100 protein-coding genes, 1 tRNA gene and 7 pseudogenes (2 of these 108 only partly in view) are annotated in these 112,892 nt (G+C 73.9%); 50 read left to right on the forward strand and 58 right to left on the reverse strand.

From position 1 onward, the window contains the following. The 4 genes from BM242_RS08470 to BM242_RS08485 form a co-directional block, all read left to right on the forward strand. Window positions 1-182 carry the 3' end of a prolyl oligopeptidase family serine peptidase gene (locus tag BM242_RS08470; RefSeq protein WP_093838076.1) on the forward strand. 1,894 nt of this gene lie to the left of the window's left edge, so the window shows 182 of its 2,076 coding nt (coding positions 1,895-2,076); its start codon lies off the left edge, out of view; the stop codon is at window positions 180-182. A 122-nt stretch (window positions 183-304) separates the two neighbouring features. After that, window positions 305-853, forward strand: a complete 549-nt coding sequence (locus BM242_RS08475) for a DinB family protein (RefSeq protein ID WP_093838077.1) — start codon at window positions 305-307, stop codon at window positions 851-853. A 186-nt stretch (window positions 854-1,039) separates the two neighbouring features. Then, window positions 1,040-1,501 (forward strand): CBS domain-containing protein, encoded by a 462-nt coding sequence (locus BM242_RS08480; RefSeq protein WP_093838078.1) that lies wholly within the window; start codon window positions 1,040-1,042, stop codon window positions 1,499-1,501. Between the two features lie 133 nt (window positions 1,502-1,634). Then, entirely contained in the window at window positions 1,635-1,886 is a 252-nt protein-coding gene (locus BM242_RS08485; protein WP_093838079.1) for a lipopolysaccharide assembly protein LapA domain-containing protein, read from the forward strand. A 52-nt stretch (window positions 1,887-1,938) separates the two neighbouring features. On the opposite strand, the gene BM242_RS08490 is transcribed toward BM242_RS08485, so the two are convergent. Next, window positions 1,939-2,793, reverse strand: a complete 855-nt coding sequence (locus BM242_RS08490; RefSeq protein ID WP_093838080.1) for a class I SAM-dependent methyltransferase — start codon at window positions 2,791-2,793, stop codon at window positions 1,939-1,941. Window positions 2,794-2,992: 199 nt separating this feature from the next. Here BM242_RS08490 and BM242_RS08495 point away from each other — a divergent pair, with 199 nt between their 5' ends. Beyond that, window positions 2,993-4,033: an MBL fold metallo-hydrolase gene (locus tag BM242_RS08495; protein ID WP_093838081.1), complete on the forward strand. Its 1,041-nt coding sequence runs from the start codon at window positions 2,993-2,995 to the stop codon at window positions 4,031-4,033. A gap of 393 nt (window positions 4,034-4,426) precedes the next feature. On the opposite strand, the gene BM242_RS08500 is transcribed toward BM242_RS08495, so the two are convergent. Continuing rightward, complete coding sequence (locus tag BM242_RS08500; protein ID WP_093838082.1) at window positions 4,427-5,386, reverse strand: LysR family transcriptional regulator; 960 nt, start codon at window positions 5,384-5,386, stop codon at window positions 4,427-4,429. A gap of 187 nt (window positions 5,387-5,573) precedes the next feature. Continuing rightward, a complete protein-coding gene (locus BM242_RS08505) occupies window positions 5,574-7,097 on the reverse strand; it encodes a S1 family peptidase (protein ID WP_093838083.1) in 1,524 nt (507 codons plus the stop codon). A gap of 1,162 nt (window positions 7,098-8,259) precedes the next feature. Here BM242_RS08505 and BM242_RS31130 point away from each other — a divergent pair. Next, window positions 8,260-8,451 (forward strand): annotated as a pseudogene (locus BM242_RS31130) (S8 family serine peptidase); the annotation flags it as partial. A 96-nt stretch (window positions 8,452-8,547) separates the two neighbouring features. Here BM242_RS31130 and BM242_RS08515 read toward each other — a convergent pair. The 4 genes from BM242_RS08515 to BM242_RS08530 form a co-directional block, all read right to left on the reverse strand. After that, window positions 8,548-9,510 (reverse strand): LysR family transcriptional regulator, encoded by a 963-nt coding sequence (locus tag BM242_RS08515; protein WP_093838084.1) that lies wholly within the window; start codon window positions 9,508-9,510, stop codon window positions 8,548-8,550. A 221-nt stretch (window positions 9,511-9,731) separates the two neighbouring features. Continuing rightward, window positions 9,732-11,270, reverse strand: a complete 1,539-nt coding sequence (locus tag BM242_RS08520) for a glycoside hydrolase family 16 protein (RefSeq protein ID WP_093838085.1) — start codon at window positions 11,268-11,270, stop codon at window positions 9,732-9,734. Between the two features lie 213 nt (window positions 11,271-11,483). Beyond that, the gene (locus BM242_RS08525; RefSeq protein WP_093838086.1) at window positions 11,484-12,146 is read right to left on the reverse strand and encodes a fasciclin domain-containing protein; all 663 of its coding nucleotides are present in this window, start codon (window positions 12,144-12,146) and stop codon (window positions 11,484-11,486) included. Between the two features lie 223 nt (window positions 12,147-12,369). Further along, on the reverse strand, window positions 12,370-14,169 hold the full coding sequence (locus BM242_RS08530) for a molybdopterin-dependent oxidoreductase (RefSeq protein WP_245833916.1): 1,800 nt from the start codon (window positions 14,167-14,169) through the stop codon (window positions 12,370-12,372). Window positions 14,170-14,427: 258 nt separating this feature from the next. Here BM242_RS08530 and BM242_RS08535 point away from each other — a divergent pair. Then, window positions 14,428-15,265: pseudogene (locus tag BM242_RS08535) on the forward strand (helix-turn-helix transcriptional regulator). 11 nt (window positions 15,266-15,276) lie between these two features. Here the strand turns inward: BM242_RS08535 and BM242_RS08540 are convergent. From BM242_RS08540 to BM242_RS08570, 7 genes and pseudogenes are all read right to left on the reverse strand, one after another. Further along, window positions 15,277-16,671, reverse strand: coding sequence for an amidohydrolase family protein (locus BM242_RS08540; protein ID WP_093838087.1), 1,395 nt, complete (start codon window positions 16,669-16,671; stop codon window positions 15,277-15,279). A gap of 143 nt (window positions 16,672-16,814) precedes the next feature. After that, window positions 16,815-18,271, reverse strand: a pseudogene (locus tag BM242_RS08545) (cryptochrome/photolyase family protein). A gap of 120 nt (window positions 18,272-18,391) precedes the next feature. Continuing rightward, window positions 18,392-19,189 carry an anti-sigma factor gene (locus BM242_RS08550; protein ID WP_093838088.1) on the reverse strand — a complete coding sequence of 266 codons (798 nt, stop codon included), beginning with the start codon at window positions 19,187-19,189 and terminating at the stop codon, window positions 18,392-18,394. After that, window positions 19,186-19,773, reverse strand: coding sequence for a sigma-70 family RNA polymerase sigma factor (locus tag BM242_RS08555; protein ID WP_093838089.1), 588 nt, complete (start codon window positions 19,771-19,773; stop codon window positions 19,186-19,188). The genes BM242_RS08550 and BM242_RS08555 overlap by 4 nt, the downstream gene beginning before the upstream one ends. A gap of 200 nt (window positions 19,774-19,973) precedes the next feature. Next, window positions 19,974-20,312, reverse strand: coding sequence for a thioredoxin family protein (locus BM242_RS08560; RefSeq protein ID WP_093838090.1), 339 nt, complete (start codon window positions 20,310-20,312; stop codon window positions 19,974-19,976). Continuing rightward, window positions 20,312-20,716, reverse strand: a complete 405-nt coding sequence (locus BM242_RS08565) for a MerR family transcriptional regulator (protein ID WP_093838091.1) — start codon at window positions 20,714-20,716, stop codon at window positions 20,312-20,314. Before BM242_RS08565 ends, BM242_RS08560 begins: the two co-directional genes overlap by 1 nt. Before the next feature lie 60 nt (window positions 20,717-20,776). Continuing rightward, window positions 20,777-21,055 carry a helix-turn-helix domain-containing protein gene (locus tag BM242_RS08570; protein ID WP_093838269.1) on the reverse strand — a complete coding sequence of 93 codons (279 nt, stop codon included), beginning with the start codon at window positions 21,053-21,055 and terminating at the stop codon, window positions 20,777-20,779. Window positions 21,056-21,117: 62 nt separating this feature from the next. On the opposite strand from BM242_RS08570, the gene map reads away from it, so the two are divergent. Continuing rightward, on the forward strand, window positions 21,118-21,885 hold the full coding sequence (gene map / locus BM242_RS08575) for a type I methionyl aminopeptidase (RefSeq protein ID WP_093838092.1): 768 nt from the start codon (window positions 21,118-21,120) through the stop codon (window positions 21,883-21,885). Between the two features lie 146 nt (window positions 21,886-22,031). Here map and BM242_RS08580 read toward each other — a convergent pair whose 3' ends face one another. Further along, complete coding sequence (locus BM242_RS08580; RefSeq protein WP_093838093.1) at window positions 22,032-22,865, reverse strand: aldo/keto reductase; 834 nt, start codon at window positions 22,863-22,865, stop codon at window positions 22,032-22,034. Window positions 22,866-22,961: 96 nt separating this feature from the next. On the opposite strand from BM242_RS08580, the gene BM242_RS08585 reads away from it, so the two are divergent. After that, entirely contained in the window at window positions 22,962-24,017 is a 1,056-nt protein-coding gene (locus tag BM242_RS08585) for a bile acid:sodium symporter family protein (protein ID WP_093838094.1), read from the forward strand. Here the strand turns inward: BM242_RS08585 and fdhD are convergent. Continuing rightward, entirely contained in the window at window positions 23,912-24,862 is a 951-nt protein-coding gene (gene fdhD / locus BM242_RS08590; protein ID WP_093838095.1) for a formate dehydrogenase accessory sulfurtransferase FdhD, read from the reverse strand. The two genes, BM242_RS08585 and fdhD, sit on opposite strands and share 106 nt — an antisense overlap. Window positions 24,863-24,944: 82 nt before the next feature. After that, window positions 24,945-25,286 carry a GNAT family N-acetyltransferase gene (locus BM242_RS08595; protein ID WP_093838096.1) on the reverse strand — a complete coding sequence of 114 codons (342 nt, stop codon included), beginning with the start codon at window positions 25,284-25,286 and terminating at the stop codon, window positions 24,945-24,947. 332 nt (window positions 25,287-25,618) lie between these two features. Between BM242_RS08595 and BM242_RS08600 the strand changes: the two genes are divergently transcribed. The 3 genes and pseudogenes from BM242_RS08600 to BM242_RS29820 form a co-directional block, all read left to right on the forward strand. Beyond that, a complete protein-coding gene (locus BM242_RS08600; protein WP_093838097.1) occupies window positions 25,619-29,248 on the forward strand; it encodes a DNA polymerase III subunit alpha in 3,630 nt (1,209 codons plus the stop codon). A 5-nt stretch (window positions 29,249-29,253) separates the two neighbouring features. Beyond that, window positions 29,254-30,279, forward strand: a complete 1,026-nt coding sequence (locus BM242_RS08605) for a DNA polymerase Y family protein (protein ID WP_093838270.1) — start codon at window positions 29,254-29,256, stop codon at window positions 30,277-30,279. 332 nt (window positions 30,280-30,611) lie between these two features. Beyond that, window positions 30,612-30,737: pseudogene (locus BM242_RS29820) on the forward strand (ATP-binding protein); the annotation flags it as partial. 1,576 nt (window positions 30,738-32,313) lie between these two features. Here the strand turns inward: BM242_RS29820 and BM242_RS08620 are convergent. Continuing rightward, a complete protein-coding gene (locus BM242_RS08620; RefSeq protein ID WP_093838099.1) occupies window positions 32,314-33,342 on the reverse strand; it encodes an aldo/keto reductase in 1,029 nt (342 codons plus the stop codon). 147 nt (window positions 33,343-33,489) lie between these two features. Here BM242_RS08620 and BM242_RS08625 point away from each other — a divergent pair, with 147 nt between their 5' ends. Next, window positions 33,490-34,143: a TetR/AcrR family transcriptional regulator gene (locus tag BM242_RS08625; protein WP_093838271.1), complete on the forward strand. Its 654-nt coding sequence runs from the start codon at window positions 33,490-33,492 to the stop codon at window positions 34,141-34,143. On the opposite strand, the gene BM242_RS08630 is transcribed toward BM242_RS08625, so the two are convergent. After that, entirely contained in the window at window positions 34,112-35,338 is a 1,227-nt protein-coding gene (locus BM242_RS08630) for an aminotransferase-like domain-containing protein (protein ID WP_093838100.1), read from the reverse strand. The two genes, BM242_RS08625 and BM242_RS08630, sit on opposite strands and share 32 nt — an antisense overlap. Window positions 35,339-35,501: 163 nt before the next feature. On the opposite strand from BM242_RS08630, the gene BM242_RS08635 reads away from it, so the two are divergent. After that, entirely contained in the window at window positions 35,502-36,722 is a 1,221-nt protein-coding gene (locus BM242_RS08635; RefSeq protein ID WP_093838101.1) for an aminotransferase class I/II-fold pyridoxal phosphate-dependent enzyme, read from the forward strand. Window positions 36,723-36,836: 114 nt separating this feature from the next. Here BM242_RS08635 and BM242_RS08640 read toward each other — a convergent pair whose 3' ends face one another. The 4 genes and pseudogenes from BM242_RS08640 to BM242_RS31135 all read right to left on the reverse strand — a co-directional run. After that, window positions 36,837-37,529, reverse strand: coding sequence for a response regulator (locus tag BM242_RS08640; RefSeq protein ID WP_093838102.1), 693 nt, complete (start codon window positions 37,527-37,529; stop codon window positions 36,837-36,839). 198 nt (window positions 37,530-37,727) lie between these two features. Continuing rightward, window positions 37,728-38,459 (reverse strand): CBS domain-containing protein, encoded by a 732-nt coding sequence (locus BM242_RS08645; RefSeq protein ID WP_139238293.1) that lies wholly within the window; start codon window positions 38,457-38,459, stop codon window positions 37,728-37,730. After that, a complete protein-coding gene (locus tag BM242_RS29275; protein WP_175541317.1) occupies window positions 38,444-38,620 on the reverse strand; it encodes a hypothetical protein in 177 nt (58 codons plus the stop codon). Before BM242_RS29275 ends, BM242_RS08645 begins: the two co-directional genes overlap by 16 nt. Window positions 38,621-38,765: 145 nt before the next feature. Then, a pseudogene (locus BM242_RS31135) lies at window positions 38,766-38,888 on the reverse strand (acetate--CoA ligase family protein); the annotation flags it as partial. A 340-nt stretch (window positions 38,889-39,228) separates the two neighbouring features. Between BM242_RS31135 and BM242_RS08650 the strand changes: the two are divergent. Beyond that, a complete protein-coding gene (locus BM242_RS08650) occupies window positions 39,229-41,007 on the forward strand; it encodes a sensor histidine kinase (RefSeq protein ID WP_245833917.1) in 1,779 nt (592 codons plus the stop codon). A gap of 33 nt (window positions 41,008-41,040) precedes the next feature. Here BM242_RS08650 and BM242_RS08655 read toward each other — a convergent pair whose 3' ends face one another. Next, window positions 41,041-41,724, reverse strand: coding sequence for an Rv1733c family protein (locus BM242_RS08655; protein WP_093838104.1), 684 nt, complete (start codon window positions 41,722-41,724; stop codon window positions 41,041-41,043). Between the two features lie 220 nt (window positions 41,725-41,944). On the opposite strand from BM242_RS08655, the gene BM242_RS08660 reads away from it, so the two are divergent. Next, window positions 41,945-44,752 carry a hypothetical protein gene (locus tag BM242_RS08660; RefSeq protein ID WP_093838105.1) on the forward strand — a complete coding sequence of 936 codons (2,808 nt, stop codon included), beginning with the start codon at window positions 41,945-41,947 and terminating at the stop codon, window positions 44,750-44,752. Here BM242_RS08660 and BM242_RS08665 read toward each other — a convergent pair. Beyond that, window positions 44,682-45,308 carry an SRPBCC family protein gene (locus BM242_RS08665; protein WP_093838106.1) on the reverse strand — a complete coding sequence of 209 codons (627 nt, stop codon included), beginning with the start codon at window positions 45,306-45,308 and terminating at the stop codon, window positions 44,682-44,684. The genes BM242_RS08660 and BM242_RS08665 overlap by 71 nt on opposite strands. A 483-nt stretch (window positions 45,309-45,791) precedes the next feature. Between BM242_RS08665 and BM242_RS29280 the strand changes: the two genes are divergently transcribed. The 3 genes from BM242_RS29280 to BM242_RS08680 are packed head-to-tail and all read left to right on the forward strand — an operon-like array spanning window position 45,792 to window position 51,140. Then, entirely contained in the window at window positions 45,792-46,619 is an 828-nt protein-coding gene (locus tag BM242_RS29280) for a hypothetical protein (protein ID WP_093838107.1), read from the forward strand. Then, window positions 46,616-48,820, forward strand: coding sequence for a bifunctional serine/threonine-protein kinase/ABC transporter substrate-binding protein (locus BM242_RS08675; RefSeq protein ID WP_093838108.1), 2,205 nt, complete (start codon window positions 46,616-46,618; stop codon window positions 48,818-48,820). Before BM242_RS29280 ends, BM242_RS08675 begins: the two co-directional genes overlap by 4 nt. 52 nt (window positions 48,821-48,872) lie before the next feature. Continuing rightward, a complete protein-coding gene (locus BM242_RS08680; RefSeq protein ID WP_093838109.1) occupies window positions 48,873-51,140 on the forward strand; it encodes a bifunctional serine/threonine-protein kinase/ABC transporter substrate-binding protein in 2,268 nt (755 codons plus the stop codon). Between the two features lie 65 nt (window positions 51,141-51,205). On the opposite strand, the gene BM242_RS08685 is transcribed toward BM242_RS08680, so the two are convergent. Next, a complete protein-coding gene (locus BM242_RS08685) occupies window positions 51,206-52,597 on the reverse strand; it encodes an extracellular catalytic domain type 1 short-chain-length polyhydroxyalkanoate depolymerase (RefSeq protein WP_093838110.1) in 1,392 nt (463 codons plus the stop codon). A gap of 27 nt (window positions 52,598-52,624) precedes the next feature. Here BM242_RS08685 and BM242_RS08690 point away from each other — a divergent pair, with 27 nt between their 5' ends. After that, window positions 52,625-54,265 (forward strand): PucR family transcriptional regulator, encoded by a 1,641-nt coding sequence (locus BM242_RS08690; RefSeq protein ID WP_093838111.1) that lies wholly within the window; start codon window positions 52,625-52,627, stop codon window positions 54,263-54,265. On the opposite strand, the gene BM242_RS08695 is transcribed toward BM242_RS08690, so the two are convergent. The 5 genes from BM242_RS08695 to BM242_RS30760 all read right to left on the reverse strand — a co-directional run bounded on the left by BM242_RS08695 (window position 54,234) and on the right by BM242_RS30760 (window position 57,644). Continuing rightward, complete coding sequence (locus BM242_RS08695) at window positions 54,234-55,166, reverse strand: alpha/beta hydrolase (protein ID WP_093838112.1); 933 nt, start codon at window positions 55,164-55,166, stop codon at window positions 54,234-54,236. The two genes, BM242_RS08690 and BM242_RS08695, sit on opposite strands and share 32 nt — an antisense overlap. A 146-nt stretch (window positions 55,167-55,312) precedes the next feature. Beyond that, a complete protein-coding gene (locus BM242_RS08700) occupies window positions 55,313-56,896 on the reverse strand; it encodes an alkaline phosphatase D family protein (protein WP_093838113.1) in 1,584 nt (527 codons plus the stop codon). Between the two features lie 153 nt (window positions 56,897-57,049). Further along, window positions 57,050-57,250 carry a hypothetical protein gene (locus tag BM242_RS28850; protein ID WP_139238294.1) on the reverse strand — a complete coding sequence of 67 codons (201 nt, stop codon included), beginning with the start codon at window positions 57,248-57,250 and terminating at the stop codon, window positions 57,050-57,052. Next, window positions 57,247-57,519: a hypothetical protein gene (locus BM242_RS08705; RefSeq protein WP_093838114.1), complete on the reverse strand. Its 273-nt coding sequence runs from the start codon at window positions 57,517-57,519 to the stop codon at window positions 57,247-57,249. Before BM242_RS08705 ends, BM242_RS28850 begins: the two co-directional genes overlap by 4 nt. Next, a complete protein-coding gene (locus BM242_RS30760; protein ID WP_281254673.1) occupies window positions 57,516-57,644 on the reverse strand; it encodes a hypothetical protein in 129 nt (42 codons plus the stop codon). The genes BM242_RS08705 and BM242_RS30760 overlap by 4 nt, the downstream gene beginning before the upstream one ends. A 101-nt stretch (window positions 57,645-57,745) precedes the next feature. Between BM242_RS30760 and BM242_RS08710 the strand changes: the two genes are divergently transcribed. Beyond that, window positions 57,746-58,951 carry a helix-turn-helix domain-containing protein gene (locus BM242_RS08710; RefSeq protein WP_093838115.1) on the forward strand — a complete coding sequence of 402 codons (1,206 nt, stop codon included), beginning with the start codon at window positions 57,746-57,748 and terminating at the stop codon, window positions 58,949-58,951. Next, complete coding sequence (locus BM242_RS08715; protein ID WP_093838273.1) at window positions 58,948-59,472, forward strand: flavoprotein; 525 nt, start codon at window positions 58,948-58,950, stop codon at window positions 59,470-59,472. Before BM242_RS08710 ends, BM242_RS08715 begins: the two co-directional genes overlap by 4 nt. Window positions 59,473-59,592: 120 nt before the next feature. On the opposite strand, the gene BM242_RS08720 is transcribed toward BM242_RS08715, so the two are convergent. After that, window positions 59,593-61,926 (reverse strand): rhamnogalacturonan lyase family protein, encoded by a 2,334-nt coding sequence (locus BM242_RS08720; RefSeq protein ID WP_107365100.1) that lies wholly within the window; start codon window positions 61,924-61,926, stop codon window positions 59,593-59,595. A 375-nt stretch (window positions 61,927-62,301) separates the two neighbouring features. Here BM242_RS08720 and BM242_RS08725 point away from each other — a divergent pair, with 375 nt between their 5' ends. Next, a complete protein-coding gene (locus tag BM242_RS08725; RefSeq protein WP_093838116.1) occupies window positions 62,302-63,126 on the forward strand; it encodes an SGNH/GDSL hydrolase family protein in 825 nt (274 codons plus the stop codon). Between the two features lie 197 nt (window positions 63,127-63,323). Here the strand turns inward: BM242_RS08725 and BM242_RS29285 are convergent, their stop codons facing one another. Together BM242_RS29285 and BM242_RS08730 are read right to left on the reverse strand one after the other, a co-directional pair. Then, window positions 63,324-63,461, reverse strand: coding sequence for a hypothetical protein (locus BM242_RS29285; protein ID WP_175541318.1), 138 nt, complete (start codon window positions 63,459-63,461; stop codon window positions 63,324-63,326). Between the two features lie 107 nt (window positions 63,462-63,568). Continuing rightward, window positions 63,569-64,008 (reverse strand): annotated as a pseudogene (locus BM242_RS08730) (MFS transporter); the annotation flags it as partial. Window positions 64,009-64,256: 248 nt separating this feature from the next. Between BM242_RS08730 and BM242_RS08735 the strand changes: the two are divergent. Then, window positions 64,257-64,862, forward strand: a complete 606-nt coding sequence (locus BM242_RS08735) for an XRE family transcriptional regulator (protein ID WP_217652403.1) — start codon at window positions 64,257-64,259, stop codon at window positions 64,860-64,862. Between the two features lie 131 nt (window positions 64,863-64,993). Beyond that, window positions 64,994-65,887 carry a class I SAM-dependent methyltransferase gene (locus BM242_RS08740; RefSeq protein WP_093838118.1) on the forward strand — a complete coding sequence of 298 codons (894 nt, stop codon included), beginning with the start codon at window positions 64,994-64,996 and terminating at the stop codon, window positions 65,885-65,887. A 192-nt stretch (window positions 65,888-66,079) separates the two neighbouring features. Here BM242_RS08740 and BM242_RS08745 read toward each other — a convergent pair whose 3' ends face one another. Then, a complete protein-coding gene (locus BM242_RS08745) occupies window positions 66,080-67,354 on the reverse strand; it encodes a poly(ethylene terephthalate) hydrolase family protein (RefSeq protein ID WP_093838119.1) in 1,275 nt (424 codons plus the stop codon). 302 nt (window positions 67,355-67,656) lie between these two features. On the opposite strand from BM242_RS08745, the gene BM242_RS08750 reads away from it, so the two are divergent. Further along, window positions 67,657-68,280 (forward strand): DUF4291 domain-containing protein, encoded by a 624-nt coding sequence (locus BM242_RS08750; RefSeq protein ID WP_093838274.1) that lies wholly within the window; start codon window positions 67,657-67,659, stop codon window positions 68,278-68,280. A 167-nt stretch (window positions 68,281-68,447) separates the two neighbouring features. Here BM242_RS08750 and BM242_RS08755 read toward each other — a convergent pair whose 3' ends face one another. The 6 genes and pseudogenes from BM242_RS08755 to BM242_RS29835 form a co-directional block, all read right to left on the reverse strand. Continuing rightward, window positions 68,448-69,599, reverse strand: a complete 1,152-nt coding sequence (locus tag BM242_RS08755; RefSeq protein WP_175541319.1) for a methyltransferase domain-containing protein — start codon at window positions 69,597-69,599, stop codon at window positions 68,448-68,450. Between the two features lie 185 nt (window positions 69,600-69,784). Further along, window positions 69,785-70,438 (reverse strand): class I SAM-dependent methyltransferase, encoded by a 654-nt coding sequence (locus tag BM242_RS08760; protein WP_093838121.1) that lies wholly within the window; start codon window positions 70,436-70,438, stop codon window positions 69,785-69,787. 64 nt (window positions 70,439-70,502) lie between these two features. Continuing rightward, window positions 70,503-71,402: an SAM-dependent methyltransferase gene (locus BM242_RS08765; RefSeq protein ID WP_093838122.1), complete on the reverse strand. Its 900-nt coding sequence runs from the start codon at window positions 71,400-71,402 to the stop codon at window positions 70,503-70,505. Between the two features lie 156 nt (window positions 71,403-71,558). Next, on the reverse strand, window positions 71,559-72,245 hold the full coding sequence (locus BM242_RS08770) for a lytic polysaccharide monooxygenase auxiliary activity family 9 protein (RefSeq protein WP_093838123.1): 687 nt from the start codon (window positions 72,243-72,245) through the stop codon (window positions 71,559-71,561). A 197-nt stretch (window positions 72,246-72,442) separates the two neighbouring features. Next, window positions 72,443-73,195, reverse strand: a complete 753-nt coding sequence (locus BM242_RS29830) for a TerD family protein (RefSeq protein ID WP_217652411.1) — start codon at window positions 73,193-73,195, stop codon at window positions 72,443-72,445. 369 nt (window positions 73,196-73,564) lie between these two features. Beyond that, window positions 73,565-74,206 (reverse strand): annotated as a pseudogene (locus BM242_RS29835) (TerD family protein); the annotation flags it as partial. Window positions 74,207-74,440: 234 nt separating this feature from the next. Between BM242_RS29835 and BM242_RS08780 the strand changes: the two are divergent. Next, window positions 74,441-75,169: a lysophospholipid acyltransferase family protein gene (locus tag BM242_RS08780; protein WP_093838125.1), complete on the forward strand. Its 729-nt coding sequence runs from the start codon at window positions 74,441-74,443 to the stop codon at window positions 75,167-75,169. Here BM242_RS08780 and BM242_RS08785 read toward each other — a convergent pair. The 5 genes from BM242_RS08785 to BM242_RS08805 all read right to left on the reverse strand — a co-directional run bounded on the left by BM242_RS08785 (window position 75,163) and on the right by BM242_RS08805 (window position 77,938). Further along, entirely contained in the window at window positions 75,163-75,594 is a 432-nt protein-coding gene (locus tag BM242_RS08785) for a TIGR03667 family PPOX class F420-dependent oxidoreductase (RefSeq protein WP_093838126.1), read from the reverse strand. The two genes, BM242_RS08780 and BM242_RS08785, sit on opposite strands and share 7 nt — an antisense overlap. A 347-nt stretch (window positions 75,595-75,941) precedes the next feature. Next, window positions 75,942-76,181 (reverse strand): type II toxin-antitoxin system RelE family toxin, encoded by a 240-nt coding sequence (locus BM242_RS08790; RefSeq protein WP_093838127.1) that lies wholly within the window; start codon window positions 76,179-76,181, stop codon window positions 75,942-75,944. A 2-nt stretch (window positions 76,182-76,183) separates the two neighbouring features. Further along, window positions 76,184-76,699, reverse strand: coding sequence for a DUF6247 family protein (locus BM242_RS29840; protein ID WP_217652405.1), 516 nt, complete (start codon window positions 76,697-76,699; stop codon window positions 76,184-76,186). A 196-nt stretch (window positions 76,700-76,895) separates the two neighbouring features. Continuing rightward, window positions 76,896-77,105, reverse strand: a complete 210-nt coding sequence (locus BM242_RS08800; RefSeq protein ID WP_093838128.1) for a DUF397 domain-containing protein — start codon at window positions 77,103-77,105, stop codon at window positions 76,896-76,898. Continuing rightward, complete coding sequence (locus BM242_RS08805; RefSeq protein WP_245833918.1) at window positions 77,102-77,938, reverse strand: helix-turn-helix domain-containing protein; 837 nt, start codon at window positions 77,936-77,938, stop codon at window positions 77,102-77,104. Before BM242_RS08805 ends, BM242_RS08800 begins: the two co-directional genes overlap by 4 nt. Window positions 77,939-78,682: 744 nt before the next feature. Between BM242_RS08805 and BM242_RS29290 the strand changes: the two genes are divergently transcribed. The 6 genes from BM242_RS29290 to BM242_RS08835 all read left to right on the forward strand — a co-directional run bounded on the left by BM242_RS29290 (window position 78,683) and on the right by BM242_RS08835 (window position 82,948). Continuing rightward, window positions 78,683-79,108 carry an ATP-binding protein gene (locus tag BM242_RS29290; protein WP_175541320.1) on the forward strand — a complete coding sequence of 142 codons (426 nt, stop codon included), beginning with the start codon at window positions 78,683-78,685 and terminating at the stop codon, window positions 79,106-79,108. Continuing rightward, window positions 79,105-79,371 carry a DUF7848 domain-containing protein gene (locus BM242_RS08815; RefSeq protein ID WP_245833919.1) on the forward strand — a complete coding sequence of 89 codons (267 nt, stop codon included), beginning with the start codon at window positions 79,105-79,107 and terminating at the stop codon, window positions 79,369-79,371. The genes BM242_RS29290 and BM242_RS08815 overlap by 4 nt, the downstream gene beginning before the upstream one ends. Window positions 79,372-80,197: 826 nt before the next feature. After that, window positions 80,198-80,494, forward strand: coding sequence for a putative ATP-grasp-modified RiPP (gene tgmA / locus BM242_RS08820; RefSeq protein ID WP_245833920.1), 297 nt, complete (start codon window positions 80,198-80,200; stop codon window positions 80,492-80,494). Window positions 80,495-80,526: 32 nt separating this feature from the next. Further along, on the forward strand, window positions 80,527-81,495 hold the full coding sequence (tgmB, locus tag BM242_RS08825; protein WP_093838131.1) for an ATP-grasp ribosomal peptide maturase: 969 nt from the start codon (window positions 80,527-80,529) through the stop codon (window positions 81,493-81,495). Beyond that, window positions 81,492-82,643, forward strand: a complete 1,152-nt coding sequence (locus BM242_RS08830; protein WP_093838132.1) for a methyltransferase domain-containing protein — start codon at window positions 81,492-81,494, stop codon at window positions 82,641-82,643. The genes tgmB and BM242_RS08830 overlap by 4 nt, the downstream gene beginning before the upstream one ends. A 113-nt stretch (window positions 82,644-82,756) precedes the next feature. Further along, on the forward strand, window positions 82,757-82,948 hold the full coding sequence (locus tag BM242_RS08835) for a hypothetical protein (RefSeq protein WP_093838133.1): 192 nt from the start codon (window positions 82,757-82,759) through the stop codon (window positions 82,946-82,948). 76 nt (window positions 82,949-83,024) lie between these two features. On the opposite strand, the gene BM242_RS08840 is transcribed toward BM242_RS08835, so the two are convergent. Together BM242_RS08840 and BM242_RS08845 are read right to left on the reverse strand one after the other, a co-directional pair. Beyond that, window positions 83,025-83,111 (reverse strand) — tRNA-Leu (locus BM242_RS08840). Between the two features lie 176 nt (window positions 83,112-83,287). Continuing rightward, a complete protein-coding gene (locus BM242_RS08845; protein ID WP_093838134.1) occupies window positions 83,288-84,061 on the reverse strand; it encodes a hypothetical protein in 774 nt (257 codons plus the stop codon). Between the two features lie 127 nt (window positions 84,062-84,188). Between BM242_RS08845 and BM242_RS08850 the strand changes: the two genes are divergently transcribed. Beyond that, window positions 84,189-85,025: a helix-turn-helix domain-containing protein gene (locus BM242_RS08850; protein ID WP_093838135.1), complete on the forward strand. Its 837-nt coding sequence runs from the start codon at window positions 84,189-84,191 to the stop codon at window positions 85,023-85,025. A 32-nt stretch (window positions 85,026-85,057) separates the two neighbouring features. Here BM242_RS08850 and BM242_RS08855 read toward each other — a convergent pair whose 3' ends face one another. Beyond that, the gene (locus BM242_RS08855) at window positions 85,058-85,504 is read right to left on the reverse strand and encodes a hypothetical protein (protein WP_093838136.1); all 447 of its coding nucleotides are present in this window, start codon (window positions 85,502-85,504) and stop codon (window positions 85,058-85,060) included. A gap of 386 nt (window positions 85,505-85,890) precedes the next feature. Between BM242_RS08855 and BM242_RS08860 the strand changes: the two genes are divergently transcribed. Next, window positions 85,891-86,310 carry a DUF6069 family protein gene (locus BM242_RS08860; RefSeq protein ID WP_093838137.1) on the forward strand — a complete coding sequence of 140 codons (420 nt, stop codon included), beginning with the start codon at window positions 85,891-85,893 and terminating at the stop codon, window positions 86,308-86,310. A gap of 66 nt (window positions 86,311-86,376) precedes the next feature. Here the strand turns inward: BM242_RS08860 and BM242_RS08865 are convergent, their stop codons facing one another. After that, window positions 86,377-86,601: a dodecin gene (locus BM242_RS08865; protein ID WP_093838277.1), complete on the reverse strand. Its 225-nt coding sequence runs from the start codon at window positions 86,599-86,601 to the stop codon at window positions 86,377-86,379. Between the two features lie 259 nt (window positions 86,602-86,860). Between BM242_RS08865 and BM242_RS08870 the strand changes: the two genes are divergently transcribed. From BM242_RS08870 to BM242_RS08885, 4 genes are all read left to right on the forward strand, one after another. Beyond that, a complete protein-coding gene (locus tag BM242_RS08870) occupies window positions 86,861-88,321 on the forward strand; it encodes a glycine hydroxymethyltransferase (RefSeq protein WP_093838138.1) in 1,461 nt (486 codons plus the stop codon). 67 nt (window positions 88,322-88,388) lie between these two features. Continuing rightward, complete coding sequence (locus BM242_RS08875) at window positions 88,389-89,168, forward strand: endonuclease V (protein WP_093838139.1); 780 nt, start codon at window positions 88,389-88,391, stop codon at window positions 89,166-89,168. A gap of 455 nt (window positions 89,169-89,623) precedes the next feature. Beyond that, the gene (locus BM242_RS08880) at window positions 89,624-89,914 is read left to right on the forward strand and encodes a hypothetical protein (RefSeq protein WP_139238295.1); all 291 of its coding nucleotides are present in this window, start codon (window positions 89,624-89,626) and stop codon (window positions 89,912-89,914) included. An 83-nt stretch (window positions 89,915-89,997) separates the two neighbouring features. After that, window positions 89,998-90,405 carry an MmcQ/YjbR family DNA-binding protein gene (locus BM242_RS08885; RefSeq protein ID WP_093838141.1) on the forward strand — a complete coding sequence of 136 codons (408 nt, stop codon included), beginning with the start codon at window positions 89,998-90,000 and terminating at the stop codon, window positions 90,403-90,405. Here BM242_RS08885 and BM242_RS08890 read toward each other — a convergent pair. Genes BM242_RS08890 through BM242_RS08900 form a run of 3 tightly spaced genes read right to left on the reverse strand, consistent with a single transcriptional unit; the run spans window position 90,327 to window position 93,085 of the window. Next, entirely contained in the window at window positions 90,327-91,046 is a 720-nt protein-coding gene (locus BM242_RS08890; RefSeq protein ID WP_093838142.1) for a lysoplasmalogenase, read from the reverse strand. The two genes, BM242_RS08885 and BM242_RS08890, sit on opposite strands and share 79 nt — an antisense overlap. Further along, window positions 91,043-91,963, reverse strand: coding sequence for a sterol desaturase family protein (locus tag BM242_RS08895; protein WP_093838143.1), 921 nt, complete (start codon window positions 91,961-91,963; stop codon window positions 91,043-91,045). Before BM242_RS08895 ends, BM242_RS08890 begins: the two co-directional genes overlap by 4 nt. A 42-nt stretch (window positions 91,964-92,005) precedes the next feature. Then, window positions 92,006-93,085 (reverse strand): aminotransferase class V-fold PLP-dependent enzyme, encoded by a 1,080-nt coding sequence (locus BM242_RS08900; protein WP_093838144.1) that lies wholly within the window; start codon window positions 93,083-93,085, stop codon window positions 92,006-92,008. A 161-nt stretch (window positions 93,086-93,246) separates the two neighbouring features. On the opposite strand from BM242_RS08900, the gene BM242_RS08905 reads away from it, so the two are divergent. Beyond that, complete coding sequence (locus BM242_RS08905) at window positions 93,247-94,392, forward strand: CaiB/BaiF CoA transferase family protein (protein ID WP_093838145.1); 1,146 nt, start codon at window positions 93,247-93,249, stop codon at window positions 94,390-94,392. 16 nt (window positions 94,393-94,408) lie between these two features. On the opposite strand, the gene BM242_RS08910 is transcribed toward BM242_RS08905, so the two are convergent. Together BM242_RS08910 and BM242_RS08915 are read right to left on the reverse strand one after the other, a co-directional pair. Next, window positions 94,409-95,170: a hypothetical protein gene (locus BM242_RS08910; protein ID WP_093838146.1), complete on the reverse strand. Its 762-nt coding sequence runs from the start codon at window positions 95,168-95,170 to the stop codon at window positions 94,409-94,411. 181 nt (window positions 95,171-95,351) lie between these two features. Next, window positions 95,352-95,729, reverse strand: a complete 378-nt coding sequence (locus BM242_RS08915) for a hypothetical protein (protein ID WP_093838147.1) — start codon at window positions 95,727-95,729, stop codon at window positions 95,352-95,354. Between the two features lie 345 nt (window positions 95,730-96,074). Between BM242_RS08915 and BM242_RS08920 the strand changes: the two genes are divergently transcribed. Together BM242_RS08920 and BM242_RS08925 are read left to right on the forward strand one after the other, a co-directional pair. Continuing rightward, window positions 96,075-97,292, forward strand: a complete 1,218-nt coding sequence (locus BM242_RS08920; RefSeq protein WP_093838148.1) for an acetyl-CoA C-acetyltransferase — start codon at window positions 96,075-96,077, stop codon at window positions 97,290-97,292. A gap of 107 nt (window positions 97,293-97,399) precedes the next feature. After that, entirely contained in the window at window positions 97,400-99,637 is a 2,238-nt protein-coding gene (locus BM242_RS08925) for a 3-hydroxyacyl-CoA dehydrogenase NAD-binding domain-containing protein (RefSeq protein ID WP_093838149.1), read from the forward strand. Window positions 99,638-99,655: 18 nt separating this feature from the next. Here the strand turns inward: BM242_RS08925 and BM242_RS08930 are convergent, their stop codons facing one another. After that, window positions 99,656-100,519 (reverse strand): lipase family protein, encoded by an 864-nt coding sequence (locus tag BM242_RS08930; protein ID WP_093838150.1) that lies wholly within the window; start codon window positions 100,517-100,519, stop codon window positions 99,656-99,658. A gap of 101 nt (window positions 100,520-100,620) precedes the next feature. Between BM242_RS08930 and BM242_RS08935 the strand changes: the two genes are divergently transcribed. Continuing rightward, entirely contained in the window at window positions 100,621-101,310 is a 690-nt protein-coding gene (locus tag BM242_RS08935) for a TetR/AcrR family transcriptional regulator (protein ID WP_093838151.1), read from the forward strand. Between the two features lie 37 nt (window positions 101,311-101,347). Here BM242_RS08935 and BM242_RS08940 read toward each other — a convergent pair whose 3' ends face one another. Then, a complete protein-coding gene (locus BM242_RS08940) occupies window positions 101,348-102,220 on the reverse strand; it encodes an oxygenase MpaB family protein (RefSeq protein WP_093838278.1) in 873 nt (290 codons plus the stop codon). Window positions 102,221-102,401: 181 nt separating this feature from the next. Here BM242_RS08940 and BM242_RS08945 point away from each other — a divergent pair, with 181 nt between their 5' ends. From BM242_RS08945 to BM242_RS08955, 3 genes are all read left to right on the forward strand, one after another. Continuing rightward, a complete protein-coding gene (locus tag BM242_RS08945; protein WP_245833921.1) occupies window positions 102,402-104,798 on the forward strand; it encodes a Tex family protein in 2,397 nt (798 codons plus the stop codon). 311 nt (window positions 104,799-105,109) lie between these two features. After that, window positions 105,110-105,793, forward strand: coding sequence for a DUF4142 domain-containing protein (locus BM242_RS08950; protein WP_245833922.1), 684 nt, complete (start codon window positions 105,110-105,112; stop codon window positions 105,791-105,793). Window positions 105,794-105,837: 44 nt separating this feature from the next. Beyond that, complete coding sequence (locus tag BM242_RS08955; RefSeq protein ID WP_245833923.1) at window positions 105,838-107,229, forward strand: DUF1996 domain-containing protein; 1,392 nt, start codon at window positions 105,838-105,840, stop codon at window positions 107,227-107,229. 186 nt (window positions 107,230-107,415) lie between these two features. On the opposite strand, the gene BM242_RS08960 is transcribed toward BM242_RS08955, so the two are convergent. Further along, entirely contained in the window at window positions 107,416-108,552 is a 1,137-nt protein-coding gene (locus BM242_RS08960; RefSeq protein WP_245833924.1) for a PucR family transcriptional regulator, read from the reverse strand. Window positions 108,553-108,970: 418 nt separating this feature from the next. Between BM242_RS08960 and BM242_RS08965 the strand changes: the two genes are divergently transcribed. The 4 genes from BM242_RS08965 to BM242_RS08980 all read left to right on the forward strand — a co-directional run. Then, window positions 108,971-109,720, forward strand: coding sequence for a hypothetical protein (locus tag BM242_RS08965; RefSeq protein WP_245833925.1), 750 nt, complete (start codon window positions 108,971-108,973; stop codon window positions 109,718-109,720). After that, on the forward strand, window positions 109,717-111,273 hold the full coding sequence (locus BM242_RS08970; protein WP_093838155.1) for an NADH-quinone oxidoreductase subunit NuoF family protein: 1,557 nt from the start codon (window positions 109,717-109,719) through the stop codon (window positions 111,271-111,273). The genes BM242_RS08965 and BM242_RS08970 overlap by 4 nt, the downstream gene beginning before the upstream one ends. An 86-nt stretch (window positions 111,274-111,359) precedes the next feature. After that, entirely contained in the window at window positions 111,360-112,424 is a 1,065-nt protein-coding gene (locus BM242_RS08975) for an SCO0930 family lipoprotein (RefSeq protein WP_093838156.1), read from the forward strand. Between the two features lie 314 nt (window positions 112,425-112,738). Beyond that, window positions 112,739-112,892, forward strand: the 5' portion of a protein-coding gene (locus BM242_RS08980; RefSeq protein ID WP_093838157.1) for an ABC-F family ATP-binding cassette domain-containing protein. It continues 1,526 nt past the right edge of the window; only the first 154 of its 1,680 coding nucleotides appear in the window; its start codon is at window positions 112,739-112,741; its stop codon lies off the right edge, out of view.

Raw genomic sequence — 112,892 nt, forward strand, 5'->3', positions numbered from 1 at the left:
GCTTCCTGGCCGCCGTGCGGGGCCGCGGGGTGCCGCACGCGTATCTCGCCTTCCCGGGCGAGGGCCACGGCTTCCGCCGCGCGGAGACCATCGTCCGCGCCGTGCAGGCCGAGCTCTCCCTCTACCTCCAGTGCTTCGGCGCGGACCGGGACGATGTGCCGCGCCTGGAGCTGCGCCCCTGACCGCCGCCGCGGGGCGGTGCGGGCGGTCCCGGTGTTCCGGAGCCTTTCACCAGGGCGCCCGGGGTACCTGTCACCCTGGACCCCGACGCGGCAGCCCCCGTCCACAAGGAGCCTGTGTTGCGATGACACCCCCGCGGAACTCCCCGATACCCACGCCCCCCGCCGTGCGCGAGGAGCCCTCGTCGCAGCTCGACGATCCACACCGGCTGCTCGCCGAATACCTGGACTTCTACCGGGAGACGATTCTCGCCAAGCTGGACGGCCTGACCGAGTCGCAGCTCCGCGCCAGCCGGGTGCCGTCCGGATGGACGCCGCTGGAGCTGCTCTGGCATCTGGCCCATGTGGAACGCCGCTGGCTGCGCTGGGGCTTCGAGGGCGAGGACGTCTCCGCGCCCTGGGGCGACCACGGCACCGGCAAGGGCTGGTCCGTACCGCAGGGGGTGACCGCCGAGGAGGTGGTGGCCCGCTACCGCAACCAGTGCGAGCGGTCGCGGGAGATCATCGCCAAGGCGTCGCTGGCCGACCGGGCCCAGACGGGCGGGGCGTACAGCGACACTTCCGAGACCCCGACCCTGGCCTGGATCCTGTTCCATCTGCTCCAGGAGTACGCCCGGCACGCCGGCCAGCTCGACATCGTGCGGGAGCTGATCGACGGCCGGGCCGGGAAGTAGCGGCGGCGGATGCCACAACGGGCGTGACGGACATTTCACGCTTAATCTGGTGCCGACCCGAAACAGCCGCGGCCGCGGTGCTTTCCGCTGCCCATGTACGGCCGGACTGCGGCCGGTGTGCGGTACGGCGCGGCGTCACCACGCCGGCCGGCAACCGTGGCGGCGTACGTATCCAGGAGGCACAGGATGACCACTGCCCGCGACATCATGAACGAGGGGGCCCGGTGGATTCCCGCCACCGAGACCCTGGACCGCGCGGCCCAGATCATGCGGGACCTCGATGTGGGCGCGCTGCCGGTCAGCGACCAGAACGAACGGATGTGCGGCATTGTCACGGACCGCGACATCGTGGTGAAGTGCATCGCCGCCGGGCACGACCCCGCCCGGGTCACCTGCGGCGACGTCTGCGAGGGCACGCCGCGCTGGGTCAGCTCGACGGCCAGCGTGGAGGACGTGCTCCGGGAGATGGAGCAGAACCAGATCCGGCGGCTTCCGGTGATCGACGAGCACAAGAAGCTGATCGGCATGATCAGCGAGGCCGATCTGGCCCGGCATCTGACGGACGACCAGCTCGCCGAGTTCGCCGAGCGGGTCTACGCCCCGACGCACCGGGGCGCGTCGGGCGCCGGGCACCTCGCCCGTTCCTGACCGGCGGGCACGCCCCCGGCCGCGCGCCACCGCCGCCCGGCAGCCACCGGCTGCCGGGCGGACGTCTCTTCCCCGGGTGTCCCCGGCGTGTCCCCGGCGCGCGCCGGGCGCCGGACGGGGGCAGGCTGGAGACATGCGGACACGAGCACAGGGCAGCCGGGAGCGGGCGGGCGGTGCCCGGGGCTTCTTCACCCCGGGCCGGATCGCCGCCTTGGTGATCATCGCCGTGACCCTGGTCTTCGTCTTCCAGAACACCGGAGAAGTCGAGATCCGGCTGCTGATCCCCGAAGTGACCATGCCGCTGTGGCTGGCCCTGTTCGGCACCCTGCTGATCGGCGGGCTGACCGGCGCGGTACTCGCCATGCGGCGCCGCCCCGGACGCTAGCCGCCGCCCATGGCCGCCCCCGCCGCGGTGTTCTCCGGCGGGCGCGGCCGGCTCAGGGGGCGCAGAGGACCTCGCCGTGGGGGACGGCGAACCAGGCGTCCGGATCGGAGCCCCAGACGCGCCAGCTCTCCGCGACGGCGGAGAGCTCCCCGGGCGTGGCGTGGCCGCCGGCCACCGCCAGCCGGGCGTAGTCCGAGTCCACCGTGCGGTCCGCCCACAGGGCGCTCCACCAGGCCCGGTCCTCCGGGGTGGCGAAGCACCAGACGGACGCCGTGGCGGTGATCTCCCGGAACCCGGCCGCCCGGGCCCAGGCCGCCAGCCGGCGTCCGGCGTCCGGTTCGCCGCCGGCCGCCCGGGCCACCCGCCGGTACAGCCGCTGCCAGTGGTCCATACCGGAGGAGGCCGGATACCAGTGCATCGCCGCGTAGTCGGCGTCCCGCACCGCCACCGTGCCGCCCGGCCGGCACACCCGGCGCAGCTCGCGCAGCGCCGCCACCGGGTCGGCCAGATGCTGGAGCACCTGATGGGCGTGGACCACGTCGAAGGAGGCGTCCGGGAAGTCCAGGGCCGACACGTCCCCGGTGACAAAGCGGAGGTTGTCCAGTCCGCGCGCCGCGGCCTCGGCGCGCGCGGTGTCCAGGACCCCGGCGGCGGCGTCCAGCCCCGTCACCGGGCCGGGCGCCACCAGCGAGGCCAGATCCGCGGTCAGCGTGCCCGGCCCGCAGCCCACGTCCAGCACCGACAGCCCGGCGCGCAGCCGGGGCAGCAGGTATCCGGCGGAGTTCTCCGCGGTCCGCCGGCGGTGCGAACGCAGCACCGATTCATGGTGCCCATGGGTGTACACCGCCTGCGGCGCCGACTGCGCGGGTGTCTGCGCGGTTGTGTGCGGTGTGGTCTGCGACGACATGCCCTGCTCCCTCCCGAGGTGGACCGCCAGCCTGCCCCTCGTCTTGCATAGTGGTCAATATTGTTTCATCATGCGGACGATGCGGGCCCGGTTCACCGGTTCGGCGGCGCCGGGGTTGCCGCGCCCGGGCGGCGGCCGATGAGTGGGAACAGACGCCTGCGCGGACCCGGCCGCCCGGCGCGGCAGAGGGGAGCAGCCCATGACCGACCAGCGCCGGTACACCACCGGCGGCCCCGCGGCCGGGGGGCCCGGCCCGCGCGCGGTGCCGCGCCCGCTGGGCGTGCCCCGGGTCTGGCCGCGCAGCTTCGCCGACCGGCTCACCGCCCCGCTGCCCGGCCTGGCCGCCATGGTCCGCGCCGCCCGCCAGGGCACCCTGCGCCCGGCCCCGGAGACCCTGCCCGGCCCCGGTGAACTGCCCGTGGTCACCGAGCCGCTGCCGCCCGCCGACGCCGCCGGCACCTCCGTCACCTGGGCCGGTCATGCGAGCTGGGTGATCCGCACCGGCGGCCTGACCGTGCTGGCCGACCCGGTCTGGTCCCGGAAGATCCTGGCCACCCCGCCGCGGATCACCCCGGTCGGGGTCGCCTGGGAGCGGCTTCCCGAGATCGACGCCGTGGTGATCTCGCACAACCACTACGACCACCTGGACCTGCCCACCCTGCGCCGGCTGCCGCCGGACACCCCGCTGCTGGTGCCGGCCGGCCTGGGCCCCTGGTGCCGGCGGCGCGGCTTCACCCGGGTCACCGACCTGGACTGGTGGGAGACGGCCGAGCTGCCCGCCCGTCCGGAGTCCGCCGGAACCGTGCGGTTCGGCTTTGTGCCCGCCCACCACTGGTCCCGGCGCACCCTCACCGACACCTGCCGCTCGCTGTGGGGCGGCTGGGTGCTCACCGGCCCCGCCGGGCACCGGGTCTACTTCGCCGGGGACACCGGCTACGGCCACTGGTTCTCCCAGATCGGCTCCCGCTGGCCGGGCATCGATCTGGCCCTGCTGCCGGTCGGCGCCTATGCGCCGCGCTGGATGCAGGGCAGCGTGCACACCGATCCGGAGGAGGCGGTGCGGGCCTGCGCGGATGTCGGGGCACGGCGGCTGGCGCCCATGCACTGGGGCGCCTTTCTGCTCTCCGGGGAACCGCCGCTGGAGCCGCTGCACCGGGTGCGGGCGGCCTGGGCCGCGGCCGGCCGCGCCCGGGAGGACCTGTGGGATCTGCCGGTCGGCGGCTCCCGCGTCCTGCCGTGAACCGGGTGAGCCGGGTGAGCCGGGTGAGCCGGATGAACGCGCGGCGGCCCGCCGGACCGCCCTTCCGTGTGCGATCCGGCGGGCCGCCGATGACAAGCCTCCGGCCGCCGCCGGGCCTGCGGCGGCCGGACCGGGAAGCGGCTTGTCACCAGGGAAAGGCCGTACTGGGAGGAATCGGGTTCGCCGCCCGGACCAGTTCCTTGCCGCGGTGCTGCCGGCGGCGGTTGGCCGCCGGCGCCGGGCCCGGGGCGGTACGGCGCCGGTGACGCCGTCCGCCCCCCTGCTGTCATGCGGGGTTGCGGAAAAACGTAGTGGCCGCGGCGGAGCCGCGGCACCTCTCAAAGAACCCCTCTCGCCGCGCTATGACTCCGCCACCCGCCGCCGCCCCGCGGCTCAGCCGGTGGTGCCGTAGCGGGCGTTGCCGGAGAGCCAGCGGGCGTAGACGGGATTGCGGCGGGCGGCCTCGCGGTGCACCCCTCTGGCGTGCACCAGCACCCCGGGCGCGGCGCGCGCGGCGATCGCGGCGGGATGCCAGCCCAGCAGGTGGCGCCAGCTCAGCGGGGTTCCGGCCAGCGGTACGGTGACGATCCCGGGGGTGGGCGGGAAGGTCGCCCGGCAGGGCGCCACCGCCCGCCCGAGCTGCACCAGATGGACACAGGCCGAGGTGTCCATCTCGTAGACCGAGGCCGGGGTGAAGCCGGCCCGTGCGCAGGCCGCCGAGAAGCAGTCGCCGAAGCAGCCGTCCCCGGGGGCGTCCACCCACTGCTCGCCGGAGAGCCGGCCCAGCTCGATCTCCGGCTCCTTGCCCAGCGGATGGTCCTCGGCGAGCATCACGAAGATCGGGTCGCGGCCCACGGTGCGCCAGCTCAGTTGGTCGTCGGCGGGCGGGGTGGACTCGCCGCAGGTGCCCACCATGGCGAAGTCCAGCCGCCCGGCCACCACCAGTTCGCTCAGCTCCTCCACCGACCAGCTTGTCACCGTGGAGATGGCGGCCCGCGGATTGGTGGTGGCGAGCGCGTCCACCAGGCCGCCGAGCATCGGGCCATGGGTGCCGCCGAGCCGGAACCGGGGCAGGTCCTCCAGGGTGTTGGCGAACCGCACCGCCTCCTCCTGGAGCTCGCGCACCGCCGGCAGCAGCACCCGGGCGCGGTCCAGCACCAGCTCGCCGAGGGCGGTGGGCCGGGCGCCGTGCCGGCCGCGTTCGAACAGGGGGCCGCCCAGCGCCCGTTCGATCCGCTTCAACTGCGCGCTGAGTGCCGACTGGGCCAGCCCCAGGCTGGTGGCCGCTCGGGTCAGGCTCCCCGCGTCGTCTATCGCGCGGATGATCCTGAGGTGGCGCAACTCCAGATCCATGCGGGGAAATTATTGCCACCCCTCGTGACCGGGCAAGAGCGGGCGGCCACCCGCGGGCACACCGGTGCGGCCCGCCGCGCCCGAAGGGCTGCGGCGGGCCGCCGTGTGAGCCGTACACACGCCGCCGGCCTGCGGTGATCGGGGGAGGGGCAGGGCCGCGGCCGGCCGGTCCCGTTCCCGGTGCCGCCTACGGCCGGTCGAGACCCAGGGTGTACGAGCCGGAGCCGCTGTAGGCGTGCACGATCCAGCGGTAGTAGCCGGAGGTGCCGCTGTAGCCGACCGTCTCGTCGGCGGCGGAGGTGATGCCGCGCGCCACGGTCGTCCAGCTGGACCCGCTCCACTTCTGGAGGTAGAGGTCGAAGTCGCTGCCGCTGGGGCCGTCCAGGCAGCCGCGGTGGGTGCCGGAGGACGAGGAGTAGTAGTAGGAGCCGTTCGGCTGGACCGCCTGGCCGCCGCTGCTCAGCGAGCCGCTGTGGGTGGACTCGTAGCCGGAGCAGCCGGTGGGCGGGTCGGGGTCGCCGCCGCCGGAGGTGACCAGGGTCAGCCCGTAGGCGGAGAGGATCTCGTTGATCGGCTGGTGGTAGGTGGTACCGCCGATGGAGCAGTTGCCGGAGCCGCCGGAGGTGACGCCCTGCGCCTGGCTGCCGGAGATGTAGGAGCCGCCGGAGTCACCCGGCTCGGCGCACACCGAGGTACGGGTCACGCCGGTGATGGTGCCCTCCGGGTAGGTGACGCTGGTGTTGTGCTGCTGGATGGTGCCGCAGTGCCAGCCCGTGGTGGAGCCGGACCGGCAGATCGAGGCGCCGACCGCGGCCTGGGTGGAGCCCGAGACGGTCACGTTGGCGCCGCCGCTGCCCCGCACATACGGGGTCACGGTCCAGTTGGAGTTCACCGCGACCCAGGCCATGTCGTTGCCGGGGAAGCTGGAGGCCTGGAAGGTGCCCTGCGCGACGCGGTTGTGGCCGCTGGTGGAGGCACCCGCCCGGCCGCAGTGGCCGGCCGTGGCATAGCCCTGGGTGGAGCCGCGGGTGACCGGGAAACCGATCGAGCAGCGTCCGGAGTTGTTGATGTAGTACGCCTCGCCGCCGCGCAGGTCGTAGTACGGGCGGGGGGACTCGCCGGAGCGCACGATCTTCACATCGCCCGCGTCCAGGCCGGCCGCGGACACGAACTCCTTCGCCGCCGCGGTCTTCTTGGCATGCAGCACCACGGTGTTGCTGGTGACGTCCACGTACCAGACGGGGGCGTCGGTGGTGGCCCGCTCGGCGCTCGCCCGGTCCAGCGCCCGCTTGACGGCGTTGAGTTCGGCCAGGCTGTCGTCCACCACCTCGGCGGTGGCGCCGGCGGCCTCGATCGCCTCCGCCTCGGCGGCGTCCGTGGTGGCCACCACGATCTCGTCCGAGGTCTTGCCGGTCACCCAGGAACCGGCCCAGCTCGCGCCGAGTTCGGCGCGCAGTCCGGCCTCCTCCTTGCCGGCCTTGAACTCGTTGGTGATCCGGGTCCTGGCCTGCGCCTCGGTGAGGCCCAGGTCGCGCTGCATGGCCTTGAGCATGCCGGCCGGCAGCTTCTCCGTGGCCTGGGCGGCAGCGCGTTCTGCCGCCTGGTCGGCGGTCTCGGCTGCGGACGGACCGGCTGCCGCGGGTGTGGCGGTGAGGGTCAGCGCGGCTATCGCGATGCCTCCCGCGAACAGCGCACCACGTCTGCGATGCATGAGGGGTCTCCTCAATCTCGGTGGGGGGTTGCCCGGAACCGTAGTTGACCCCTTGCGCTGACGGGTACACGTCAGCTCGGTCCTGCCGCGGCGTTATACCTTCCGCGCCGGTGCCGGTCATGGGTGTGGTGGCCGGCCGTGCGGAGGAGGGGCCGGCCGCCGGATTGCGGTGCCGTGGGGAGATGTGGGCGAAGCGTCGGTTTCAGCCCGATGTGCCCCATGAAGTATGTGATTTATGTTCCTCTTGTCGGCATTTCGGTGACACCTCCGGGGTGGTGCGGTGTCCCGTGGGCGGTGGTGGGGCGCCCGCCGCGGCGATCCGCCCGCGCGTGAGCCAAGGGGAAATATGTGGCGCAACACCCATGGATGGTGACGTACCGTCATGGACCTCTCCGGCCGCCGCGTGTTTGCCTGACGGCCCGGCGCATCCCCGTCCAGAAAGAGACAGCCCATGCGCAGAGCACCATGGACAGCCGGCATGCTCGCCGCATCCCTGCTGGCCGCCGCGTTGCCGGCGGCCGCCTCGGCGGCCGCCTCGGCGGCCGGCCCGGCGGCCGGCCCGGACACCGGGGCACCGGCCGGGCGCGCGGCGGCGCACTCCGTCACGCTGCTCACCGGCGACCGGGTCGAGACCGACGGCCAGGGCCGGGTGCTGGCGATCCACCCGGCGGACGGCCGCGCGGACATCTCCGTGTCGGTGCGCGGCGACGACGACCACACCTATGTCGTCCCGCGCGACGCCGCCGCCCTGATCCGCTCCGGCACCCTGGACCGCCGCCTGTTCGACGTGCGCGGCCTGGTCCGGGCCGGCTACGACGACGACCGCAGAGACGATCTGCCGCTCATCGTCACCTACGACGACACGGCCGGCCGGGACAGCGGCCCCTTCGGCACCTCCCCGGCCGGTGCGCACCGGCCGCTGCCCAGCATCGGCGGCGCGGCGGTCGGCGTCGGCAAGGAGCAGACCGACGCCGTCTGGCAGCGGCTCACCGCCGGGGACGACGGCCCCGCCCCGCTCGCCGCCGACGGCATCGAGCGGATCTGGCTGGACACCCCCTACCAGGCCGCCCTCGACCACAGCGTTCCGCAGATCGGCGCCCCCGAGGCATGGCGGGCCGGCCACGACGGCACCGGCATCACCATCGCCGTGCTGGACACCGGAGTGGACCAGACCCATCCCGACCTCCGGGGCCGCGAGGCCGCCCAGCAGGACTTCACCGGCGCCGACGACCCGGTGGACCGCTTCGGGCACGGCACCCATGTGGCCTCCATCGCGGCCGGCAGCGGCGAACTCTCCGACGGCACCTACACCGGCACCGCGCCCGGCGCCCGCTACCTGGACGGCAAGGTGCTCAACGACAGCGGCGTCGGCCAGGCGTCGTGGATCATCGCCGGCATGGAGTGGGCCCGGCGTCGTTCCGCACGGCGGAGCGGCGCCGGGCCGCCGGCCTCAGGCGGCCGGGCCGTAGCCGGGGTGCTGGGGAAGCCAGGCGGCGTAGACGGGGTTGCGGGCCAGCGCGTCGCCGTACGCCGTCCGGGCCACCGCGGCGACGGTGCCGGCGGCGTCCGCGGCCGGCGAGCCCGGCTGCCAGCCCAGCAGATGGCGCCAGCTCAGCGGGGTGCCGGCCAGCGGCAGGGTGACGATGCCCGGGGCCGGGGCGAAGGTGGCCCGGCACAGTCCCACCGCGCGGCCGAGCTGGATGAGGTGGAGACAGGAGGAGATCTCCGACTCCAGCAGGGAGGTGGGATGGAACCCGGCGCGGGCGCAGGCGGTGGCGAAGCAGTCGCCGAAGCAGCCGTCGCCGGGGGCGCTGGCCCAGCGTTCGGCGGCGAGGTCACGCAGGTCGAGTTCGCTCCGGCCGGCCAGCGGGTGGGTCTCGGAGAGCATGACGAAGACCGGGTCGGTGCCCAGGGCCCGCCAGGTGAGCCGGTCGGCGAGCGGCGCCTGGCCGGTGCTGCCGCAGACGCCGATCAGCGCGTAGTCCAGGCGGGCCTCGGCGGTCAGGGTGCTGATCTCGTCGACGGACCAGGAGGTCTGCACGGAGACCGGCAGATCGGGCAGGTCACGGGAGAGCCGGTCCACCAGGCCGGCCAGCAGCGGGCCGTGGGTGCCGCCCAGCCGCAGCCGGCGCAGGGCGGGAGCGGAGCGGGCCAGGCGGATGGCCTCGGCCTGGAGTTCGCTGACCGCGGGCAGGACCACCCGGGCGCGTTCCACCACCAGCTCGCCGAGCGGGGTGAGCCGGGCCCCGGAGTGGTCGCGGACGAACAGCGGGCCGCCCAGCAGCCGTTCGATGCGCTGGAGCTGGGTGGTGAGAGCGGGCTGGGCCAGTCCCAGTTCGCCCGCCGCCTTGGTGAGGCTGCCCGCGTCGGCTATCGCCCGGACGGTACGCAGATGCCGCAGCTCCAGATTCATACGTTCTCGCTTCCGGGTATCGGCCGTGCCGTCCGCAGTCCGCGTCCGGCCGCCGCGCCGCGACCGCCGGCCGGGGGCGGTACCGGGACGGTAGGACACCCGTCCGCTGGGCGGCAAGAGTGTTCGGACTGCGGACGGGCGCCGGCCCTCCGGGCGCTGCGGTGCGGCGCCCGGAGGGCCGGTGACGTGGGGTGGGAGCAGTGAGGGCGGCGGGGCGCCGGTCAGTCGAAGGGGATGGTGATGCGGGACTGGTTCCCGATGCCGACCGTGCTGGTGCCGTTGCCGATGGCGCTCCAGACCTCGACCCGCACCCTGCCGCCCGACATGGTGCCGTGGCTGCCGCTGGACGACTTCAGCCCGGCCGTGTGGGTGTAGTGCTCCCAGCCGGGGACGGGATCGGTGGCGAAGTAGTGAAAGGTCTCCACCCGGTCCCAGGTGCCGTCGGAGGTGCGGTCGTAGGAGACGCGGATCTGCTGGCCGTTGGCGACCGTGGTGCCCGCGTCCACGAAGAGGTCGAAGGCGGTCCGGCCGCCGGTGTAGTCGCCCGAGACGTTCTCGGCGGTGAAGACCTGCGGCCGGTACGGGGTGCCGTCGTGGTTGGTGCCGCCGGCCGGGGCCAGGGTGACCGTGCCCGCCAAGCCCGCCGCGTCGCCGAGTCCGCCGGAGGGCCGCAGATACAGGGTCGGGGAGGAGGGCGGGTCCTGGCCGCCCGTGGAACCCGAGTCCCCGCCCGAGTCCCCGCCGGAGTCGCCGCCCGAGGAACCGCCCGGGCCGCCGCGGGTGTAGACGGCCACATAGTCGACCACCAGGGAGTGGCCGGGCACGGTGGCCGCGGTGGGGGTCGCATGGCCCGCCACCCCGTCCGGGAAGGCGCCGCCCATGGCCAGGTTGAGCAGCAGGAAGTACCCGGCGTGGTCGGTCATGTCCGACCAGGTGGTGGCGTCGAACTGCTGCTGGCTCAGGCTGTGGTACTCCTGCCCGTCGACGAACCAGCGCAGCGTGCTCGGCGAGGAGGAGCGGTCCCACTCGAAGCGGTAGGTGTGGAACGCCGACTGGCAGGACGGTCCCGGGCAGGTGCGGCTGTTGCCCAGCCCGTTGGTCTCGTTGCACGGACCGCCGGGGTTGACGCCGCAGTGCAGCACGCCCCACACCCTGTTCAGCCCGTTGACGTTCTCCATGACGTCGAACTCGCCGATGGCCGGCCAGTTCCAGTAGTTGCCCCGGTAGGGCGAGCCGAGTGCCCAGAACGCCGGCCAGTAGCCCAGCGCCGCCTGGCCGGTGACATCCGGCATCCGGATGCGGCCCTCGATGGCCAGGGTGCCGCCGGCCGGGGCCTTGAAGTCGGCCCGCCTGGTCTCGATCCGCGCCGAGGTCCACTCCCCGCTGCCGCTGCGCAGCGCGGTGATGCGGAGATTGCCGTTGCCGTCCAGGGCGATGTTCTGCGGGGAGTCGGTGTAGCGCTGGATCTCCCCGGTGCCCCAGTTGGCCGGACCGCCCGGATAGCCGTGGCCCAGGTCGATCTGCCAGTTCTCGGACGAGGGCAGGGAGCCGGACGGCCCGTCGAAGTCGTCGCTCCACTCCAGGGACCAGCCGTCGGCGGGCTGCGGGACGGCACCGGAGGCCGCATCCGGGTTGAGGGCCGTGGCGGCGAGGGTTCCGGCGGCCAGGGCGAACGCGCCGAGCGCGGCCGGGAGAGCGGTGCGGCGGCGGCGTCGTCGGCCGCCGGCGCGCGGCGGCGGAGCTGGGGTGTGCGTACTCATGCGCGGGCTCCTGCGGTAGGCGGGTGGGGGACAGCCCGAAACCGGCGCCGGGCCGGGGACATGCGGCGGCGCGGTCCGGACCGCCATGGGAGCGCTCCACGCCCTTCATAGGCCGGGATCGATGAGCCAGTCAACGACCCGGCGGTTCCGGAACTTTCGTGGTGGTGGGGACGGGCAGGGGCGGGACGCGCGGTCACCGCCCCCGCCCGTCGGTCATGCGGCCGGCATCAGCACGGTGTCGATCAGGTAGACGGTGGCATTGGCGGTCTGCACATTGCCGCAGACCACGGCGGCCTCTTCGTTGACCGTGAGGTCCTCGCCCGAGCCGGAGACGGTGAGGGTGCCGCCCTGCAGGGTCTCCAGGGTGCCGCTGCCCTCGGCCAGCTCCTCCGGGCCGAGCCGCTCGCCCACCACGTGGTAGGTGAGCACGCCGGTCAGCAGTTCGCGGTCGGCCAGGACGGCGTTGAGGTCCTCCTCCGGGACCGCGGCGAACGCCTCGTCCACCGGGGCGAAGACGGTCAGGCCCTCGGCCGCGTTGAGGGTGTCCGCCAGACCGGCCTCGGTCACGGCGGTGACCAGGGTTGACAGCACCGGGTTGTGGGAGGCGGCGGTGGCCACCGGGTCCTGGGCCATGCCGTCGAAGCTGCCCGCGCCGTCCTCGGGGACCGCGGAACAGGCCGGGCCGAACGGGGCGGCGGCGGCCCCGGCCGCCCGGCCCCCGGCGGCCTCGTCCCCGGCGGCGGTCTCCGGCTCGGACGCGGTCTCCTCGGCCCGCTCCTCCCCGCCGGAGGAACAGGCGGCCAGCGACAGCGGCAGCAGCGCCGCGGCGGCCAGGGCGAGAGCGGCGTGCCGGATACGGGTGGTCGTGCGGTGCATGGGTGTTCTCTCTTTCTGATGTCGGACTGCCGGACCGGGCGGACGGGCCGGGCGGACGGCCGCGGGCATGCCGCGGCGGCCCGCACCGGGCCGGGACGGCCGGCCCTCATATCTCGGATGCGGGTACGCGGATACTGGTGATGTGCGGTGATGTGCGGTGATGTGGTGATGTGCGCCGCGGTGCGGCGGGGAGAGACGCACGGCGAGGATGCCGGGCGTCCGGTCAGACCACGGTCACCGGGACGGTGTGGTGACCGGTGGCGCCGTCCGGGGCGACCTGGCTCCGCTCGGCGGTCTGGGTCCGGCCGGCGGCGTCGGTGGCCCGTACCTGGAGGCGGTGCTCGCCGGGCTCGGCCCCGGTCCACTCCCAGACCCACTGCCGCCAGGTGTCCACGGTGTCCTTGGCGGCCAGCCGGGCGGTCTGCCAGGGACCGTCGTCCACCCGCACCTCGACCCGCCGGATGCCCCGCCGCTGCGCCCAGGCGACCCCGGCCACCGTCACCGTGCCGCGAGGCACATCGGTGAGCGGGCGGGGGGTGTCGATCCGTGACTGGGTCTTGACCGGCGCCCGGTCCGCCCAGCCGCGCTGCACCCAGTAGGCGTCATAGGCGTCGAAGGTGGTCAGCTCCAGCTCGGCCAGCCATTTGCAGGCCGAGACATAGCCGTACAGGCCGGGCACCACCATCCGGACCGGGAAGCCGTGCCGGAAGGGCAGCGGCTCGCCGTTCATGCCGACCGCGAGCAGGGCGTCCCGGCCGTCCATGACGGCCTCCACCGGGGTGCCGATGGTCATGCCGTCCACTGAGCGGGCGACGAGCTGATCCGCCGGCCCGCCCTCGGCCGGGGGCCGCACCCCGGCCTCGCGCAGCAGCTCGGCCAGCGGTATGCCGATCCAGCGTGCGTTGCCGATGTAGGGACCGCCGACCTGGTTGGAGACGCAGGTGAGGGTGATGTCCCGCTCGACCAGCTCGCGGTCGAGCAGATCCCGGTAGGTCAGGGTCAGCAGCCGGCCGATGCCGAGGCCGGCGATCCGCAGCTCCCAGGCGGTGGCGTCGATCCGGGGAACGGTGAGCGCGGTGTCGATGCGGTAGAAGTCCCGGTTCGGGGTGAGGAACGGGGACAGTCCGTCGATCCCCAGCTCGGCGCCGTCCGGGACCGGCGCGGCGGGGGAGGCGGGGCGGGGCAGCAGGATGCCGTCCCGGGCCCGGCCGGCGGCGGCCTCGGAGGAGTCCAGCAGCGCCGCGCCCAGCAGGCCGCTGCCGGCCGAGGCGGCGGCCACGGCCGAGGCCGCGGCCAGGAAGCCCCGCCGGTCGAAGGCCGGCCGGTCCTCGCCGTCCGCCGGCGGGGGACCGGCCGCGGGCCCCGGGCCCGGATCGAACACGGCGGCGGGAGACGGGGCCGCCCGGCCCGCGTCCCGGTGCTCGGCACCGGAATCCGGGCCGGCGCCGTCGGCGGGCGGGGGAGCGGGGCGCGGCGGGGCCGGCCGGGGGCGGTCCGGGTCGGACGCCGCGCACACCGGCTCGGGCGGGGGCGGGACCAGCCGCCCGGCCAGCACGGACAGCGCTCCGGCCGCCGCGGCGCCGGCCGCCACCGAGGGCAGCACATCTGCCGGCCCGCCACCGGGGGCGGCCAGTGCGGCGGCCACGCCGGCCAGGCCGAACGCCGCCGCGGCGGCGACGGCCGCCCGCCGGTGCCGGGCGGCCGACAGGCCCACGCCGGCCGCGCACCCGGCCAGCACCAGCAGGATGCCGAGCTGGAGCACCAGCTTGTCCTGCTCGCCGAAGGTGCGGACGGCCCAGTCCTTGACCGCCGCCGGGGTCCGGTCGATCGCCGCCTCGCCGATCAGCTTCACGGGGCGGGACTCCGGGCGGACCAGACCGGCCACCGGCTCCCCCACGGCCAGCCCGGCGGCTGCCGCGAGCAGCCCGGCGAGACCGGCCGCGGCCCGCCGTCCGGCGTGCCGCCGAGGCCGGCGCACGGGGGTTCCGGTGGCCCCTGCGGGGGCCTTCTGCGCTGCGTTCACGTCACTGATTCGCCGCCGTCCGCCCGCCGGATGGGTCGGGCCGCCGGTCTTTTTCCGTCCAGGACATTCTCGCCGCTGTACACCTCCGGCGGGCCGTCTTCGCCGAACCGGGGCCGCGGGAGGGCCGGGAGACGGGCGCGGGCCGGGAGACGGGCGCGGGCCGGGTGCGGGCACCGGGAGGAGACGGGAGCCGGCACGGGACGTGCCCGGGTGCGGCGCACCCCGGCACGCCGGCCGGGGACGGCCTAGCCTGAACGTGTGACCAGCAACGAATTCGGGGATTTCCTGCGCGCCCACCGCGCCCGCCTGCGGCCCGACGACGTCGGGCTCCCCTCCTACGGTGCCCGGCGCGTGCCGGGACTGCGGCGGGAGGAGGTCGCCGTCCTGGCCGGCATGAACAGCGACTACTACGCCCGCCTGGAACAAGGCCGCGAGCGCCCCCTCGCCGCAGATCCTTGACTCCATCAGCAGGGCTCTGCGGATGGACGACGCGGCGCGGGAGCACATGTTCCGGCTGGCGGGCACCGTACCGGAGGGCGGGCGCCCGCAGCCGCGCGAGACGGCCGGTGCCGCGCTGCGGCACCTGCTGGACGGGCTCGGGCAGGCCGCCGCGTTCGTCCTGAACCCGGCCCACGACTTCCTGGCCTCGAACGCTCTGGCCGACGCACTATTCTCGCCCTTCGAGAGCGTGGACAACATGGCCCGCATGACCTTCCTCGACCCGGCCGCCCGTGGCTTCTTCGCCCACTGGGAGCGGGCGGCCGGGGCGGTGGTGGCCGGGCTGCGCCACGCCACCGGTCTCGACCCGCACTACCGCCGCCTGCATGACCTGGTCGGCCTGCTGACCGAGGAGAGTGAGGAGTTCGCCGCGCTGTGGTCCTCGCACACCGTCCACGGCAAGACCCGGGACGGCAAGGAACTCGTCCACCCCGACGTCGGACCCCTGCACCTCACCTACCAGACCTTCGACGTCCGTGGAGCCCCCGGCCAGCAGATGGTGGTCTACCACGCCGCACCGGGAAGCCCCAGCGCCCACGCGCTGGCCCTGCTCGGCAGCCTCCACGCCACACACCGCCAGGAGGCCGCCGCCGAGTAGCGGCTTCGGGGTCAGACGGCGGGGGCGCGCAGCAGGTACTCCCGCGAGGCGTGGACCTCGTCGCGCAGAGCGGGTACGTCGACGTCGAGGACGGTGCCGTCCCACTTGCGGGGCTGCCCGTTGATCAGCACGGCGCTGATGTTGCGGGCGTCCGCCCCCAGGACGACGGTGCCGACAGGGGAGTTGAGCGGCATGTTGTTGAGGTCCTCGGCCCGGACGGCCAGCAGGTCGGCCTTCTTGCCCGGGGTGAGCGAGCCGGTGACGTCTCCCAGGCCGATGGTCCGGGCGCCCTGGAGGGTGGCGAAGTCCAGGACGTCGTGGGTGGTGATGCGGTCCGGCTGCCGGCCGGTGCCGTGGACGGCGCCGGCTGCACGCATGCGCTGGATGGCGTGCAGGGCCCGCATCTGCGTGAACATGTCGCTGGCCAGAGCCACCTCGACGTCGATGCTCAGACCGGGCCGGACCCCGGCCGAGAGGGCTTCGTCGATCGCGGGGACCGCGGTCTCCAGCCCGATCTGGGCGTCGGAGGTCGGGGCCAGGGCGATGGTCGTGCCGCTGGCCCCGATCGCCTGCCATGCCTCGGAGGTCAGCCCGGTGGCGTGGATGAGGCTGAGATCCGGACCGAGGAGGCCGTCCCGGGCCCAGCCCAGCACGGCCTCGGAGGAGGCGGCGCCGAGGACGGCGTCGACGCTTACGCCGATGCCCAGGTCCCTGGCCGTGCCGGCGAGCGCGGCGCCGTAGGCGAGGGCGGGCCCGGCGATTTCGTCGGTGGCCAGGGCTGCCAGGCGCAGGGTCAGCAACTGGTCGTCGGTGGCGAAGTACGTGTCCCGCAGACGGGCCAGGTCGCCCGGCCACTGCCTGCTCCAGTCACCGAAGTGCGGGCCCATGGAGGCGTGCACCCCGCGGATGCCGGTGTCGGCGAGGGCCTGGACGGCGGCGTCGGAGTGCTCGGGAGTGCGGGAGTTGTGGGAGAAGTCGAGCATCGTGGTGATGCCGCCGTCGATCGCGGTGAGAGCGGCCAGCCTGGTGCCGACATACATGTCATGGGGCCGGTAGACGGTGGCGTGGCCGGCGAGGGTGGACATCACATAGGCCCCGAGGTCGTCGACGTCCGGCATGATCCGGCGCAACTGGGTTTCCCAGGCGTGCCGGTGGGTGTCGACGAAGCCCGGGGTGAGGATGGTGCCGGTGGCGTCGACGACCACCGCGCCGTCCCGGCTCAGGCCGGGACCGACCGCGGAGACGGTCTCGCCCTCGACGAGCAGATCGGCGTCGTGCAGGACGCCGAGCGCGCGGTCCATGGTGACGATGGTGGCGCCGGTGAACAGAATGCGCCGCTTCGGGTCGGCGGACCGGCGCCGAAGCTGTTCGAGTACGGCAGGGCTGGTGGTGCCGGAAGAGGTCAAGGGAAGTCCGTTTCCTCGGGCCGGGGCGCCGGGCCCGGGCCGGTGGGCGATGACCCCAGCCTCGGGCCGGCCGGCCCGAGGCAACCAGGCCGCCGTGTGCCCGGGTACAGCGCACCCCGCCGTGCGCGCGCCGCGGGCCGGCGTCAGTCCCGGCCGGCGGCGCGGGCCGCGGCGAAGCGGGCCCGGGCGCGCTCCAGGTCCACCACCGGCTCCGGGTAGCCGGCGAGCCGCGCCCGGTCCGCGCCCGTCAGCCGCCACGGCCGGTGGACCGCGCCGCCGGGCAGCAGCCCGGCTGCGGGGGGAGCGGCGAGTTCCGGCACCCAGCGCCGCACATAGCCGCCGTCCGGGTCGTAACGGTCGGCCTGGCGCAGCGGATTGAGCACCCGGTTGGGCCGGGTGTCGGTGCCGGTGCCGGCCACCCACTGCCAGTTCATCTGGTTGTTGGCCAGGTCGCCGTCCACCAGCAGCGCGAGGAAGTGCCGGGCACCCGTCCGCCAGTCCAGGTACAGCGTCTTGGTGAGGAAGCTCGCGGCCAGCAGCCGCGCCCGGTTGTGCATCCAGCCCTCGTGACGGAGCTGGCGCATGGCCGCGTCCACCACGGGGTAGCCGGTCCGGCCCTCCTGCCAGGCGGCCAGGTCCGCCTCCGCCTCCGGTCCGGAGCGCCAGCGGTCGCCGCGGTCCCGGTAGTCCCGGGCGGCGGCATCCGGCCGGGCGGCCAGCACCTGGTGGTGGAAGTCGCGCCAGGCGAGCTGCCGGACGAACGCCTCGGCGCCGGCCCCGCTGCCCTGCCCGCCGCCCGACTGCCGGGCCCGGCGCACCGGTTCGGCCGGGGACAGACAGCCGAAGTGCAGATACGGGGAGAGCCGGGAGGTGGCGTCGCGCGCCAGGTCGTCGTGGTGCTCGTGGTATCCGGCGATCCCGCCGCGCAGCCAGACGTCGGCGCGGGCCAGGCCGGACCGTTCGCCGCCCGGCGGCAGCGCCGGCGAGACACCGCCGTGCCGTCGCTCCCGCTCCGCATCGGGCAGCGGCACCGAGGCCGGCCCTTCGGGCACCCGCAGCCGGCCCGGGGTGGCCGCCCGCGCCCGCAGCCGGGTCTGTTCCCACCGGCGGAAGTAGGGCGTGAAGACCGCGAAATGATCCCTGCCGGCGGGTACCGGTCCGCCCGGCGGCACCGCGGTGACAACCGCGTCGTGCACCCGCAGTTCGCAGCCCTCCCCGGCCAGCGCGGCGCGCAGCCGCCGCTCGCGGCGGAGCGCGTAGCCGCGGCCGCCACATGCACCCGCCGCGCCCCGGTCTCCCGCACCAGCCGCCGGACCTCGGCGGTCACCTCGCCGCGCCGCAGGACCAGCCGGCCGCCGCGCCGGCGCAGCGCGTCGTCCAGGTCGGCCAGGCAGCCGGCCAGGAAGACCCGCCGGCCGGCGGCGTCGAAGCCGGCCGCCCGCACCCCGTCGTCCAGCACGAACAGCGGGACCAGCGCCCCTTCCGGGCCCGCGTCGTCCACGGCGGCACGCAGCACCGGCTGGTCGTGCACTCGCAGGTCCGAGGTGAACAACGCCACCGCCGCCGCCGTGGCGCCGCGCTCCCGCCGTCTGCCGCTCATGTCGTTCCGGCTCCCGTCCGCGGCCGTGTGCCGCTGTCGTCCATGGTTCCGGCCCGCGGCGCATTCCGGATGCACCGGCGGCGGTGCGCTGCGCCGCCCGGGGGAACGGACCGGCCGGCCTCAGGCGGCGGGGGCGGGGAAGGGCAGCACGGCGAGAGGTTCTGAGCTGGGCTCCCGGGACCCGCCGGCCGGTTCCACGGTGATCCCCATGCCCGCCGCCCGGCCCAGCGCGCCGTCCATCAGCATCGCCTCGGTGCCGCCGTCGTGCTCCGGCTGGAGCAGCCCGGCCGGGCGCATCGTGCCCGCGTCGTCGAACCAGAGCTGGTAGACCATGCCGTCCGGGGGCTGCGGCAGGCCGGAGGCCAGGAACACCGCCCGGTCGGCGGAGGAGGAGACGACCACCGTGCCCTTGCCGCCGCCCGGCAGCGGGCCGCCGGTCATCCGGGCGTCCGGTGCCGCCAGGACCGACATCACCTCCTGCTGCGCCGCCGCGGTCTCGGCCGCCTGCCGGCGGGCCTGGTCCGCCTCCCGGTGCTGCCAGACCGCCACGCCGCTCACCAGCAGCAGCCCGGCCGCGCAGGCGGCGAGCAGCAGACCCGGCAGCCGCCGGGAGCCGGCCCGGACGTCCCCGGCCGGGCCCGGCGGCTGCCGCGGCACCCGGGGCGGCTCCTGGCGGACGGCGGTGATCCGCCGCAGCACCCTCGCGCGCAGCTCCGGCGGCGGTTCCACGGCCACCGCGCCGCCCAGCCGTGCGGCGGTGGCGGTCAGTTCCCGTACCTCCTGCGCACAGGGCGGGCACGCGGACACATGGCGTTCGAACGCGGTGCGCTCCGGCCCGCTCAGCGCGTGCAGCGCGTATGCGCCGGAGAGCGCGTGCAGTTCGGCGGTTCCGGGTCCGGGTCCGGTTCGGGGGTTCACGCGGTCACCCCCAGGCAGTCCCTCAGGCGGATCAGCCCGTCGCGCAGCCGGGTCTTGACCGTGCCCAGCGGAAGCTGGAGGAGTTGCGCCACCTCCCGGTGGGTCAGGCCGCGGTAGTAGGCCAGGGTGACGGACTGCCGCTGGCGTTCGGTGAGTCCCTGCAGGCAGCGGCGTACCTGCTCGCGTTCCAGCCGGTGCTCCACCTGCTCGGTCACCTCGTCGAAGGCGGGTGCGTGGTCCAGGACGGCGGCGCGCCGTTCGCGGTCGGAGGCCGCCTGCGCCGAGCGCACCCGGTCCACGGCCCGGCGGTGCGCGATGGTCATCACCCAGGCCATGGCCGAGCCCCGGTCGGGCCGGAACCGCGCGGCGGTCCGCCACACCTCCACCAGCACCTCCTGCGCCACCTCCTCGGACTGCGCCGGATCGCGCAGCACGGCGCGCACCACGCCCAGCACCTGGCCGGCCACCGCGTCGTAGACCCGGGCGAACGCCTGCTGGTCGCCCTGCGCGGCCCGGGCCAGCGACTCCTCCAGGGCGGGGCCGGAGGCGTGCGGCGCCCGGGTGAGGTACACCGGTTCACTCACCCGCCCGCACCTCCCGTCCGGCTGCGCGGCTGCCGGGAACAGCCGGACGGTGCACAAAGCACGGACGGTGGTGCGGACGGCATGAGCGGTTCCTCCGGCTGGACGGGACGAAACGGTGACGGGCCGCGGGCGGCGTGGACGGCGGACGGCCGCGCCGCCGCACCCGTCACCTCTTCGGTGCCGCCGGCCGGACGGATTGCTCAGGCCGCCGCGACCTCGGCCAGTTCCGCCAGCAGCCGCTGCCTGGGGCGCAGGCCGGTCATGGACTTCACCGGCTCGCCGCCCCGGAACACCAGCATCGCGGGGATGGAGAGCACTCCCCAGGCGACCGTGGTCTCCGGATTGGCGTCCACGTCGATCTGCACCACCTTGAGCCGGCCGCGCTCCTCGGCGGCGACCGCGCTCAGCACCGGGCCCAGCTGCCGGCAGGAGGGGCACCAGTCGGCGGTGAACTCCACCAGCACCGGCAGATCCGACCGCAGCACCTCCTCGGCGAAGGTCGCGTCGGTGACCTGCTCCACGCCTGCCGCCCTGCTCATCATCGGTCCTCCGGTTCGTCCGGCCGGTGCGGGGCCGCCGGGATGCCGGGCGGACCGGTCCCGGCCCGCGCCAGCCGGGCGCCCAACTGCGCCCGCACCACCTGCAAATGGCTGATCAGCGCGTCGAGCTCGGCGAGCTTGCGGCGGTAGACGGCCAGCGATCCGGAGCAGACGTCGCCGGCCGGGTGGCCGGCCCGCAGACATTCCACGAACGGCCGGGTCTCCTCCAGGCCGAAGCCGAGGTCCACCAGGGTGCGGATCTGCTCCACCAGCCGCAGATCGTCGTCGCCGTACACGCGGTATCCGTTGACCGCGCGGCGGGCCGGGATCAGCCCGCGGGACTCGTAGTAGCGCAGGGTCCGGGTGCTCACCCCGGTCCGCTGTGCCAGTTCACCGATGCGCATGGCAGACGACGGTAGACCTTGACGCTCGCGTCAAGGCAACACGTCCGCGCCCCGGCGGGCTCAGGCGGCCCCGGCCGCGGCCGGGGTCTCCGGCTCGGCGTCGCCCGCCGCGGCGGCCAGCTCGTCCAGGGACAGGCCCAGCGCGGTGGCCAGCGCCGCCACGGTGAAGAAGGCCGGGGTGGGCGCGCGTCCGGTCTCGATCTTGCGCAGGGTCTCGGCGGAGACGCCGGCCGCCGCCGCCACCTCCGTCATGCTGCGCTCGCCGCGCGCCTCGCGCAGCAGCGCCCCGAACCGCTCGCCGCGCCGCCGCTCCCAGGGCGTCAGGGGGGTCCTCACCATGGCGCCCATTCTAATACCGGTATAGTAATTGGGTCACAGCGGAGCGGTGAGGAGTACGGCGGATGGTGGAGATCAAGAGCGACGCGGCCCTGGAGGCCATGCGGGAGGCCGGGCGGGTGGTGGCCAACGCCCTGGCCGCGGCGGAACAGGCGGCACGGCCCGGGGTGCCGCTGCGCGACCTGGACGAGGCGGCCCGCGCCGTACTGGCGGAGGCCGGGGCCGGCTCACCCTTCCTCGGCTACCGCCCGCACTTCGCCCCGGTGCCCTTCCCGGCGGTGCTCTGCGCCTCGGTCAACGACGCCGTGGTGCACGGCATACCCGGCGGCTACCGGCTGCGCGACGGCGACCTGGTCTCCATCGACTGCGGCGCGGTACTGGACGGCTGGACCGGCGACGCCGCCGTCAGCTTCACCGTCGGCACCCCGCGCCCCGGTGATCTGGCGCTGATCGACGCCACCCGGCGGGCGCTGGACGCCGGGATCGCCGCGGCCACCGTCGGCCGCCATCTCGGCGACATCGGCCACGCCATCAGCGGCGTGGCCCGGGCGGCCGGCTGCGGCATGCCCCGCGACTTCGGCGGCCATGGCATCGGCCGCCGTATGCACGAGGACCCGGCGGTGCCCAACCGGGGCCGCCCGGGCCGCGGTTACCGGCTGCGCCACGGGCTGACCCTGGCCATCGAACCGATGCTGATGGCGGGCGGCGGCGACGACTACGGCGTGGACGGCGACGGCTGGACGCTGCGCACCGCCGACGGCAGCCGGGCCGCGCACTTCGAGCACACGGTGGCCATCACCGATGCCGGTCCGCGGATTCTCACTCTGCCCTGACACCCGGGGGGTGCGCCGGCAGCGGACATGCCCGGGGCGGACATCCGGCTGCGCGCCGCCGCCGCTGCCCGTCCCGGCGGTCGAGCACCGGCGGGCACGGGCAGCGGCGGCGGTCGGCGGAGTCGGCGGAGTCGGCGGAGTCGGTGTCAGCGCAGGTTGAAGTCGTCCGGGTCGGGGCCGATCCGGACGCCGTTGTCCAGGGCGGCGATCCGGGCCATGTCCTCCTCGGACAGCACGAAATCGAAGATCTCGATGTTCTCCCTGATCCGGGCGGGCGTCACCGACTTGGGGATGACCACATTGCCGAGCTGGAGGTGCCAGCGCAGCACCACCTGGGCCGGAGTCTTGTCGTACTGGGCGCCGATCTTGGCCAGCTCCGGGGAGTCCAGCAGGCCCTTGCCGCTGCCCAGCGGCGACCACGCCTCGGTGGCGATGCCCTGCCCGGCATGGAAGGCACGGGCCTCGGCCTGCGGGAAGTGAGGGTGCAGCTCGATCTGGTTCACCGCCGGGACGACCCCCGTCTCGGCGGTGATCCGCTCGATGTGGGCCCGCTTGAAGTTGGACACGCCGATGGCCTTGGCCCGGCCCTCCTGGGCGATCCGGGTCAGCGCCTTCCAGGAGTCGGCGTAGGTGTCGTACTGCGGGGTGGGCCAGTGGATCAGATACAGATCCACATACTCCAGGGCCAGCTTCTCCAGGGAACGGTCGAAGGCCCGCAGCGCGGAGTCATGGCCCTGGTCGGTGTTCCACAGCTTGGTGGTGACGAACAGCTCCTCGCGCGGCAGCCCCGAAGCCGCCAGCGCCCGGCCGGTGCCCTTCTCGTTCTGGTAGGCGGCGGCGGTGTCGATGCTGCGGTATCCGGCCTCCAGAGCCTGACCGACGGCGGTGGCCGCCTGGTCGTCCGGGATCTGCCAGACCCCGAAGCCGAGCTGGGGCATCCGGATGCCGTTGTTCAGCGTCACGTAGGGCACGGTGCTCACGTGCAAAGGTCCTTATCTGAGGTGGTCGATGTGCGCCTGACACACCTATCACGGCCCGCCCGCCTTCCTCCCGGTGGCGCCTGCCGATAATGGGGCGTGCGCAGATTCGTCCGGCTGATCGACCCCTATCTGGTGCTGCTGCTCGCCACCGTCGGACTCGCCGCCGCACTCCCGGCCCGCTCCACCGCGGCGGACGCCGTGGACGCCACCGCCACCGGGGCCATCGCCCTGCTGTTCTTCCTCTACGGCGCCCGGCTGTCCACCGCCGAGGCACTCGCCGGGCTGCGCCACTGGCGGCTCCATCTCACCATTCTGGGCTGCACCTTCCTGCTCTATCCGCTGCTCGGGCTGGCCTGCCGGGGCCTGGTGCCCTGGCTGGTCACCGAGGAGCTGTACACCGGGCTGCTCTTTCTGTGCGTGGTGCCCTCCACCGTGCAGTCGGCCATCGCGCTGACGTCGGTGGCCCGCGGCAATGTGGCGGCGGCGATCGCGGCCGGCTCGTCCTCCAGCCTGGCCGGGGTGGTGCTCACCCCGCTGCTGGCCGCCCTGCTGATCGGGGCGAGCGGCGGGTTCGGCGGCGAGTCGCTGCTGAAGATCGCCCTGCAACTGCTGCTGCCCTTCCTGGCCGGGCAGGTGCTGCGGCGCTGGATCGGCGGCTTCGTGGTCCGGCACCGTGCGGTGCTGGGCCTGGTGGACCGCGGCTCGATCCTGATCGTGGTCTATGCGGCGTTCTCCCAGGGGATGAACGAGGACATCTGGGGCCGGGTGAGCTGGCAGCGGCTGCTGGCGCTGGCCGCGGTGGCGGCGGTGCTGCTGGCCGTGGTGCTGCTGCTGACCGGCTACGGCACCCGGAAGCTGGGCTTCGCCCGCGCCGACCGGACCGCCATTCTGTTCGCCGGCTCCACCAAGTCACTGGCCGCCGGGCTGCCGATGGCCGGGGTGATCTTCGGGGAGCGGGCCGCGCTCGCGGTGCTGCCGCTGATGCTGTTCCACCAGATGCAGCTCATCACCGGCGCGGTGCTGGCCCGCCGCCTCGGCGGACCGGCTCAGGCCGAGGCCGCGGACGAGGACGGGGCCGAGGACGCGGACGGGGCCGCGGACGGGGCCGCGGCCGGAGCGGCGGCGGAGGACGACGGCAGCTCCAGCCGGTGAGCGCCGGCGTAGACGTTCATCGAGGTGCCGCGCAGAAAGCCGACCAGGGTCAGCCCCGTCTCCTCGGCCAGCTCCACGGCCAGCGAGGACGGCGCCGAGACCGCGGCCAGCACCGGGATGCCGGCCATCACCGCCTTCTGCGCCAGCTCGAAGGAGGCCCGCCCGGACACCGCCAGCACCGTGCCGGCCAGCGGCAGCAGCCCCTCGTGCAGGGCCCGGCCGATCACCTTGTCCACCGCGTTGTGCCGGCCCACGTCCTCCCGGACGTCCAGCAGCCGCCCGTCCCCGGCCGCGAACAGGCCCGCCGCGTGCAGGCCGCCGGTGCGGTCGAAGACGCGCTGCGCCCCGCGCAGCCGGCCGGGCAGCCCGGCCAGCAGTTCCGGGGTGAGCCGCGGGCCCGGGCCCGCCGCCTCCGCCGCCGCCGCCGCCTCCGCCGGGCCGGGCAGCGGCCAGCGGGAGGTGGTGCGCACCGCCTCCAGCGCGGCCTTGCCGCACACCCCGCAGGAGGAGGTGGTGTAGACATTGCGCTCCAGCGAGAACTCCGGCAGCGGGACCCCCTCGGCCAGCCGCACGTCCACCACGTTGTAGGTGTTGGCGCCGGAGTCGTCGGTGCCGGAGCAGTAGGTGATCCGGGTCAGCTCCTCCGGGCGGCCCAGCACCCCCTCGCTCACCAGGAAGCCGGCGGCCAGTGCGAAGTCGTCGCCGGGGGTGCGCATGGTGACCGCGAGCCGTCTGCCGTTCAGCCGGATCTCCAGGGGCTCCTCACCCGCCAGGGTGTCGGTGCGCGCGGTGACGGCTCCGTCCCGGATGCGCAGGATCCGGCGCTTCTCGGTGATGCGTCCCATGCCGCCATCATGTCAGCCGGGAACGCCGTGCCGGGCGCGCGGAGCGTGATCACGGCATGCGCGTCCGGCGGTGCGGCACCCGTCAGGCGAGGTCGTAGCGGGGGCGCTGGTCCTCGGGGACGAGCGCGACGTAGTCGGGATGCTGGATGATCCAGCGGTTGGTGTAGGGGCACTGGGGGATCACCGGCAGTTCCCGCACCCGGGCGCTGTCCAGTGCGTGCCGGATCAGCCGGGACGCCAGGCCCTGGCCCCGGTAGTCCGGGTCGATCTCGGTATGGGTGACGGTCATCCGCTGTCCGGCGAGCCGGTACTCGGCGAATCCCACCAGCGCGTCGCCCAGATGGAGCTCGAAGCGCGACTGCTCGCCGTTGTCGGTGATGCGCGGCTCCGCGCTCGGTGCGGTGTCCGGTTCCGCAGTGGCCATGTTCGTCTCCTTGCCCCCGTGGCGCCTCGTGGGTCCCCCGTCGCCCCGGCTCTTCCCTTCCTCACCGAGTCCCCGGACGGTCCTGGCCGGAAACGAACGGTTTCGGCCAGGGGATTCGTCCGTTCTTGCCCTGATATACCGCGCTGAGCAGCGAAGAGCTGCACCAGGAAGTAAATCGTACACACATTCGATGTCTGGTTTATGGTGGTGCTGAGGCGCGGTGGAGGGGCGCCCGAGACGCCGGCGAAGGCCCGGCGGACGCCACCGCCGGGAACCGGCGGTACGGGCGGTGGCGACGGTGGCGACGGGACGGAAGGGAGGTGCGGACGCCGATGGCGCGACCGGACGGCGGGAGCGTGCGGGACGAGGCGGCCGGGCCGCCGCCGTTCGCACACCTTCATGTGGCGTCCGGCTACTCCGCGCGCTACGGTGCCTCCCTGCCCGCCCGGCTCGTGGAGCGCGCCGCCGGGCGCGGCATGCCCGTGCTGGCGCTCACCGACCGGGACACCGTGGCCGGGGTGCCCCGCTTCATCGAGGCCTGCGTGCGGCACGGGGTGCGCCCGCTGCTCGGCGCGGACCTGGCCGTCGCCCCGCTCGCCCCGTCCTCCGCCCCCGGCGCGGCGGCCCGGCGCCGGATGCCCGCGCGCGGCGGCGCCCATGTGGAGGAGCCGCCGCTGCGCGTGGTGCTGCTCGCCCGGGACCGGGCCGGCTGGGCCGCGCTGTGCCGGCTGATCTCCGCCGCGCATGCCGCCGAGGGCCCGGTCCAGGTCTCCTGGGAGGCGCTGCGCGCCCACGCCGCCCCCGCGCTGATGGCGCTGCTCGGCCCCGTCTCCGAACCCGCGCGGGCGCTGGCCGCCGGCCGCCCGGACGTGGCCGCCCGGCTGCTCGCGCCCTGGCGGGAGCTGTTCGGCGACAGCCTGCGGCTGGAGACGGTCTGGCACGGCCGCACCGGCACCGGGCCCGGCTCGCTGCGGCTGGCCGCCCGCACCCTGGGCCTGGCCGCCGAGACCGGGGTGCCCGCGGTGCTGGCCAACGCCGTCCGCTACGCCGACCCGGAGCAGCACCGGATGGCCGATGTGCTGGACTCCGCGCGCCGGCTGGTGCCGATCGTGCCGGGCGCCACCGACACCGGCGAGCGCTGGCTCAAGGGACCGCGGGAGATGGCGCGGGCCGCCGAGGAGATCGCCCGCGCCGCGGGCGGCGGCGAGCGGGAGGCCGCCCGGCTGCTGGCCGCGACCGCGCAGACCGCGCGGGCCTGCCTGATCGATCCGCGGCAGGATCTGGGCATGGGCCGCCCGCACTTCCCGGAACCGGAGGTGGTGGGCACGGACGCGGCCTCGCTCAACCGCGCGCTGCGGGAGCGCTGCGAGGCGGGCCTGGCCCGGCGCGGCGTCACCGTGGACCCGCCGGCCGGGGAGCCCGCCGGCCCCGCGGCCGCCGGGAACCCCGGCCGCCCGTCCCGCCCGGGAAGCTCCGGCGTGCCCGGGGTGTCCTGGCGGCAGGCGCGCGAACGCCTGGAGCAGGAGCTGTCGGTGATCGCCGACCTGGGCTACGCGGGCTACTTCCTCACCGTGGCCGCGGTGGTGGCCGACACCCGGGAGCTGGGCATCCGGGTCGCGGCCCGCGGCTCGGGCGCGGGCTCGCTGGTCAACTACGCCCTGGACATCTCCAATGTGAACCCGCTGGAGCACGAGCTGATCTTCGAACGGTTCCTCTCCCGCCGCCGCTCCAGCCTGCCCGACATCGACCTGGACGTGGAGTCCGCCCGCCGGCTGGAGGTCTACCGGGCGGTGCTGCGCCGGTTCGGCGAGCGCCGCATCGCCATGGTCGCCATGCCCGAGACCTACCGCGCCCGGCACGCCGTCCGGGACACCGCCGCCGCCCTGGGCATGGACCCGGCCGAGGCCGACTGGCTGGCCAAGTCCTTCCCGCACATCCGGGCCCGCGATCTGCGGGCCGCCGTCGCCGAACTGCCCGAACTGCGCCGGGTGGCCGCCCGGGGCGACCGCTACGACCTGCTCTGGGAGCTGGCCGAAGGGCTGGACGGCCTGGTGCGCGGCACCGCCATGCACCCGTGCGGGGTGATCATCTCGCACACCGGGCTGCTGGACCGGCTGCCCGTGCAGCCCACCGCGCAGGAGAGCTTCCCCATGGTCCAGGCCGACAAGGAGGACGTGGAGCTGTGGGGGCTGCTCAAGCTGGACATCCTCGGGGTGCGGCTGTGGTCCTCGCTGGCACACGCCACCGCCGAGATCGAGCGGGTCAGCGGGGAGCGCATCGATCTGGAGGACCCGGCCCGGGTGCCGCCCGAGGACCCGGCCGCCTTCGAACTCATCCGCCGCGCCGACACCCTGGGACTCTTCCAGCTCGAATCGCCCGGCCAGCGCGATCTGCTCAGCCGCCTGAAGCCCGCCACCTTCGCCGACATCGTCGCCGACATCAGCCTCTTCCGGCCCGGCCCGGTGGCCGGGGACATGCCGGGCCAGTACGTCTCCTCCCGGCACGGCAAGGTGCCGCGGTCACTGCACCCGGATCTGGAGCCGCTGCTGCGGGCCAGCCGCGGCGTGGTGATCTGGCACGAGCAGGTGACCGGGATCATGGCCGTGATGACCGGCCGCGAACTGGACGAGGCCGAGGAGATGCGGCGCAAGCTGGCCGACACCGCGGGCCGGGAGGAGGTCCGCGCCTGGTTCCTGGAGCACGCCGCGGCCCGCGGGACGGACCCCGCCACCCGCGAGGAGCTGTGGAAGGTGCTGGAGGCGTTCGGCGCCTACGGTTTCTGCCGGGCGCACGCCACCGCCTTCGCCGCCGTGTCCGTGCAGTCGGCCTGGCTCAAGGCGCACCGGGCGGCGGCGCTCTACGCCGGGCTGCTGGAGCACGACCCGGGGATGTGGCCGCGCCGGGTGCTGCTGGCCGACGCCCGCCGCCACGACGTGCCCATCCTGCCGGTGGACGTGAACCACTCCGACACGACCTATCGACTCGAACTGGTGTCCGGTAAGTGGGGGGTGCGGATGTCGCTGTCCCAGGTGGAGAACATCGCCGGGGCCGAGGCCGCCCGGATCGCCGCCGGACAGCCGTACACCTCGCTGGACGACTTCTGGCGCCGCGCCCGCCCCAGCCGCCCCGTGGCGGAACGGCTGGCCCGCATCGGCGCGCTCGACGCCTTCGGCGGCAACCGCCGCGACCTCCTCCTGCTCATCGCCGAACTCCACGCCACCCACCGCCCGGCCGCGGCGGGCCGCGGCGGCCCCCGCCCCGGCGGACAGGAGGCGCTGCCGGTGGGCGACGGCGGCACCGGGCACCGCCGCACGGCGGAGGCCGCCGGACTGCCGGACCTCAGCGAGGGGGAGCGGCTGGAGGCCGAGCTGCGGGTGCTGGGCATGGACACCTCCCGCCATCTGATGGACGACCACGGCGACTTCCTCGCCGAACTGGGCGTTGTCTCCGCCCAGGCCCTGCACACCGTGCCCAAGGGGCGGACCGTGCTGGTCGCCGGAGTGAAGGCGGCCACCCAGACCCCGGCGATCAGCAGCGGCAAACGGATCATCTTCCTCACCCTGGACGCCGGGGACGGCCTGGTCGACCTCGCCGCCTACGAGGACAGCCACCCGGCCTGCGCGCACGCCATCTTCCACAGCGGCCTGCTGCTGGCCCGCGGCACCGTGCAGCGCCGCGCGCCCGGCGCCACCAGCGTGTCCTGCACCGCCGCCTGGAACCTCGCCGAACTGATCGAACTGCGCCGCACCGGCGGCCTGGACGCCGTCGCCGCCCGCCTCGCCGGAAACGGCGACGACGCCGCCGCCCCGCCCCCGGAGAGCGACGGGGACGCCACCGGCGGGCGCCGCATCCGGATGCCCACCGGCGCCCTGATGCACCCCTGGTCCGACCTCCGCCCGGCCGGCGACGGCGCCGCCCCCGCCCGCCGCCTCTGGCACTCCAGCCCCGGAAGCGCCGGGTGAGCACCATGACCGGCCCCCGCCTCCCCCACGCTCACCACGTCCCCCATGTCCCCCATGTCCTCTACATCCGCTTCGAGCACAGCACCGAGCAGTCCTACCCCGAACTGCTTCAGGTCCTCCACGAGATCACCCCCGTGGTGCAGCCGCTGCCCTACGACGCCGCCTTCGCCGATGTCCGCGGCAGCCTGCGCTACTTCGGCCATGACGCCGCCGAACTCGCCCGCTGGATAAGGGTGCGCGCCCTGGCCCGCTGCGCCACCGACGCCACCATCGGCGTCGCCGCCAACCCCCTGCTGGCCCGGATGACCGCCCAGGACGGCCCGCCCGGCGCGGTCCGCACCCTGCCCGCCGACCCGGAGGCGGTGGCCGCGTTCCTGGCCGCCAAACCGCCCTCGGCACTGCCCGGCGTCGGCCGGGCCGCCGCCGGCACCCTCGCCCACTACGGCCTGGACACCCTCGCCCGGATCGCCGCCGCACCCCCCGCCACCCTCCAGCGCGTCCTGGGCGCCACCGACGCCCGCCGCATCCGGCAGCTCGCCCGGGGCATCGACCCGCTGCCGGTCACCCCGGGCAGCGTGCCCCGCTCCACCGCCGCCGAACACCGCTTCGACCACGACCAGCTCGACCCGGACGCCCGCCGCCGCGCCCTGCTGGCCCTCGCCGACCGGCTCGGCCACCGGCTGCGCCGCGAGGGCCAGGCCGCCCGCGGGCTCACCCTCACCGTCCGCTACGCCGACCGCAGCATCACCACCCGCAGCCGCACCCTGCCCGCCCCCAGCGCCCACACCCCGGAACTGGCCGGCACCGCCTACGCGATGCACGACGCCCTGGCCCTCCAGCGCGCCCGGGTCCGTTCCCTCGCCCTGCGCGCCACCGGCCTCGCCGACGCCGATCACACCGGCCGCCAGCTCACCCTCGACCCCCGCGACCCGCGCGGCGAACACCGCCACCGCGCCGAACACGCCACCGACCGCATCCGCCGCAAATACGGCCCCCGAGCCGCCGCCCCCGCCGCCACCTTCCCCCACTGAACCCTCCCCCGGAGACCGGCGACGTCCCCCTCCTCGGAACGCGACCGCGCCGACCGGACCCCACGCCCAGCGGTTCCACAGAAACCTGGACCCGGACCCCCGGGACGGGGGGCGAAGCGTGATGAGCGGTCTCACCTTCGGCCTCGCCACACCACCGCGGACGCCGGAGGGGTGCAGGGCCATGGGTGAGATCCGGAACAGCATCGAAGCCGCGCTCCAGACGACCCAGACCCGGCCCATCCCCAGGAGCACCCAGGCCCCGGGTGCGCTACCTGGTGCAGACGGTGGACAAGGGCCGCACGCGGGGGCCGCCGCGCGGCTGGGCTGCTCGCTTCGGCGGATGGACCAAGACCTTCACCGACCCCCGCCTCTGCGCAGCCCTCGTCGACCGCCTCACCTTCGGCGGCAACATCATTGAAACCGGCACCGACTCCGACCGCCTCGCCACCACCCGAGCCGAGCTGAGCAACCGGCTCCTGGCTGAGCAGCGAGAGACCACCCGACCCTCAGTCCTCCATGAATCGCCGGCGCCAATACCCCCAAGCGCTGAAAGGGGCAGCCAGCATGAGGTGAGAACTGAGGGGAACGACTCTGCGGTCGAACTCGGCGTCCAACCTGGCAACGAGCCTGCCGAGGTCTTTCCGAGCACCGCGGGGCAGCCACAGCAGCACGTCCTCAAGTCGGTCTCGCGCCACCACAGGGTCACAGCAGTCGCAGCCGATCACCGGATCCGGCAGAACGCGCCCTGGTTGCCCCAGATACCACCGGCATTCGGCCAGCGCTGCAGCCACTGCCCCAGGCCACAAACGCTCTTCTTCCAGCTTCCGGATCGCTACGCGAGTCGCTGCGGACACACCGCGGATTCGACGAACCGGGACCCCTCTACTGGGCCGCCAACGCTCTGCGCGCAGCCCCTTCGGACGCCTACGCGGCATCGACCTTTCGGATCGACATACCGTCATCTTGCCATGAGCCGTACTGCCCCAGCACGCGATCACGGCAAGCCCGCTCCGCTTTGAGCGCTCCTGCTTCTCACCAACATCGCTGCGCTCTCCGGACCATGACTGACCCCGGAATCCACCAACATATGCTCTCACTTTCGACCTACGCAGCCAGATAAGCGCTGACGGCAGCGGCGGGGAACGTACTGACCGGCCGCCGGCGTCCGCGGACATGCCCCGGTCGGCGTTACCTTTTGGTAGCTGGCGGCGCCTCTATGGGTGCTGACTGAATTGCTGCGGCAGAGGGAGGAGGAGCCATGGGCTTGAAGGGTCGGAACGTCACGGTGGCTGTCGGGGCGCACCGCGCGCCGCCACAGGCCGTGGCGGGACCGCGCCCGTGTCCGCGTCGCTCTGCGGAAATCCCGGGTACAGGGAGCCGGCCGCTTCCGGATGAGCGGTGCGTTGCAGGGGCGTGGTCGTAGGGCCGGGGGGTTCTATGGACTGAACTTTTCGATACTGCTCGGATCGTTCTGGTGAAGCAGATCAGGGAGTACGGATGAAGGCCCATCATCTTGCCGAGGCGGTCAGGGAACCGCTGCCGGCCCCAGCGGTTCTGGCCATAGCAATTCTTATCCCCTGCTGAGTATCTTTACTATTGCCAACGTTCGAGACGTCCCGCGACGGCTGCATGTCTAGTTCTTCGGACCGGACCGGACCGCGACAGGGGCTGGCTTGGTTTTCTGCAGTCTTTTTCCTTCGAACGCTTGTTGGCGTCGTTGATGGCGCTGGCCGGCCTGGCTGTGGGGGTGCGGGCCGTGCTCGTTCTTGCGGGAGTGATCGGGCAGTGACTCGGCATTCGCTTGTGGTGCTGCCCGCTCTCCGGAGAGAGGTCCGTCGTGAGGGGCGAGTTGATCAATCGGGACGGTCTGTGTGGTTCCGGGTCTTCGGGCCGCTGGCGGCCGGTGTGGTTGCGGTCCGGAGGTGGTACCGGGGCGGATCGCTGGATCCGGGGCGGCTGTTCGACGGGCCGTAGGTGCCGGGGCGGGGCCTGGGGGGCGGCCTGCCCGTCCGGGGGCGGGCAGGCCGCCGTCCGTCAGGCGGCGGGGCGGTCGGGGGCCGGGCGGCGGCGGAGGGCCGGGTGCTGGAGGGCGGGCGGTCGGTGGGCGGTGTCGAGCGGGCCGGCGTCGGTGCCGGGCGGCACGATCGCGTCGATCTCGTCGAGGATGTCGTCGGTGAGGGTGGTCCCGGCGCCCGCGAGCAGGTCGTCGAGGTGGGCCATGGTGCGGGGGCCGATGATCGCGGAGGTGACGCCGGGGTGGGCGACGGCGAAGGCCATGGCCAGGTGGGTCAGCGGTATCCTGGCCTTGTCGGCGAGGGGGATGAGCCGTTCGACGGCGTCGAGCCGGCGTTCGTCGGTCATGTGGGCGAAGCCGTAGCCGGCCCGGTGGCTGTCGGTCGGGCGGCCCTTGCGGTAGCGGCCGGTGAGCATGCCTCCGGCGAGCGGGCTCCACACCAGGGTGCCCATGCCGTACCGCTCGCAGACGGGCAGGACCTCCCGCTCGATCCCGCGGTCGAGGATCGAGTACGGCGGCTGCTCGGTGCGGAACCGTGCCAGGCCGCGCCGCTCGGCGACCCACTGCGCTTCCACGATCTCGGAGGCGGGGAAGGTGGAGCTGCCGATGGCCCGGACCTTGCCGGCGCGCATCAGGTCCGTGAGGGCGGAGAGCGTCTCCTCCACATCGGTGTCGGGCGCGGGCCGGTGGATCTGGAAAAGGTCGACATGGTCGGTGCCCAGCCGGCGCAGGGAGTCCTCCAGGGCGCGGACCAGCCAGCGCCGGGAGTTGCCCTGCTGGTTGGGGTCCTCGCCCATCGGGAGGTGTGCCTTGGTGGCCAGCACGACGGTGTCCCGGCGGCCCTTGAGCGCCTTGCCGACGATCTCCTCGGACTCGCCGCGCGAGTAGGCGTCGGCGGTGTCGATGAAGTTGATGCCGGCGTCCAGCGCCCGGTGGATGATGCGGACGGAGTCGTCGTGGTCGGGGTTGCCGATGGCGCCGAACATCATCGCGCCCAGGCAGTACGGGCTGACTTTGATTCCGGTCCGGCCCAGCGTGCGGTACTTCATGGTTCTCCTCGTGCGTGCGTGGGTTGGGCGTACCCGCTGCGGCGCGCTACGCTCGGGTAGGCGGAACGATGTTCCGGCTAGACGATACGGAACAGTGTTCCGCTTAGCAAGCCGGCGGCAAGGAGTGCTCCCGTGACCGACAGCCCGATGAAGGAGGAGCGGCCCCCGCGGCCGGTCCGTGCCGACGCCCGGCGCAGCATCGACACCCTGCTCGCCGCCGCCGCCGAGGTGTTCGCCGCGTCCGGCGTGGACGCCCCGGTGCGGGAGATCACCGCCCGGGCCGGTGTCGGGGCGGGCACCCTCTACCGGCACTTCCCGCAGCGCTCGGATCTGATCGCCGCCGTCTTCCGCCGCGAGGTCGACGCCTGCGCCGCCGCCGCGCCCGCGCTCGCGGACCGCTACGAGCCGGTGGAGGCGCTCGCCCGGTGGCTGCGGCGCTTCGCGGCCTTCATCGGCACAAAACGCGGCCTGAGCGCCGCCCTGCACTCGGGTGATCCGGCCTACGACAGCCTGCCCGGCTACTTCCAGCGGCGCTTCGAGCCCGTGCTGGGCGGGCTTCTGGAGGCCGCGGCACGGGCCGGGCACATCCGCGCCGATGCCGACCCCGACGATCTGCTGCGGGCCGTGGCCAACCTGACCCTGCCCGTCCAGCGGGACGACGGCCATACGGAGCGCATGATCGCCCTGCTCATCGACGGCCTGCGCTACGGCGCCCCGGGCGACGGGCCCGACCGCGGGGCCGGACCGACGGGCCGAACGGGCGGGCCGGCTAGCGCTGCCAGGACGCGGCGAGGCGGGTGAGTCCTTCGCCGATCTCCGGCGGGGTGTGGGTGGTGAAGGACATGCGCAGCGCCCTGGGGTCCGGGGAGTCGGCGAAGAAGGGGGTGCCGGGGACATAGGCCACGTCATGGGCGACGGCCCGGCGCAGCAGGGCGGTCGCGTCGTGGCCCTCCGGGAGGCGGGCCCAGACGAACATGCCGCCGTCGGGGCGGTTCCAGGTGCTGCCGGGCGGCAGGGCGCCGGGCAGGCCGCCCAGGAGCGCGTCGCGGCGGGCGCGGTAGGCGGAGCGGAGCCGGGCGAGATGCGCGTCCAGGTCGTTGTCCGTGAGATAGCGGGCGGCGGCGGCCTGGTCGACGGTGGAGCAGTGCAGGTCGGCGGCCTGCTTGGCGATCACACAGGCACGCAGCAGCGGGGCCGGGGCGCGCAGCCAGCCCAGCCGCAGGCCGGGGGCCATGATCTTGGAGAAGCTGCCGAGCAGGGCGGTGCGGTCGGCGGCGGCGTCGTAGCAGGAGATCCATGGCTCGGGGGCGCCGCCGAACCGCAGTTCGCCGTACGGGTCGTCCTCGGCGATCCACAGGCCGTGCCGTTGCGCGATGTCCGCCACGGCCCGCCGGCGGCCGGACGGGAGGGTACGGCCGGTGGGGTTCTGGAAGGTGGGGACGAGATAGAGCAGCTTGGGGCGTTCCCGGGCCACCGCCTCGGCCAGGGCGTCCGGGTCGATGCCGTGGTCGTCGGTGGGGACCGGGACGACCCGGGCGCCCGCGAAGCCGAAGCACTGCAGCGCCGCCAGATAGGTGGGGTTCTCGACCAGCACCGCGTCCCCGGGTTCCAGCAGTGCCGTGGCGATCAGCGTCAGGGCCTGCTGGGAGCCGGCGGTGACCAGCAGCTCCTCCGGGCCGGTCGGCAGCCCGCCGGCGGCGAGCCGGGCGGCCACGGCGGTCCGCAGCGCCGGGTCCCCCTCGGTGACCGAGTACTGGAGCACCCGCCGCGGGTCCTCGGCCAGCACCCGGTCGTAGGCGGCGCGCATGCCGGCGGAGTCGAAGAGTTCCGGGGCGGGCAGCCCGCCCGCGAAGGAGATCACCTCGGGCCGTGCGGTGAGCGCGAGGATCTCCCGTACGGGGGACGCGCCGACGGAGGAGCAGCGGGAGGCAACGGCGGGAGCAGGGGCGGAAACGGAGGCGGGGACGGAGGCGGAGGCGTCGGCGCGTATCGGCATGCCCGCAGCCTAGTGAAAAAGGTGTGATCTCAACGTAGTTTCCGGACCGCGACCCCCGTCCGTGCACCGGGAACCCGGCGTGTCGGCCCGCCGCGGCGGGCCCGGGCCGGGAATCCTGACGGCACGGCGCGGGGTCGCGCAAGGCGCGCGGGGGAGTCAACGGATGGATCTTTTCGAAAGGTTGGCGGGAGCCTATGACGAGGCGCACCGGCTGAAGGACGCCGGGCGGTATCCGTACTTCCCGGAGCTGGCGGCCGGGCCCGGCGGGGACGGCAGCACGGCGCGGTACGGCGGCCGGGAGCTGATCATGTGCGGATCGAACAACTACCTCGGCCTGACCGGTGATCCGCGGGTGGTCGCGGCGGCGCGTGCGGCCCTGGCGGAATACGGCACCTCCTGCACGGGATCGCGGCTGCTCAACGGCAATCTGGCACTGCACGGGGAGCTGGAGGCCGAACTGGCCGCCTTCTGCGGGAAACCGGCGGCGCTGGTGTTCCCGACCGGCTACCAGACCAATCTCGGCGTGCTCTCCGGACTGCTGACCCCGCGCGACCAGGTGGTGATCGACGAGGAGGTGCACGCCTCGGTCATCGACGGCTGCCGGCTGAGCGGCGCCCGGATGCGGCGCTTCCGCCACAACGACGCGGGCCATCTGCGTCAGCTGCTGGCCGGGCTGCCCGGGCTGCCGGAGGAGGCGGGGCGCCTGGTGGTCGTCGACGGGGTCTACTCGATGGGCGGGGACCTGTGCGAACTGCCGGCCGTCGCCCGGGCGTGCCGGGAGCACGGCGCCCGGCTGCTGGTGGACGACGCGCACGGGCTGGGGGTGCTGGGCGAGGGCGGCCGGGGCACGGCCGCGCACTTCGGGCCCGCGGTGGCGGCGCAGGCGGATCTGATCACGGTGACGTTCAGCAAATCGCTCGCCTCGACGGGCGGGGCGGTGCTGGGCGGCACGGAGGTGATCCACTGGCTGCGGCATGTCTCGCGGGCCCTGATCTTCAGCGCGGGCCCGGCCCCGGCGGCCACCGCCGCCGCGCTGGCCGCGCTGCGGGTGCTGCGCGCCGAGCCGGAGCGGGCCGCCCGGGCCCGGGAGAACGCCGCCCGCGTCCGCCGCGAACTGGCCGGGCTGGGGGTGGACTGCGGAACGGGCCCGGCCCCCATCGTGCCGCTGCACACTCCGGATGTGCCGCGGACCATCGACGTCTGGAACCGGCTGCTGGAGCGCGGGGTGTATCTGAATCCGGTGGTGCCGCCGGCCGCCTCGCCGCGGCTGCGCGCCAGCTTTCTCGCCACCCACACCGGTGAGCAGGTGGCGCGGGCGGTGGAGGCGCTCGCCCCGGAGGCGCCGCTGCTGCGCGGATGCGCACGGCGCCGGCCCCGGGGGTGAATGCCCCCGGTGCCCCGCCGGACCGGCGGTCCGTGGCTGCACGGTGTCCGGGTGGCGGGAACGGCCGCCGGAAAGCCGCGGGGGCGGGGCGGCGGCCGGGCCGGCGGGGGCCGGTCAGGCCCCCTCGCGCTCCCGGATGCGCTCGGCGATGACGGCGGCCTGCACCCGGCGGCCCACGCCCAGCTTGGACAGGATCGAGGAGATGCGGTTCTTCACCGTCTTCTCCGCCAGATACAGCCGCTCCGCGATCTGCCGGTTGGTCAGGCCCTCGCCGATCAGCTCCAGGATCTCCCGCTCGCGCGGCGACAGCCGGGCCAGCTCCTGCGGGGTGTCCGGCTCCTGCGGGCCGCGCAGACGGGCCATCACCCGGGTCGCGGCGCCCGGGTCGAGCATGGACTGCCCGCCCGCCACCGTGCGGATCGCCTTGATCAGGTCCGACCCCTTGATCTGCTTCAGCACATAGCCGGCGGCGCCGGCCATGATCGCGTCGAACAGCGCCTCGTCGTCGTCGAAGGAGGTCAGCATCAGGCAGGCGAGCTCGGGCATCCGGGCCCGCAGTTCGCGGCAGACCTCGATGCCCTCCTGGTCACCGCCCTCGTCCGAGCCGAGGCGGACGTCCAGCACGGCGACATCGGGCCGGAGCGCCGGTACCCGGGCCAGCGCCTGCCGGGCGTCGCCGGCCTCCCCGACCACCGTCAGGTCGGGCTCGTCCTCCAGCAGGTCGCGCAGCCCCCGGCGGACCACCTCGTGGTCGTCGAGGAGGAAGACCCGGATGGGGGTCTCGGGGGAAGGGGTCGGGGCAGTCATGGGTGCATCCTCCCGCACGACGCGCGGCAGCGGGCAGGGCCGTTCGGCCCCGCCCGCCCGCCCGCCCGTCGGCGCGGGCGAAGCGGGGCGGGGCGGAGGGCCGGGAGCCGTGCGACGGCCGTGCCGGGGCAGCGGCCTCCGCACCCGCACCGCCCGCCCGGCAGCGCCCCGCTTTCCGCGTTCCGCCGGGCCCGCGGGTCACCGCCGCCGGAGCCACTCCTCGGCGATGCCGTGCATGGCGCGTTCGCCGGGCGGAAGCCCGGAGTCGTCCTCCTCCCAGGCCAGCTCGTCCACGACCGAGACCACCCCGTCCACCCGGCCGGTCAGCCGTACCGCGATGCCGGCCTCGCTGCGCCGGGACACGGTGCCGTTCAGGGTGACCACCCCGTCGTCCACCTCGACCCGCAGGCTGTCCGGCGGCAGCCACAGGGTGCGCACCAGTACCTCCTGGACGACCTCGTCCCGGATCTCGCCGTCCGGGCGCAGGAACACCCGGAGCAGGTCGCTGCGCGAGACGATGCCCGCCAGCCGGCCCTCCTCGTCGATCACCGGCAGCCGCTCCACACCGCCCGCCGCCATCACGCGGGCGGCCTCGGCGATGCTCTGCCGGGCATGGACGGTGATCGCCGGCGAGGTCATCAGCTCTCCGGCGGTGCGGGCCCCGGCCTTCTGCCGGGCGATCCGTTCCCGGCGGGCGCCGGGCGCCAGCCGGGTCTGCCACCAGGACGGCGGCTCGGTGCCCTGCGCGGCCTGACGGAGGGTGAGGTCGGTCTTGGACAGGACGCCGAGAACCCGGTCGTCGTCGTCCACGACGGGCAGCCCGCTGATGCCGTTGCGCGCCAGCAGGGCCGCGGCCTGCTTGACCGGGGTGTCCGCCTCGACGGTGACCACGTCCCGGTTCATGATCTGGCCGATCACGCGGTGGTGCATGGCTGGTTCCTTGGGGTGAGTGGGCCAATGGGGCCCGGGTCGAAGCCGGCCACGGCCAGCGGCGGGCGGGCCCCGGGCGGGGAAGCGGCGGGCTGTGCGGCGGGGGCGGGAACGGCGCCGGGGGCGTCGCCGCCGGCCGGCCGGAACGGTGCCTGTGTCATCGGTTGCCTCCTGGGCCGGTTCGGTGCGGGGGCCGTCGGCGGGGATGTCCCCGGCCGGCGCGGGCTGAGCTGCGGCGGTGGCCGGGTGGCCGCGCAGCCGGCGCAGACAGGGCGCCGGGGCGGTCCGCGGCAGCAGCCGGATCCGCACATCGAGCGGGGTCGCCGCCTCGGGCCTGGCCAGCACCGGGTTCAGCTCGGCCTCGGTCACCTGCGGCAGATCGCAGGCCATCCGGGACAGCCGGTGCAGCAGCCGCTCCAGCCCCGGGATGTACGCCGCCCGGCCGGTGTCCGGGCGGCAGTTCGGGTGCCGGCGTCGTCGTCATCGGGAGCTCCCTGCACGGTCTGTGTGTTCTGTGTGGTCCGCGCGGTCCGCGGGCGGGCGGTGCCGGTGTCCCGGCGGCCGGCCGGCGGATACGGACCGCTGATGCCGCCTCCAGCGTCCGGCGCGGCGCCCGCGGCCCACAGGGGCCGGATGGTCCCTGGGGCCTGGGCGGGGCGGCCCTCCTTTCCGGGCCGCGGCCGGGGCCGCCTGTGCCCAGCGCCTCCTGCCCAGCCGGGACTGTTCGTTACGCTGCTCGGGCCAGGGGAGCAGCACAGTTGGAGGAGCCATGGCCGAGGCCGCCGACCAGGACCACGGAGCGGAGCACGGCGCCCAGCGGCCGGCGGCGCTGCCGCAGCTCCGGCTGGACCAGTTGCTGGACGAACTCCAGCTCCGGCTGGACGCCGCCCGCCACACCCAGAACCGCATGCACAGCCTGCTGGAGGCGGTGCTCAGCGTCGGCCGCGAGCTGGAGCTGGACCAGGTGCTGCGCCGCATCGTGGAGGCCGCCACCACCCTGACCGACGCCCGCTACGGCGCGCTCGGGGTGATCGGCGAGAACAACCGGATCGCCACATTCCTCACCGTCGGCATCTCCGACGAGCTGGCCCGCGAGATCGGCCCCTATCCCTCCGGGCACGGCATTCTCGGCGAGCTGATCCGCCATCCGCACCCGCTGCGCCTGCCCGACCTGGGCAGGCATCCGGCCAGCTACGGCTTCCCCGCGCACCATCCGCCGATGCACACCTTCGTGGGCGTGCCCATCCGGGTGCGCGACGAGGTGTTCGGCAACCTCTACCTGACCGAGAAGCGCGGCGGCGCCGAGTTCGACGCCGACGACGAGGCGGTGCTCACCACCCTGTCGGTGGCGGCCGGCGTGGCCATCGACAACGCCCGCCTGTACCGGGAGAGCCGGCGCCGCGAGCAGTGGCTGGAGGCCATCGGCGAGATCGTGCGGACACTGCTCTCCGGCGCGTCCGCGGCCGATGTGCTGGGCCTGATCGCCCGCCGGGCCATGGAGGTCGCCGAGGCGGACTCGGCCTGTGTGCTGCTGCCCACCGCCGACGGCTCCGCGCTGCGGGTGGAGGTGGCCGAGGGCACGGACGCCCGGATGCTGTCCGGGCTGCGGGTCCCGATGGACGACGCGCTGGCCGGCGCCGCGGCCCGTACCGGCGAGCCCGGGGTCACCGTGGACATCCGCTCCGATCCCGGCGCCTACGGCTTCCGCGGCCTGTCGGAGCCGCAGGGACCGGTGGTGGCCGTGCCGCTGCTCTCCCCGCACGAGGCGGCGCGCGGCGCGCTGCGGCTGGCCCGCCGGGCCGAGCGGCCGGGCTTCGACCACATCGAGGTGGGCCTGCTGTCCGGCTTCGCCGCGCAGGCCGCGCTGGCGCTGGAAGTGGCCCGGCACCGCACCGAGTCGGAGCAGATCAAGCTGCTCCAGGACCGTGACCGGATCGCCCGCGACCTGCACGACCTGGCGATTCAGCGGCTGTTCGCCACCGGCATGACACTGCAGAGCGCCGGCCGGCTGATCGACCGCCCGGAGGCGGCCGACCGGGTCAGCCGGGCGGTGGACGACCTGGACGAGACCATCAAGATCATCCGTTCGACGATCTTCGCGCTGCGCACCTCCGGCGACAGCGCCGGCGAGCGCGGTCTGCGCCGCCGGCTGACCAAGGTGGTGAGTTCCGCCTCCGAGGTGCTCGGCTTCGCCCCCTCGCTGCGCATGGAGGGGCCGGTGGACACCGATGTCACCGAGGAGATCGCCGACCATGTGGAGGCGGTGACCGCCGAGGCGCTGAGCAATGTGGCCCGGCACGCGCACGCGCGGCGCGCCGATGTCGTCCTGACCGTGGCCACCGAGGTGGAGCTGACGGTGACCGACGACGGGGTGGGCGTGGGCAAGCCGGCACGCACCGGCGGGCTGTCCAACATGCGCTCGCGCGCCGAGCAGCTCGGCGGCGGCTTCGAGGTGGGCCCGGCCGGCGAGGAGAACGGCGAACCGACGGGCTCCCGTCTCCTCTGGCGGGTCCCGCTCCCCGAGCACGCGGAGCAGCCCGGGGACTGAGCCGGTGCCCCGGCCCGGGGACGGCGGGCGGGCTCAGCGCTCGGGGCCGCTGGGGCCGGTCTGCCAGTGCGAGCCCACGCTGGCCCACTCGAACTCCCACTCCAGTTCGCGCCGCCGGTTGAGCGCGGCCAGTGCCGCGTGCCGCGCCAGCAGCACCGCCAGCGCCCAGCAGCCCGCCACGAAGGCCGCGGCGATCAGCGCCTGCACCGCGGTCTCGGTGGGGGTGGGCGGCTCCTCGACCAGCCGGCCGCTGTCGTCGGTCCAGACCGTGATCTCGCTGCCCGCCGCCGCGTCCGCCGGTACCAGCGTCTCCTGGCTTCGGGTGCCGCCCTCCGGCGCGGTCCACTCGATCACCGCGATGCCGTCCGTCCGCGGCGCGTCCCCGGTGTCCGGGCGGTCCGCGCCGCCGTCGGTACCGCTGTCCCCGGCGTCGTCCTGCTGCTCCGGGCCCGGCTGCACCTCGGCGGTCACCTGGTGCCGCTCGTAGCGCAGGGCGGTGAGGTCCTGGTGCACCGCGAGCCCGGTCAGCGCGCCGGACACGGCCACACCCAGCACCAGCGAGACGGTCAGGCCCAGCCGCAGCCATGCCTCCAGCAGATCGCTGCGGCGCCGCAGCGGATTCCGCCGCCAGCGCCAGAACGTGCGTCTGCGCACCCGGGGCGTCCCGTTCTCCGCAGGTCCGGCGTTGCCGGCGTTGCCGGCGTTCCTGGCACTCATGACCGCTCCCCAGACTGCCCGGCTCTCCTCGGAAGCCGGACGCTTGCCGTCAGCGTCCGCCTCCGGGTACCCAGCCCGGCAGGGGCCACAAGTCCCGTCCCGGGCCCGGCCGGCCCCGCCCGCCGGGACGCGGCAGAACCGGAGGTGTGCACTCGGAACTGCGCAGCCCGTCGCCGCGTCCCCTCCGGCACAGCCCTGTCCCGGACCGCTTGGAGGGCCGGTGAGCGACACCCCGCCGGAGCAGCAGGCCCGGCCGCCCGGGCGGCTCCGGATGAGCCGCCGGGAGGAAGAGACCTACCGCGCCTCGGTGAAGACGTGCCTGGCCGCGCCGCACATCGCCCGGCGGCTGGAGAAGCGGCCGGGGGTGACGGCCGCGGCGGTGCGCGAGGCCATGCGGACCGCGGCCAACACCGAACGGGCGCTGGCCCCCTGCGCGGACACCCAGCGGCTGTACCGTGCGGCCCGGCGCCGGCTGAGGGCCATGCTCCGGCTCAGGAGCCGCCGGCTGGCGGCCGGGGTCTGGGACCGCTGGCTCTCGGCGCTGCTGCTGCTGGCCGTGGCGGCGGTGCTGTCGGCCGTCTTCGGCGCGGGCCTGTTACAGCGCCTGGCGCTGCTGCCGCCGGCCGTGGCGGCGGCCGGTGCGGTCGGATGGCGGCCCGCCTCCCGGGCCCGGGTGGGCAATCTGGTGGCGGCCCTGGCGTTCACGGTGCGGGCGTCGGCCGCGCAGACCGAACAGGCGGCGCTGGCCAAGAAGTGGGCGCGGGAGCTGGAGAAGTCCGGCACCGGCCCCATGGTCGAGCGGGTGGTGCAGGCACTGCTCGGCGACGACCCGGACTCCCTGCTGCTGCCCGACAGCTATGAAGGGCTGCGCTCGCCCCGCGGTCCGGCCTATGTGGTCAGCAGTCAGGCGTCGCGCCGGCTCCGGCGCAAGATCGAGCAGATCGAGGGCGGCACCATCGCCGTGTGCGGTCCGCGCGGCGCCGGCAAGACCACGCTGCTGGAGGACTGCGCGCGGGAGGCGGACTTCTCGGTGGTGGCGCAGGCACCGGCCAGCTACACCCCGCACGAGTTCGTGATCTCGCTCTTCGTCCGGCTGTGCGCGGGCTATCTCCGCAAGGAGGGGCACGCGGTGCCCGACATCGCCCGGCTGCCGGCCTGGCGGCGGCTGCTGATCCGGGTGCGGCGCCCGCTGCGGCGCCGGGCACGGGCGCTGCTGTTCGCCGTGCCGGCGGCGGGGCTGGTCCTGCTCGGCACCTATGCGGCGGCCCGGTCGCTGGTGCTCGGTCTGCGTACCGATGTGGAGTCCCGCACCGCGCAGGCGCTGGACTGGACCTCGGAGTGGCTGACCCGCACCTGGGAGGGCGGCAGCGCCGGGGCGGCGCTGCTCGTCACCCTGGCCGGACTGGCGGTCTGGTTCGCGGGCGGCTTCGCCGAGGCGGTGCGCGGCGTGGTGCTGCTGGCCCGCGCGGTGACCGCCCTGCTGGGTGTGGCCCTGATGGCGGTGGCGGTGGTCACCGTCGTCCTCGATCCGGAGATCCGGCACCACGCGGCCCGGGCCGGCAGCACGGTGGAGGTGGCCGGCTTCGTCCTGGTCCTCGTCGCCTGGAGCGTCGCGGTGGCCTGGCTGGCCCGGGTGCGGCGCCGGGACGGCACGCTGAAGGCCGTTGTGCGGCGCCTGAACGCCCTCATGGACGATGACGACGCCGTCATGATTCTGGTGGTGCTGGTGGTGGTGTCGGCTGTCGCCGGGGTCGGCAGCGAGCCGGCCCGGGCGGCGCTGGCCGACCCGGAGAATCCGCTCCGGCTGATGGCCCTGGTCCTGGGCGCGGTGCTGATCCGGCTGAGCGTGTGGCGGCCGTCGCCCGCGGAGCCGGAGCTGGTCACCGAGTGCCGCGCCATGATCTACCGGCTGAAGACGGTGCAGAGCCGCACCACGACACTGGGCGGAGCCGCGCCGCAGCTGCTTGGCCTGTCCGCGTCCGAGGCGGCGTCCTTCTCCACGGTGCCGCCGGCCTATCCGGAGGTGGTCGCCGACTTCCGTGATCTGCTCACCCGGATCGCGGAGGACCTGCACCACCGGGGCCGGCGGGTGCTGATCGCCATCGACGAGGTGGACCGGCTGGGCAGCTCCGCCCAGGCGCTGGCGTTCCTCGGCGAGATCAAGGCGATCCTCGGCGTGCCCCGGGTGCACTACCTGATCTCGGTCGCCGAGGACGTGGGGGCCGCCTTCGTGCGCCGGGGCCTGCCGCACCGGGATGTCACCGACAGCTCCCTGGACGATGTCGCCCATGTGTACCCCTGCCGGCTGGGCGAGTCCAAGGAGGTGCTGGCCAAGCGCGCCCCCGGGCTGTCCGAGCCCTATGTGCTGCTGGCACACACCCTCTCCGGCGGCCTGCCCCGGGACCTGATCCGCTACAGCCGCCGGATGCTGGAGATGCAGGACCGGACCAAGTCCGTCGAGCTCACCGACATCGCCCGGCAGCTGATCACCGAAGAACTGTTCGAGACCCTCTCCGGCTTCCGCACCCTGCTGGGCAACGAGCGGTGGAGCCGGGAGAACAGCGCGGTGCTGCTCTCCCTGCGCAACCTCACGGCGCTGCTGGGGGCACCGGCCGGTGCCGGCACGGTCTCCGACGTGCGCCGGGCCCTGGGGGACTTCGCCCTGCGGACGGCACCGGCGCAGTCCGGCTCCGAGACCGCCTCGGCGCTGCTGGACGAGGCCTCCGCCTACACCTATTTCTCGCTCACCCTGCTGGAGATCTTCGGCCTGCCGGGGTTCGACCGCCGCCGCGCCGCGGCCGGGTACCGGGACGGTTTCCAGCTGCTGGCGGAGGCACGCGGGGAACTCGCGGTGTCCCCGCACAGCACCCGGCCGCTGATCGACGAGGTGCGCGGGGCCTGGGGGCTGCCCGTCCGGCCGGCGCAGGGTGCCGCGCCGCCCGCCCCGCGGCCGGGGGTCAGCCGTGGGCGGCAGGCAGACGGAAACGGCGCCGGGGAAGCGGCGGGAAGCGGCGGGGCTGCCGGGTGATCCGCCCGTCCGCGGGCTCCAGCCCGATGTCGGCGGAGTCGGTGCTGCCGGTCAGCAGCTCGTACAGGCGCTGGACATCGTCCGGCAGGTCCCGCCGCCAGGCCATCGTCACCACGGGCCAGAACAGCAGCAGGCCCCCGGTCAGCCAGGAGGTCACCTGCACCTCCACCCGGCAGCCGGTCCGGTGCGGCCCGAGGCGGAAGTCGTAGCGCGGTACCTGGGTGCCCAGCGGGGTCCACATCCGCTGCCCCAGGAAGCCGACCCGCTCGCAGGGCCGGCACACGCAGCGCTCCAGCCGGTGGTGGCGGTGGCGGCCGGGAAACCGGTACAGCCAGATGTCGCCGGGGTCCGGATCCGCGGCGGCGGCGTCGGTGCACGCGCGGTCGGCGGCGCCGCTCCCGTGGTCCCGGTCCCCGCCCGGTGCGCACGGCACCGGCGGCGGCAGCACCTCCAGGACGCCGGAGTGCCAGCGGGGCAGATTGCGCGCGTCGGCGAGGAAGGAGAACACCTCCTCGGCCGGCAACGGCATGGTCACATGGACCCGCACCTGAGGCATGCGGCACCTCCCTAGGGCCCGGACCCGCGTCGGCCGGGCCGGGCTGCCCGCTCCCCGAACCGGGTGTTTACCTCGTCGGGTGGTGTACCTCGTCGTGACCTCCACACTGGGCCCCGGCGCGCCCGCTGTCCTGCCGTGCTGGGCCGTTCGGGCGACGGCGCGACCCGAACGGGCGGGCTAGGGGCGGCTGAACGTGCGAGGCCCGGGCCGGAAACGGCGGCGGCCGGGGCGGGCCGTGGCCGCTCCCGTGCGGTTGCCGGATCTTCTCCGCACCCCCGGCCGCGGCCGAACGGGTGTTCCCCGGTGGCCTGCTTCCTCCCGCCGGCCGGCCGCCGGCCGGGCAATCCCCGGGAGTCCTCTGCGACCGGTGTCAACTTCCGGGCCGCGAACGTACACTGGCCGCACGGTCCGGACCCGCGGCATGCCGAAACGGGGGGCATGATGACATTCCGCAGAGCCGGCGGACGGTTACGGCCCCGGGCCGTGGCGGCCGTTGCGCTGTCCCTGCTGCTGACCGCCGCCTGCACCGCAGGCGCGGACGACGGGGCCCCGGCGGACCCGGAATCGCCCGCCGCGGAGTCCGAACCGGAACCGGAACCGGAGGAAACCGGGGGCGGCGGGCCCGGGGCCGACGGCGCATACGACTTCGTCCTGGACCCGGCCAAGGCACCGGCCACCGCCGCCGAGGCGGCCGGCCTGGTGGACCGGGTGGCCCCGGCCCCGGAGAACTTCGGCCCCGGCTATGTGGTCCGCGACCCCGCCGAGGACGACCCCGGCGAGTGGGCGGTACTGGGCGAGGACTGCGTCTGGCGGCGCGCGCCGGTGCCGGACGGCGTGCTGGCCAGCCTCACCCGCTACACCGAGCTGCCCGCCGCGGACGGCCGGGGCGCCGTCCAGGCGGCCATGGTGATCACCGTGCACCGCGATGTGCGCGGCGCCCAGTGGGAGATGGCCCGCACCATCGAGGACGCCCAGCGCTGCCCCGAGCAGCAGTTGCGCCAGAACGAGTGGGTGCGGGGCCTGACCTCCATGGGCCAGGAGCGGGGCACCCTGGGCAACCGGACCACCGAGGACGCGCTCCAGGAGTTCGGCGAGTTCTACCCGGACGCCGCCGGGCCCTACCCGTACCACTGGTTCCGCATCAGGATCGGGCCGGTCACCGTCGCCTTCTCCGCCAAGGGCGGCGCCGGACGCACCCAGGAGGAGGTGACCGAAGGGCCGCTGAACGCCCTGGTGGACACCACCACCCGGCTGGAGGCGGAACTCGGCGCGGAAGAGGCCGCCACCGGCGGCGGGGAGGACGACGCGTGACCGAGCCACTGCGCCCGGCGGACCCCTCGGCGCTGGGCGGCCACCGGCTGCTGGGCAGGCTGGGCGCCGGCGGCATGGGCGTGGTCTACCTGGGCCGCACCGGGGCCGGCGCGCTGGCCGCGGTCAAGATGATCCAGGCCGACCTCGCGGACGACCCGGAGTTCCGGGCCCGCTTCCGGCGCGAGGTGCAGCACGCCCGCCGGGTGACCAGCGCCTGGGCGGTGCCGGTCACCGGCGCCGACACCGAGGCGCCCCGCCCCTGGATGGCCACCGCCTTCGTACCGGGCCCCTCGCTGGCCGAGGCGGTCACCCGCTGCGGCCCGCTGCCGCCGCGCGCCGTGCTGATCCTGGCCCGGATGCTGGCCCGGGCGCTGACCGCCGTGCACGCGGCCGGGCTGGTGCACCGGGACGTCAAGCCGCAGAACGTGCTGCTCGGCCCGGACGGCCCCCGGCTGATCGACTTCGGCATCGCCCGCCCCGCCGAGGGCGCCACCACCCTCACCGGTGAGGGAATGGTGCTGGGCACCCCCGGCTTCCTCGCCCCGGAGCAGGCCGAGGGCCGCACCGGGGCGACCGGCCCGGCGGCCGATGTCTTCTCCCTCGGCTGCCTGCTCGCCTACGCCGCCACCGGGCGCCCGCCGTTCGGCACCGGCACCCCCGACGCCCTGCTCTACCGCACCGTGCACGACGAGCCCGACCTGTCCGGACTGGACGGCGCGGAGCACGCGCCGCTGGCCGCGCTGCTGCGCCGCTGCCTGGCCAAGGACCCGGCCGCCCGGCCCGCCCCCGAGGCGCTGGACGCGGAGATCACCGAGGACGTGCCGGACGGCAGCGTGTCCTGGCTGCCCGACGACGTGGTGCGGCTGATGGCGGTCCGCGCGGCCGAACTGCTCGCCCTGCCGGACATCGAGCCCACCGAGATCGGCACCCCCGCCGGCCCGGCCCGGCCCGGCCGCCGCCGGCTGCTCACCCTGGCCGCGGGCGGCGCGGTGGCCCTGGCGGGCGGCGCGGGCGCGCTGTGGGCGCTCTCCGGCAGCGGCGACGGCAACAGCGACGGGGCCGGGAACGGCGACGGCGGCCCGGACCCGGCGGCCGGCGGCAGCGGCTCCGGCGGCCCCCGGATCGCCGTGCATGCCGACCTCTCCGGCCCCGGCCGGGCCGCCGGACAGGCACAGGAGCGCGGCGTCCGGCTGGCGGTGGAGGAGTTCAACGCCCGCCCCGACGCCCCCTTCACCCTCTCCCTGGTGGTGGAGGACGACGGCGGCGATCCGCAGCGCGCCGCCGAGGCCGCCGCCCGGCTCGCCGGGGACCCGGCCGTGCTGGCCGTGATCGGGCCCACCCACGACGCCACCGCGCTCACCGCACTGCCGCGCTACGAGGAGGCGCAGCTCGCCATGGTGGCGGTCTCGCCCGGCCGGGACACCCTGGCCGCCGAGGCGCTGGTGCTGGAGGAGAGCCTGGTGCTGGTCCGTACCCGGCCCAGTGACATCTATCTGTCCGTGCCGCTGGCCACCCTGCTGCTGGGCTCCCCGGCACCGGGCTATCCCGGCGTGCTCCAGGACCGCGCCCTGGGCATCCAGAGCCAGGTGACCGCCTCCCTGGTGCACACCCTGGTGCGGGACAGCGGCGGCGTCACCCACCCCCGGGTGGTGCCGCCCGGTGTGCTGGACAACGAGGGCTACGGCACGGTGGTCGCCGAGATGCTGGCGGCCGGCATCGACGCCCTGGTCTACGCCGGACCGGCCGACGGGGCCGCCGCCGTCGCCCGGGAACTGGCCGCCGCCGGCTTCACCGGCCCCCGGTACGGCATCCAGCCGGTGCTCGACCCGGTCTTCCCGGAGCGGGCCGGCGAGGCCGCCGAGGGCTGGACGCTGGTGTCGTCGTTCACCGATCCGGTGGCGCTGCCGGCGGCCGGGGACTTTGTCGCGGCCCACCGCAAGGCCCACGGGGAGGAGCCCGGACCCTGGGCGGCGGAGGCCTACGACGCGGCCACGCTGGTCGTGCGGGCGCTCGGCTCCGCCCCCGGCGGACCGCCGGACCGGGCGGAGCTGGCCCCGATGCTGCGCGAGGCGACCCTGGAGGGCATCGCCAAGAGCTATGCCTTCTCCCCGGACGGGTCCTTCGCGGGCGAGGGCACCTTCCTGTACCGGGTGGAGAACGGCGGCTTCACGTTCCTCGGCCCGGCCGCGGCACCGGCCTGAGCGGCGGCCCCGCCGCCATGACCGCCCTGCCGCACCGGTGTGAGGAGGCGCGATGGAAGATCTGAGGCCCTCCGATCCGGTCTGGCTGGGCGGCCACCGGCTGCTGCGGCGGCTGGGTGCCGGCGGCATGGGTGTGGTCTATCTGGCCCGCTCGCCCGGCGGTGCCCTGGTGGCCCTGAAGGTGGTGCGCAGCGAGTTCGCCGACGAGCCCGGCTTCCGCCGCCGGTTCCGCCGGGAGGCCGAACTCGCCGCCCGGCTGCGGGGCCGCTGGCTGGTCCCGGTCACCGCCGCCGACCCGCAGGCCCCCGAGCCGTGGCTGGCCACCGCCTTCGTCCCGGCGCCCGCGCTGGCCGAGGTGCTCGCCGGCCATGGCCCTCTGCCGGAGCGCACCGTCCGCGTGCTGGGCCGGCGACTGGCCGAGGCGCTGGCGCAGGTGCACACGGCAGGACTGGTGCACCGCGATGTCAAGCCCGGGAACGTGCTGCTGGCGCTGGACGGCCCGCGGCTGATCGATTTCGGCATCGCCCGTCCGGCCGGGGCCACCCCGCTGACCGTCACCGGCACGGTGGTCGGCTCGCCCGGCTATCTGTCCCCGGAGCAGGCCCGGGCCCGGCCGGACGAGATCGGCCCGGCCAGCGACGTCTTCTCGCTGGGCTGCGTGCTGGCGCACGCCGCTACCGGCCGCCGCCCGTTCGGCACCGGCAACGCCTCCACGGTGCTCTACCGCACGGTGCACGGCGAACCGGATCTGGCCGGGGCGGACGCCGCGCTGCTGCCGCTGCTGCGGGACTGCCTGGCCAAGGACCCGGCCCGGCGCCCGACCGCCGCCGACGTCGGACGCCGCCTCGCCGCGGACGATGCCGCCCACCATGCCGCAGAGGATGCCGCGGACGACGCCGGTGCCTGGCTGCCGCCCGGGCTGCCCCGGCTGATCGCCGAGCGCTCCGCGCGGGCGCTGGAGCTGCCGGTGCCGGAGCGCACCGAGGTCGGCGAGGCCGCCGCCGTCCCCGGGCCGGGCGGCGCCGCGCCGCCCTCGCGCCGCCGGCTGCTGGCCGGACTGGGCGCGGCGGGCGTGGTGGTGCTCGGCGGCGGAGCCGCCGCCCTCGCCGCCCTCGACGGCCCCGGCGGCTCCGGCGGCTCCGGCGGCTCCGGCGGCTCCGGTGGTTCCGCCGCCCCCGGCGGCACGCCGTCCGGCACCCCCACCGGCGCCGGCGACCGGCCGCGCCGGGTGATCGGCCTGCACGCCGACCTCACCGGCGCGGCCGGCACCGACGGCACCGCGCAGCAGCGCGGCGCCCTGCTCGCGGTCGAGGACCACAACAGCCGCCCGGACCGGGCCTTCGATCTGGCCCTGGAGGTCTACGACGACCGGGGCGACCCGGAGCTCGCGGCAGCCGCCGCCGCGCATTTCACCGACACCGCCGAGCCGGCCCTCGCCGTCGTCGGCCCCACCACCGACGCCGCCGCGCTGGCCGCCCTGCCCGGCTACCAGGAGGCGGTGCTGCCGCTGGCCGCCGTGTCGGTGGCGGTCGCCGACATCTCCTCGGTCACCTACTCCGTCTGGTTCTCCCTGCGCCCTGCCGGGGACCAGTACTCGCCCGCGCTGATCGCCTATCTGTCCCTGGCCGAGCCCGCCACCCGGATCGCGGTGATCGAGGACACCACCGCCGACCCCGAGCTGCGCAGGATGGCGCCCTCCCTGGTCGTCACCCCGCCCGCGGACGCCGAGATCACCGTGTACCCGGCCGAGGCCGGCGGCGAGGCCGGCTTCGCGGCGCTGGCCGGCACCGTACGGGCGGACGGGGCCGAGGCCGTGGTGCTGCTGGGCGATTCCCCGGACCGCGCCGCGGACTGCGCCCGGGCCCTGGCCGGGGCCGGCCACACCGGTCCCCGGCTGGCCGTGGAGCCGGTGCTGGGCGACGGCCGGTTCACGGCCGCGGCGGGCCCGGACGCCGAGGGCTGGGTGATCGCCACCGGCTACACCGATCCGGCCGGCCACCCCGGTGCCGAGGCGTTCACCGCCGCCTACCGGGAGCGGCACGGCGACGGACCGGTGCCGCGGTTCGCGGCCGAGGCGTACGACGCGGTGAACTTCCTGGCCCGGGGGATCGCCGGGCTGCCCGCCGGCGGCGACCCCAGGGAGACCCTGCGCCGGCGGCTGCGGCGCACCACCCACCGGGGCATCACCCGGCAGATCGCCTTCGACCCCTCCACCCGGGCCTTCGACTTCTCGGCCGGGCTCTTTCTGCACCGGATCCGGGACGGCCGGCCGCGGCTGCTGGGCCGCTACCTGGACGCCGCACCGGAGTGGGCGCCGTGAGCCGCCCGCGGCGGGAACGCGGACGGCGCACGGCGGGGCGGCAGCACGGCCGACCGTGCTCCCGCTCAGCTCAGGGCGCAGGCCGTGCCGTTGAGGGCGAAGGAGGACGGGTTGCCGGAGTTGCCGCTGTGGGTGGCCTGGAAGCCGATGTTCACGCTGCCTCCCGGGGCGATGTTGGCGTTCCAGGCGGCGTTGGTGGCCGTGACGGCCCCGCTGCCCGGGCTGTAGCCGGCGTTCCAGCCGGAGATGATGTTCTGTCCGCCGGGCAGGGTGAACGCCAGCGACCAGCCGCTGATCGCGCTGGTACCGGTGTTGGTGATGGTGATGTTGGCGACCAGGCCGCTGTTCCAGGTGTTGGTGGCGTAGGTGACCCGGCAGCCGGAGCCCGGATTCCCTCCGGTGGTGCCGCCGTTGGCGGTCCCGGTGCTGGTGCCGCCGTTGGTGGTGCCCGTGCTGGTCCCGCCGTTCGTCGTTCCGGTGCTGGTGCCGCCGGTGGTCCCGCCGGTGGTGCCGCCGGTCTGGTCGAGGCCGAAGAACTGGATGGTGCGCTGCGCCATGCCGTTCTGCGGCAGCGAGTGGCCCACGCCCTGGAGGCTGATCGCCTCGACCGGGGCCATGGTGCCCGAGCCGCCGTACCGGGTCCGGGTCCAGCCCGACTGCGGGGAGTCGCTGTACGACGGCGTCAGGCCGACACCGTGCACATTGGTCCACTGGTCGATCTGCTCCTGGAAGTTCGGGTAGCGCAGGGTGTCGTCGTTCGTCCCGTGCCAGATCTGCATCCGGGGCCGGGCGCCGCTGTAGCCCGGGTGGGCGCCCCGCACCATGTCACCCCACTGCTGCGGGGTCAGATTGCGCTGCCCCTGGGCGCACTGGCTGTTCCAGCTCGACCCGTCCGTGGTGGCGAAGCAGCCGAACGGCACACCCATGTAGGAGGCTCCGGCGGCGAACACGTCCGGGTAGTTGCCCAGCATGACGTTGGTCATCATGGCGCCGGACGAGGCGCCGGTGACAAACACCCGTCCGGGGTCGGTGTCGTAGTTGCTGTGGACGTAGTCGATCATCGATTTCAGTCCCACCGGGTCGCTGCCGCCGCCGCGGGTCAGCGCCTGCGGCGAGGAGACGTCCCAGCATCCGCCGTCACGGTTGGCGGACGGGTAGATCACGATGAATCCGTGCTGGTCGGCCAGGCGGGCGAACTCGGTCCCCGAGTGGAAGGCCGGGCCGGTGCCGGTGCAGTAGTGCAGCGCCAGCAGCACCGGCGCCGGCTGCCGCACCTGGTCCGGCACATACAGATACATCCGGTTGTTCGACGGGTTGTTGCCGAAGCCGGTCACCTCGGTGAGCTGTGCCGCCTGCGCGCTCGGCGCGCTGACCAGCAGCGCGGCCAGCACGGGCAGCACTCCGGCCAGCAACGCCCCGAGCAGTGGAGGTACCCGGCGTGCGGCTCTGTTGGACATGGACCTGTCCTTTCTAGACTCTCGGGTGTGAAGGGCTTGCTGCTGCGCTTGTCGTCGATCGATGCGGACGCGGCTGCCGCGGTGCGTGTGATCGCGCACTTCCAGGCACTGCTGGACGGCCGCGTCACTCCGGCCGCCCTGGTCCGGTCCACCGCCGGCCTGGCCGAATGCCCGGCCGGGCTGGAACTCGCGGACGGGCGGACCTTCCGCTGCGGCCCGGACGGTGTCGCCCTCAGCGGTCCCGCGGAGCGGGTCTCCGGCCGCGTCCCGCTGCGTCCGGCCGGTCACGTATGGCTGGAGCGGCCCGGTGCCGAACGTCCCCTCGACGAACTGGTGCTGGAATGGCTGGCCATCGCCGCCCGCACCATGGAACAGCCCTCGATGGTCGCCGACCCGGCCCTGGTCGAGCTGGCGCTCTCCCGGCGCGAGGCCATGGCCGACCGGGCCCGTGCCCTGCGGCTCCTCGGCCTGGCGCCCGAACTCCCGCTGCGCGTCGTCGTGATGACGGACGAGGTCCACGAACCGGACGTGGCGGCACTGGCTCTGCTCGGGCGCAGCGCAGTGCCGGGCACGGTCCGGGTGGCCCGGGTCGGCACGCTCGGGGTCGCGCTGGTGCAGCACGGCACCGCGGCGGCCTCACCGGTCGCGGAACTCCGCGCGGTGGCCCGGGAGTCGGTACGGGTCGGCGTCGGCGCGGCGACCGGCGGGCTGCGCGCGCACGTCTCGTGGGAGCAGGCCCGGGTGGCCCTGCGGTTCACCACCGCCGGGCTGCCGGACGACGCGGTGGCCGGCCATGACGAGCTGGGCGCGGTGACGCTGCTGGCCGAGATCCCGCCCGCCCGGCTGCGCCGGCTGCCGGACGCCGTCGCCCTGGCCGGACTGGCCGCGGCGGAGGGCGGCAGGCTGCAGCTCGCGGCGCTGGCCGCGTTCTGCCGCACCGGCTCGCTGCGGCTGGCGGCGGCCGAGCTCCATCTGCACCACAGTTCGGTGGCGGCCCGGCTGAGCCATGTGGAGAAGGCGATGGGCCTGCGGCTGCGCGATCCCGGGGACCGCTTCCGCGCCCAGCTGGCGCTGTACGCCCGCCGCCTCGCCGCGGCGGGGGAGAGCGGCGAGGGCGGCGGGCTGTCCGGAGACGCGGGGGAGTGGGGAGACTCCTGGGATCTCCGCGGCTCCGGAGGTATCCCCGGCCCCGGGGCGGCACAGGCCCCCGCGGTCTTCGGCCGCCCGGGGGACGGGGACACGTCGGCCGGTCCGGACGCCGCCGCCCGGGCGCGCTCCGCGCCGGACGCCGCCGCCGGGGACGCGGTCGGCGGCGGCCCCGGCATCAGGACGCCCGTCGGCCGGTCCGGCCGTGCCGGCGGGGAGCTCGTCGGCCGCGCGCCCGACGCGGCCGACGAGCGTCGGACCGGCGCCCCCGGCAGTGGTGCCGAAGACGCCGAGCATGAGCCGCCCGCCGACCGGCTTCCCGGGCCGCCGGGAGACGACGGTAAGCGGGACGACGGGACGGACGACGGGAGGGACGGCACCGGCGCGCGCCCGCCCGGCACGGCCGCCCCGCATGCCCGCCCGGCCCCCGGGCCGGGCAGCGGCACGGCGTCGGCAGCGGCGACGGCGGCGACGGCCGGGCGCACCGGTCTCACCAGTCCAGCGCCCGGCGGAGCACGGTGACCGTTTCCGCCGTGATCCGCTGCACCACGGCGGCGTGCCGGACCATGGCCGCGCCGTGGAACGTCCCAGGGAACAGATGCAGTTCGGTGGGCACCCCCGCGGTCAGCAGGCCGCGGGCGTAGTCGATGCCCTCGTCCCGCAGCGGGTCGAACTCCATCACCGCCACATAGGCCGGCGGCAGCCCTGCCAGCTCCTCGGGGGCGGCCCGTCCGGGCGCGGCCGTCACCGGCACCCGGTCGGTGCCGGGCACCCCGCAGCCCAGATAGGCGGCCCAGCTCAGCCGCCCGTTGCAGCGGTTCCACACCGGCGTGTCGTGGAAGCGCCGGGCGCTGGGTGTGGCCAGCCGGTCGTCCAGCGACGGGCTGTCCAGGTACTGGAAGCAGATGTCCGCCCCGCCCCGGTCCCGGACCAGCATGGCGACCGCCGTGGCCAGGCAGCCGCCCGCGCTGTCCCCGCCGACCGCGATCCGCTCCGGCCGCACCCCGAGTGAGTCGGCGTGCTTGGCGAGCCAGCACAGTCCGGCGAAGCAGTCCTCCAGCCCGGCCGGATAGGGGTGTTCGGGGGCCAGCCGGTAGGCGGGGGAGACGACCACGGCGGGCAGCCGCCGGCACAGGTCCAGATTGGTGTCGTGGTCCGCGTCGGGTGAACCCAGCACGAAACCGCCGCCGTGGATGCGGAAGAACGCCGGCAGCGGCCCCGGCATCCGGGTCGGCCGGTAGACGCGCAGCGTCACCTCGCCGGTGTCCACCTCGGACACCTCCACCCCGGTGGTGTCCGCCGCGGCGACCTGGACGGCCAGTTCGGCGGCCTGGGCGGCCCGGGCCGCGGCCACATCGGTGATGTCCACCTCGGGCATCATGGCCAGTGCCGCGGCCAGTTCGGGATCCAGCGGATAACGCATGCGGACACCGTGACATGGACAGCTCAGCGAGGTCATCCGACAGCCGTCGGATCATCCGGGCCGCCGGTCCGCTGCCCGGCGGGGCGGGCCGGGGCGGGGCCGGTGGCCCGGGCCACCGGCCCCGGCCACCGTTCCCCGTCACTCTCTCACTGACCGACCCGGCCCGGCTGGAGCGTCCTGGAGAACAGCACACCACCGCCCAGCTCGCGCAGGCTGACCGTCAGCTCCCCGCTGTCCCCGTCGATCTCCGCCTCGCCGAAGAACTGGAAGCCCTCGGCCGGGGAGACATTGGCCCGGTCCGGCGCCTTGACGAACACCCGCTCCGGGCCGAACGTGCCGTCCAGCGCGTTGGCCGGGAAGGAACCCGCGTTCAGCGGGCCGGTGACGAACTCCCAGAACGGCTCGAAGTCCCCGAAGGCCGCGCGGGACGGCTGATAGTGCTGCGCGGAGGTGTAGTGCACATCCGCGGTCAGCCAGACCGTGCCGGTGATCCGCCGGTGCTTGATGAACCGCAGCAGCTCCGCGATCTGGAGCTCCCGGCCCAGCGGCGCGCCCGGATCGGCGTTGGCCACCGCCTCGTAGTTCGCGCCGTCGCCCACCACCAGGCCCAGCGGCATGTCGGAGGCGATCACCTTCCACACCGCCCGCGACCGGGCCAGCTCGTGCTTGAGCCAGCGCAACTGCTCCTCGCCCAGGATGCCCTGCGGGTCCTCGGTCTGCCGGTTGGCCGAGTTGGCGTTGCGGTAGGTGCGCATGTCGATGACGAACACGTCCAGCAGCGGACCGTGGCGCACCACCCGGTACATCCGGCCCTGCTTCCGCCCGGGCCGCAGCGTGGAGACCGGGTAGTACTCGGAGAACGCCCGGCGGGCCCGGGAGACCAGCACATCCACCGAGGTCTCGGTGTAGCGGGGGTCGGCGAGCACCTCTCCCGGATACCAGTTGTTGGTGACCTCGTGGTCGTCCCACTGCACGATCGACGGCACCTGGGCGTTGAACCGCCGGAAGTTCTCGTCCAGCAGGTTGTAGCGGAAGTTGCCCCGGAACTCGTCCAGCGTCTCGGCGACCTTGCTCTTCTCCGGCGTGGTCACATTCCGCCAGGTCCGGCCGTCCGGCAGGGTGACCGTCTCGGCCAGCGGCCCGTCCGCGTACACGGTGTCGCCGCTGAAGAGGAAGAAGTCCGGGTCCCGCTGCTGCATCTCGGCGAAGATCCGGTAGCCGCCGAGTCCGGAGTTGATCCCCCAGCCCTGCCCGGCCAGATCACCGGACCAGACGAACCGGGCGCCGTCCCGGCGGCGGACCGGCGCGGTACGGAAGGTGCCGGTCACCGGCTCGCCGCGGCGCCGGTAGTCGTCCGGGTCGGCCAGCGTCACCCGGTAGTGGATCTGCCGGCCGGGCGGCAGACCGCACAGCGAGACGGTGCCGGTGCCGTCGGTGTCCGGCCCCAGCAGCGGGCCGGTCCAGCGGCGCGCGTTGCGGAACGACTCGCTCGCCGAGGTCTCCACGATCATCCGGGCCGGCCGGTCCGACCGCACCCACACCAGCCCGGAGTTGGTGGTCACATCCCCGGCCTGCACGCCCCAGGCCGCCGACGGCCGCCCGGAGAACGCCTGCGCTGGCGCGATGCCGCCCGCCGCGGCCGGCAGCGCCAGCGCGGCCGACGCCACCGTCGCCCCGCGCAGCACCGCCCGCCTGCCGACCGTCCTCCCGGACCCCTGTGCCGATGCCATACCGACCTCCCTGCACTTCGATGCCTCGGACAGACAGTCGGCAGCATGTCCGCACAATCCCCCGTACCAGGCACCGGCACCGGAACGCGCGGCAAACCCCCGGCCAACGCTCGCCCCCGTGGAGCGCCGCTGTCCGGGTGGCGGGGGTGCTCCTCAGCCGTCCGGGGTGCGGCCCGCGCCGGTACCGGCCGTGGGCGACGTGTGGCATACGCAGTCGCAGCGTTGCCGGGCGACGGGTACCGGGCCGGAGGCGGGGATGGTCATGGCGTAGGTGCCGTGGCACCAGCGGTGCATCTCCGGCGCCCCTACCTGGTCCGCAGTGGCGCAGGCCGGGGCGAGGACGGTGCTGCTCACCGCTCGGCCCCGGCCGCCGCGGCGTGTTCGTGCGCCTCGCGGAGCGCGGCCGCGGTCGGGCAGTCGGCGCCGGTGAGGTGGCAGTGGCTGCACACCTGCCGGTGCCCGGCGAGGGCTGCGGCGAGGTCCCCGGCGGTGCGGTAGTGGCGGGCGCACGGCGGGCAGGCGTACCCGGCCCAGCCCGCGCCGCTGTTCTGCTCCACGCTCGCGACCATGACGGGCCGCCCGGTGACCTGGTGGCAGTGGATGCACGGCTGCGCGCTGCTCACCGCTCCGCCTCCTCGGTCTCGCCGACGGGACCACCGTCGCCGGCGGCCGCTTCCTGCTCGCCGCCTACCGGGGGAATGGGCAGCATCTGGTGCAGCGGCGTACCCTCCGGCCAATCCCATGACATCGCTGTGTACCTTTCGCGGCGTCTGCGTACCCCCCGGACGGTAGGGGCAGTACACCAGGACGTGGGCACGCAAAGTGCGTGCCTTGTGGAGGGGAGCAGCCATGGACACTGGCGTCGGCCGCCGCATCGCCTACTGGCGCGAACACCGCGGACTCACCCAAGCCGACTTCGGACGCCTCATGGGCCAATCCCGGCGGTGGGTGCAGGACCTGGAAGGCGGGCAGCGGCAGACCGATCCCCGGCTGTCCGTGCTCCAGCGGGCCGCCGACATCCTGCGCATCCCCCTGGAACGCCTCGTGACCGACCCCGCACCCACACAAACGGCCCCTCCCGGCATGCCGCCGGACGTCGCTGCCCTCGCGGACTCCCTCCACACCCGCCACACCCTCACCCCGGCCGACCGCGCCCCGGTGCCGCTGCCCGCGCTGCGACGGCGAGTGATGTTCTGCTGCCAGGCGTGGGCCTCCTGCCACTACAGCGCCGCCGCCCGCGACCTGCCCGCAGTGCTCGCCGACGCACACACTGCGGCAGCCAGCGGAAGCGCGGAGGCCGCGGCGCTGCTGTCCCGCGCCTACCAGCTCACCGCGTCGCTGCTGTTCAAGTACAGCGAACCCGCGCGGGTGCCCGGTGCGGTCGCCGCCGACCGGGCCCTCGCGGCCGCGGAGACCTCCGGAGACCCGGTTGCGATCGGCGCCGCCGCCCGCCGCGTCGCCCGCGGCCTGATACACCAGAAGCGGCATACGGCGGCCGCCCAGTACGCCACCGCATCGGCCTCCGCGCTGCGCGAGGACCTTGAACGCGGCGGCCCGGTCGGCCTGTCCACCCTCGGCATGCTGTACCTGGTCGCTGCGGTCGGGACAACCGGCACCGGACGGTCCCCCGCCGCGGTAGCCCAGGCCACGGAGCGGCTCCGCGAGGCCGCCGAGGTCGCCCAGCGGCAGGGCGACGACGACGCGGACTTCACCGGCTTCGGCCCCACGAACGTCGCCCTGCACGAGGTTGACGTGCTGCTGCGTCTCGATGACGCGTGGGCGGCGGTGGAGGCCGCCCGCCGGATCGAGCCCGCAGCACTGGCCGGCATGGGCCGGGAGCGCCGGGCCCGGCACCTGGTCACCGATGCACGCGCTTCAGCCTTGACGCGCCGCCGCGACGACGCTACCCAACGCCTCCTCGAAGCCGAGCAACTCGCCCCCGAAGAGGTCCGCCGGCCGTCCGTCGCCCGGCTGGTGCAGGATCTGCTGGAGCTGGTGCCTTCCCCGGGCGCGGACCTACGCGGTCTGGCCGAGCGGTGCGGGGTGCGGCCGTGAGCCGGGTCCTGTACCTCATCGCTTGCGGCGCTGGCCCGGCGCAATTCGTCGAGCGCGGCGTGCTGGCCGCACAGGCCGCCGGGTGGGACACCTGCTTGGTCCTCACCCCGACCGCAGCCTCATGGTGGGAAGGCCGCCTGGGTGAGCTGGAGAAGCTGACCGGGCACCCAGTTCGGCACCGGTACACCAAGCCCGGGGAGTCCGGTGGGCTGCCCAAGGCTGACGCCATGCTGGTGGCGCCGCTGACCACCACCAGCGCCTGCAAGTGGGCCGCCGGCATCACCGATACCGTCGCGCTGGGCATCCCGGCCGAGGCCGTGCACCTCGGTGTGCCGGTGTTCGTCATGCCCTTCTGGTCCACCGCGCTCGGCGCCCAGCCGGCCGTCGCTCGGGCGCTGGCCACGCTGCGGGAGCAGGGAGTGCGAGTCCTCGACGGCCCGGACGGCTACCAGCCTCATCCGCCCAAGCAGGGCAACGGCGCCGCCTACCCGTGGCCCCGGGCGGTCGCCGCCCTGGGATGACCCGGGGACAGCCGGCCCCGGTGCGGCCCGTCCACTTGCTGGATGTGCGGCCCCGCTCCTGCCGGTCGGAGGAGCGGGGCCGTTTGATGTCAGCGTGCTGCCGTCTCCCGGTTCCGGGGCTCAGCGGAGATAGACGTTGGGGCGGGGCGGGGTGGCCATGCCGCTGCCGAGGAAGAAGCCGGGATGCGGCGGCTGGTTGTAGGCGGTGTTCTGCCAGGCCAGGGCCACGCGGTACTGGGCGTCGTGGGCCAGGGTGTGGAGTTTGAGGTCGGTGGTGTGGGTGGTGGCGTAGATCCGCAGGGCGTTGTTGCCGGTGTGGCGCCAGATCACTTCCTCGCGCCAGTCGCCGAGGATGTCGCCGGACAGCACGGGGGTGGACTTGGTGCCGTTGCTGGAGGCGACGCCGCTGCCGGTGAGCAGGCGGGTGTCACCGCCGGTGCCGTACTTGTCGATCCGGGTGCCGTCCAGCAGCTCACGGACCGGGTCGCCGTCCCACCAGGCCAGGAAGTTGGCCGAGGAGGGGCGGCGGCCGATGTCGGAGCCGGACGAGTTGCGCAGGTACCCCATGTTGGGGCCGGAGCCCCAGTACTCGGCGCCCGGGCTGCCGGCGTGGATGTCGCCCGCCACGCCCCGGCCGGGGCCTTCCTCACCGCTGGTGGGGGTGCGGAAGATGACCTGCCCGGTGCGGGCGTCGTGCAGGTCGGCGCCGGGCTGGTTGCTGGGCTCGTGGATGGTGAAGACCTCCAGGCCGGGGCGGCCCGGCACGAAGTCGCCGACGTGCAGGGCGTCGCCGTGGCCGAAGCCGGTGGTGTACATCAGGCTGCCGTTGTCGTCGATGGTGGCGGAGCCGTAGACGATCTCCTGCCGTCCGTCGCCGTCCACATCGGCGACGGAGAGCTGGTGGTTGCCCTGGCCGTAGGCGGAACCGTTGCCGGAGGAGTTGGAGTCGAAGGTCCAGCGCTTGACCAGTTGCCCGTTGCGGAAGTCCCAGGCCGCGATGACGGCGCGGGTGTAGTAGCCGCGGGCCATGATCAGGGAGGGCCGCTCGCCGTCGAGGTAGGCGGTGCCGGCCAGGAAACGGTCCACCCGGTTGCCGTAGTTGTCGCCCCAGGAGGAGACATTGCCGCGCGGGGGGTCGTAGTTGACCGTGGACAGCGCGGCACCGGTGAGGCCGTCGAACATGGTCAGGAACTCCGGGCCGGACAGGATGTAGCCGGAGGAGTTGCGGTGGTCGGCGTTTGCGTTGCCGATCACGTTGCCCTGGCCGTCGCGGGTGGCGTCGGCGGTCTTCATGGCGACCTCGGCCCGGCCGTCGCCGTCGTAGTCATAGACCTGGAACTGGGTGTAGTGGGCCCCGGCGCGGATGTTGCGGCCCAGGTCGATGCGCCACAGCCGCTGACCGTTCAGCCGGTAGGCGTCGATGTAGACGTTGCCGGTGACCCCGGACTGGGAGTTGTCCTTGGCGTTGTCCGGGTCCCACTTGACCACCAGTTCGTACTGCCCGTCGCCGTCCAGATCACCGGGCGCGGCCTCCACCGGGGTGTAGCCGGAGCCGGGGGAGGACAGCGGCACATCCAGGTAGTTCCCGCCGGTGAAACGCAGTGAGCTCTCGGAGGCGCCCTGCTCCGCGCCGTCCACCACCGCACGCACCGTGTAGACGGCCTCGGCCGGCGCGCCGGAGTCCAGGTAGTTGGTGGAGCCGGTGATCGGCGAGGAGTTCACCTTGGTGCCGCCGCGGTAGAGGTTGAACGCGGTGTCGTAGCCCTCGGTGCCCAGCAGCCGCCAGGAGACCAGGTTGCCCGAACCCGAACGCACCGAGACCAGGCCCCGGTTGAGGTCCTCCATCTGCTTGGCGCCCTCCGGCGGCTCCTCGTTCCCGCCGGTGGAGCCGCCGGTGTCCCCGCCGGTGGAGCCGCCGGTGTCCCCGCCGGTGTCCCCGCCGGTGTCGCCCCCGGTGTCTCCGCCGGTGGTGGTTCCGGTGGTGGTTCCGGAGGTGCCGCCGGTGGTGGTTCCGCCGGTGTCGCCGCACGGGACGCCGTTGAGGGTGAAGGCCGAGGGGTTGGTGCCGGCGGTGCCGCCGGCGTTGGTGCCGTTGAAGCCGATCTGGACGGTTCCGCCGGTGGGGATGGTGCCGTTGTAGGAGACGTTGGTGGCGGTGACATGGGCGCCGGACTGGTCGTAGTCGGCGTTCCAGCCGTGGTCGATCGTCTGGCCGGAGGGGAAGTCCCACTCCAGCTCCCAGGAGCTGATCTGCGGGCCGCTGTTGGTGATGGCCAGGTTCGCGGTGAATCCGGCTCCCCAGTCGTTGGTGGTGTAGGTGACGTCGCAGCCCGCCTCGGCGCCCGAGGCGGAGCCGCCTACCAGCCACAGGGCGGGGGCCGTGGCGACCATCAGTGCGGCCGTCGTCAGGGCGACCCGTTTACGGGCCGGGGAGAGTGGTTTTCTCGCGGACATGGGCGGCTCCAGTGATGAGGGATGAAACGATTCACGATCACGGAATCGTCAAGGAAAGAAAGTTTTCCGGGGTTCTGGGAGCGCTCCCATGCGCTGTTGCAACGTAGCAATCGGTCATGTCCCGGTCAATGGCTGCGGCGGGGCGGGCCGAAAAATTCTCGGGATCCGCCCGGCCGGTCCCCGGTCCCGCCCTGATCCACGGTCACCCCCGACCGGAGTAGGGATCTGCACTCCTGCGGGTGGTGCCCTGCCGCCGGTGGTATGGCCGATGCCGTCCGGCGTCACCTGGGTGAAGGTGAACGCCGCGGCACCGCGTCCGCCGCGGTGTCCGCAGCTGCCACCCCCACCTGTCATCCTCATCCGACGGAGGCTGCCATGCGTACGTCCCGAGCCCTGCTCACCGCCGTGCTGACCGCCGGTCTGCTGGCGCTGCCCACCCGGACGACCGCCGCCTCGGCGGACGCCGTGACCGCCGAGGCCGCCGAGACCGCCGTGACCGCCGAGACTGCCGAGAATTACGTGGCGCTGGGCGATTCCTACGCCTCCGGCTCCGGCGCGGGCGACTATTCCGACCTGGCCTGCACGCGGAGCGAGAACGCCTATCCGGCGCAGTGGGCCCGGGTCAACGCCCCGGCGTCCTTCACCTTCGCGGCCTGCGGCGGGGCGGTCATCCCCGATGTGCGGGAGGACCAGCTCTCCGCACTGGGCGAGTCCACCACCCTGGTCAGCATCAGCATCGGCGGCAACGACTCCGGCTTCGCCTCCACCATGATCAGTTGCCGGCTGTTCACCACCACGAGCTGCCGCCGGGCCCTGGACGAGGCCGCCGACTTCGTCCGCAACGAACTCCCCGCCCGGCTCGACGCGCTCTACGCGGAGATCCGGGCCGCCGCTCCCCACGCCCAGGTGGTGGTGATGGGCTACCCGTATCTGTACAAGGAGGGCGGCTGGTGCTGGGGCGGGCTCTCGGCCACCAAGCGCTCCCTGCTCAACGACGGCTCGGACCTGCTGAACGACACCATCGCCGACCGCGCCCTGGCGGCCGGCTTCACCTTCGCCGACGGCCGCACCGCCTTCGCCGGCCACGAGATCTGCACCGCGGACCCATGGATCAGCGACTCCGACATCCACCCCACGGCCGAGGGCCACACCTACGGCTACCTCCCGGCATTCACCGCCGCCGCCGGCCAGGTGCACTGACCACCAGCGTTGTCCCGCCGCGTACTTCGCAAAAAAGTCCCCGGTAGCGAGCGAGTACGGGGTCATCGCCGTGATGGGACTCGATACGGCGGTGTACGCGCATCTGGTCGAGCGCATCTGCGGCGGGCCCGGTGTGTCCGGCGACCCCCTGCCGTGCGGGCGGGCGTCGTGCTCCGCCCGCACGGAGTGCTGTGAGGTCAGCGGGCGGCGACGGGCTCCGCAGCCCCGGCCTCCGGAGCTGTCTCCTCGCCGGCTTCTGCGGGGGCGGTGTTCTCCGGGCCGCGTACGGCGACGTAGACGAGCAGGACACCCATCACCGTGGCGCCGGTCCACATGGATTGCTGCCAGCCGTCGACGAACGACTGCTGTGCGGCGTGGATCAGGTCCTGGGCGTGGCCGCCGGTCGTGGGCGCGATCTCGATGGCGTTGGCGATGCCTTCACGGGCGGTGTTGAGGTGATGACGGCCAGGATGATCGGCATGATCATCGCGGCGCTGATCCCGGCGGCCACACGGGCGGCGATCATGACCCCGGCCGACGGGGCGAGCCCGGCGACGGCGCCGGCGGCACCGAAGACGACCAGTCCGGTGATCAGCATGGGCTTGCGGCCCAGCCGGTCACCGATCGCGCCGAGCGGCAGCAGCAGCGCGGCCAGGGCAAGGGTGTAGATATTGATGATCCACAGGACGGTGGTCTGCGAGGCGCCGAACTCGACGGCCATGTGGGTCTGAGAGCGACGTTCAGCCCGGTCACCGAGGCGATGACAGCCATCAGCGCCAGCGAGACGGTGATCAGGATCGCACGCAGCTGACGCGCATCCGGCGCACCCCCGGCACCGACCGGCGTCGCGGCCGTCGCCCGAGGAGGCTGATTGATACTCATGGTTTCCTTCCCGAAAGGCATGCAGGATCAGCGCCGGGACAGAACCGGTCGCAGGGTCGGTGAGACGGGGACTCGCTCGCCGCGCGGACCGCTGGACGGCGGTCGCGCGGTTGTTCCGCAGCGGGACTCACGTGTCCGCCGTTGGTTCTCCGGGCCGTGGCGAGCGCGGCGTCGGTGTCCGCGGCGGCCGGCGCGGCCCGGTATCCGACGATAAGCGCAGGTTGCATGAAAGGCATACGATGTTGCCCATGACGCAAGAAGATGGGCAGCTGGACAGCCTCGTACGCAAACGGATCCGCGCACTGCGCGTCGCACAGGGCTGGTCGCTGGAGGAACTGGCCACCAGGGCCAACCTCAGCCAGTCCTCACTGAGCCGCATCGAGAACGGCCGGCGCCGCCTCGCCCTGGACCAGCTCGTCACCCTCGCCCGCGCCCTGGACACCACCTTGGACCAGCTCGTGGAGAACGCCGCCGACGATGTCGTCATCAGCCCGATGATCGACGGCGCGCACGGCCTGATGCGCTGGCCCGTGAAGGGCGACCCCGGCATGAGCGTGATGCGTCAGCGGATGACCGAACCGCCGCCCGGCAATCCGGCCCGCATGCGCGCCCACCCCGGCCGCGAATGGCTCGTCGTGCTGTCCGGCACGGCCGTCCTCATGCTCGGTCACCGGCGCTTTCGCATCGAGACCAATCAGGCCGCGGAGTTCCCCACCATGATGCCGCACGCCATCGGAGCCGAGGGCGGACCATGCGAGATCATGGGCATCTTCGACCGCGACGCCCGCCGAGGCCACCAGAAGGACGCCGGCTCCGCCGCCGACGGCAAAGGTGACCAGGGCTCCGGCCGATAACGGGCAGCGGCCCTGCCGCAGCCCTTCGGCTCGGTGGCGGGTATTGCGTGGCGGGCAGCACGCCGAGCCACCTCCTTGCGCAATACGCAAGCAGGGGTGCTTCACGCGCATGGCGGGCCTACGGTCGGACCATGAACGCAGCGCATCAGCAAACCCCCCACCACGGCGAAAGCGGTCACCACCCCGGCCACGGCCATGGCGGCCACCACGAACCCGGCGATCGCCATCAGGCGGAGATCCTCGATCTGGACGCCGAGGTGCTTTCCGAGCACATTGCGTCCATCACCGCCTGGCTGCCGCTGAAGAACAGGCCGCGCCGGATCGTGGACCTGGGCTGTGGTACCGGCGCGGGAACCTTCGCACTGCTCGGGCGTTTCCCCGACGCGCATGTCACCGCCGTGGACGCCTCGGCCGGGCACCTCCAGCTCCTGCGCGAGAAGGCATGCGCCCGCGGGGCCGAGGGGCGCGTACGGACCGTGCAGGCCGACCTCGACAGCGACAGCTGGCCCGACCTCGGCAGGCCGGAACTGGTGTGGGCCTCGGCCTCGATGCACCACCTGGCCAACCCTGACCGCGCCCTGCGAAACGTTCGCGGACTGCTCGCGCCCACGGGCCTGTTCGCCGTCGTCGAGCTCGCAGCCTTCCCGCGCTTCCTGCCCGCCGGCGCACCCGGGAGCCGGCCCGGTCTCGAGGAGCGCGCCCATGCCGCGACCGACAGCTTCCACGCCGGGCACGTTCCGCACCGCGGCGCCGACTGGGGCCCGATGCTGACGGCCGCGGGGTTCACCGTCGAGGACGAGCGGACCATCACCGTCAACATCGAAGGTGCGCGCAGCGAAGCGGTCGGCCGCTACGCCTACGCCAGTCTGCAGCGCATCCGCGGCGTGGCCGCCCCCGCTCTCGGCCCCGGGGACCTCGCCGCACTCGACGAGCTCCTGGACAGCAACAGCCCGAACTGCGTGCTGCGCCGCAAGGACCTCGCCATACGCACCGAGCGCACCGTCTGGGCCGCCCGCCGCGCCTGACCCCGGCGGTCCGGGTTGCCTGCCGGGCGGCCCCCAGCACCTCCCCCTGCGACCCCGCCCGGGTCTTCGAAGGCCAGTACCGGGCAGCCCTCCCTCGCCGGTCAGCCCTGCTCTCACCGTCCCGGCGGCGTGCCGTCCCGCCGGGATGACGGCGGGGCGGCACGCCCGTTCACCGGGGCGGAGTCACCCGGCTCACCAGTTCTTGTACGCGGTCTCGCCGAGGTGGCAGAAGGTGCAGCCGGGGCTCAGGAAGTCCTCGGTGCGGCGGAAGTCCTCGTCGGCGAGGTGCCACCGCAGCCAGGCGGTGATGATGTGCCGGCCGTTGCGGGTGGCGTAGATGTGGTCGGTGTTGTCCAGGATGCCGAACCACACCGGCACCTCGGTGTTGGTGTAGTCGCGCTCCATGTTCGCGGTGGCGAAGTCCTCGTCGCCGCCGATGTAGAGGGCCGGGTTCCGGAGACTGTCCGGGCCATTGCCGTCGAAGGAGCCGCCGGCCACATGGACGGTGGTCTCCAGCCGCGGCTCGTCGGCCACGTCGAAGGTGCCGATCGAGCCGCGGGAATGCCCGCCGAAGGCCACTTCGGAGAGGTCGAGGTCCTGGTACAGCGGGCTGAGCGGGCCGGCGTTCTGGTCCTCCAGCCAGTCGAGGGCCTCCACCATGTAGTCGCCGCTGCTGGAGGAGACCTCGCTGTAGACGACGAATCCGTGCGAGGCCCACTGGCGCAGCATGTCCTCGTAGTCGGCCGGGCCGGAGCCGGCGCCCGGGCCCCAGACCAGGACCGGGTGGTCCACCCCGTCCTGGCCGGCGTTGGCCGGATAGGCCAGCCACCCGTCCCCGCCGGGGCCGGCGGAGGTGTCGATCGTCACCGGGTACGGCCCGGGCCGGGTGACATCGTCCACCGGGGGCAGCGACCCGGGCGGAGGGTCGGTCGGACCCCCGCTGCCGCCGCTGTCCCCGCCCCCGCCGCTCCCGGCCTCGACAAGCACGTCGTCGACGGTCAGCGTCTCCAGGAAGCTGCCGGCGTCCAGCGAGAACCGCAGCCGCACGCTCCGGCCGTCCACCGAGGCCGGCAGCGGGAACGATGCCGCGCCACCGGCGGTGCGTGCCGATTCCAGCGTGGTGAACGAGCCGCCGTCGACCGAGTAGGCCACGGTGAAGCTCTCCCCGAGGTCCAGCCCGGACGCCTCCCGGGTGTAGGACACCGTCAGATTCCCGTATCCGTTCAGATCGATGGGCGCGGAGGTCATGGACGGTTCGGAGAACAGCGATCCCCGCAGCCGCGCGCCGTAGCTGCCGGTGGTGACGGTACCGGAGGAGGTGAAGGTGCCGAGCCCGTCGTCGAAGTCCTCGCTGTAGACGGAGGTGGCGGCGGAGGCCGGGGTCACGACGAGGCCGGCGGCGCCCACGGCCACGATGCCGGCGGCCAGGGCGCCGAATACGCGCAGGCGCCCGCTGATACGAGACATGTCTGAATCCCTTCCGGGCACCCCGGCCGACCGCGCCGGCGCGCCGCTGTGTCGGTTGCGCGAGTTGTGCCTGCTCCCGATCGCCGAAGATCGTTCCTTCCATCGGCCTACGCCGATTGAAGCCGCACTTTCGCAAAGGGGAATCAGCCAAATCACCGGTACCCGCACACCGGGCCCCGCCCCGCCGCTTCGTCAGCGATATGGGGACTTCTCGGTCCGGGCCGGGGCGTCCCCGGCCGGTGACGGAAAATGGGTGGCCCGGGGGCACGGTGCGGCGGAAGGCTCGGGGCGTGAACGAGAGCATGAACGAGAGCGGGAGCGGGAGCGGGAACGAGGGGGAGCCGTACCGGGCGATCCGGGCGCGGTACACCGAGGAGACCGTGACCGTCTATCAGGCGTACCGGCCGGAGATCGGCGGGCCCGCCGCCCGCACCGGGCGGTTCCCCCCGGCCTGGCGGCGGGAGCGGATGACCTGGATCAAGCCGTCGTTCCTGTGGATGATGTACCGCTGCGGCTGGGCCGCCAAGCCGGACCAGGAGACGGTGCTGTCCATCGAGATCACCCGGGACGGCTTCGAATGGGCCCTGCGCCACGCCTGCCTGTCGCACTACGACCGTGAGGTGTATCCGGACGAGGCGGCCTGGAAGCGGGAGCTGGCGCGCTGCCCGGCGCGGGTGCAGTGGGACCCGGAGCGCGATCTGCGTCTGCGCCCGCTGCCCCACCGCTCCCTCCAGCTCGGCCTCGGCGGCGAGGCGGCGCACCGCTACGCCGACGAGTGGATCACCGGCATCCAGGATGTGACCCCGCTGGCCCGGGAGATCCACGCGCTGGTGGAGAAGGGCGAACTGTCAGCCGCCGGGAAGCTGCTGCCGGCGGAACGGCCCTACCCCGCCGGCGACGACCTGCTCGCGCACCTGCGGGCGTGAGCAGACGTTTCCGGCCCGGCGGGTCGGCTGCGGGGCCCCGCGCGCACCGGACGGCCGGCCCGGGCCGGCCGTGCCATGGGGACGGCAGACCGGGCACGGGTACTTGACGCGCCGGCCGTCCTCGTGAATCCAGATCCAGCCCTGCTCGCACTGGCCGCATCCCTCGGTCATGGATTTCCCCGTTCCGTGCTCAGGCACCGCCGTGCCGGGGTGTCGGGATCGTCCAGCCACACATACTGCTCGTGCGGGGTGACGGTCATGCCCAGCCGGTCCAGCCCGGGGCAGTCGCGCTGCCGCCAGGCGTGCAGCAGCCGCTCGGCCCGGTCCCACAGATCCCGTGGACCGCACTGCGTCACCCGGTCCGCCGTCACCTCGGCGCACGAGCCGGCGGCGCTGAGCAGCCAGGTTCCCTCGCCGGTCGGCCAGGGGGAACCGCCGACCAGATCGTCGAGCAGCACCTGGAGGCCCGGCGCCGGATCGAGCAGCGGGCCCGGATCGGCGGTGAGTTCCCGCCGGCGCGGCGGGGGCGCTCCGGCGGTGGCCGGGCAGGTTCCGGCGCCCGGTGCGCCCGGTGCGCCCGGTGCGCCCGGTACGGTTCGCGGCGCGGGAAGCGGCGCGGGCGGCTGTGAGCGCAGCGGCATGAAGCCGCACTCGTCGTGGAAGGTGCCGCGGGCCGTGCCGTCCTGGCGGACCGTGAGCCGGACCAGCCGGCCCAGCCCGTTGCAGGGCAGCACGATGATCCCGCCGGGACGGACCTGCTCCACCCAGGCATAGGGAATACGGTGATCGACTCCGGCGGAGATGTGCAGCCGGTCGAACAGCTCGATGCCGGGCAGGCCGCCGGCGGCGTTCCCGACCACCAGCCGGGGCGTCAGGCCGCAGGAGGAGAGATTGCGTTCCGCCACGGCGGCCAGGGAGGGATCGATCTCCATCGAGGTGACCCGTGCGGGGTCCCCGGTGAGCACGGTCAGCAGCCCGGCCGTCCAGCCGGTGCCGGTGCCGATCTCCATCACCCGGTCGCCCGGGCGCGGGTCCAGATGCCGCAGAAACGCGGTGACCAGCAGCGGACTCGACGCCGAGCAGGTCGGTTTCCAGAACCACCGGGCGGCGTTCTGCTCCGTCAGCTCGATCCGTCCCTCGTCGAGCTGGGTGACGATCACCGTGTCCGAGTACACCGCCTCCCACCAGGCGTCCGGATCGCATTCCCGGTCGATCCAGTAGCCGCCCGGAGTTCCTACCGGAGAGGCCCATGCCCGGGGCGGGATGAAGCGGTGCCGCGGCACACTGACCAAGGCGGCGGCGATGTCTGCGGCTCCCACGTGGCCTTCCCCTTTCGGAGTCCGACCTGGGGCGTCACGGTAGGGGCGGCGCGCGAGACGCGGCAACGGCGCGCGGTTGCACGACCCGGAGGCAGACGGTGCACGTCCGCCGCCCTGTCCGGGCCGGGGCGGCTCGGAGCGGCCCTGGAGCGGGCCGGGCGGGGGCGTGCCGGGCGGTGCCGCGGTCAGGCTCCCGGCTTCCCGGCGGAGCCGGAGATGTGGGTGGCGGCGGGGGAGGGCACCCGCGTCTCGGGAAAGGAGAACTTCTCCAGCGCGGTGATGCGGAAACCGGCCCGGGTGATGGCCGCGGCGGTGTCCCGGCCGGTGTGGCAGCCGCCGCACAGGTGCGGCCAGACGGTGGCGTCCACCAGCCGCTGCACCCGCCGCATGCCGGCCGTATCCGCCCGCACATGCTCGAAGAAGCGCAGCCGGCCGCCCGGTCTGAGCACCCGGAACAGCTCGGCCAGCGCGGCGTCCTGGTCCCGCACCGAGCACAGCACCAGGCAGGCCACCGCGGCGTCGAAGGCGGCGTCGGGAGCGGGCAGACGCTCCGCCCCGGCGGCCACCGTCTCCACCGGGGCCGGGCACCGGGCGGCGGCCCCGGCCGCCATGGCCCGCAGCCTCGGCTCGGGTTCCACGGCCACCACCCGCCGCACCCCGGGCGGATAGTGCGGAAAATTCAGGCCGTTGCCCGCGCCGATCTCCACCACTTCGCCGGACAGCCCCGCCAGCAGCCGCCGGCGGTGCTCACCCATGCCCGCCCGCTCCAGCGCCGGGCCGCCGACGCGGGAGTAGAAGCGGGCGAAGACGGGCCGCCGGCCCGGGGTCCGCTGCACCATGCGTCCAGCCTACGGACCGGCGGCGGCCCGGCAGCGGACCCGCGGCTTGGTGCCGCCGCGCGGGTCAGGCCGTCTTGCGCGCCAGGCCGCCGAAGATGATCATCCCGCTCTCGTCCAGGGGCTCCCGCACCGGCTCGTCCGGGCGCCACAGCGGCAGCGCGACGACGCCGGGCTCCACCGGCTCCAGCCCGTCCAGGAAGGCGGTGATCTCCTCCTGGCTGCGCATCTTCCCGCGGCCCAGGGAACGCACCAGGTTCTCCTCCAGCGCCTTGGCCTCCGGGATGGTGTTGCAGAAGTGCGAGAGGAGAAGATGGCTGCCGGGCGCCAGACGGCCGGTGTACGCCTTGACGATGCCGGCCGGGTCCTCCTCGTCCAGGATGTGGTGGAGGACGGCCACCATCAGCAGGCCGACCGGCCGGGAGAAGTCGATGAAGCCCTCGACCCCGGGGTGGCCCAGCACCTTGGCGGGGTCCATCAGATCGGCCAGCAGCACCCGGGTGCGGCTGTTCTGGGCGAGCAGGGCCTGGCCGTGCGCCAGCACGATCGGGTCGTTGTCGACATAGACCACCCGGGCGCGCGGGTTGACCTCCTGGGCCACCTGGTGGGTGTTCTGCGCGGTGGGCAGCCCGGAACCGAGGTCCAGGAACTGGTCGATGCCCTGCTCGGCCAGATGACGGACGCCGCGGACCAGGAAGTCACGGTTGACCCGCGCGCTCCGGATCGCCACCGGATTGATCTTGAGGGCGGCCTCCAGCACCTCGCGGTCCACCGGATAGTTGTCCTGGCCGCCGAGGGCGGCGTCGTAGACCCGGGCTATGGAGGGCTTGCTGGTGTCGATCTCGGGGATCTCGTAGCCGAGTTCGGCGTCCGCCCAGCTCCAGTCGTAGTCGGGCTCCTGCTCCTGTGACGCTGCCCGGTCCTGGTCGTTGACCGAGTTCTCCGCACGGTCGGCGTTGTCAGCCATGGTGAATCCGCCCCTTCGACGCCCTGTCAGCCGGCAGGGGCAGTCTCGCACGAGTACGCGGCGGGACGACAACAACGTTCTGCAAACAACGGATTGTCGGCCGCGCCGAGTTGGGCCCGGCCGTCCGGGGCTGAGGACGGCCGGGCCGGCGGGACGTCAGGAGAAGGTGACGTCGCTGCAGAAGTAGAAGGACTGGTCGAGATGGCTGGCCTGCCAGATCGTGAACACGACATGGTGGCCCGAGCGCCCGGGGGCGCTGATGTTCAGATCGGTGTACTCGGCCGGGGCGTAGGCGCCGGTCTGGCGTACCAGTTCCAGATCGCCCCAGGTCAGCGGCTCGGTGGCCGGGTCATAGCCCTGCCGGGTGACATAGACGCGGTAGTAGTCCGCGCCGTGCCACGCCTGGTCCCACAGCCGCAGGGTGAAGTTGCTGCCGACCGGGGTGGTCTTCCAGGGGCCGGGAGTGTCCATGGAACGGTAGCGGCCGTACCAGGTGAGCCCGGCGCTGCACAACTGCCCGTCCGGCAGCGCCGCCTGGTGATTGCCGGCGACGCCTTCCCGGTACAGGCCGTTCCAGTTCCACATGGCGTTGGTGTCGTCCTGCCATGCCTGCCAGCACATCGGGTCCTGCTGCTGCATGGCCGGGTTCTGGAAGTCGCTGCCCCAGCGCAGCCAGCAACCGTAGTTGCGGGAGGCCGGGTCCACGGCCGAACCGTGTGCCGACGCGGCGTCCGCCCAGGGGATCAGCCCGAGCAGCGCGGCGAACAGCACGGCCAGCGCGCGCAGCGTCCAGCGGGGTGATAAGGCCAGTTCCTGGCCGTTGGCACGGGTTTTCGCGAGCATTGCGGCTCCTACTTCCGGTGTGGGGGAGTCCGGATACGGGAGCGCTCCCAGATGGCGGGATTCGTACCCTCGGCCAGAGGGATTGAAACGCTTCAGTCGGTGCCTTTTCGTCTCGGCCCGGACGCGTCCCCGCGACGGGGCCCGGACCGGGCCCGGTCCGGGAGGAATCCGGACCGGGCCCGTGGGAGGGGAGAGTGCTACAGGATGGCGGCGGCGTGCTTGACCATGCCCTTGGCGGTCTTGGCGTCGGCGAAGACCCCGACCGCGGTCATGTGCCACTCGCCGGAGAACTGCCGGACCAGCTTGCACAGGATCAGGCCGGTGCGCGGCTCGGACTGGGTCAGGTCGTAGCGCGCCAGCTCACTGCCGTCCTGGGCGTCCAGCAGGCGGCAGTAGGCGCGGGCGACCGAGGTGAACTTCTGGCCGCTGAACGAGTTCACCGTGAAGACCAGCCCGGACACCTCCGGCGGCAGCTTGGCCAGGTCCACGCCGATGGCCTCGTCGTCGCCCTCGCCATGGCCGGTCAGGTTGTCACCGGAGTGCCGGATGGCGCCGTGGAAGATCCGCTGCTTCATGAACCAGCAGGTGTCGAGCTTGCGGCGCTGGGAGTCGAAGGCGATGACCGAGGCGTCCAGATCGATCCGGCCACCGTGCATGGCGGGCTGCCAGCCGAGACCCATCTGCACCCGGGACAGCGGCGGCTGGCCCGCCTTCACCAGGGACACGGCCTGGTTCTTGACCAGGCTGACCGGTGACGCGCCCAGGGCCATCACCCCGCCCGCCGGAGCGCCCGCCCCGGGAGCGTGCGGCCCGGGGGCCTGCGGCTGGGCGGGCGGTGCGCCGGCCCAGGCCGGACCGGGACCGGGACCGGGACCGGGACCGGGACCGGGCGCGGGCTGGGGCGGTGCGGTCTGCGGCCCCGAGGCCCAGGCCGGGCCGGGCGCCGGCATCGGCCCGCCGGTGCGGGGGTCGGGGGGCGGGGGCGCGGTGTGCGGACCGCTCTGGGCCGTACCGGGCCAGGGCGGGGGCGCGGCGGACGAGGAAGGCGGGGCCGGCTGCGGATTGGCGGCCCAGGCGGGCGTGCCCGAACCCGGAGCCGGAACCGGGCCGGAGGTGCGGGGATCGGGGGCGCCGGGCGCGGGCTGGTGCGGCTGGTGAGGCGGCGGCGGGGTGTGCGGGCCGCTCTGCGGGCCGCCGGCCCACTGCGGCGTCGCCCCGGTCCCCGCCGTGGGGATCGCGGGCTGCGTCTCGCCGGCCCAGGCGGGCGCGGGCGCCGGCTGCGGCGGAGTCCCCTGCGGCGGAGCGGCCCCCGGGCCGGTTCCCCAGGCGGGGGCGGGCGCCGGTTCCGGCGCGCCGGGCTGCGGCCCGGGGGCGGGCGCGGGCGGCGCGGCGGCACCACCGGACGGGAGCGGCGCCGCCGGAGCCGGAGCGGGCGCCGCAGCCGGAGCCGGCAGGGGCTCGGGCTCCTCCTCCTCTTCCACGGCCACACCGAAGTCCATGGCGATCCCGGCCAGGCCGTTGTCATAGCCCTGGCCGACCGCGCGCAGCTTCCAGGCGCCCTGCCGCCGGTAGACCTCCACCACGATCAGGGCGGTCTCCACGCTCAGCGCGGGCGGGGTGAACACCGCGAGCACCGTGCCGGTCGCCGCGTCCCGGACCGTGGCCGTCGGCTCCATACCGGCGAACGGGCCGCCGCCGTCCAGGCTGGCGGTGACGACCACCTTCTCGATGTCCGCCGGCACCTCGGCCGTGTCGACGGTGACACAGTCGGGACCGGACGCCGAGGCCGGGCGGTGCTGCACGCCCGGCCCCTGCGGCTGGTTGTAAAAGATGAAGTCGGCGTCGGAGCGCACCTTTCCGTCCGCCGCGACCATCAGGCCGGAGACGTCCAGCGGCCGGGGCGCGGTGACCTCCACACTGACCAGTTGTACGGGCAGCGGGATGTTCGCGCCCGGCGTCATCGTCGTCATGGCCCCCACCGTACGACAAACACCTCCTGGCCAGCCCTCGTTTCGCGGCGCCGCCGCGGCCGGCCGGCCGGGGTGCCCGGGGCCGCCGGCCCGGAAAGCGGTACGGTACCCGGGCGTTTCTACTCAGGCGGCGCAGGGCCGCGGCGGGCGATGATGCGGACAGCAAGCCACTGATCATGAACCACCGGCGCCGCCCGCCCGGCGCCCGAACCGGAGGATGACCACGTGCTCAGCGCCGCCGCCCGCCGGATTGTCCCGCTGCTCGGCCCGCTGCGGGTGACCGCCGACCCCGGGGCCGTCGTCCCGCCGGGCAGCATCGTCGCCGCCAATCACACCTCGCTCGCCGACCCGGCCGTGGTGCTGGCCGCCCTGCACCGGCTGGGTGTGCAGCCGGTGGTCATGGCCGCCGCCGGCCTGTGGCGCGTCCCGGTGCTGGGGCGGCTGCTCACCCGCGGCGGCCACATCCCGGTGCGGCGCGGCACCGCGCAGGCCGCGGCCTCGCTGGACGCCGCCGCGGCTGCCCTGGCCGACGGGCGGGTGATCCTGGTCTACGGCGAGGGCGGCCTGCCGCGCCGGGTGGACGTCGCCGAGGCGCCGCCCGGAGCGTTCCGCAGCGGCCCGGCCCGGCTGGCACTGGCCACCGGCGCGCCGCTGGTGCCGCTCGGCCAGGCCGGGGCCCGCCGGATCAGCTCCGGCCGCACGGCCAAGCAGCTCGCCGGAGTGCTGACCGCCCCGGTCCGCCGGCCGGCCCTGCACGTGCATCTCGGCACCCCGCTGACCCTGTCCGGCGATGTCCCGGCCGCCACCGCCCAGGCGCATGCCGCGGTGACCGCCGCCTGGCGCACCGCGGCCGGCCGGGCGGCCCCCGGCCCGGCCCCGGAAACGCGGAGGACCCCCGGCTCGGCGGGGGTCCTCCGGGGCGGGGACGGCGCAGGCGGTGCGCGGGCTCAGTAGCCGCGGACCCGGGTGACGTCGATCCGCAGCGGGACGGCGAAGGCCTCGCCGAACTTCTCCCGGCTGCCGGTGACGGCGCTCATGGCCTGGCCGTACTTGTCGGTGTATGCCGGGTGCTCGTGCGGCGGCGGCGCGCTCCCGGCGCGGCGGGCGCGGCCCCGGAAGACCACGATGTCCTGGCCCTCGCGGTCGCTGTTGAAATGCAGCGAGACCTGCGGACGGGCCGCGATGTTGGCCAGCCGCCCGGCATCGGTGCGGTTGTAGACGAGGAAGCCACCGTCCTCCCACAGGAACCACACGGGGTTGGGCTGCGGGGTTCCGTCCGCTCCGACCGTGGTGAACCAGACGACGCGCTCGGCCGCCAGCCGTTCCCGCACACGCCGGCCGAAGGAGGTGTCGGGACCGGGAAGCACAGTGTCTGACATGCCGTCACCGTAGCCCGGAGAGCGTCGCTCACCGTGCACATCCGCTGACCCGGCGTTGCGCCACGGCCTGCGCCGCGGCGGACACGATCATTTGCGTGCCGGTCGCGGCGCTGGTCACGGCGGACCCCTGGAAAACAGAAAAACCCCAGGTCGACTGGGGTCTCTGGTGGTGTCCGAGGGGGGACTTGAACTCTTCTCTCGGACACCGCCTCATCAGGGCTCTGGCCTGCGGAAAGGGTGCCGCTGACGACCCTGCCGAGCGGCCAGTCGTACCCGCTGGTTCCTCGGTGTTTCCGGCTGTTCCCGGGTGCTACTGGTCACGCGCTGGTCATGGAGCCGGCCGGACCTCACACGTATGTGAGGCGCAGCACGGTGACCGTGACGATGCGGTTCGAGACCAGGTACATGATCTGCCCGGTCCGGCCGAAGTCCCAGTACCAGACCTCATCCATCCCCTTCTTGCCCTTCTTGAAGGGGTTGCGCTTCATCTCGCCCAGCGCCTTCTCCAGCTCCTTGCGCCCTGATGCGGGGAGGGAGTCGCGCTGGCGGGCCGCCTCCGTGACGAAGCGGATCTCGTACGTAGCCATACTCAGGGTTCTTCCCCCGAACCGGCGAACACAGACTCGTCCCCGGCCTCGATGCGGCGGATCATCTCCCGGTCGATGGCGGCATGCTCGGGGTTGGCCTTCCGGCAGGCCGGCGTCCACCAGTGATGGATCACCTCGAGCAGGCGGCGGTGGTCGAAGGTCCGCTCGGCCACATCCGCGGCGCCCGTGAAGTCCAGCTCGAAGCGCACCCGGTCATCGGGGGACAGGGCGGCGAACACGGCCGGGCCGGTGCGGTCCACCCACCGTGTGGGGTCCTGCTGCGGGCGCTGTGGCCGCCGGGTGATGGTCGCGTCCTGCTGGGAGCGGAACCGGTCCGCGTCAGCGGCGTCCTGGTCCCCTCCGGCCAGCACCCACCACTCCCGGACCACCTCGGCAAGCGGCTCCACCTCGTATGTGAGCCGTACGCCGGCCAGGGCGAAGGAGAACCGGGCCTCGAACGTCTTGCGATCGTCCGCGGACAGGGTTCTGTGAACCCATGCTCCGTCCAAGGTGCTCACCGTGCGGCGATCCTTCCCTCGCTACCACCGACCCCAACAGCGGGGACAAGCGTAGTCCGGTGAGGCGGTTCGGCGCGGTGGTCATTGATTCATTCATTCCTGCGCTATGCGAGTGGCCCTCGGCCAAGCCCTCCCTGACCTCGTCGGGCACCGCACGATGGGGCAGTCCTGTATCCGCACACGGGCGGCCCGGCGGTCAGGCGGTGCCGACCCGTCTGGCCTTGATGCCTGCCACGAGCGACGAGAACGCGGCGGTCGGCACGTTGAGTACCGGGCCATCGAGGTTCTTCGAATCACGGACAGGAACCACGCCGCGCGACGCGGCGAAGTCCTCGGCGACCTCCACGCAGGCGCCACCGTTGTTGCTGTGGGAGGACTTGAACCAACGCGGGACTTCGGTGGTCACGGGGTGCCCCTTCGTAGCTGCTCGATCGCGGTGACAGATGCCGACTGAGACAGCGCTTCTGCCTGTAGTTGATGGTAGGCCGTGAGCATCGGCAGAATAAGCGTCCTGTCCCGCTCGACCTGTCCCCGTTGGGCAGACTCCGCGTACGACATCAGCGAACGGTCCGCCATCGTCAGTATGTAGACCGGCAGGTCGATGGTACGGCGCACGCCCATCTCGTACGGGGCCAACTGGAGCACAGTGTTGGGCAGCTTGGCGAACTCAACCAGGTGCGCCAACTGTGCGTCCATGACGGCCGTCCCCCCGATAGGCCGACGGATACAGCTCTCGTCCAGCACTGCGAAGATCAGCGGCGGGGGCGTCCGGACCAGCGCCGCCTGCCTCTCGGTGATCAGTTCGACCCGCTCACGTGCCTGATCAGCGGTAATGGCCCCCCGCTTGACGGCGCCGGCCGCCAGTTCCATCGCGTACTCCGGCGTCTGGAGAAGCCCGGGGACGATGCCGATCTCGAACAGCCTGATCTCCGAGGCGCGGCCCTCGCACCCGACGTACTCCGGGAATCCTTCCAACAGGCTGCCGTGGTGAAGCTCGCGCCACTCGCGTTCGAACGCATCTGCTGTGCCCTCGGTGCCGAGAGCACGGTCAGCGCCGCGCGAGAAGCGCAAGGTTGGCATCTTGCGACCAGTTTCGACGGATGAAATATGCGTGCTGGAATATCCCATCTGACTGCCCAGATCCTCTTGGGTCCACCCTCGGCTCTCGCGTGAGCTGCGCAAACGCGCACCGAACGCAGCTTGGGGAGAACTCTCAGGGTTCAACTCCTTGCGGTTCAAGGGCACTACACCAACCTTTCGTCCCCACCTGACACGTTGAATGGTTCCCGACCGCAGGGCACCCTGTCCATTCCTGGTAGTCGCAGCACTACGGAGAGGAGTGGGCGTGGCCGGCGTGAGCGTACCCGCCCAGCGACAGGAAGCCCGACACCCTTCGCACCCCGTCGAAGCGATGGCGGCCGGCATCGGCCCGCCAGGCATAACTGTGGGTACGCCGGTCCGGGACAGTGGCAGACACGGCTGCGGCCGGCTGGTTGAACTTGCCCGTACGTCCCTGGCTGTTGCGAAGTTCCTCGGCGGTTCCCTCACAGTGAGAGGTGTGCGACGGCTGGGTGTGAGCAGTGCGCGGGACGCCAGAGGCCGAGGAGTGCGACTTCGGAGAAGGTGACTGCTCCGCCGCTGCGGACTGTCGGGTGCTGCGGCAACGCCATGTCTGCACGTGCCTGGCAAAGTCAGGTCGGAACGACTCCGGGACTGTGGACTCAACGGGAACGCGTGGATGCGGTTCTGTTTCTTCTCGTCGCGCCAGGACAGGAAAGGCGAGAATCCGTTTCCTCTGCTCAGTTGTTCACTTTGATTGCTGACGGTGCACGAGAGATGGGGCTGGCGATTTCTGGCCCCGTCCGCAGTGGCGAGGCCGGATACGGAATAGCCTTTGAGAGTGTGGCAGACGTTATGGGGGAATTGGAACCGAGGCAGTTGCCCGGTCCGGAGCTGGAGCGCCGTTCAGGCGTAGGAGGTGGCATGGCGGGTATTGGGGGACTTGGCAGAAGTCGGCACAGGTACGAGTGGAACCTTCTGGCCGAAGCGCGGGAAATCGAGTCCTTGCGCGGGAGGGTCGGTGATGCGGTCCGCTCTCTCGGAGGGGATACCGACGCGGTGGAGTCTGCGCGGCTGGGCGTATCGGAGTTGCTGGCCAACGCGGTCCAGCACGTCGAAGATCCGCACCTGAGGCTGGTGGTCCTTCGGGAGCGAGGTGCCGTCTTCGTCAAGCTCTTCGATCGTTCGCCGAAGGTACCGGCCGTGAGCACTCCTGACTGGGACTCCGACTCCGGCCGTGGCCTGTGGCTGCTGCGGGAAATGACGGACGCCATGGGCTACACCTGCACCCCGACCGGGAAATGGGTGTGGTTCCGGTGCCCTCTGGCCAAGGCGGAGGTGGCCGCGTGACGAGAGAGGTCAGCATGGATTCGGTTGACCTGGCACCGGCATCCCGGACGTATATCGGGAAGACGTTCCGGTTCCGGAAGTTCGTTATCGCCCCTGATGCGGAGCCGGACGCGGAGCCGATGTCTTTTTCTGCTGAGTGCGCGGTCTGCAATGAGCACGGTCCCGAAGAGGAGATCTCCGACCAGGCGCTCGCCTGGATCGAGCGGCACTTGAAGAGAAACCCCGAGCACCTGACTACCGGCAGCGGATCACGCGGCCGATGAGAGTCGTGCCGGAGGAGTGGCTGTGAACGAGGAGCCCGCCGCCGTATTCGATCGGCCGCTGCCGGCACAGCCCGGAGAGGGGAACACGTGGGTGTACGGCTGGTGCCGGCGGCACTCAGCCGCGACGAAGAGCAGCGCGTGCTGCTGGCGGACCGTGGCGCCCAGGCCGGTGAGGATCGGTACGGCCTCGTCGGAGGTCCGGCCGGTCCGTGGGAGTCGGCCTACTTCGCCTGCCAGCGGCACGTGAAGCGCGAGACGGCGTTGAAGGCCGTCCCCGGTGCGCTGCTGGTAGTTCACTGCATGCCCGACACCGGCACGCAGTACCTCGTCTTCGACTGCGCAGCCATCCCCCCCCCGGGGCACCGAACTGGTCCCGCCGCCCGAGCTGTCCGCGCTGCGGCGGGCGGGGGAAGACCTGCGCGATCTGGTCGCCCCGCACGTTGAGTGGCACATCAACCTGGCCCTTGACGCCCTGGAGGGCGGGCCCGCCCGCTACCTGGTGGGTGTGCCCAGGAGCCGCTTCGAGACGACCGCCCGAAAAACCTCAACAGAAGAAGAATGGGAACCGTCTCCAACCGATGAGTACGTTAGTGCGCTTCTGCACCTACACATCCTTCTCGGTGGCATCGACCGCTACGGGACCGAGCGGCAGCGCGAGGTCCGGCGCCGCGGACAGACCGAGCCGGACCCCTTCACGACCCTCGGTATCACCTGCCCACCGGGTTCGACATCGCCCTCTATAAGTCGGCTTCCCCTTCACAGACTCCCGCCCCTGGCAAACCGAGCCGGGGCGGGTTCCCGGAGAACACCTGAAGGAGACACAACTGTGAGTACCGAAACTCTGGCTCCGCCGCTCTTTCCCTACGCCATGTCGGTCAAGCCCGCGGCGGACACCGACGAGTCCGTGGTGCCGTTCGGTATCACCACCGCCATCCCGGCCAACCCGCGTGCGGTCGGCTCCGTCGAGGAACTGAGCCTGTGCCCGGAGCGGCAGATCACGGTCACCCAGGACGGGGTGCCGTTCATCTCCACCCCGTCCATGGCCAGCAGTTTCGACACCGTCGTCCAGACCCAGGAGGACATGCAGGTCTGGGACGACGACGAGGGCACCGACGAAGACTGACCGACCCCGGTAAGCACGAGAGAGGACACTCCATGACAGTCCTGGTGCTCACCCGCCACACCATGGACGCGACAGCCGACATGGTGATCACAGAACTCACTGCCCGGGGAGTCTCCCTGGTCCGGCTGGACCCCGCAGACTTCCCCGGAACCCTGACCATCTCGGCGCGCCTGGACCCCGGCCAGGACCGCTGGCAGGGGGTGTGGCGTGGTGAGCACCGGGACCTGGACCTGAGCACGGTCCGGGCCGTGTACTACCGGCGGCCCGGACGCTTCCAGTTCGATCCGCGCATGAACCAGGACGCCCTTCGATGGGCGGACAGCGAGGCGCGTGCCGCGGTGGGCGGTGTCCTGTCCTCGCTGCGCTGCACCTGGATCAACCACCCCTGGCGCAACGCCTGGGCCGCGGTCGCTCCGTACGCACTTGCGCAGGCGGCCAGGTGCGGACTGACGATCCCCGCCACCTTGATCACTTCTGACCCGCAGGAAGCCCGGGAGTTCATCTCCGCCCTGCCCGGTGCCGTAGCGGCATACAAGGCAATCGGCCCCACACACCCCGGCGTACACGACGGCCGGCGGCTCGCCCTGTGGACATCCAAAGTCAGACCGCAGGAGATCACCGACGCGGTGAGCCTGACCGCCCACCAGTTTCAGCAATGGATCGACAAGGCATACGAGGTACGGGCCACCTGCGTCGGCCGACGCACCTTCGCCGCCGAGATCCACGCCGGATCGGACGCCTCCCGCATCGACTTCCGTCGAGACTACGACTCCCTCACCTACCGCGAGTGCACCGTCCCGGGAACCGTCGTCGCCGGCCTGCACCGGCTGATGGACACCTTCGGCCTGCGCTACCTGGCATGCGACTTCCTCGTTAACCAGAACAACGACTGGTTTCTGGTGGACATCAACCCAGGCGGCCAGTACGGCTTCATCCCCGACCTGCGCGACCCCATCACCCACGCCATCGCCGACGAACTGGAAGGAAAGACGACCGCATGAGTCTGCTGACCGCCGAGGACGCACGGGCCGGCCTGACCGAGGCCCTGACCGCCAGCGGCGCCCTGCACACCCCCGGCTGGCATGACGCCTTCGCCGCCGTGCCCCGGGAAGTCTTTGCCCCGGCCTTCTCCATCCGCACCAGCGAGGGCCTGCGCCACTACACGCAGGACGACCCCGACTTCTGGTCCAGGGTCTACAGCGACGATTCCCTCATCACCCTCCGGGACGCCGCGGGCACGGCCATCAGCAGCTCCAGCCAGCCGTCCCTGATGGCCCGGATGCTCGAATCCTTCACCGTCACCGAAGGGGACCGCGTGCTGGAGATCGGGACCGGCACCGGGTACAACACCGCGCTCCTGTGTCACCGCCTGGGCGCAGCCAACGTGGTCAGCATCGACATCGACCCGGTACTGACCGCAGCGGCCCGCGAAAAGCTCCGCAGCATCGGCCACGAGCCCGAGATCCTCACCGGCGACGGCACCGTCGGCCACCCCGCCGGCGGACCCTACAACGGCATCCTCGCCACCTGCGGCGTGGACCGCATCCCCGCAGCCTGGCCCAGCCAGCTGCGCCCCGGAGCCGTCATCGTCACCAACATCGGCACCGGCATCGCCCGCCTGATCATCCAGGACGACGGCAGCGCCAAGGGCCGCTTCCTCCCCGAGGACGCCGCCTTCATGCGCGCCCGCCCCACCGCCGACCACGTGCGCACCACCGCGAACCAGTACACGGCACTGATCGCCAACGCCTCGGGCCGCACCCGCACCGAATCCCTCCCGGTCACCCGCGAGGAAACCGCGGACTTCTACCACGCCCTCGCCCTCACCCGGGTCATGGAAGTCGCCATGGCCCACCATGACGTACTCGGCATGACCCTGCGCGACGCCGAGAACACCATGCACGGCCTCGTCCACCCGCCCACGCAATCCTGGGCACGTATCATCCCCGACTCCGTCGGCAACGCCGCAGAAGTCACCACCGCCGGCCCACGGGACCTGTGGACGGAACGCATGGAACTCCTCGGCCCGTGGTTCGCGGCGGCACGACCCACCCCCGACGCCTACCGGCTCACCATCGAACCGGACGGGACTCACGCACTCGCCCGCGGAGCCCGGATCTGGCGTCTCCCCGGTGAGCGAACCCTGTGACCCGGGGCCCTGTCGCGACAGGACCGAGCCCGGCGGACCGCAGGCCCCGAGAGAAGGTCTCCCGCCCGCTGGCAGGCACTCCGGAGGCGCCTGAAGCTCCCGGAGACGTTCGGGTGCACGACTGGCGTGCCTCGCTCGTCACCAGCGATCTCGACGCCGGAGAGAACCCCGCCGAGATCGCCGCGGAGGTGCGGCACCACGCGCCGGGCTACACGATCTCCCGGTACGGCAAGCGGCGTGAGGAGAGTGCCCGCAAGCCGGCCGCGTCCACTCCCAGCCGGATGGGGCCGGACACGGTCGGCTGAGGAACAAGATCGTTTACGGGCTGGTCACGGCGGACCCCTGGAAAACAGAAAACCCCAGGTCGACTGGGGTCTCTGGTGGTGTCCGAGGGGGGACTTGAACCCCCACGCCCTTAACGGGCACTAGCACCTCAAGCTAGCGCGTCTGCCATTCCGCCACCCGGACAGGGTGTGCTCGCGACCGGGGTGGTGCGCGGCGACTGGGACAACCATACCAAGCCGGGGCGGATGCTCTCACCCGCGTTGTCCGGGAACCCGGGGCCGGCCATGGTGGACGGTCGCCCCTCCTGTTCCCGGCCGGGCCGGGCGGCGGAGGGGCCGCCCGGCCCGGAGTGGATCTCGTCAGTCCCGGTGCATCTTGTGGAAGTAGTGCAGGGCGGCCATGGAGTAGGCGAGACGGGCGTCGAGCAGGCGCGGGTTCCAGCGGTAGCCGGTGCGCAGATAGCGGAAATCCAGGGCGTTCCCGGTGATCGGCGGGGCCCAGCGGCGGCGCCAGGTGACACGCTTGGGCGCGCCCCAGACCAGCATCTCGGTGACCTCGCCCAGGGTGAGGAGGGCGACCAGGAGGGAGCCGACGGCGAACGCCAGCCAGAGCGGGAAGGTGAGCACGAAGCCGATCCAGCCGGGCCAGGTCCCGCGGTGGCCGGTGACGGGCGGGCTGCCGTCGGCCGGCTCGATCCGCCAGTAGGCCCGGCGGCCGAGGCGGGAGGGGGAGCGCCGGAAGGTGGCCAGCGGGCGGTTGCCGGCATCGGTGACCCGGAAGGAGACGGGTTCCGGGGTGCCCGGCTGCTCCGGGCGCACCCGGGCGGTGACCACGCCCGCCGGGTCGGTCAGCTCCAGTACCGGGTGCGGCAACTGGGCGCGCAGGTGGAGCCGCTTCTCCACCTCGGCGACGGTGACCTCGCCGGTCTGCCGCCGCACGGGGGAGGGCTGGAAGAGCGGCTCTCCGTCCTCGGTCTCGGCCATCAGCAGCCGGATCCGGGCGGCGGCCTGGTGGGAGCCCTCCCGGCGGTCGGGCAGGATGAGGAATTCCTCCCCCTCCGCCCACTCCCCGGTGCGCATGCCGGTGGTGCCGGTGATGTCGACGGTGAAGCTGGTGGAACTGCTGACGGGCACTGCGCCTCCCGGCCGAAATGCTGCGGCGTGTTTCGTCGTTGGGTCGGGTCCGTCCGCGTACCGGTCGATTGTGCCAGCCGGGGGCCGCGGGGCAAGGGGCTGCGCGCAGGCGCGTAGGGTCGGCGGCATGAGTGCGGTGACGGCGGACGACACCGGCCGCGGCGTGGGGCCGCTGCTGCGCGAGTGGCGACGGCGGCAGGGCGTGAGCCAGCTCGAACTCGCGCTGCGGGCCGGCTCCTCGGCCCGCCACATCAGCTTCATCGAGACCGGCCGGACCCGTCCCAGCCGGGAGATGGTGCTGCGGCTGGCCGGGCATCTGGACGTGCCGGTGCGCGAGCGGAACGCGCTGCTGGTGGCGGCCGGGTACGCGCCGCACTATCCGGAGACCCCGCTGGACGCGGCCGGGCTGTCCGCGCTGCGGCACGGACTGGAGCGGATGCTCGCCGGCCTGGAGCCCTGCCCGGCGCTGGTCGTCGACGGCCTGTACCGGGTGCACACCTTCAACCGCGGGATCGCGCTGCTGCTCGACGGTGTGGCGCCCCGGCTGCTGGAACCGCCGGTGAACGCGCTGCGGGTCACCCTGCATCCGGAGGGCCTGGCGCCGCGGATCGCCAACTTCCGGGAATGGCGCGGTCATCTGCTCGCGCAGCTCCGCCGCCAGATGGCGCCGGCCCGGTCCGCGGCGCTCCGCGCACTGCACGAGGAGGTGGCCGCCTATCCGCTGCCGCCCGGCGGCACGGTGGTGGCGGGGGAGGACGGCGGCGCGGCCCCGGCGCTGCCGATGCTGATCGACCTGGCCGGGGAACGGCTGTCCTTCCTGTCGGCCATCACCACCTTCAACACCCCGGTGGATGTGACCGTCTCCGAACTGGCGCTGGAGACCTTCGTTCCGGCGGACGCCGGGACGGCGGCGGCGCTGCGCCGGCTGGTCCCGCAGCCGCGGCCGGAGCCGGAGCGGGGGTAGGCCGGAGCGGGACCGGGCCGGCGGGGCGGCGGTCAGTCCTGGCGGGCGGAGCGCAGCGCGCCGTACTGCAGCCCGGCGAGGGCGGCGACCACGGCGGCCTGGGCGATGATCCAGCCGGTGCCGGTGGCCTTGGGGTCCAGCCAGAACAGCAGGGATGCCAGGCTGGCCACCGTCCAGCACCCGTTGGCGGCCACCACGGCCCGCGCGGGCGCCGGGGCGGGGCGCCGCCGGGCGGCGAGCAGGCCCACCGCCGCGGCGTAGCACAGCAGAAGGGCGCCGATGCCCAGCAGCAGCCCGGACTCCAGGCCGAACAGCCGGCCCAGCGGTCCGGAGACGGCCAGATAGGCGAGCGCGTTCCCGCCGGTGACGATCGCGTCGACGGCCAGCCAGCGGCGCAGCCGGGCGGTCCCGGAGGTGCCGGAAAGGGCGCCGGGACGCGGGGAGGTGCGGGACGAGGGGGTGGCGGAGGTCGGTGACATCGGCAGCCTTCCGTTCGGTGGTGCGTGCGGGGACACGGAGGGGACGGGCAGGAAGCCCGGGGGCCGGCCGGCGCCCGATGTCCGCAACGATGCCCGCCCGGCCGCCGGACGTCGATGACCTGCCGGGTAATGGCCGGGCTTGACCTCAAGTTAAGTTGAACTTGCAGGATGCTTTCCGGGGCTGCCGCCCGGAGCGGGCCGGCCCTCACCCCCGACTCGGCACCGCTGCACGTCCCCAGGAGGCAAGCACCATGTCGGACACCCGGCTCACTCTCGGCGGCCCCCGGCGCGGCGACACCGCGCCCGGCACACAATCCCGCTCCTCTTCATCCCGCTCCTCCTCATCCCGCTCCTCGTCCGCCGGCCCCGGTGCAGGAGCGGACGCGGTGGCCCGCGGGCCGCGCGGGCTGGTCTGGTGGCAGGCGATCCCGGCGGGCGCGCTCGCCGCCATCGCCGTCAACCTGCTGATCCTGCTGATCGGCACGGCCGCCGACGCGTCCCTCCGGCTGCCGGACGGCGACAGCGTGCACACCGTCACGGCCGGCGGCGTGGTGGTCTCCTCGGCCGTGCCGCTGGCCGCCGGGACCGGACTCGCCGTGCTGCTGTCGCTCTGGCGGGCGGCCTTCCTGCGCATCGCCCAGATCACCGGCGGGGCACTGGGCGCGGCCTCGCTCGCCGGTCCGCTGTCCGCGGACACCGACGGCGGCACCTCGCTCGCCCTGGCCCTGATGCACCTGGTGGCCACGGTTTCCGCGGTCGCCGCGCTGGAGGCGGTCCGCCGCCACCGGACGAACGGGGCGGCCTGACCGCCCCCGCCCGGCGCCCGCACCTTGTCCGGGTGCCGGGCGGCGGGCGCCGGGCCCGGCCCGCCGCTAGGACTCGTCCTCGGGCCCCTCCAGACGGAACCCCACCTTCAGCCCGACCTGGAAATGCCCGATCCGCCCCTCCTCGATATGGCCCCGGATCTGCGTCACCTCGAACCAGTCGAGCTGCCGCAGGGTCTTCGAGGCCCGCTCGATGGCGTTGCGGACCGCCGCGTCCACGCCCTCCGCCGAACTGCCGACGATCTCGGTCACCCGGTAGATGTGCTCGCTCATCTGCTGCTCCCGGTCCGTTCCGGTCCTCTCGCGCCGCGCGCCGCCCGTGCTGCGGGCGCCGCACCTCACACCACCGTGCCCCAGCGGCACCGGACCCGCGAGTGCTAGGCTCGCCGCGGGCCGTGACTGGCGCGTCAGGATGGAACCGACCATCGGGGAGCGGCCCCCGCCGACCGCACCTGACGTGGCGGCGGAGACACCGTGAGAGCCGTGCGCCTGGGCCGCCCCGACGACCGTGCCGTCCTGGAGGCTCACCGTCATGACCGCAGCGCCCGCCCCGCGTCCCGCCGAGTCGGCGGAATCCCTCGCCTACCGCAGCGCCCTCGGCGTCATCCGCGGCATCGAACCCCGGATCGCCGACGCCATCGGCGCCGAAATCGCCGACCAGCGCGAATCCCTGAAGCTCATCGCCAGCGAGAACTACGCCTCCCCGGCCACCCTGCTGGCCATGGGCAACTGGCTCAGCGACAAATACGCCGAGGGCACCGTCGGCCACCGCTTCTACGCCGGCTGCCGCAATGTGGACACCGTGGAGTCGCTGGCCGCCGAGCACGCCCGGGAGCTGTTCGGCGCCGCCCACGCCTATGTCCAGCCGCACTCCGGCATCGACGCCAACCTCGTCGCCTTCTGGTCCGTGCTGGCCCAGCGGGTGGAGGCCCCCGCCCTGGACCGCGCCGCGGTGCGCAATGTCAACGACCTCACCGAGGAGGACTGGGCCGCGCTCCGCCGCGCCCTGGGCGACCAGCGCATGCTCGGTATGTCCCTGGACGCCGGCGGCCATCTCACGCACGGCTTCCGGCCCAACATCTCCGGCAAGATGTTCGAGCAGCGCAGCTACGGCACCGACCCGGAGACCGGCCTGCTGGACTACGACGCGGTGCGCGCCGCGGCCCGCGAGTTCCGTCCGCTGATCCTGGTGGCCGGCTACTCCGCCTACCCCCGCCGGGTCAACTTCCGCATCATGCGGGAGATCGCCGACGAGGTCGGCGCGACCCTGATGGTGGACATGGCGCACTTCGCCGGGCTGGTCGCGGGCAAGGTCTTCACCGGCGACTTCGACCCGGTGCCGCACGCCCAGATCGTCACCACCACCACCCACAAGTCGCTGCGCGGCCCGCGCGGCGGCATGGTGCTGTGCGACGACAGCCTGGCCGAGTATGTGGACCGCGGCTGCCCGATGGTGCTCGGCGGCCCGCTGCCGCACGTGATGGCCGCCAAGGCGGTGGCCCTGGCCGAGGCCCGGCAGCCCGCCTTCCAGGACTACGCGCAGCGGATCACGGACAACGCCCAGTCGCTCGCCGAGGGCCTGCTGCGGCGCGGCGCCCGCCTGGTCACCGGCGGCACCGACAACCACATCGTGCTGCTGGACGTGGCCGGCTACGGGCTCACCGGCCGCCAGGCCGAGTCCGCGCTGCTGGACGCCGGCATCGTCACCAACCGCAACTCGGTCCCGCGCGACCCCAACGGCGCCTGGTACACCTCGGGCGTGCGGCTGGGCACCCCGGCGCTGACCACCCGCGGGGTCGGCGCGGAGGGCATGGACGAGGTCGCGGAGCTGATCCACACCGTGCTGAGCCGCACCGCCCCGGCCGCGGCGGCGAGCGGCAAGCCCTCCAAGGCCAAGTACGTCACCGAGGACGGGGTGGCCCGGGAGGTGGCCCAGCGGGCCGCCGATCTGATGGCCAAGCACCCGCTCTACCCCGAGATCGACCTCGGCTGAGCGCCGGCCGGCCGGCCGGCCGACGTGCGGACGTGCGTGCGGGCGGGCGGGCGTAGGGTGGGCGGCCATGCCGCCGCCGCTGCGCCTGCTCGTCGAGCACACCACGCCCAGGACCGAGGACGAGGCCGTCGGGATCCAGGAACGGCTGCGGTCCCGGGTCCGGCTGGACGAGCCGGGACCGCCGCCCGGCAGCCCCGGCGCCGCCGCGGTGGCGGGCGTGGACGTGGCCTACGACGACGCGGCCGGCCGGGTGGCCGCCGCGGTCGTGCTGCTGGACGGCCGCACCCTCGCGGTGCGGGAGACCGCCACCGCGGCCGGCCCGGTGGCCTTCCCCTATGTGCCCGGCCTGCTCGCGTTCCGGGAACTGCCCGCGGTGCTGACCGCCCTGGAGAAGCTGGGGCGGGTCCCGGATCTGGTGGTCTGCGACGGCTACGGGGTGGCGCATCCCCGGCGCTTCGGGCTGGCCAGCCATCTGGGCGTGCTCACCGGGCTGCGCACCCTGGGCGTGGCCAAGAACCCGTTCGTGTTCCGTCACGACGAGCCCGGCCCGGCGCGAGGCGACTCCTCGCCGCTGCTGGAGCAGCCGGGCCGGGGGGAGGTCCCGGGGGCGGAGGTGGGCCGGGCGCTGCGCACCCGGGCCGGGGTGAAGCCGGTCTTTGTCTCGGCCGGTCACCGGATCACCCTGGACGCGGCCTGTGCCCATGTGCTGCATCTGGCGCCCCGTTACCGGCTGCCGGAGACCACCCGGCTCGCCGACCGGCTCTGCCGGGAGGCGCTGGCCGCCGCCGGGGCCGCCGACCGCGCCGCCGACGCCGGCCGGGCGGCGGCCGGGCCCGGCAGCCGGTGACCGGCGGGCGGCCGGAGCGGCGGCCGGCCGAGCCGGAGCGTGCAAATCCGGTCTCGTCACGGATGGGTAACGTGATCACCCTGCCCGGCCCCTCCGGTCACGCGCCGCACCGGTGCGCGCCACCGGCGGGACGGAGCTCTCCCCCGTTGATCACCCGCGGTTCCCGCCGTCCCTGGAGCCACGCCCCGGTCTCCGGCGTCTGTTCGAAAACGCTGGTGGGCCGGGGCCGGCGGGGAGCGGCCGGGGGCGGGTACGTGTCCTGAATAGCCGTCGACAGCGCCGTCCCGGCCGGGCACCGTGGTGGGGGGACGCCGTACCGGAACGGGGGGTTCACGGCTGCCGGTCATCCGCTGCTGGTGCGAACGGCGCGGTGAGGGGGAGCGCGGCTCCGATTCCGGACGGCTCGCACGGGGGCCGTGGCTCCGGCCACGGTGAGTCAACGGGGGATGGTGCCCATGAGCGAACGCGGAGGTGCCCGCTACACGGGGTGCGTGCTGTGCGCCCGGCCGGGCGATTTCGGTCCGATCGATTCCGCCCGGCCTCATTCGGGCCTGTGCCCGGGATGCCGGCAGGCCGCGCGGCCGACCCGGCGGGCCATCGAACAGGCCGTGGTGATCGTCGCGGGGCAGAGTCTGCAGGCCGCCGAGGCCATGGACCTGGCGCACGCATCACCGGAGGAACTGGCCTATCACGTGGGCGCGCTGAAGCGCAGCGTGCGCAGTCTGCTGCTGCTGGTCGAGGACTGAGGCAGGGTCCGGGGCGGCGGTCCGGCCGGTGCGCGTGCGCCGGGCGGGCCGCCGCTGTCAGTGGCCCCGGCTACGGTGGCCGCATGACGGAGAAACGGGACTGGTCCGAGGTGCGGGACGCGGTGCGGGAGTTCGCCCTGGGGCTGCCGGGCGCGGTGGAGGAGTTCCCGTGGGGCGAGTGTGTCATCAAGGTCAACAAGAAGATCTTCGTCTTCCTGGGAGTGGGGGACGGCAGCCATCCGCCCGCCGTCACGGTCAAGCTGACGGATGCGGACGCACACGCCCATGCGCTCTCCATGCCCGGCGCCCGGCCCGCCGGGTACGGCCTGGGCAAGTCCGGCTGGGTGTGGCTGCCGCTGGACGAGGAGGGCGCTCCGCCGGCCGCGCTGCTGTGCGACTGGGCGGAGGAGAGCTATCGGGTGGTGGCGCCGAAGCGCCTGGTCACCGAGCTGGACTCGGCCGCTTTGCCGGGGGAGGGGGAGGGCGGCTGATGGGCGGCGACCACACCGGCGGCCAGGAGGCACTGTGCGGTGAGGTAGGTCGCCATGATCATGGCGTCTTGCAGGGGGAGACCGGGCAGGCCGGCCAGGCCGGCGGCGATCAGGGTGTCGGAGAACAGGAAGAGCGCGCCGCCCACCGCGCCCAGCGGTCCGAAGCGCTGGGCGGCGGCCCAGGCCATGGCGGTGAGCAGCAGGCTGTAGCCCGCCACCGGCAGCCGCATTCCGGCGTCCAGCCCGGGCCAGAGCAGCGCCACCGCGGTGACGCACACCAGGCCGTAGCCGGCGGCCGTGAGCGCCGCGCGGCGGGGGCGGGGTGCCCCGGGCCGCGGGGGTGCCGTCCGGGCGAGCCGCAGATAGCAGAGATGTCCCGCGGCGAAGGCACCCATGCCGGCCAGGAACAGGGCATCGGAGCCCGGCATCAGCAGCACATCGCCCGCCCAGCCGCACAGCAGGGCGGCGGTCAGCAGCCGGGGGCCGCGCCGGGCCAGCACCCAGCAGGCCAGCAGCGGCATCAGCAGCGGTTTGGTGACCCAGGCCGCCGTCTCCAGCTCCCACACCCGGCAGGCCACATGGATCTGGCTGGTCACCGCGAAGGCGGCGGAGCTCAGCCGGGCGGGGGCGGGCCGGCTCATGCGCGGCCCGCCGTACCGGGTGCCACGGGGGCGCTGCCGTCGCCGGCGGGCGGCGGTGCGCCGTCCGGCGCGGGGTGCCGTTCCGGCAGCCAGCCGGGGCCGCGCAGCAGGAAGCCCGTCCGTTCCCGCCAGCTTCGGGCGCTGCGCAGATCGCGGGCGATGGCGGCGTATTCGTGGGTGGCCACCCGCAGCGGGTTGTAGGTCGAGATGTTCTTGGTCAGCCCGTAGACGCAGGGCTCGTCCTCGTCGGTGAAGGTGCCGAACAGCCGGTCCCAGAGGATGAGGATGCCGCCGAAGTTGCGGTCCAGATAGCTGCCCTGGGAGGCGTGGTGCACCCGGTGGTGCGAGGGCGTGTTGAGCACGGACTCCAGCGGGCGCGGCAGTCTGCCGACGCGTTCGGTGTGGATCCAGAACTGGTAGGTGAGATTGAGCGAGGAGAGGAAGGCGAGCAGCGCCGGGTGCACGCCCAGCGCGATCAGCGGCAGATAGAACGGCCAGACCGACCAGGTGGTCCAGGGCTGGCGCAGCGCGGTGGAGAAGTTGAATCTGCGGCTGGAGTGGTGCACCACATGGCAGGCCCACAGGATCCGGACCACATGGTGGCTGCGGTGCGACCAGTAGTAGCAGAAGTCGTGGGCGACGATCAGCGGCAGTACCGTCCACCAGTGCACCGGGATGTGCAGCGGGGTGAGTTCGTAGACCGCCGTGTAGAGCGCCACGATGGGCACCTTCCACAGCAGGTCGAAGCCGAGGCTGCCCAGCCCCATGCCGAGGCTGGTGGCGGTGTCCCTGGTCTCGTAGCCGGCCGCCTGCTCGTCGGGGTGGATGCGGTAGCTCACCATCTCCAGGACGGTGAGCACCACAAAGGCGGGTATCGACCACACCACGACATCGGGCAGCTCGGGCAGGTTCGGCATGGGCGCACCCTAAGGCCGCCGGTCCGCGCTGAACAGACTTCGTTACCGACCAGTATCGAAATTCTGTTCAGCTTCCGGCGCGGGGGCCTCCAGGACGTTGAGCAGCCGGTCCACATCGGCCTCGGTGTTGTAGAGGTGGAAGGAGACCCGGAGATGCCCGGCCCGGCTCGCCGCCACAATGCCGGCGTCGGCCAGCCGGGCGGTGGCCCCGCCGAGCCCCGGCACCGAGACGATCGCGGAGTCGCCGGGCACCGGCTCCACCCCCAGCCGCGCCAGCCCGGCCCGGAACCGGGCGGCCAGCGCCAGATCGTGCTCCCGGACCGACGCCGGGCCCAGGCCGCGCAGGAATTCCAGCGAGGGCACCGCGCCCGCATACGGCAGGAAGGCCGGGCAGTCGTCGAACCGGCGGGCGGTGCGGGCGAGTTCGGCGACCGGGCCGTAGCAGCTCGCCCAGGGGTCCTCGCCCGCGACCCAGCCGGCGTTGACCGGGCGCAGACCGCCGAAGTCCTCGGGCACGGTGAGGAAGGAGACCCCGCGCGGACACAGCAGCCATTTGTAGGCCCCGCACACGGTGAAGTCGAAGTCCCCGGCGGACAGCGGCATCCAGCCGGCCTGGGTGAGGTCGGCCATGGTGCGCGCACCGTGCTCCCGGGCCGCCGCCCGCACCGCGTCCAGGTCGGCGATCCGTCCGTCGGCGGACTGCACGGCGCTGAACGCGACCAGCGCCGTCTCCGGCCGGACCGCGTCGGCCAGCTTCTCCAGCGGAACCAGCCGCAGCCGCAGTCCGCCGCGCTGCTCGAAGGGCGTCACCACCGAGGCGAAGTCCTCCTCGGGCGCCACCACCTCGGCGCCCGGCGGCAGCGAGGCGGCGACCAGGGCGGCGTGGCCGGCGACCGAGGAGCCCAGGGCCACCCGGTCCGGGGTGACGCCGGTCAGGGCGGCATAGCCGGACCGGGCCCGCTCGGCCCGTTCCAGGAACAGCGGCACGGACATCCGGCCGTCCGCCATCTCCGCGGTCGCCTCCCGGAGCGCGGCCACCGTGGGCGCGGGCAGCAGGCCGTGCGAGGCGGTGTTGAGATAGGTCGTGGTGAGCGCGTAGGCGTTGCTCGGCAAGGTCTCCATGGGCCCAGTCTGCGCACCCGTCGCCGGGGGCTGCCACGGAGTTTCCGCGCCCGGGGCCCGCGGTCCTTGTGAAAAATGAAACGCGTTCTTATCATCGCCGGGGCCGGGACGGGGCCGGACGGGTCGAGTCCGGACGGGTCGAGCAGGGACAGTGAGGGACGTTGACAGACCGGACGCAGGCCGGCCGGGAGCCGGGCGGCGACGGACCGCTCACCGGGGTCCGGGTGGTGGAGCTGGCCGGTATCGGTCCCGGCCCGTTCGCCGCCATGCTGCTGGCCGATCTGGGCGCTGACGTGGTGCGGGTGGACCGCCCCGGCGGCGACTGGCCGGCCATCGACCCGGCCCGGGACGTCACCAACCGCAACAAGCGCTCGGTGCTGGTCGATCTCAAGGAGACGGGCGGACCGGAGCGGGTCCTCACCCTGGCCGAGCGCGCCGACATCCTGATCGAGGGCTACCGGCCCGGTGTGGCCGAGCGGCTCGGCGTGGGCCCGGAGCCCTGCCTGGCCCGCAACCCCCGCCTGGTGTACGGCAGGATGACCGGCTGGGGCCAGCACGGCCCGCTGGCGGAACGCGCCGGCCATGACATCGGCTATATCGCCGTCACCGGGGCCCTGGGCCTGACCGGCCGCGCCGGCGGCCCGCCCGCCGTTCCGGCCAATCTGCTCGGCGACTACGCCGGCGGCTCGCTCTATCTGGTCGTCGGCGTGCTCGCCGCCCTGCACCACGCCCGCGCCACCGGTGCCGGACAGGTGGTGGACGCCGCCGTGGTGGACGGCACCGCCCATCTCACCGCCATGCTGCACGGCATGCTGGCGGCCGGCGCCTGGCAGGACCGCCGGGGCGTCAATCTGCTGGACGGCGGCGTCCCCTACTACGACACCTATGCCGCCTCGGACGGCGGCTACCTTGCCGTCGGGCCTCTCGAACCCCGCTTCTGGGCCGAGTTCACCCGCATTCTCGGCCTGGAGGGCGATCTGGCCGATCCGGCGGCCCGGCACGATCCGGCCCGCCGGCCCGCGCTGCGCGCCGCCATCGCCGCCCGCTTCGCCACCCGCACCCGCGACGAATGGGCCCGGCTGTTCCAGGACTCGGACGCCTGCGTGGCCCCGGTGCTCTCGCTGCGCGAGGCCCCGGACCATCCCCAGCTCGCGGCCCGCGCGACCTTTGCCGAGCACGCCGGGATCGTCCAGCCCGCCCCGGCGCCGCGCTTCTCCGTCACCCCCGGCCGCCTGCGCCGCGCCCCCGCCTCTCCCGGCGCCGACGAGGCGGAGGTGGCCCGCGACTGGGGGCTTCCCGAGGGCTGAACCGCCGGCCCCGGCATCAGGGGGTGCGGAAGAACCGGTGCGGCTGGAAGACGCAGATGTTGGTCTCGCCCTGGGCGTTGGCGTCCGTGAGCTCGACGAACCAGCCGTAGTCGGTGGCCGGCTTCAGTCCGGTGCCGACGGTCACCCCGCCGCGGTTGAGCCCGGCCTCCGGGTCCGTGCCGCGGGCCCGCCGGATGAAGATGTTGTCCCACCACACCAGGCGCTGGGTGTCGAACTCGGCCACGCTCGATCCCTCGGCCAGCCGGAAGATGGCGTAGGTGTCCGGCCCCGCGAGGTCCTTCAGGGTGCGCCACCCGCACCGCACCTGGTCCAGCGGGGCGTCGGCGGCCGTGGTGAAGGACGCCAGCAGCGTCTCCCGGTGCTCCCGGTAGGCGGCCACCAGGTCCCGGGACGGCGCGCTGTCCTGCACCCGGGACCGGGTCAGCACGGTGCCGTCCTTGCAGACCACCTCGATGGTGTACTCGCCCTCCGGCAGGAATCCGGTGGCGAGGTTCACCATGTACCAGTAGTAGTCCAGGGTGCCGTCGTAGATCCATCCGTTGAGATTGCGCCCGGTGAACTTCTCGTTGGCGAAGGTGACCTCGTAGCCGCCGGGGCCGCGAGCGGTGATCCGTTCGATCAGCTCCGGTGTCGGTGTGCCGGGCGTGGGATGGAAGGAGACCAGGAACTTGTGCTGCTCCCTGGGCAGCGGCGTATCGAAGTCCCAGTACACATCGCACGCCATGATGTCGTAGATCCGCACCGCGGATGCGCTCATCGTCGTCCCGCCTCTCGTTGCCGGCCGCCGTTTCCGGAGCCGCAAACTAACCGGGCGGCAGGCAGGTTCACATCGGTGAAACCACCGGCCCGGCGCCCGCACCGGCAGCCGGGGACGGAGGGCTCCCGCCGCCGGGCGGCGGGAACCACTGGGTGCCGGGGACCGCGGGCCGGGTCCCGGGTCAGGGATAGGCGCAGATCGCGTACACGCTGATGCCGACGTCGGGGTAGGCGTCCTGCCGCCCGAGCCCGATCCAGCCGGTGGCGTCGTCGGTGGGGAAGCTGCCGACCAGGACGGCGCCCTCGCCCTGGGCCTCGGCGCCGCCGCCGATCACCACCTTGCCCGGCGGGCAGTACAGGGTCCGCCGCTCGAAGTTGGGCACGTTGGCGTTGGGGAGGGTGACGATCTCGTAGCCGTCCACGGCAGCCGCCGCCGGTGCCCCGGCGGGGGCCGTGCGGCCGGCCGCGGTGTCGTCGGTGGCCGCCTGGGCGGCCCAGCCGGCCCCGGCCACCAGGGCGAGTGCCAGGGCACCCGCGCCGATCGCCTTCTTGCCTCGCATATGTGTGTCCTTTCGTCCGGGAGGTTCCGGGAGCGGAGTTCTCCCGGCGGCCATGGTCCCGGCTTCCGATCAGCGGACGGGAGGGAAATCCGCTCAAACGACACCATGGAGCGAATGGGAGGCATACCGGGATGTGCGGGTCCGGCGGACGCCCCGGCGCGAGGCGTCAGGACCACGGCGCCCGGCCGCCCCGTCCGGCCCGGGCGCCCGCCCGATCCGGGCCCGATCCGGCCGCGCTACCCTTGAGAAAAATGAAACACGTTCTTATGATCCGGCGAGGGACTACCACCCGGTAGCGGTGCGCTGCCGGGAGCCCGGCAGCCGGTAGCCGACAGGGAGCCAGCCATGGCGAGCAGCGAAGCGTATGTCTACGAGGCCATCCGGACTCCGCGCGGCCGGGGCAAGCCCGGCGGGGCCCTGCACACCGTCAAACCCGTGGATCTGGTGACCGGCCTGATCCACGAGCTGCGCCGCCGGCTGCCCGGCCTGGACCCGGCCGCCATCGACGATGTGGTGCTCGGCGTGGTCTCCCCGCACGGCGACCAGGGCTCGGACATCGCCAAGATCGCCGCCATCGCCGCCGGTCTCCCGGACAGTGTGGCCGGGGTCCAGCAGAACCGCTTCTGCGCCTCCGGTCTGGAGGCGGTCAATCTGGCCGCCGCCAAGATCCGCTCCGGCTGGGAGGACCTGGTGCTGGCCGGCGGGGTGGAGTCGATGTCCCGGGTGCCCATCGGCTCCGACGGCGGCGCCTGGGCCAACGACCCGATGACCAACTTCGAGCTGGGCTTCGTGCCGCAGGGCATCGGCGCCGATCTGCTCGCCACCCTGGAGGGCTTCTCCCGCCGCGATGTGGACGAGTTCGCCGCGCTCTCCCAGGAACGCGCGGCCACCGCCTGGAAGGAGAACCGCTTCGAGCGCTCGGTGGTGCCGGTCACCGACCGCAGCGGGCTGACCGTGCTGGACCACGACGAGCACATCCGCCCCGGCACCACCGCGGACAGCCTGGCCGGGCTCAAGCCCTCCTTCCGGGAGCTGGGGGAGACCGGCGGTTTCGACGCGGTGGCCCTGCAGAAGTACCACTGGGTGGAGCGCATCGACCATGTGCACCACGCCGGCAACTCCTCCGGCATCGTGGACGGCGCCGCGCTGGTCGTGGTCGGCAGCCGGGAGACCGGCCGGCGCCACGGGCTCACCCCGCGCGCCCGGATCGTCTCCGCCGCGGTCACCGGCTCCGAGCCGACCATCATGCTCACCGGCCCGGCCCCGGCCACCCGCAAGGCGCTCGCCCGCGCGGGCATGACCATCGACGACATCGACCTGGTGGAGATCAACGAGGCGTTCGCCGCCGTGGTGCTGCGCTTCGCCAGGGAGATGGGCCTGAGCCTGGACCGGATCAATGTCAACGGCGGCGCCATCGCCATGGGCCACCCGCTGGGCGCCACCGGCGCCATGATCCTCGGCACCCTGATCGACGAACTGGAACGCCGCGACCTCCGCTACGGCCTGGCGACGCTGTGCGTGGGCGGCGGCATGGGCATCGCCACCGTTGTCGAACGCGTCTGAACCGCCCGCCCCCGCACCGCACCGCATCGCCCCGCACCGTCCGTCCCGCCGTCCGCGGCCGTGCGCCGCATTCCGCCGCCGTCCCGAACCCTCCGGAGACCCGCACCATGGCCGAGCCGACCGCCGCCGTCACCGCCGCCGAGCACGCCGCCGACCCCGACCGCGAGGTGATCCGGTGGGACCGCGACGAGCAGGGCGTCGTCACCCTCACTCTGGACGACCCCGCGCAGTCCGCCAACACCATGAACGCCGCCTTCGCCGCCTCACTGGCCCGGGCGGTCGACCGGCTGGAGGCCGAGCGCGCGGACCTGCGCGGCGTGATCGTCACCTCCGCCAAGAAGACCTTCTTCGCCGGCGGCGATCTCCGCCTGCTGCTCCGGGCCCGGCCGGAGGACGCCCAGGGCCTGCACGACCGCGGCATGGCGCTCAAGCGGCTGCTCCGCCGGCTGGAGACGCTGGGCCGCCCGGTGGTCGCCGCCCTCAACGGCGCCGCCCTCGGCGGCGGCTACGAGCTCGCCCTCGCCTGCCACCACCGCGTCGCGCTGGACGCCCCCGGCACCCGGATCGGCCTGCCCGAGGTCACCCTCGGGCTGATGCCCGGCAGCGGCGGGGTGGTCCGCACGGTACGGATGTTCGGCATCACCGACGCGCTGCTCAACATCCTGCTCCAGGGGCAGCGGCACCGCCCGGCCCGGGCCCTGGAACTGGGCATGGTGGACGAGCTGGCGGCCACCCCGGAAGAACTCACCGCCCGGGCCCGTGCCTTCATCGAGGCCCATCCGGAGGCCCGCCAGCCCTGGGACACCCCCGGCCACCGCATCCCCGGCGGCACCCCGGCCACCCCCGCCCTGGCCGCCCGGCTTCCGTCCTTCCCGGCCACGCTGCGCAAGCAGCTCGCCGGCGCCCCCTACCCCGCGCCGCGCAACATCCTGGCCGCCGCGGTCGAGGGGGCCCAGGTGGACTTCGACAACGCACAGCTCGTCGAGGCCCGCTACTTCACCGAACTGGCCACCGGCCAGACCGCGAAGAACATGATCCAGGCGTTCTTCTTCGACCTCCAGACAGTCAACTCCGGCGCCGGCCGCCCCCGGGACATCCCGCGCCGCACCGCCCGCCGGGTGGCGGTGCTGGGCGCCGGGATGATGGGCGCCGGTATCGCCCACGCCTGCGCCCGGGCCGGCCTGGAGGTGGTGCTCAAGGACGTCTCCGCGGAGGCCGCCGAGCGCGGCAGGGCGTACTCCGCCCGGCTGCTGGACCGGGCCGTCGCGGAAGGCCGCAGCACCGCCGCGGAGCGGGCGGAGCTGCTCGCCCGGATCACCCCGGCCGCCGGGCCGGAGGACCTGGCCGGCTGCGATGTGGTGATCGAGGCGGTCTTCGAGGACGCCGATCTCAAGCGCCGGGTGTTCCGGGAGACCGAGGACGCCGTGGCGCCGGACGCCCTGCTGTGCACCAACACCTCCACCCTGCCCGTCTCCGGGCTGGCCGAGGCCACCCGCCGCCAGGCGGACTTCCTGGGCCTGCACTTCTTCTCCCCGGCCGAGCGGATGCCGCTGGTGGAGATCATCCGCGGCGAGAAGACCGGCGACGAGGCCCTGGCCCGCGCCTTCGACCTGGTCCGGCAGCTCGGCAAGACCCCCGTCCTGGTGCGGGACTCCCGCGGCTTCTTCACCTCCCGGGTGATCGGCACCTTTCTCCACGAGGGCGTGGCACTGGTCGGCGAGGGCGCCGATCCGGCCTCGGTGGAGCAGGCCGCGGCCCAGGCCGGCTACCCGGCCCGGGTGCTGTCCCTGCTGGACGAGCTGACCCTGACCCTGCCGCGCCGCATCCGGGACGAGGCCCGGGCCGCGGCCGAGGCGGCCGGCGGGGTCTGGCGGCCGCACCCCGGCGAGGCCGTGATCGACCGCATGGTGGAGGAGTTCGGCCGCACCGGCCGGGCCGCGGGAGCGGGTTTCTACGACTACACCGAGGACGGCCGGCGGGCGGGGCTGTGGCCGGGGCTGCGCGAGCACTTCGCCCGCCCGGCCGGAGCTGCGGAGATCCCGTTCGGGGACATGCGGGAGCGGATGCTGTTCGCCGAGTCGCTGGAGACGGTGAAGCTGCTCCAGGAGGGGGTGCTCGGCTCGGTGGCGGACGCCAACATCGGCTCCCTGCTGGGCATCGGCTTCCCGGGCTGGACCGGCGGGGTGCTCCAGTACATCAACGGCTACCCGGGCGGCCCGGCCGGCTTCCTGGCCCGGGCCGAGGAACTGCGGGAGCGGTACGGCGAGCGGTTCGCGCCGCCCGCGCTGCTGGCCGCCAAGGCCGCCGCGGGCGAGTTCTTCACCGACGACGCCCCCGCCCGCTGAGCGGGCCGCGCGCCGCGGTCATGCGGGGCCGCCGAGCAGACCGGCGAGCGCCCCGCCGGTCTGCCGCGCGTTGAGATAGCGGGTGATGGCATGCGGCTGGTCCCCGTTGTCCACCAGCCGGTCCTCGACCCTGCGCCCGGGGGAGCGGCCGGGGAACAGTGCCGCGAGGTCCTTGCGCAGCGCGACGATGTCGTCCCCGTCGGCGACATTGACCCAGCGCTCCACCGTGCCCGGCCAGGCCCCCCGCCCCTCCTCGGGGCGCGGGGTCAGCCGGTCGAAGATCAGTCCGGGGATGCCCAGCGGGGAGCCCAGCGTCAGATACAGCCGCACCGGCGAGGGACTGCGGCACAGGTATTCGTAGGTGACGACGGATCCGAGCGAGTGACCGATCAGCGCCACCGTGTCCTCGCCGATCTCCCCGTCCAGCCGCTCCAGCACCTGCTCCTTGGTGTCCTGGTCGGTGAGGAAGCGCGTCACCTGCCGCAGATTGCCGACGAACGCCCGCTCCGCCACCGCCGGGAACCAGCGGGACCGCAGCAGGGTCCGCAGCATCACCTGGACGGCGGCCCGGCCGGGGCCCACCGCCCGCGGACCCAGGGCGGGATCCCGGGCGACCGCGGCCCGGTACAGCTTCTCCAGCAGCTCCCGCTCGGCACCGGAGGGCAGCTCGTCCTCCCGCTCACCGCCGGCCACCGCGCGCTCCGGGCGGAAGAGGCCGCCGAAGAACGCGATCTCCAGATCCCGGCGCTCCAGCGCCGCGGCCAGGGAATCGTGTCCCGCCGCGCTGAGACCGTCCCGCAGCGCGTCATGCCACGCCGAGGTCAGCTCGTACGGGCCGCGGTACTGCTGGCCGATGCCGTGCACTCCGACAATCTTCGCCATCACTCCATTCTTCGGCGCGGCGCACCGCCCCGCCTCCCGGCCCGCGCACAGTCGCTATGGTGAGCGGTGACTTGCGCAGGTCATGAAGGGGCGGTAGGGCGATGACGGAACGTGCGGCGGGCTCTCCGCTCCGGCCCGGCGGCCGGACCAGGCTCTCCCCGGAGCGGGAGCAGGAGCTCTACGCGGCCGTCCTCGAACTGCTGCGCGAGCGCGGCTATGACGCGCTCACCATGGACGCCGTGGCGGCCCGCACCAGGTCCAGCAAGGCCACCCTCTACCGGCAGTGGAAGACCAAGCTCCAGCTGGTGATCTCGGCCCTGCTGCACGGCAAGCGGGTCTCCCTGGAGGGCATCGACACCGGGTCGCTCGCCGGCGATCTGGACGAGATGATCCGGCGCGTCTCCGCGGAGGCGCAGGAGAACGTCGAACTGCTCCAGGGGCTGCTGCACGCCGGGCAGCGCGACCCCGGGCTGCTGCGCGCGGTGCGCGAGACCCTGCTGGAGCCCGAGACGGAGGTGCTGCGCCGGGTGCTGCGCAGGGCGGCCGGCCGCGGCGAGCTCGACCCGGACAATCCGGCCACCGAATTCCTGACCCATGCCTTCATCGGGGCCATGCTCACCCGCCCGCTGGTGGAGGGACGCCACGCCGACGCCGCCTTTCTGACGCGCTTCGCCGACGCCCTGATCCTCCCCGCCCTGCGCACCGGCCGGCCGCTCGCCTCCCCCGCCCCCGCTCTCGCCGACGCCGACGGCGGCAACCGCGACGGCAGCGGCCCCGGCGCCGGCCGCTGACCGTTCCCGGCCCGGCGCCACCGCGCCGCGCGGCGGATCAGCGGGCCGGAGCCCGGCGCTGAGGCGCCCGGGCCGCCCGGCGGGCGCCGGCCGCCGCCGGCAGATAGCGCAGCCGCTCCGGGAGCCGGGGCACCACCGTGGCCAGCACCCGGCCGAGCCGCCGCAGCCGCCGCTCCTGCCGCGCCGACCAGGGCAGGCCGAGGGCCCGCCGGGCGTCCGGCGGCATGAAACCAGTGACCAGAAAGCGGTGGCCGCGGGCCAGCGGCGGCCACAGCACCGGCCAGGCCGCGCGCAGCAGCCACCGCAGCGGCCACGGCCCCCGGTCCGGCGGCGGTACCCGCCGGTGCACATCCAGCAGCTCCCGCACCACCACGGTGGCCTCGATCTCGCCCAGCATCCGCTGCCAGTACGGCCGGAACGCCTCCGGGTCCGGCGGCATGTCCCGGTCCCGCAGGCCCAGCAGCCGGCCCACCCCGCGCCACTCGGCGTACAGCCGGGCCTCCTCCTGCGGGGTGAACGGCCGCTCGCCCGAGACCAGCCGGGCATGCCGCATCACCGGGAACCCGGTGGCGTGCACCCAGCCGTACAGCCCGGGCTGCCAGGCATGGTAGGGACGGCCGTGGGCGTCGCTGCCGCGGATGTCCCGGTGCAGCTCCCGCACCCGCCGGCCCTCGGCCACGGCCTGCCGCCCGCCGTACACCCAGAGCTGCACGGAGCGCAGCGAGCGCTCGGCCCGCCCCCAGGGGTCGGTGCGGAACACCGAGTGCGCGTCCACTCCGGCGCCCACCGCCGGGTGCGCGACCTGAAGGGTCAGCGCGGCGGGCAGGGCCAGCACCATGCGCAGTTCGCCGGTGTGCTCCCACAGCAGGCCGTCCACCGGCGGCACATCGGCCAGGTCCGCGCTCTCCATACCCCCATTCTCCGCCCCCGGCGCGGGCCGGGGCGGGGGTACCGGCGTGTGCGCCGGTACGGCTGTCGGCGGTGCCTGTCAGAATGCAGGCCGGGTGCCGCGCAGTCACCCCCGGCGCCGCCCGCCGTCCCGGGCGCCGGATCCGCACAGTGAGGAGACAGGGGCCCGCCCCGGAAACACCGTGACTCAGACCGTTGTCAGCCGCTCCGTCGACCGCCGCATCGCCGAGGAGCTGGGCGTACCCGAGGGCCAGGTCGCCGCCGCCGTCGCCCTGCTCGACGACGGCGCCACCGTGCCGTTCGTCGCCCGCTACCGCAAGGAGGCCACCGGCGGGCTCGACGACGCCCAGCTACGGACCCTCGAAGAACGGCTGCGCTACCTGCGCGAACTGGAGGAGCGCCGGACCGCGGTCCTCGATTCCGTCCGCGAGCAGGGCAAGCTGGACGAGGAGCTGGAGGCCAAGATCCTCGCCGCCGACACCAAGGCCCGGCTGGAGGACATCTACCTGCCCTTCAGGCCCAGGCGGCGGACCAAGGCCCAGATCGCCCGCGAGGCCGGGCTGGAGCCGCTGGCCGATCTGCTGCTCACCGAGCCGGAGACCGACCCGCGCGCCGCCGCCGCCGGTTTCGCCGACCCCGACAAGGGCGTGGCCGACGCCGACGCCGCGCTCCAGGGCGCCCGCGCCATCCTCACCGAACGGTTCTCCGAGGACGCCGATCTCCTCGGCGAGCTGCGCGAGCGGATGTGGACGCACGGCCGTCTGGTGTCCCGGGTGCGGGAGGGGGAGCAGGAGCGCGGCGCCAAGTTCTCCGACTACTTCGACTTCGCCGAGGCGTTCACCGACCTGCCCTCGCACCGGGTGCTGGCCCTGCTGCGGGGCGAGAAGGAGAATGTGCTGGAGCTGACGCTTGACCCGGCGGCGGAGCCGGCGGAGGACGCCGGGCCGGCCGAGGGGCCCTCGCCCTATGAGCGCGCCATCGCCGCCCGGTTCGCCATCGAGCGGCGCGGCCGGGCCGCCGACGACTGGCTGGCCGAGACGGTCCGCTGGGCCTGGCGCACCCGGGTGCTGGTCCATCTCCAGCTCGATCTGCGCTCCCGGCTGCGGTCCGCCGCCGAGGACGACGCGGTCGCCGTTTTCGCCGCCAATCTGCGGGATCTGCTGCTCGCCGCCCCGGCCGGCACCCGGGCCACCATGGGGCTCGACCCGGGCCTGCGCACCGGCGTCAAGGTCGCGGTGGTCGACGCCACCGGCAAGGTGGTGGCCACGGACACGGTCTATCCGCACGCCCCGCAGCGCCGGTGGGAGGAGTCCCTGGAGAAGCTGGCCGCCCTGGTGGAGCGGCACGGCGTGGAGCTGGTGGCCATCGGCAACGGCACCGCGTCCCGGGAGACGGACAAGCTGGCCGGCGAGCTGGTGGCCAGGATGCCCGGCCGCGGCCTGGTCAAGACCCTGGTCTCGGAGGCGGGTGCCTCGGTCTACTCGGCCTCCGCCTTCGCCTCCCAGGAGCTGCCCGAGCTGGATGTGTCGCTGCGCGGCGCGGTCTCCATCGCCCGCCGGCTCCAGGACCCGCTGGCCGAGCTGGTGAAGATCGAGCCCAAGTCGATCGGTGTGGGCCAGTACCAGCACGATGTCTCCGAGCAGAAGCTCTCCCGCTCGCTGGACGCGGTGGTGGAGGACTGCGTCAACGCGGTGGGGGTGGATGTCAACACCGCCTCGGCGCCGCTGCTGGCGCGGGTCTCCGGGGTCAGCTCCGGCCTGGCGGAGAACATCGTGGCGCACCGGGACGGCAACGGCCCGTTCCGCAGCCGCGCCCAGCTCAGGCAGGTGCCGCGGCTGGGCCCCAAGGCGTTCGAGCAGTGCGCGGGCTTTCTGCGCATCCGCGGCGGCGACGATCCGCTGGACGGCTCGGCCGTGCACCCCGAGTCCTATCCGGTGGTGCGGCGGATGGCCGAGCGCAGCGGCACCGAGGTGTCGGGTCTGATCGGCAACACCGGCGTGCTGCGCGGGCTGCGGCCGGCCGACTTCGCCGACGACACCTTCGGCCTGCCGACCGTCACCGACATCCTCAAGGAGCTGGAGAAGCCCGGCCGGGATCCGCGTCCGGCCTTCCGCACCGCCCGGTTCAAGGAGGGCGTGGAGACGATCAAGGATCTGGCCGAGGGCATGATCCTGGAGGGCGTGGTCTCCAATGTGGCGGCCTTCGGGGCGTTCGTGGACATCGGTGTGCACCAGGACGGCCTGGTCCATGTGTCGGCCATGTCGAAGAAGTTCGTCTCCGATCCGCGCGAGGTGGTCAAGCCCGGGGACATCGTCCGGGTCAAGGTGCTGAGTGTGGACGTGCCGCGGCAGCGGATCTCGCTCACCCTCCGGCTGGACGACGAGCAGGGCCCCGGCGAGGGGCGCGGACGCGGCGGTGGCCGCGGCGGCAGGCAGGGCCGGGACGGCCGGGACGGGCGGGGCGGCGCCCCGCGCCAGCGGGACCGCCGGGGCGAGCAGGGCGGGGGCGGCCGTCGCAGCTCCCCGCCGCCCGCCAACAGCGCCATGGCGGACGCACTGCGCCGCGCCGGCCTGGCCTGAGCCGGGCGCGGCGCCGCACGACGACGGCCGGTGGGCCGGCCCCCGCACGGGCCGGCCCACCGGCCGTCGTCGTGCGGCGCCTTTCCGCAAAGCCGCGGACCATAGCACCGACTCCTGCGCGGAGCCAAGCGTTTATCAACGGGTGATGATTCCGGTGTCCCGGCCCGTCGCCCGCACTACCGTCCGAGCCACTCCACGAGGGCGTGCCCGGCGTTCCGGGAACGCCCTGCCATCTCAGCGGATGGAGGGCTTTCGTGCGCTTCGCAAAACGGCGTTCCGCGCTTTCCGGGACGCTTGCGTCTGCTCACACCGTGGGCACCGGTCTGGTGATCGCCGCGCTCACCTTCACCATGGCGGCTCTGCTGCTGCCGGTGAAGCTGTTCGAGAGCGCCGCGCTGGCCGGCCCCAACGGTGTGGTGATCAACGACGACGGCGAGGGCGTGTGGAACACCCAGTACGGACCGCTGACCCCCATCGACCGGGACTTCGTCCGGAAGGTGCGCGGTGCCGGGCTCTGGGAAGGGCCGGCCGGCCGCCAGGCCGTCGAGCGGGCGACCACCGACGCCGTCCGGATCGCGGGCGAGCACCTCATCGAGGGACACACGGAGCTGGACGAGATGTCCATCGAGGTCGGCCGGGAACTGGGCATCGATCTGCCCAACCAGCCCAATGAGCAGCAGCAGCAGGCGCTGAGCACGCTGGAGCAGGCCCAGATCGGCATCGACTTCGAACGCAAGTTCGCCAACATCCTGCGCAAGGCCCATGGCCAGGTCTTCGGGCTGATCGGCCAGGTGCGGGCCCAGACCACCAACTCCCTGGTCCGCGATCTCGCCACCCGGGCCAACGCGGTGGTGCTGGATCACATCACGGTGCTGGAGGCGACGGGCCTCGTCGACTACGAGAGGCTTTTCGACGACTTCCCGTCCAACCCGGCCAGGGCCGCAGCTCCGCTCGCCTCCCGTTCGACACGACGACAAGGGAGCACCACAGCATGAGGCATCAGTCACGCAGCCGGTCCCGGCGCCATACCCGGCCCCGGATGAGAATAGCCGTCCTGGGCACGGCACTTCTGATGGTCGGCACCGGCACCGTCTTCGCCACCCAGTACGCCGTCGGCCACTCCCGCGGCGGCGGCGACCGGGGCGGAGCGCAGACCGGCACCATCGTCTGCCCGGAGGTCGGTGAGGAACTGGAGGAGGTGCCGCGCCCGGTCCGCAGGCGGGTCGGCTGGCAGCTGTCCCGGCTGGACAGCCAGGTGGCGATCGCCTACTGGGCGCTGCGCTCGGGGCGGTTCCGGACCGAGGACGTGCTGAACTGGCTGGAGAGCAAGCGGTCCCGCACCATCCGCCGGATCAGCAACTCCATCGCCGCCACCGGTACCCGGCCGGAGGGTCTTGAGGCTCTGGCCGCCTGCGCGTTCGAGCCCGTCGAGGAGGAACCGGTGGATCCGGTGGACCCCGGTGAGGGCGGTGACGGCGGCGCGGGCGGCGACGGCGGCGGACAGGGCGAGGGCGGAGGTGAGGGCGAGGGCGGCAACGGCCCGGCCGAAGAGGACTTCGTCGACATCACCACCGTGCAGCCCAATGTCGTCGCACCCCAGCCGGACGAGAACGCCTCCACCGGGACCTTCGGCGTGGACTGCGGTCTGAACGAGGGAAACCACTTCAACTCGGACAATGTCATCGTCGCCCCCGGTGTGGAGAACGGCGCCCGGCACCTGCACGACCATGTGGGCAATGTGTCCACCAACGGCTTCTCCACCGACGAGAGCCTGGCCGCGGCCGACACCACCTGCGTCAACGGCGATCAGTCCACCCACTACTGGCCGGTGCTGCGCTCGCTCGACGGCCGGGACGCCTTCGACGCCGAGCTGCCCGGCGGCGGACCGGACGGCAATGCCGGCACCATCCTGCGGCCGGAGTCGGTCTCCATCTCCTTCCGGGGCAGCCCGGTCGGCGAGGTGGTGGACATGCCGCGCTTCCTGCGCATCATCACCGGTGACGCCAGGGCGTTCACCAACGGCACCGCCAACGCCAACCCCGGCTGGTCCTGCACCGGGTTCGAGGACCGGGTGATCCTCACCGACAAGTACCCGCTGTGTCCGGACGGCAGCAATGTGCTGCGCATCTTCGACTTCCAGAGCTGCTGGGACGGGCAGAACACCGACAGCGCCAACCATCGCGACCATGTCGCCTTCGCCCGGGAGGACGGTTCCTGCCCGGACGGCTTCGTGGCCATCCCGCAGCTCGTCCACGTCTTCGAGTACGACGTGCCGGACGGCATCCCCTATGCGGTGGACGGCTTCGCGGAACAGCTCCACAAGCCGGTCACGGACCACAGCGACTTCATCAATGTCATGACCGAGGACCTGATGCGGGAGGTGGTGGACTGCATCAACACCGGACAGCAGTGCGTGGCCGAGCCCAGGTGAACGGAGGCAGCGATGCATGCACACAGATAGCGGGCGGAGCACGCGGACGACCCGGATGACCGGGTGAGACGCCGACGGGCGCCGGTGGGATCCAGTCCCGCCGGCGCCCGTCCCGGTCGTGACCCGGGCGTTCCGCGTCCCGGGCGGCACCCGCCGGTGCCGCCCGGGACGCGGCCGGGCGCCCGCTCAGCGCCCGTTGACCCGGGCCTCGCGGCCCACACCGAGCTGCCGGAAGGCGGCGCCGGCCGCCCGTGTCCGGCGGCCGGTCCGGCAGCGCAGATTGCGCATCTGCGCCATCAGCCGGCGGCTGTGCAGGGTCAGTTCCAGCTCCAGCCGGGAGCGCGGATCACGCAGTGCGCACCCGAAGAGCTTTTCGAGCTGCCGCAGCCGGTAGTGCACCGTCTGCGGATGCACCTTGAGCGCCTTGGCCGCCTCCGGCGCGCCGCCGCCCTCCAGCCAGGCCAGCAGGGTGACCTCCAGCCGCTCGCTCTGCCGGGGCGTCAGCCCGGCGAGCGGATGCAGCCAGCGGGTGCCGAGCGCCCGGAGCAGGGTCTCGTCCTGGAGCAGCAGCAGCGTCGACAGATGGTCGTCGACGAAGAACACCGCAGCGTCCGGGCCGGACTGCGCCGGGGCCAGATCAAGCAGCCGCCGCGCCCAGCGCACCGAGGCCGCGGCCTCCCGCAGCAGCACGGTGTGGCCGACCGCGGCATGGTGCCCGCGCAGCGCGGTGAGCAGCGCCGGACGCAGCTCCGGGTCCGGGGCCGGGTCCGGGATCAGCAGCACCTGCTGGTCCCGGGTGTGGCCGTGCAGAACGTCGCCGGTCACCTCCTCGGGGAGACCGACCTCGTGGGGCTCGGGGAGCACCACGGCCCGGACCTGCTCCGGGAGCGGCCAGCCGGCCCGCCGGGCGAGCCGGGCCGACAGTTCCTCGGAGACCGGCGGGTCGAAGGTCAGCGCCGCGAAAAGTTCGTGCCGCGCCAGATCCCGGCCCAGACCGCCGGCCTGAAAGCCGTCCAGTCCGTCCAGGCCGTCCAGGCCGCCCCGGCCCGGTCCGGTGCCCGGCGCCGCCGCGCCGGTGGGGTGGTGGGGGGAGGAGGCCGCGGGGCTGCGGACCGCGCCACCGGGCGGCCGGGCTGTTTGTCCGTCGCTTCCGTGGCCGCCGTCCGCGGCCGGAAAGCCGTCGTCGAGTGCGGACAGTACCGCCCGTTCTATCTCCCACCGGATTTTTTCCCGGTGGCCACCCGACAGAAAGGTGGAGAATCCCGGAATTCGGCTCCGGAGGATCTCGACGATCTCATCTGCCAGGGAGGGCAGCTCATGCACGAGGTGACGGTTCCACTCGTCTCTTGGGCGCGATCGGATGCGGTTCAGAATTGCGCTCATCTCAACCTCATTCCTGGGGGGACACCTGCCGTGATTCGTGGGGGATGGCAGGTCCGTGTGGAGAACATCTCCCGCTCCCGGTATGTCCAGTTGGGGAGGGATCAGGGAGTTCTCCGCACCCTCCGTGGAGGGTGCCGTCCGATGGGGTTCCCGTTTTCTGATGTCTTTGTCGACACAGGCGTCGGAGCGATGCGAGAATGCCAGTGTTCGCTGGCTTCATGGCCGCTCACGAGGGACGGATTCGTCCCAGATGGGGCATCCTCGTAGCCGGGGACCTACCCGGCTACCGGCGCCCCGAAATTTATCACGTTCAGATAACTACGTGATCGGTTCGGCGGCATCTGGCGATGCTGCGGCCATGTCCCAGTCCCAGATCGAACTGCCGCCCCGCCCCCGGTCCCGCCGGCGCGGGCGGCACGCGGGTCCGCCGCCGGACGCGGGACCGCGCCCGGCCGTCCCCCGGGCGCGCGGTCTGCCGGCGCAGTTGCCCCGGGCCAGCACCCCCCGTCTGACCGTCGCCTATCTGCTGATCACCGTGCTGCTGGCGATCGCCGTGGCAGCCACCGCCGGAGCCTTCGAACACCCCTGGTTCTTCCTGGACTTCGGGGCCGGGGTGATGGCGCTGGTCTGCCTCAGCGGCACCGTGCTCTGGGGCGTGGCCGCCACCGACCGGATGATCCTGGACCCCGGACACCGGGTGCTCGCCCAGGGCGTGCACCGCGGCCTGGCCGTCGCCGGCCTGGGCTTTCTCGGCCTGCACATCTGGGTGAAGCTCGCCGAGCAGCGGGTCGGCGCCCGCGCCGCCCTCGTCCCCTTCGCCTCCGAGCTCCAGACCTTCCACCTCGGCCTGGGCACCGTGGCCGCCTATCTGATGCTGATCGTCGCCGCCTCCGGGGCGGTGCGCTCCGCCTTCACCGGCCGCCTGCGCTCCCAGCTCTGGCGCGGCCTGCACTACCTGGCCTATCTGGCGTGGTGCGCCGGGCTGATCCACGGACTGCAGACCGGCCGCCCCGCCAAGCTCTGGGCCTCGGCCGTCTATCTGCTGTCCCTGCTGGGCGTGATCGTCCTGCTGGCGCAGCGCATCCGGACCCGGCGGAGGCCGCGATGACCCTGGTCGCCACCGGTCGCCCCGGCCCGGGCACCCCGGACCGGCCCGCGGAGCCCGGCACGCCCCGGCTCGCCGCCCTCGGCCCGGCCCGGCTGCTGGCCGGGGTGGAGGGCGGCGGCCGGCTGGACCGGGTGGGCCATCTCACCGTGCACGGCACGCCGCCCCGGCTGAACCTCGCCGAGCTCATCGCCCTCGCCGAGAACATCGATCTGCGCGGACGCGGCGGGGCGGGCTTCCCGTTCGCCCGCAAACTGCGGGCGGTGGCCGGCGCCGCCGCCCGCCGCAGGGCCCCCGCCGCGGTCGTGGTCAACGGCACGGAGGGCGAGCCCGCCTGTCTGAAGGACAAGGCCCTGCTGCGGCACACCCCGCACCTGGTCATCGACGGCGCCGAGCTGGCCGCCCAGGCGCTGGACGCCCGGGAGATCGTGTTCGGCGTCACCCGGCCCGACATCGAGGAATCCCTGCGCAAGGCCCTCGCCGAGCGGCCCCCGGCGGGCGTGCCGGTCCGGGTGCGGCGGCTGCCCGAGCGGTTCGTCACCGGTGAGGGCTCGGCGCTGACCCGCGGGCTGGACGACGGCCCGGCGCTGCCCGCCGGGCGCAAGGTCCGCACCAGCGACAGCGGCCTGGGCGGGCTGCCCACGCTGCTGTCCAACACCGAGACCTGGGCCCAGTTGTCGGTGGCCGCCCGGATCGGCGCGCTGGCCTACCGCGAGACCGGGCTGCCCACCGAGCCCGGCACCGTGCTGCTCTCCCTCGCCGGCCGGCTGGTGGCCGAGGTCCCGGCGGGCGCGCCGCTCGCCGAGGTGCTGCGGCTGTGCGGCACCGACGCCGGACAGGGCGTGCTGGTCGGCGGATACCACGGCGGCTGGCTCTCCCCGCGGGCCGCCGCCGTGGCCACCGTCTCCCGCGACTCGCTCTCCGCGCTGGGCGCCTCGCTCGGCGCGGGCGCCGTGGTCCCGCTGCCCGCGGACACCTGCCCGGTCGGCGAGACCACCCGGGTGGCACGCTGGATGGCCGAGGAGTCGGCCGGCCAGTGCGGCCCCTGCTTTCTCGGCCTGCCCGCCATCGCCGACACCCTGGAATGGGTCCGGGGGGCCGGCGGCCGGCCCGCGCTGGACGCCCTCCAGCAGCGGATGGCCTCGGTGCGGCGGCGCGGCGCGTGCAGCCACCCCGACGGCACCGCCCGGTTCGTGGCCTCGGCCCTGGACGCCTTTCCCGAGGAATTCCTCAACCACTCGGTGGGATACGGCTGCGGACGCCCGGTCACCGGGGCGCTGCCGCTCTCCCCGGACGGCGGACGCGGCGCCCGCGGCTCCGGCGGCGGGCGCTCCGCCGCCGTTGCCCTGTCCGGCGACACCGGGCGCCGGCTCACCGTCGACTGGACCCTCTGCCAGGGCCACGGCCTGTGCGCGGGCATCGCCCCCGACCTGGTCCGGCTGGACTCCGACGGCTACCCCGCGCAGGCCGCCGTGCCGGTGCCGCGGGCGGCCCGCGGGCAGGCGGCCCGGGCCGTCCGCCGCTGCCCCGCGCTGGCCCTGCGCATCACCGGCTGACCCACCGGCCGGCCCCCACTCACACCCGGACCCCACACCCGGACCCACACCCGGAGAAAACCGGACACCGGACAAAGGAGCTCCACATGATCGCAAGCGAGGAGACCGCCGGCTCACGCCGACTGGGACATCGCTTCCCGAACGGGCGCCGGGCGGGCGCCGCGGCCCTGGCCGCCGCCGCACTGCTGCTCACCGCCGCCTGCGCGGACCGGGACCGGGGCGCCCCGGCCGGCAGCGCCGTGGACCTGGACACCGCCTACGGCGTGGACGGATTCGCCGGCGAGGGCTATGGCGACACCGGCGGCGGAGCCGCCGGGGACGGCGCGGACGGCGGGAACTCACCGGCCGGGCAGCTCGCCCTGCACGAGGACCCGGAACTCGGCGCCGTCCTCACCGACGGCGAGGGCTTCACCCTCTACCGCTTCGAGGAGGACGGCACCGACCCGGCCCAGTCCCTGTGCGTGGGCGCCTGCGCCTCGGCCTGGCCGCCGGTCTCGGCCGCCGACGCCACCGTGGCCGACGGCCTGGACGTGTCCCTGCTCGGCGAGGTGATCCGGCAGGACGGCACCTCCCAGCTGACCGTGGGCGGCCGGCCGGTGTACCGCTATTCCCAGGACGCCCTGCCCGGGGACGTCAACGGCCATGGCGTGGGCGGCACCTGGTACGCCGTCGGCCCGGAGGGCGAACCGGCCGGCCGGGCCCGCAACGCCGGTCTCGCCGGACAGGGCGGGCAGGACGGGCAGGACGGGCAGGGCGGCGCCGGTGAGGCCGCCGCCGGGGCGCAGGCCACCGGTGCGGCCCTGTCCGTGGTGCAGGACCCGGTGCTCGGCCCCATCGTCGCCGACGCCCAGGGCCGGACCCTGTACCGCTTCACCCAGGACACCGCCTGGCCCATGGTCTCCCACTGCACCGGCGCCTGCCTGGACGTGTGGAAGCCCGCCGCCCCGGTGGACGCCGCCGGTCTGGACGGGGTGGACCCGGAGCTGATCAGCGTGCTGGACCGGCCCGACGGCACCGAGCAGCTCGCCATCGACTGCTGGCCGGTGTACTGGTACACCGGCGACACCTCCCCCGGCGACACCGGCGGGCACAACGCCCAGGGCATGTGGTTCGCCGTCACCCCGGAGGGCAAGAAGGCCCCGGCGGCCTGACCGCCGCGGAACGGCCCGGCCGGAGGACGGGCCCCGTCCTCCGGCCGGGCCCGGCGCGGAAAACCCGTTGCCCCCACCCGGTCCGTCTCCTACCGTCAAAGACGGCCTTGCTGTCGTCGAGGGGAGAGGCCGTTGCTCGTCTGAGGTCGCGAGACACCGTGCGACGCCCGGCCGTGCCCCTGTGGCACCCGGCCGCGTCCTGTGTCCCGGCCGCGCAGGCGAGCTTTTCGCATGCCCGGATGTCCGCCGGCGTCCCACGTGTCTCCCGTGCTGCACACCGCCCACGCACCCGCGCATGCACACCGGAGGCCGCCATGGCATTCACCACCCCGCACTCCCCGTCCCCCGCCGCCCGCGAGCGGATCTCGGTCGCCTGTCACGGCCTGTCCTTCGCCTGGCCCGACGGCACTCCCGTACTGGACCGCCTGGACCTCGCCCTCGGCCCCGGCCGCACCGGCCTGACCGGCG

The sequence above is a fragment of the Streptomyces aidingensis genome (assembly GCF_900112355.1).
Taxonomy (GTDB): domain Bacteria; phylum Actinomycetota; class Actinomycetes; order Streptomycetales; family Streptomycetaceae; genus Streptomyces; species Streptomyces aidingensis.

Bases quoted from the DNA above. Each gene is read 5' to 3' on its own strand.
- BM242_RS08475 (WP_093838077.1), top strand. From the start codon at position 305: ATGACACCCCCGCGGAACTCCCCGATACCCACGCCCCCCGCCGTGCGC.
- BM242_RS08480 (WP_093838078.1), top strand. From the start codon at position 1,040: ATGACCACTGCCCGCGACATCATGAACGAGGGGGCCCGGTGGATTCCC.
- BM242_RS08485 (WP_093838079.1), top strand. From the start codon at position 1,635: ATGCGGACACGAGCACAGGGCAGCCGGGAGCGGGCGGGCGGTGCCCGG.
- BM242_RS08490 (WP_093838080.1), bottom strand. From the start codon at position 2,793: ATGTCGTCGCAGACCACACCGCACACAACCGCGCAGACACCCGCGCAG.
- BM242_RS08495 (WP_093838081.1), top strand. From the start codon at position 2,993: ATGACCGACCAGCGCCGGTACACCACCGGCGGCCCCGCGGCCGGGGGG.
- BM242_RS08500 (WP_093838082.1), bottom strand. From the start codon at position 5,386: ATGGATCTGGAGTTGCGCCACCTCAGGATCATCCGCGCGATAGACGAC.
- BM242_RS08505 (WP_093838083.1), bottom strand. From the start codon at position 7,097: ATGCATCGCAGACGTGGTGCGCTGTTCGCGGGAGGCATCGCGATAGCC.
- BM242_RS08515 (WP_093838084.1), bottom strand. From the start codon at position 9,510: ATGAATCTGGAGCTGCGGCATCTGCGTACCGTCCGGGCGATAGCCGAC.
- BM242_RS08520 (WP_093838085.1), bottom strand. From the start codon at position 11,270: ATGAGTACGCACACCCCAGCTCCGCCGCCGCGCGCCGGCGGCCGACGA.
- BM242_RS08525 (WP_093838086.1), bottom strand. From the start codon at position 12,146: ATGCACCGCACGACCACCCGTATCCGGCACGCCGCTCTCGCCCTGGCC.
- BM242_RS08560 (WP_093838090.1), bottom strand. From the start codon at position 20,312: ATGAGCAGGGCGGCAGGCGTGGAGCAGGTCACCGACGCGACCTTCGCC.
- BM242_RS08565 (WP_093838091.1), bottom strand. From the start codon at position 20,716: ATGCGCATCGGTGAACTGGCACAGCGGACCGGGGTGAGCACCCGGACC.
- BM242_RS08570 (WP_093838269.1), bottom strand. From the start codon at position 21,055: ATGGTGAGGACCCCCCTGACGCCCTGGGAGCGGCGGCGCGGCGAGCGG.
- map (WP_093838092.1), top strand. From the start codon at position 21,118: ATGGTGGAGATCAAGAGCGACGCGGCCCTGGAGGCCATGCGGGAGGCC.
- fdhD (WP_093838095.1), bottom strand. From the start codon at position 24,862: ATGGGACGCATCACCGAGAAGCGCCGGATCCTGCGCATCCGGGACGGA.
- BM242_RS08595 (WP_093838096.1), bottom strand. From the start codon at position 25,286: ATGGCCACTGCGGAACCGGACACCGCACCGAGCGCGGAGCCGCGCATC.
- BM242_RS08600 (WP_093838097.1), top strand. From the start codon at position 25,619: ATGGCGCGACCGGACGGCGGGAGCGTGCGGGACGAGGCGGCCGGGCCG.
- BM242_RS08605 (WP_093838270.1), top strand. From the start codon at position 29,254: ATGACCGGCCCCCGCCTCCCCCACGCTCACCACGTCCCCCATGTCCCC.
- BM242_RS08620 (WP_093838099.1), bottom strand. From the start codon at position 33,342: ATGAAGTACCGCACGCTGGGCCGGACCGGAATCAAAGTCAGCCCGTAC.
- BM242_RS08625 (WP_093838271.1), top strand. From the start codon at position 33,490: ATGAAGGAGGAGCGGCCCCCGCGGCCGGTCCGTGCCGACGCCCGGCGC.
- BM242_RS08630 (WP_093838100.1), bottom strand. From the start codon at position 35,338: ATGCCGATACGCGCCGACGCCTCCGCCTCCGTCCCCGCCTCCGTTTCC.
- BM242_RS08635 (WP_093838101.1), top strand. From the start codon at position 35,502: ATGGATCTTTTCGAAAGGTTGGCGGGAGCCTATGACGAGGCGCACCGG.
- BM242_RS08640 (WP_093838102.1), bottom strand. From the start codon at position 37,529: ATGACTGCCCCGACCCCTTCCCCCGAGACCCCCATCCGGGTCTTCCTC.
- BM242_RS08645 (WP_139238293.1), bottom strand. From the start codon at position 38,459: ATGCACCACCGCGTGATCGGCCAGATCATGAACCGGGACGTGGTCACC.
- BM242_RS29275 (WP_175541317.1), bottom strand. From the start codon at position 38,620: ATGACACAGGCACCGTTCCGGCCGGCCGGCGGCGACGCCCCCGGCGCC.
- BM242_RS08650 (WP_245833917.1), top strand. From the start codon at position 39,229: ATGGCCGAGGCCGCCGACCAGGACCACGGAGCGGAGCACGGCGCCCAG.
- BM242_RS08655 (WP_093838104.1), bottom strand. From the start codon at position 41,724: ATGAGTGCCAGGAACGCCGGCAACGCCGGCAACGCCGGACCTGCGGAG.
- BM242_RS08665 (WP_093838106.1), bottom strand. From the start codon at position 45,308: ATGCCTCAGGTGCGGGTCCATGTGACCATGCCGTTGCCGGCCGAGGAG.
- BM242_RS08680 (WP_093838109.1), top strand. From the start codon at position 48,873: ATGGAAGATCTGAGGCCCTCCGATCCGGTCTGGCTGGGCGGCCACCGG.
- BM242_RS08685 (WP_093838110.1), bottom strand. From the start codon at position 52,597: ATGTCCAACAGAGCCGCACGCCGGGTACCTCCACTGCTCGGGGCGTTG.
- BM242_RS08695 (WP_093838112.1), bottom strand. From the start codon at position 55,166: ATGCGTTATCCGCTGGATCCCGAACTGGCCGCGGCACTGGCCATGATG.
- BM242_RS08700 (WP_093838113.1), bottom strand. From the start codon at position 56,896: ATGGCATCGGCACAGGGGTCCGGGAGGACGGTCGGCAGGCGGGCGGTG.
- BM242_RS30760 (WP_281254673.1), bottom strand. From the start codon at position 57,644: ATGTCATGGGATTGGCCGGAGGGTACGCCGCTGCACCAGATGCTGCCC.
- BM242_RS08710 (WP_093838115.1), top strand. From the start codon at position 57,746: ATGGACACTGGCGTCGGCCGCCGCATCGCCTACTGGCGCGAACACCGC.
- BM242_RS08720 (WP_107365100.1), bottom strand. From the start codon at position 61,926: ATGTCCGCGAGAAAACCACTCTCCCCGGCCCGTAAACGGGTCGCCCTG.
- BM242_RS08725 (WP_093838116.1), top strand. From the start codon at position 62,302: ATGCGTACGTCCCGAGCCCTGCTCACCGCCGTGCTGACCGCCGGTCTG.
- BM242_RS29285 (WP_175541318.1), bottom strand. From the start codon at position 63,461: ATGTGGACCGGCGCCACGGTGATGGGTGTCCTGCTCGTCTACGTCGCC.
- BM242_RS08735 (WP_217652403.1), top strand. From the start codon at position 64,257: ATGACGCAAGAAGATGGGCAGCTGGACAGCCTCGTACGCAAACGGATC.
- BM242_RS08740 (WP_093838118.1), top strand. From the start codon at position 64,994: ATGAACGCAGCGCATCAGCAAACCCCCCACCACGGCGAAAGCGGTCAC.
- BM242_RS08745 (WP_093838119.1), bottom strand. From the start codon at position 67,354: ATGTCTCGTATCAGCGGGCGCCTGCGCGTATTCGGCGCCCTGGCCGCC.
- BM242_RS08750 (WP_093838274.1), top strand. From the start codon at position 67,657: ATGAACGAGAGCGGGAGCGGGAGCGGGAACGAGGGGGAGCCGTACCGG.
- BM242_RS08760 (WP_093838121.1), bottom strand. From the start codon at position 70,438: ATGGTGCAGCGGACCCCGGGCCGGCGGCCCGTCTTCGCCCGCTTCTAC.
- BM242_RS08765 (WP_093838122.1), bottom strand. From the start codon at position 71,402: ATGGCTGACAACGCCGACCGTGCGGAGAACTCGGTCAACGACCAGGAC.
- BM242_RS08770 (WP_093838123.1), bottom strand. From the start codon at position 72,245: ATGCTCGCGAAAACCCGTGCCAACGGCCAGGAACTGGCCTTATCACCC.
- BM242_RS29830 (WP_217652411.1), bottom strand. From the start codon at position 73,195: ATGCCGGCGCCCGGCCCGGCCTGGGCCTCGGGGCCGCAGACCGCACCG.
- BM242_RS08785 (WP_093838126.1), bottom strand. From the start codon at position 75,594: ATGTCAGACACTGTGCTTCCCGGTCCCGACACCTCCTTCGGCCGGCGT.
- BM242_RS08790 (WP_093838127.1), bottom strand. From the start codon at position 76,181: ATGGCTACGTACGAGATCCGCTTCGTCACGGAGGCGGCCCGCCAGCGC.
- BM242_RS29290 (WP_175541320.1), top strand. From the start codon at position 78,683: ATGGCGGGTATTGGGGGACTTGGCAGAAGTCGGCACAGGTACGAGTGG.
- tgmB (WP_093838131.1), top strand. From the start codon at position 80,527: ATGACAGTCCTGGTGCTCACCCGCCACACCATGGACGCGACAGCCGAC.
- BM242_RS08830 (WP_093838132.1), top strand. From the start codon at position 81,492: ATGAGTCTGCTGACCGCCGAGGACGCACGGGCCGGCCTGACCGAGGCC.
- BM242_RS08850 (WP_093838135.1), top strand. From the start codon at position 84,189: ATGAGTGCGGTGACGGCGGACGACACCGGCCGCGGCGTGGGGCCGCTG.
- BM242_RS08855 (WP_093838136.1), bottom strand. From the start codon at position 85,504: ATGTCACCGACCTCCGCCACCCCCTCGTCCCGCACCTCCCCGCGTCCC.
- BM242_RS08865 (WP_093838277.1), bottom strand. From the start codon at position 86,601: ATGAGCGAGCACATCTACCGGGTGACCGAGATCGTCGGCAGTTCGGCG.
- BM242_RS08870 (WP_093838138.1), top strand. From the start codon at position 86,861: ATGACCGCAGCGCCCGCCCCGCGTCCCGCCGAGTCGGCGGAATCCCTC.
- BM242_RS08875 (WP_093838139.1), top strand. From the start codon at position 88,389: ATGCCGCCGCCGCTGCGCCTGCTCGTCGAGCACACCACGCCCAGGACC.
- BM242_RS08880 (WP_139238295.1), top strand. From the start codon at position 89,624: ATGAGCGAACGCGGAGGTGCCCGCTACACGGGGTGCGTGCTGTGCGCC.
- BM242_RS08885 (WP_093838141.1), top strand. From the start codon at position 89,998: ATGACGGAGAAACGGGACTGGTCCGAGGTGCGGGACGCGGTGCGGGAG.
- BM242_RS08890 (WP_093838142.1), bottom strand. From the start codon at position 91,046: ATGAGCCGGCCCGCCCCCGCCCGGCTGAGCTCCGCCGCCTTCGCGGTG.
- BM242_RS08895 (WP_093838143.1), bottom strand. From the start codon at position 91,963: ATGCCGAACCTGCCCGAGCTGCCCGATGTCGTGGTGTGGTCGATACCC.
- BM242_RS08900 (WP_093838144.1), bottom strand. From the start codon at position 93,085: ATGGAGACCTTGCCGAGCAACGCCTACGCGCTCACCACGACCTATCTC.
- BM242_RS08910 (WP_093838146.1), bottom strand. From the start codon at position 95,170: ATGAGCGCATCCGCGGTGCGGATCTACGACATCATGGCGTGCGATGTG.
- BM242_RS08915 (WP_093838147.1), bottom strand. From the start codon at position 95,729: ATGCGAGGCAAGAAGGCGATCGGCGCGGGTGCCCTGGCACTCGCCCTG.
- BM242_RS08920 (WP_093838148.1), top strand. From the start codon at position 96,075: ATGGCGAGCAGCGAAGCGTATGTCTACGAGGCCATCCGGACTCCGCGC.
- BM242_RS08925 (WP_093838149.1), top strand. From the start codon at position 97,400: ATGGCCGAGCCGACCGCCGCCGTCACCGCCGCCGAGCACGCCGCCGAC.
- BM242_RS08930 (WP_093838150.1), bottom strand. From the start codon at position 100,519: ATGGCGAAGATTGTCGGAGTGCACGGCATCGGCCAGCAGTACCGCGGC.
- BM242_RS08935 (WP_093838151.1), top strand. From the start codon at position 100,621: ATGACGGAACGTGCGGCGGGCTCTCCGCTCCGGCCCGGCGGCCGGACC.
- BM242_RS08940 (WP_093838278.1), bottom strand. From the start codon at position 102,220: ATGGAGAGCGCGGACCTGGCCGATGTGCCGCCGGTGGACGGCCTGCTG.
- BM242_RS08955 (WP_245833923.1), top strand. From the start codon at position 105,838: ATGAGAATAGCCGTCCTGGGCACGGCACTTCTGATGGTCGGCACCGGC.
- BM242_RS08965 (WP_245833925.1), top strand. From the start codon at position 108,971: ATGTCCCAGTCCCAGATCGAACTGCCGCCCCGCCCCCGGTCCCGCCGG.
- BM242_RS08970 (WP_093838155.1), top strand. From the start codon at position 109,717: ATGACCCTGGTCGCCACCGGTCGCCCCGGCCCGGGCACCCCGGACCGG.
- BM242_RS08975 (WP_093838156.1), top strand. From the start codon at position 111,360: ATGATCGCAAGCGAGGAGACCGCCGGCTCACGCCGACTGGGACATCGC.